Origin of the sequence: Pediococcus damnosus (assembly GCF_001611155.1) — a bacterium.
GTDB classification, from domain to species: Bacteria; Bacillota; Bacilli; order Lactobacillales; family Lactobacillaceae; genus Pediococcus; species Pediococcus damnosus.
Window position 1 is genome coordinate 1,960,829 of record NZ_CP012294.1, and the last position, 115,343, is coordinate 2,076,171.

Consider the following 115,343-nt stretch of genomic DNA (forward strand, 5'->3'; position numbering starts at 1 on the left):
GCCACCGCAGGCAAAGATTTTTAACTCATTTTGAAGTGCTTGTGATTCTAACAAGGATTCCACCGTTGTTAATCCAATATCCTGTAAATAGCTATAGGCTTTATCATGGCGGCGAGCATTTTCGATCTTGGCAAAATTTGTTCCACCACGGCCAGCAACGTTTATAAACTGAACTCCAACGGAATTAAGTTTTTGCATTGTTTCTCTAGTCATACCGAAGCCGACTTCTTTAACGATAACGGGGACGGAAACATGTTGGACAATTTCACCAATATTTTGTAACCAATTAAAGGCCCGGTCACCTTCAGGCATGATTATCTCCTGAATAGCATTTACATGAACTTCAAGAAGATCGGCTTGAATCATATCAACAGCCTTTTGTGCCTCAGTAGGTGAATGATTAGCACCAATATTTGCGAGGATCAACCCATTGGGATTAATCTGACGAACAACTTGAAAAGTGTCTTGTAATCTGGGTTCCCGAATTGCAATACTTTGTGAACCCACAGCCATAGGCAGGTGAGTTGCTTTTGCAATTCTGGCTAAACTGGCATTCAGTTTACCAGTATAGTCACTTCCACCAGTCATTGCCTCAATATAAAAAGGGTAATCTGTAACGATTCCCCCGATTTGGCTTTTTAAGCTGACTTGTTTTTGACTGATCTCTGGAAGTGTATTCGGTAACAAACGAACTTGTTGAAATCCAGCTGTGGATTGCGTTTGGTAGAAGTGTTCTGCTAAAGAAACATGTTCATCTTTTCGGTGAGATTGAATATCTTTCATAGGTTGCTCTCCTCGTATTATATATTTTGAAACTTTGTTTCTTACTATTCACTACTTAGATGCTGCGTGATATTCTCTAATTGTTCATTGGATTTAGGTCCAACTGGTATAGGCTTTCTCCCCTTGTAGTTTATCTACGTTTTAAGCGTGCCGCCCAGACAATTCGAAACACCGCAAACCACAAGCTGTAGCGATTAGAGTGATTCGTGTTCACTCGCGTGACACGCAGCTGAATCACTTAATCTAGTCTACTTATATTGCGAGGATGCCCGTTAGAATTGGAATTAGGGAACATCACGCAGCACCTAAGCTTATCCAATTAATTCACAATGAAAGGAGGTCCTTATCCTATGAATTTATATTTAGGTATTGATGTTGGTAAAAATAAATTAGACTTTTGTGCTTTAGATTCGGATCAACGTTGTTGTTTTCAAGGTGAAACTACTAATGATCTCAATGGCGCCATTAAGATCAAACAGACGGTCCTAACCGAAACTCAAACGCATCATTATGAAAAAATCACAGCTGGTATGGAAGCTACTTCTGTTTATAACTTTCATCCAATGACTTTTTTGGCCGAAGATAGCGAGTTACAAGCCTTAGGCTTATCGGTAATTACCATTAATCCCTACACATCACATCACTTTAGTCAGCTCTTTAATGACGGTAAAACTGATGCAATTGATGCCAAGCAATTAGCCGATTTATTGCGTGTAGAACCACTTGGAACCCCTGTTGCTCGCCAAGAAAATTATGTTGCGCTGCAACGTTTAACCCGTGAACGCTATCACTTGGTTAAACAAATGACCGATTCAAAAAATCATTTTTTGAACAACCTCTATTATCGTTGTAATACTTTAGAACGAGAGTTACCCACCTCAGTTTTTGGCTCAGCTATGATGACCCTAATTACTGATGAAGAGTTAACCTTGGACGAGGCAGCGGCGCTACCTCTTGATGAATTAGTGACACATCTTCAACAGTTAGCCCACGGTAAATTTGGTGATGCCGAAGCCGTTGCTAAAGCCATTAAGAAAGCAACTCGTTCTTCTTATCGTCTATCAAAAGTCGTAACAGATTCTGTTGATGAAATCTTAGCGGTCTATGCTAATGAAATTCGGATGTTAAAAAAACAAATCCAAGTTTTGGATAAAACAATTACACAGATATCTACTCAAAACACAGATATCAATTGTTTAACTAGTGTTCCCGGTATTGGTCCAGTTTATGCGGCCGGTATTGTGGCAGAAATTGGTCAAATTGAACGTTTTCCGGATGAAAGCCATATTGCCAAGTATGCAGGTCTGGCTTGGTTACCACATGAATCAGGTACGAGTGTTCGTCAAGCTACGCCACGAACTCGTAAGGGTAATCAATATCTTCGTTATTATCTAGTTGAAGCTGCCAATTCGATAAGACGTTATGATATTACTTACCAACGCTATTACCACAAAAAATATGAAGAGGTACCCAAGTATCGTCATCGTCGAGCTATTGTCTTGACGGCACGAAAGCTTGTGAGATTGGTGGAAGTCTTGCTTAGAAACCATCAATTTTATATACCACCCAAAGTGGTATAGCCTTCGAGTTTACGATACTGAGTCCCTTCTTAACCCGCTAAATTAACTGTTTTAGTGGGCTGGGGAAGGTATACTCTCAAGAACTAATTAATAATAAAAACAAAGTTTTTTACATACTTGACTTATCACCACAAGGCTTAAAGTTCGGTCACATTATGCACATTGAAGTTTAATTGTTTGATTCCCTTTTTTTGCCATGTGGTTAATAACGTTTCTGTTGGGCGATTTTGATCGATTAAAACGATTCCACAATCACCGCCACCAGCGCCAGAACTTTTAGCAGCTCCACCGGCTGTTTCGGCATCATTAATCATTTCTTTCAACGTTGGCGTCTCAATTAAAACGTTACTAAAGTCGCTAAGCTTCTTTAAAACTTTTCGGTTAATTCGTAATTGATTTTGAATGACGGTAATTGATTGATCATGAAATCCCTTGATCATTTCTTTAAGACAAGCTTTACTTTCTTTAAGAAAGACTTGGTACTCGCGATGGTCTTTTACTTTGCCCATTGCCACTTTATCAACTAAATGGGAAGTGGAAGCGGGGGAGCCCGTCCAACCAATCATGAGTTTAAGACCTGCGGGAGGTGTCAAAAGTTCGATATCAAGACCAGGCCATTTTTTCTCTAATAAATCCATTAACGTGGTCTGTCGTCGTTGGACAGCGAGCCAGTCACGATTAAAGGAGTGATAGGCAATCCAACCACCATAGACACTGGCTGCAATATCACCCAATGATCCGTTTCCTTGAACATCAAAGTGGGCAATTGCAGATAACTTAAAGAGAATATCTTTAGTTAATGGTAGATGGTAAAATTTCGCCAATGCTTTAATTGTCGCAACGGTAACTGCTGCAGAACTGCCCAAACCGTATTTTTTACCATCTGCACTGTCAAGGTCGCTATTGATGTATAAATTATAGAGGCCGAGATCTTTGTGAAGGTTGCTTGCATATTCTTCAGTGATCGCAATCGCCGAAAGAATGTAATGGAATGGATTATCACGATTATCAAAAACCATTTTAGAACCTTCGCGTCGCCAAATAATAGAATTCTCATGGTATTGTTCAGAAACGATCCGACCAATATTTTTAGTTTTTTCAATTGACGCTGAAACAAATTGGTTTAGCGCCACAATAATCGCTGGATATCCTGACTCTACAACCGCATATTCTCCTGCGATATAGAGTTTTCCAGGTGCTTTCACCGTAATCAATGGATCATGTCCCTTCAACATTAAAATTAATTTTATAGGTATGTGATGCCTGGACCGGGTTTGCAAACTAGCAATTGGTCTTGATGAACGATTTTGGAAAGTTTGTGCATAATCAATTCGTTATCAGAAGAGGCACAAATAATCTTAACGTTGGGCCCGGCATCCGCAGTACTATAACATTCTACACCTTGTTTTCGCATGTTGCGAACGGCGGTTAAAATTGCAAGCGTTTGAGGTTGGAAATAGGTAAAACTAGGAACAGCGCCAAACGTTGTTGCGTGCATGCGCATCGCATTTTGTTCGGCAAGCTCTCCCAAAGTTGCTAAGTTTCTGTTAAGGATCGCTGTTTGCATTGGTTTAACGTCTGCTTGGGCGCTCTTAACCCATGCTGGATAGAAGGGCGAAGTTTCAACAACCGATTGCATTCCGTTTGTACTACTAATTTTTTTCTGAGAGGTGTCAACGAGAACCGTAATAAGATTGATATCCCAGTCTACATTTCTTTGAATAGGTTGTGCGTAAGAACTTTGATCATCATGACCCGCATGCCATTGCACAAAACCACCAAAAATGGAGCGTGACGCAGAACCAGAACCATGACGAGCAAGAATTGATAATTCACGTTCGGAAAGATTGAGACCAGCTGCTTTTGCACCTGCGCTTGCCAGAGCTGCAAATGCCGAGGCTGATGATGCGAGGCCAGCAGTTGAGGGAACGTGATTGGTAGAGTGGACACTTGCAAACATTGTTGAATCGCCAAGTTTGCGAATTAAATTCAAAACGCGTTTTACACGTTTGGCACCTGATCCAGCTGAAGGTTGTTGGTCAACTAAAATTTCGTCTGTTTTTAGTGATGGGTCAAATTCGACTGAAGTATCTGTATAAAAATGATCAAGAGTCAGCGAGATACTGTCATTATAGGGAAGGATTAAATTGATATCTTTTTTTCCCCAGTATTTTAGAAGTGCAATATTAGTGTGTGCACGAGCTGTTACCATCTTGGACTCCTTTGTGATCTGTACTTTTAAGTGGTTCAATCCACGTTTTAACTGCACCGTTTTTGGTTAAAATGGTCGCAACTTTTTGAGCGGTTGCTATATCTTGAGTTAATGCAATTAAGCAGCCACCCATGCCACCACCAGTCAGTTTAGCTCCCAACGCTCCGTTAGCATTTGCCAATTGGGCAAAAAGATCTAAGGTTGGATGGCTAACGCCTAATTTTGCTAAAAATGATTGAGAAGAATTCATTAAATCACCGAGAGTTTTAAAATCTCCGGTTGTTAAACACTTGCGCGCAAACTTTGCATTTTCTCCTAACATTTCGATTGCCGTTTCGGCATCGGGGGAAGAGGCTAATTGATTTTTGACATGCTTAACTGCTAAACCTGTTTGACCTAGAATTCCCGTATCTGCAATAACTAAGAATCCATTTTGGGCAATCGGAACTGTTTGGAGGCGACGACCACGCACAAACCAGATAGGCGCCTTGGCACTGACCGTTGCTGCATCCAAGCCACTCGGATTTCCATGAATATATTGTTCTGAAACATCTGCCAAGCGGAGCAATTCAGAATGTGAAAGAGGTTGTTCAAAAAAGTGAAATAAGGCTCGAGTAATGGCAATGGCCGTTGCTGCAGAAGATCCCATTCCCCGTTCAGAAGGAATGTCACTTTGGACTTTGATGTTAAATGGTGCCGTTTCTTGTTGAAGTTCAATGAGGATGGTTTTGATGAGTAATTGAATGCCGGTTTCATTATCGGGCATGTCGGTCAATTCACCTGTGAAATAACGACTTTGAAACGTTTGACCAGTTTTGGTTTTAGTAATAGTTACTTTGGTTTTTATTTTCGAGATGGGTAAGCAGATAGCTGGTTGCCCGTAAACCACACTGTGTTCACCAAAAAAAATGATTTTTGCATGGCTTTTCCCAATTGCAGATTTTAACAACACGATCGCTCACTTTCAAATTTTTAAGTTATTATCAAAACATGAGTAAATTAACAACTTTTATTTAAACTCGCCTTGGATCGGTTGAGATCAGAAATGTTTTCCAATTTAATATTAAGCTTTTACATTTTTTTAAGCTATAAACAAGGTTATATCTTAACATATTTTTTAGTAATATCAGGATTACTTGCTGAAGGTAAGCACCACGTCACGTTTTTGAAAGCTTTTTTTTAAAAAATGAATGGAAATTCAGATAACTTCTTTTAAATTCCGGTAACAAATTCACAAGGCGTTTATGAGATGACGTTAATGTAGTATTATAAAAGGTATGGAACAAACATCTTATGAGTTAACTGGTGAGAATATGGATTCAAAAACAACTTATGCAGTCGTAGATATTGAAACTACTGGTACTAATTTGAATGCTAATGAAAGAGTTATCCAGATCGGCTGTGTATTTATTAAACATCATAAAATTATTAATACTTTTTCAACTGATATTAATCCAGAAATGGCAATTCCAAATGCTATTCAACAATTGACAGGTATCACCAACCGACGGGTTCGCAAAGCACCGCTATTTGATGACATTGCGCCAACTTTATTTGGGCTCCTTTCAGATACAGTTTTTGTGGCTCATAATGTTAATTTTGATTTTCCTTTTTTGAATTATGAGTTTGAACGGGTTGGTTATCCGCCTTTAACCATTGAAGCGGTGGATACTGTAACCCTTAGTCAAATTCTTTTGCCTAGTGTGAATGGCTACCGATTGCGTGATTTATCTCGTTATTTTGGGATCAAACATGAACATCCCCATTCCGCAGATAGCGATGCGCTAGCAACAGCAAAACTATTTATTATGCTTCAGAAACGTTTATCAGAATTGCCACTTTTAACTTTAGAGCAGTTAAACAAACTATCAGGAAGCTTACCTAGACAAACAGCAAACTTAATTACAGCGGCTCTTGTGCAAAAGAGAAAAGTACCTGGTAAATTGCCAGACTTTTTAATGATTAAAGAGAATCTGGTACTTCGGGTACAACGGACAAAAATCGTTGATGATACTAATGAACAATTAACCCATTATCCCCAATCAAAAAAAGCAAAGCTGGCTTTATTTAAAAATGATCTAGGGTGGCGTAGTGCGCAGTCTCGGATTATGAATGCCATCTATGCAAATTATCAAAATTCTTCACCAAAAGCAATGGTGATTGAAGCGCCTACTGGGATTGGGAAAACATTGGGTTATTTATTGCCGTTTGTATATTTAGCGTTTCAGAATCATTTACCTGTTGTTATTAGCTCAACGACGACATTGCTGCAATCCCAATTAATGGAAAAAGCGATTCCCATTTTGAGTAAAATCCTATCTGTTCATTTGGATGCCACTTTGGTAAAGGGGAGTAATCATTACATCGATCTGGCAAAATTTTCACAGCAATTAACTGAAAGTGATCCTGCCAATCAAAGTCGTTTGATTAAAATGAAGGTGCTCGTTTGGCTAACCTATACGAAAACAGGCGATCTTGATGAATTACATATTAATAATCATAAAATTCCTCTGTTAAATGAAATCCGTCATCAAGGAATTGCAAGTTTGGATGCGACAAATCCATTCTATGATATTGATTTTTATCAAAGAGTTATTCGGAAGGCCCATATTTCTCAAATTGTGGTAACTAATCATGCGTTTCTTACCCGTCATGCAGATTTATTGGGAGACAAGCAACACCCGCCTTATCTGGTTATTGATGAAGCTCAGCGATTCGTAAATACGATTTTACAGGAAAATCGATTAACTCTGGATTTTAATCATTTGATGAGTATGGCTCATAGTGAAGTTAGTCACTTGAAAATGAGTAAAGGGATTGACCGTTCTCCAGCTGTGAAAGCTGATCCAATGGGAAGTTTCCATGTTTATCAAATGGCAGATGAACTTGAGGCGATTAATCAACAAATTAGTGAGCTTCAAGAGCAGCTTTATAAACGGTTTCTAGCTCATCAAATTCCAGCCGAATCTGAAAGTTTGCCTTTTCAACGTTTAATTAATTATTCTGAGTTATCAAAGTTTTTTGAAACAAATCAAGAGACAATTCAAGATTTACAAGCACATTTTGTCTCAGAGATCTTGTCGTTTGAAGCTCTTAATAAAATTCTTGAAAAACAGCAGCAGAATTTGGTGGAGACGGAAGTTCGGACATGGATCAAATTAAATAATAAACAATTAGAGATTGAAACGCAGTCACAAATTTTTAGACAAATTTTTGGTTCTTTGTTAAGTGGTGCTAAGCATATTGATAATGAAACTAAGTTTTATTGGGTTCAGGTGGGACCGCAGCACGATGCCGGGAGTGTAAGTCTGTCACAAGGCATTATCGAAAGCGCCAATTTTATCAAACAAAACGTTTATCCATGGTTCCAAAAACCAACTTTAATTGGAGCAACATTATTTTCAAATAGCCGCTCGAAATATTTCTTAAATCAGGTAGGCCTAGCAAGCGATACTACGACTGTTAAAAAATATAGCAGTCCTTACAATTTTGCAGAAAATGCACTTTTGGAAATTGCTAACGATGGCCCATTTATCAATGAAATCAGTACGGATGATTATGCACAGTATTTGACTAATGCCATTTATCAGCTGGCTAAATCAACCCCTGGAAAGATATTGGTCCTCTTTAATTCGTTAGCTACCATCAAAGATGTATTTAATCGGATTCAAAAAACAGATCTTGGTCGGAAACGTCAGGTTCTTGCGCAAGGTGTGAACGGGACAAAATCTAAATTAACACGAGAGTTTTTGTCTAGTTCCACCGGAATTTTGTTTGGAGCGGCGAGCTTTTGGGAAGGGATGGACCTATCAAATGGACAGTTGGATTTGCTTATTATTACGAGGTTACCATTTGATTCCCCCGATGAGATTTTTACAAAGGCGGAAACGAGAATTCAACGGCAAGCCCATCGCAATCCATTTATATCGGCCTTGTTACCACGAAGTATTCTGCGGCTTAAACAGGGAATTGGGCGTTTAATTCGGTCAGAAAAAGATTATGGAGCGGCAGTTATTTTGGATCGGCGAATTATTGATAAGAGTTATGGTAAAACAATGTTACATAGTTTACCTAAAGGGATGCCAGTTCAAAAACGACCTTTGAATCAGATTAATGGGGCGCTTAGTGAATTCTTTAGAAAACATCGCTAGTCTAAATGGATTTATTTGCTATAATTAATGAGGTTATGAATTCAAGAGAAAGTGGGCTGTGAATGTGAAACGTTCAAGAAATCATACTAGTCATTGGTTTTTAATATTTGTTGCAGCAGTGATCATTTTAATTGGTGGGACATCAATTATTTATCATGAGGTACGCCAACCAGTTGATTCTGCCAAGAGTCAATCTTTAAAAATTGCTAAAAAGTATGGACATTTAAAAAAAGAAACAGCTTTTTCATGGGCTAGTTATGACCAAACTTACTATACGGTTACGGGAACAAACCAGCAAAACACGCCGATATACGTCATTATTTCAAACAATGGTAAAAAAGTTAGAATATTTAAGCAATCGGCGGGGATCAACCGGAATGATGTTTTGAAACAAGTTTGGAATAATGATAACCCTAAAAAGGTTACAACGATTTCAATGGGAATTTTTAAAAAAAAGCCAGTTTGGGAAGTTGGATACATGAATGCCTCTGGACAATTATGTTTGAAAACTTTAAACTTTAAAAATGGTGAGGTTGTTCGACACGTGAATAACATCTAAATGGAATAAACTAGAGGAGGATATTAACTTGGAACAAATTAGTATTGTTGATTCCAAAGATCATGTAGACGAACGTGTTAAAATTGGCGTTTGGTTAACAGATAAACGATCTAGCGGAAAAATTAGTTTCTTACAATTGAGAGATGGTACAGCCTTTTTTCAAGGGGTTGTAATAAAAAATGTCGTTGGTGAAGAAATTTTTGATTTGGCTAAAAAGCTGCGTCAGGAAACCAGCATGTGGATTACTGGAACGATTCATCAAGATGATCGTTCTCATTTCGGCTATGAAATTGAAGTGGACGGAATTGAAGTAATTGGGGAAAGTGAAGATTATCCTATTACACCTAAGGAACACGGAATTGATTTTCTATTAGATCACCGTCACCTTTGGCTACGTTCTTCACGCCCACATGCCATTATGAAAATTCGTAATGAAGTTATTCGCGCAACGTATGAATTCTTTAACAACGAGGGGTTTATTAAGATTGATGCACCTATCTTAACTGGTAGTGCTCCTGAAGGAACCACAGAGTTATTTAAAACAAAATATTTTGACCGAGAGGCTTACCTTTCACAGAGTGGCCAGCTTTATGAAGAGGCCGGTGCTATGGCTTTTAAAAAGGTCTTTTCATTTGGACCTACATTTCGGGCAGAAAAATCTAAGACCCGTCGTCATTTAATTGAATTTTGGATGATTGAGCCTGAAATGGCATTTATGCATCAAGAGCAAAGTTTAGAGGTTCAAGAAAAATTTGTGGCCTATTTGATTCAAAATGTTATTGATCATTGTAAGTACGAGCTAAATATACTGGGTCGTGATATTGAAACTTTGAAAAAGTATACTAAGCTTCCTTATGCACGAATTACGTATGATAAAGCGATTGAAATGTTACAAGATTCTGGTAAGTTTCCAGATTTAAAATGGGGTGTTGATTTCGGATCTCCTGAAGAAACATTTTTGGCTGATCAATTTGAACAACCAGTCTTTGTTTTGAATTATCCCAAAGCAATAAAGGCATTTTACATGAAGCCACATCCAACTCGTGATGATTTGGTGATCTGTGCTGATTTGTTGGCACCTGAAGGCTATGGTGAAATTATTGGGGGTTCAGAACGAGCTACCGATTATGATTATTTAGTTGAACAAATCGAAAAATCTGGACAAGATCCCAAAAATTACGATTGGTATCTAGATCTTCGTAAATATGGATCAGTTCCGCATTCAGGATTTGGACTAGGATTGGAACGGACTTTAACCTGGATAACAGGTGAAGATCATGTGCGGGAGACCATTCCATTTCCAAGAATGTTACATCGACTTTATCCTTAAAATGATTGGGAGGGGTCAACTTTGGATGATAAAACACGAAAATTTCTCAAAGCTGGCAACACAGCGGTTTCTAATTACTTGCTGAGTAATTTTCATCAAATTGGATTGACTAATGATGAATTGGTTATTTATTTAATTATTGAAAAACAAAGTGGTCAAGGTGATTTGTTTCCAAGTTCAAAACTAATTTCGCAAGAATCAGGCTTGAGTGAAAGCAAAGTTTATGAATTACTTCATGAAATGATTCAAAATAAACTTATGGAAATTCAAACTGTCAAACACGCAGATGGCAAAAGCTATGATCAATACAGTTTTGATCGTCTTTTTGAAAAATTGTTGCAGTCTGCCGATAATGAGACCGTAACTAAAAAAGAACAAACTGATAAAACTGATCGTAAAACCATTTTTGCTCAGATCGAATCAGAGTTTGGACGGCCACTATCACCAATTGAATTTGAAACTATTAATCAATGGCTGGAAGATGATCATTATGCTCCAGAAATGATATCGTTAGCATTGAAAGAAGCGGTTTTAAGCCAGGCTTATAGTCTGAGGTATATGGATCGCATATTATTAAATTGGGAAAAGAAGCATTTAACAACCGTTGCGCAGGTTCAAAAAGAAACTGAGCGTCAAAGAGGAAATTCTTCTCGAGAAGGGCGTGATTCTTCTGCTAGTCAATCAAGCAAAGCAGATCTAACAGGTCCCAAAATTCCAATTTATAAAATTTCCGATCAAAATAAGTAAAATAAAAGCTCGTATTCTCGTTTGCCTAATCAGAAATGACTAGGTAAACGAAGATACGAGCTTTTTTAATAATTAATTTTTACTACTTGATGAAGATTTGGTGCTAGAACTTGAACTTGAGCTAGACGAGGAGCTGGCACTAGAACTAGAGCTTGAACTACTTGTAGAACTGTTGTTAGAGCTACTGTTACTACTGTTGCTATTACTGCTACTTTTTGCTGAAGTATCACTGCTAGTAGCTGCTGGTGTAGAAGCAGTGCGTGATGAGCTGGAAACACTAGTTGAATTGTTTGTAGAATAATCATCACTGGTTCCAGATGTGTCATAGGTTGAATTGGTTTTAAAAAGTTCTTTCACGCCATCAACGGTTCTTTCTGTGACACTTGAAGGTTTTACCCAATTTTCATTTGTTACAGAGGAGGATAGATAGCTCATCATACTTTTATAAATCGATTGAGAAATGAGAGTTTCTTGTTGACTCAAAAATCCTGAAGCCGTATTTTGCTGATCATAGCCAGTCCATACAGACATACTGTAATGCCGGGTATAGCCGGTAAACCAGGCGTCCATTGAAGCTGTACTAGGGTAGTTACTTGCAATATCAGACGGATAAGCTGTAGTTCCGGTTTTTCCGGCCTGATATAAGCCAGGAATGTTGGCCGTTGTTCCACTTCCCGTAGAGCTTGACATAACTCCCTTAAGCATATCGGTAATCATGTACGCAGTGGCCTTACTCATTGCTCTTTTGCCCTGACTAGAATAACGATAAGTTTTACCACTTTGCGTCACAATCTTATTAACGTAGTAAGGTTTGTAATAAGTTCCACCATTCGCAAATGCTGCATATGCAGCGGATTCTTGAAGGGGAGAGATATATAATCCGATTCCGTTTTGCAGTGTATAGTTCGATTTTTGAGAAATGCCTAAATTACTTAGGAAATTCGTAGCTTTACTGATTCCGACGTCTTGTAAGGTACGAACTGCAGGTATATTACGTGATTGAACTAGAGCTTGACGCATGGTTATCTTACCTTGATATTGTCTGTCGAAATCATATAACTTAATATTAGTACCTGGATATTTGAAAGCTTCATCTTTTACTTTGCGACTGGTTGGCCAGTTCAAATATTGAATGGCTGGTCCATAATCCATCAGTGGCTTAGCGGTTGAACCGCTACTTCGATCAGTTTGCACCGCTCGATTTAAGCCATACGTCACATTTCCGGTTTGCCGACCACCTAACATGGCAACGACTTTACCATTATTTGGATTTGTAATTGATGCACCAAGTTGGAACTTTGAGTCAGGATATTGCACATAGTCGTTTGTGTTCCCAATTTTGTAAAGTTGTTTTTGGGCATCTAGATCTAAATTAGTGTAAATCTTCATGCCATCAGTATATGGATCAAAACCTTTTGCCTCAACGCTACTAATTACTTGTTTTACATATGAATCAACGACTTTACTGTTAACCGTTGACGAGCCAGCAATGCTTGGACTTTTAACCAATCCAGATTTGATACTTGTTTTTGAAGCTTCATTAGCTTGTGATTTAGTAATTACATTGTTATTGACCATAGCTTGTAAAACGGTATTTCTTCGTGACAGTGCATAATCTGGGTACTTATTTGGATCATATGAAGTGGGAGCTTGCGGCATGCCTGCTAAAAGGGCTAATTGACTAAGTGACAAATCAGAAAGAGATTTTCCATAGTAGTATTTTGCCGCTGTGCCCATGCCGTAAACACCATTACCCATGTACACCTTATTAATATAAAATTCCAGAATTTTATCTTTTGAATATTTTTTATCAACTTGAAGTGCTAACCAGGCTTCTTGAGACTTAACACGTAATGTCCGGTCCTTAGCAGCGGTTGAGAAAACTGATAGTTTAACTAGCTGTTGCGTAAGGGTGCTGGCACCTTGTAACCCCAAAGAAGAACCAGAAACATTTGCAAATGTTGCACCTAATATTCGAACTGGGTCAACGCCGTTATTCTTATAGAAACGTTTATCTTCTATAGACACAACAGCACTTTTAAGTGTTTTAGGAATTTCGTCTGCTTTCACGTAATCTCGGTCTTGTGCCCCAAGTCGACTAATTGTTTCGCCGTTCTTATCATAAATAACAGTCGCCTCATCGCTAGAAAGTTGTTTTTCAGAAATACTAGGCGCGTCTTTAGCATAATACATAAACAAACCGGCTCCTGCTATTAAGACAATCACAAAAATGCCAACGATCCATAACAAGATGCGAATAAAAATAGATCGTCGACGGTGAGGGGGGGATGTTAACTGTGAATGTTGCGTCCGGCGTGGCTGATTATTATCAGAGTTGTGATTATTACTTTGCATTGTGTTCTCCTTCATGTTTCTTAATCAACAAATCGTCCACAGCATCTAAATAAGGAATAAGCGGATTTAAATGATAGTTAATTAAGTAGCCATTTTTTTTAACATAATTGAGTGGAATGGACTTTCTACCACCCTTTTTTTGTTGATCCCAAAAATAGAAAAGATTTGTAGCTGAAAGTAAAAAGATTTGATCGAGTTCCACGAACTTAATAATTGTAAAGCAAATTCCATCAGCGGCCAAACATGCTTTCATATGATTAATTTGGTGTTCATGAAAATTATCAAGTGGAAAAGCAGTTTTGTTTTTAGTTTCTTTGGCATCAAAGTCAAGGTAATAGCCTTGGTAGACACCGTTATAATCCGTTGTAGAGGCTTGCCGAAAATAAGCTTCTTTAATAACTGCAGCACTTCGTTTAGGATAATCTACCTTAACAATTTGAATCGGAGTTGGTTTTTTATGCACAACCGCTTTGCCATGTGAGAGATAATACTGATTACTCTCGTTTAGTTCATCTTCTAAAGACATACCGCGTTTACCAAATTGAGTGGGACTTTTTTTAATATGTTTTTTTGACGTTGAATCAACAGTCACATATTTTTTTCCAGATGGATAATGAAAGTTCACTTACATCACTTCCTATTTTCTATATTATACTATAGATGTAAAGTATAAACTTACTTGAAATGTATTCTTAAAGTTTGGAGGATTCAAGATGAGTCGCATTTGGATTACAGGATACCGTAGTTATGAATTAGAGATTTTTAAAGATGATGATCCAAAATTGAAAGTTATCAGTAGTGTCTTAAACGACACATTGAAAAATCAAATTGAATCTGGGGCTAATTGGTTAATCACTGGTGCACAGCTGGGTGTGGAACAGTGGGCAGTTAACACTGCTTCAGAATTAAAATCAACATATCCTGAATTTAAAATTGCGGTTATGTTACCTTTTACTGAGTTTGGTAACCAATGGAATGAAAGTAATCAGGCTAAGCTTTCTCAAATCTTAACAAAAGCAGATTTTACTGATAGCGTGAGTCATGCACCATACCAGTCACCCCGGCAGTTGCGGGCCTATCAACACTTTATGTTAACCCATACTGATCAGGCTATTTTGCTTTATGATCCTGAGCATCCAGGGAAGAGCAAATACGATTATGATCTTATTCAGAAATGGCGTGAGAATCATCCTTATCCATTAGATTTAATTGATTTTGATGATCTTCAGGATGCGGCGAATGAATATGCAGAAAATCAGAACAATAGTTTTAATTTGGATTAAAGTCTGATACAATAGAACACGTGTTACGCGGAGATTACAATAATTATGAGGTGTTAAATATGGATAACATGAATCTTACTCCAAAAGATATTTTGCAAAAAGAATTTAAACCTAAGATGCGTGGCTACGATCCAGCTGATGTTGATACTTATTTAGATAGTGTCATCAAGGATTATGAAAGCTTTCAAAAAAACATTCAACAGTTACAGGATGAAAATGAAAGACTACATGACAAAATTGATGAACTAACAAAACAAGTTTCAGTTGGTAAAACAACTTCTAGTGCCCAACCTTCGAATGGCGCAACTAATATGGATATTCTAAAACGTCTTTCTAACTTGGAACGACGAGTGTTTGGTTCTCAGCTTGATAATGGCGAGAATGAATCACATCGAATTTAATTACAATTTGTAAATCTCGGGTAATTGCGGTCTACTTTTGTAGGCTGAGGAAAGTCCATGCCCGCACAAGCTGCGATGCTTGTAGTGTTCGTGCTTGGTGAAAAAATAAGCTGAGGTATCTCTTTGGAGATAACGGCGGAATACAGAGCTAAGGTTTCGACTATGTTCTCATGTTCCCTAAGGTGCCACAGAAACGTTGCAATATAAGAAATTATATTGATGGAACGCGGTAAACCCCACGAGCGGGCAACCCAAACTTTGGTAGGGGCGCTTCACATCTGGAATTGAACTAAATGTGGGGGCAAGCGCTAGCGCTTGGAGATAGATGATTACCCAAATTTGAATTGAACCTGAAAATTCACTTTGGACAAAACATGGCTTATAGAGGTTTACATTTCAGGGAAACTAGGGTAGAAGTTCGCTTTTATCCTAGTTTTTTTTAGATTAAAAAAATAAAAGGTGAAAATATGCAGAAATTTGAATTAATGGCAACATGTGCGAGTGGGATTGAGGCATTGGTTGGCAAAGAGTTACGTGAATTAGGTTATAAGGTGAAAGTAGAAAACGGACGCGTTCGTTTTGAAGGCACAATTGAGGATATTTTACGTACTAACTTGTGGTTGAGAACGGCAGATCGCGTTAAAATTGTTGTGAGCGAATTTGAAGCTAAAACGTTTGATGACTTGTTCGAACAAACAAAGCAAGTAAATTGGGATAAATTATTACCAATCGATGCAAGCTTTCCAGTTGAAGGACGATCAAGGAATTCTCAATTACACAGCGTTCCAGATGCACAAGCAATCGTAAAAAAAGCGATTGTTAACCAACTTTCAGAGACTTATCATCGTCGAACTAGATTGCCAGAGACTGGGGCTTTATTTCCTATTGAAGTGGCAATTAACAAAGATCAGGTTCAATTAACTCTCGACACAACCGGTGATAGTTTGTTCAAACGTGGCTACCGAGTTGGCAAAGGTGGTGCGCCAATGAAAGAAAATATGGCGGCCGCCTTGGTGATGTTGACCAGTTGGAAGTCGGATATGCCCTTTATAGATCCAGTTTGCGGTTCTGGAACAATTGCTATTGAAGCTGCACTTATTGGCCAAAATATTGCCCCGGGATTTAATCGTAGTTTTATCTGTGAAAACTGGGATTGGGTTCCTGCAAATGTGAGTGAGCAGTTACGCGACGAAGCTGATGCAAAAGCTGATTACGATGCTAAACTTGATATTACAGGTTTTGATATTGATCAAAATATGGTTGATATTTCAAAAAGGAATGCGCTTGAGGCTGGATTAGCAGATGTCGTATCATTTAAACAATTGGCTGTTAAAGATTTTAAAACCGATAAAATGAATGGTGTGATCGTGGCCAACCCACCTTACGGGCAACGTTTGAGTGATCAACAAAGTGTGCGTAAGTTATACCGTGAAATGGGTCAAACGTACAAGCCGTTGCCAACCTGGAGTAAATATATTTTAACGAGTGATTTAGAATTTGAAAAGTTTTATGGATCTCGGGCAACAAAACGACGAAAACTCTATAATGGTGCTTTAAGGACAGATTTATTCCAATACTGGGGTAAACCAATATGGCATCATGATGGAAAGCGTGAAACAAAATAAAATGAAAAAAGTTGCCATTATCGGCGGTGGTATTGTTGGTGCCACTGCAGCTTATTTATTAAGTAAAAATTCAAATTACGTTACAACGCTTTTTGATTCGGGAAAAGGCCAAGCTACAAAAGCGGCAGCCGGGATCATTTCGCCTTGGCTTTCAAAGCGTCGCAATCAACAATGGTACGCCTTGGCTAAGGATGGCGCTGCTTATATTGATGATTTAGCACAAGAAACACAAATGACAGCTGACACTTATTTACAATCAGGCACTATCGTGACTAGAAAACGATCAGCTGATTTGGATGAACTCGAACAACTTGCCCTTAAACATCGACAAACGGCTCCAGAAATAGGCGAAATTCAACGAGTTAGTGCTGAAGAGATTCAAAGTCTTTTACCGCTTGTTACTGCCGACCTTGAAGGAATATTTGTCAGTGGTGGAGCAAGGATTGATGGTAATAACTTTGTTAACCATTTAGTAAAACTGGGCGAGAAAAATGGATTACGGTTTGTACATGCAGAAGTGCAACTTAAAGATGAGCAAACGGTTTTGGTAAACGAAAAGCTTGAAAATTTTGATTTCGTTTTGGTTTGTGCAGGGGCAGGGATTAAAAGATTACTTTCTCCGTTAAATTACGAAGTTCGCGTGCATTCTCAAAAAGGTCAATTAATTGAATTGAAAGTTCCTGCTTATTCGAATGATGTGTCTGCGCCTGTTCTCATGCCTGAAGGTGAAAAGGATTTTATGCCAGTTGGAAATGGGCAGTTAATTATTGGTGCTACACACGAAAATAACCCAGAAAATACAACAGCTTTTACTGATTCGGCTTTACATGAACTATTAACTAGCGCAATTCGAATAGATAGCAGGTTAAGTGAGAAAAATCTTGTTGCCAACAGAGTCGGAATGCGCGCGTTTACAGATGATTTTGCACCTTTTTTTGGATGGTTACCAGATAGTCAACACATTATGGTAGCATCTGGACTAGGATCATCAGGACTAACTACCGGGCCTTTGATTGCTAAATTGATGGTCTCACTTATAGAAACACCGAACCATTTTTCTAATTATCAAAAAGAAATTTCAAATTATATTCATAAGAAGGGATAGTGAGTGATACGCAATCTTCTAAATCTCGTTTTTATTATCAGCCAACCTTTTTAGCAAGTATCTCATCATGGTCATGGACACTCTTAATTCTTGTCATGGGAGTGATTTTTTGGCTTGAAGTAACTCACTTTAACTGGATTACAGCGCTATTTTTTATATTATTCATTGTTGTGTTGTTGGTTCAAGGCTTAACACGGACAATTTTAATTCAGGATCATCAACTAATTATTAACCGAACCCTTCAGAAAAATTGGTTGGTTATTAATATTTCTGACTTGCGATCATTACAAGCAACGAAAACGGGGATTAAATTTATCTATAATTCAGGGTCACGCCGTTTTTACCTAACAAAAAAGCAACGACAACAACTCTTTCAAACGATCGGTGAAATCAATAAGAATCACGAGGTAAACAAATGACAGACATTGAAATTGCACAAAACACAAAAATGGATAAAATTGTTCATGTTGCGGCTCAGGTCGGATTAAATGAAGATGATATTGAACAATATGGATCATATAAAGCTAAAATTAAATTACCTTTGAAAACAACAAAGGCTACCAAAAGAAAGTTAATTTTAGTGACTTCAATTAATCCCACTCCAGCTGGAGAAGGAAAATCAACGGTCTCTGTTGGGTTAGGTGATGCTTTACGTAAATTAAATAAAAATGCCATGATTGCTTTACGTGAGCCTTCACTAGGACCGGTAATGGGTATGAAGGGTGGTGCAACTGGTGGCGGTTATGCGCAAGTTGTGCCCATGGAAGATATTAACCTGCATTTTACTGGTGATATGCATGCATTGACCACGGCCAATAATACTTTAGCGGCTTTAATTGATAATCACATTCAGCAAGGAAATGCTTTAGGTATTGATCAACGACGCATCGTTTGGAAACGGGTTTTGGACATTAATGACCGAGCATTAAGAAATATCGTAATTGGCCTCGGTGGTCCTATGCAAGGAGTTCCCCGTGAAGATGGGTTTGATATTACTGTAGCTAGTGAATTAATGGCAATCTTGTGTCTATCTGAAAATTTACATGATTTGAAGGCACGTATTAATCGAATTGTGATTGGCTACACAACAGATCGCCAGCCCGTCACTGTCCAAGACTTACAAGTTGGTGGAGCGATTGCTACGCTTTTGAAAGATGCCATTAAGCCTAATTTGGTGCAGACACTGGCACACACTCCAGCAATTGTTCACGGTGGTCCATTTGCAAACATTGCTCACGGATGTAATAGTGTCTTAGCAACTCAAACTGCTATGGATTTAGCAGATTACACAGTTACGGAAGCTGGATTTGGTGCAGATCTTGGTGCAGAAAAGTTTCTTGATATTAAAGCTCCAGTTTTAGGAAAAACGCCTGACACGATTGTTATCGTTGCAACAGTTAAAGCTTTGAAATTAAACGGTGGTCAAGCATTAAAAGATCTTGATATAGAAGATTTAAAGGCATTAGAAAGTGGAATTGTTAATCTAACGCACCACATTAAGAGCATGGCGCAGTATGGCATTCCTGTTGTAGTTGCAATTAACCGATATACTCAGGATACAGAACGGGAAATCTCTTATATCAAAGAAGTCTGCGAAAAGATTGGTGTTCAAGCGATTGACACAGATGTCTGGGCAAAAGGTGGAGATGGTGCATTGGATTTGGCACAAGCTGTTGTAAAATCAGTTGAAGAGCCAGCTAATTTTAAGCCTTTGTATTCAAATGATGCTGAGATAACTGAAAAAATTCAAACAATTGTTACAAAGATTTATGGTGGGGCTCATGTGGAGTATTCCAAGAAAGCTCGTAATCAGTTAAAACGGTTTAAGAAAAACGGTTGGGATAAATTACCAGTTTGCATGGCTAAAACACAATACTCGTTGTCAGATGATCCCAAAAAACTGGGCGAACCACATGATTTTACAATTCATGTTAAATCTCTTATTCCAAAATTAGGAGCGGGCTTTATTGTGGCAATGACAGGAAATGTGTTGACCATGCCTGGACTGCCAAAGCATCCCGCAGCGCTGGATATTGATATTAGTGATGATGGAAAGATAAGCGGGTTGTTTTAATGAAAAAACGGAATCATAGAATGTTGTTTATTATAGATGCTTTAATTATTCTATGTGTAGTTGTTCTCGATCAATTAGTAAAATTCTGGACCACTACGCATGTCGGCATGAATGCAGTTCATCAATTCATTCCAGGGATATTGTCTTTGACTAATCTTCGCAATGATGGTGCAGCATGGAGTATTCTCCAAGGAAAAACAACTTTTTTTTATTTAATTACGGTTGTTGCTTTGAGTGTATTGATCTACTTTTTATACCAAACTCGAGGACACTGGCTTTACCAAGTTAGTTTAAGTTTCATGATTGCGGGTGCATTTGGTAATTTTGTAGATCGAATTAGATTAAAATACGTTGTAGATATGTTTCAGATTGATTTTATTAATTTTCCGATCTTTAATGTGGCAGACTTTTCTTTAACAATCGGAGTGATTTTACTTTTTGTAGCAATAATTAAAGAAGACAAATTGGAGGGCTAATATGTTAACGCATGAACTTACGATTCAAGATCAACAGGGCAGAATTGACAAGGTACTTGCAGAAGCTTTCCCAGATTTAACGCGCTCTCATATCCAATCCTTGATCAAAAGGGATCGTATTTTGGTTAATGGCGAAAAAATCAAAAATAAGTACCAAGTGAAAACTGGAGATCAAATCGAAGTTCAGGATTCAGACACACAGCCAACAGAATTAGAACCGGAAGATATTCCTTTAGATATTGTCTATGAAGATGACGATGTTATTGTGGTCAATAAACCTCAGGAAATGGTTGTACATCCTGCGGCAGGGCATCCTAACCATACGTTAGTTAATGCTCTGTTGTTTCATAGTCCGTTAGCTACAATTAATGGAGAATTTCGTCCAGGAATTGTTCATCGAATCGATAAAGATACTTCGGGTTTGTTGATGGTAGCTAAAAATGATAAAGCCCAACAAAGTTTATCGGCTCAATTAAAGGCCAAGACAAACACGAGACTTTATATTGCCCTTGTTCACGGGAATATTAAAGAAGATAATGGAAAAATTGATGCTCCAATTGGTCGCTCACCAAAGGATCGGAAAAAGCAGGCTATTGTGGCTGATGGCAGACCAGCGGTGACTCATTTCAAAGTTTTGAAACGTTACGGCGAGTATACCTTAATTCAATGTAAGTTAGAAACTGGAAGAACGCATCAAATTCGAGTTCATTTGAAATATATTGGCCATCCTGTAGCAGGCGATCCTCTCTATGGTCCTCGAAAAACATTGAAGGGAAATGGACAGTTCTTGCATGCCAGTGTTCTGGGATTCAAACAGCCTACAACTAATAAATATTTAGAGTTTGAAGCACCGCTGCCAGCCATATTTCAGAAGACATTGAAATGGCTTGACACGCAAACTGAACATGGTTAAAGTTAATGCGTAATTAGTGGACTTAGAACTTTGAAGAGATAAATAATAATAAAGTCTCCTCAATTGGATGGATGCGAAGCAAATGTAAATTTGGTTCGCCTTTATTTTAGAAAGGAAGGGTGTAACTTTGGAAAAAGAAATCATGGATGCAATGGCAATGAAACGGGCACTAACTCGGATTACATATGAAATTATTGAACGAAATCGTGGCGTAGAAAATATTGTTATTATTGGAATAAAAACGAGAGGTGTATTTTTAGCTCAACGGATTGCAGAAAGACTAAAACAACTTGAAAATGTTGAAGTCCCAGTTGGAGAACTAAATGTGACTGCCTATCGTGATGATATCCACCAACTAGATGATGATTCAAAAATTTCTGAGAAACCTCATTTTGATTTTAGTTTAGAAGAAAAAAAAGTTATTCTAGTGGATGACGTATTATATACTGGACGGACAATTCGTGCGGCAATGGATGCAATCATGGATATTGGGCGACCAAAACGCATTAATTTAGCTATTCTGGTAGATCGCGGTCATCGAGAATTACCAATTCGAGCAGATTTTGTTGGAAAGAATATTCCAACGGCTCAAAACGAAAAAATTGAAGTGTTTGTTTCGGAGATTGATGACGAAGATTCTGTAAAAATTGCAAATGACAAATAGTTTATTGAGGTGAAAGCTGTGGGGGATAGATATTTAATTTTAGACGATGGCAGTGTGTTTCGCGGACAAGCTTTTGGATCACCCGCGACCACTTTTGGCGAAGTTGTCTTTAATACAAGTGCTACCGGCTATCAGCAGATTATTACTAATCAAATTTATCATAATCAAATCATTGTTTTTTCACAACCGTCAATTGGTGGATATGGGGTTGACCGGGCTAGTTATGAGTCAATTGAACCAACGTGTAAGGGTGTCATTGTTCGTGATGTTGCGGATGTTTCAACTAATCGACAACGCAGACTATCATTAGATGAGTTTCTAAAAATCCAAAACATTCCTGGGATTAGCGGAATTGATACACGTGCATTAGTGCATAAATTACGCGCAAAAGGAACTATCAAGGGTAGTATTGTTGATCCAGTAAAAGATCTAGCGCATGCGTTTGACCAATTAAATGCAATTGTGCTTACTAATCAGCAGGTAAATCAGGTATCGACGCCCAAGGCTTATCCAAATCCTGGATCTGGATTAAATGTTGTGGTGGTTGATTTAGGACTTAAGCATGGCATCTTGCGACAGCTTAGTCAAAGGAATTGTAATGTGACGGTACTACCATATACGTGTACGGCGGAACAAATTTTTGATTTAGATCCTGATGGGGTCATATTATCAACAGGGCCTGGAAGCCCAACTGATCTGCCAGATTCGTTAACGATGATGATTGCAGAAGTTGAACAACGAATTCCGTTATTTGCAATTGGATTGGGACATGAATTATTTGCGATGGCAAATGGTGCACAAATTAAGCCACTTCAATATGAACACCATGGTGATAATCATCCCATTTTATCAGTTATTACGGACGAAATCTTTTATGCTTCACAAGGGCAAGGATACACAGTGGAACGTGATTCAATTGATCGAGACAAAATGTTGATTACCCATGTGGATTTAGTTGATCAATCTGTACAAGGCTTACGTCATCGAGATTATCCGGCGTTTAGCGTTCAATTTTTCCCAGATGGCGCTCCAGGTCCATTAGAAGCCTCAGAGCTATTTGACGAATTTGTCGATGTAATGACTACTCGAATGGAGCGGTAAAATGGCACGAACAAAGTTACAAAAAATATTAATTATTGGCTCAGGGCCAAACACTATTGGTGTCGATACGGAACTTGAAGCGGCAGCTTTACAAACGATCCAAGAACTGCACCAAGTAGATAAAGAAGTAACATTTATAACCAATAACGCCAATTCAGTTATTGGCAATTATTTAGATTCTGATCACTTTATTATTAGTAATTTAGATGCTAATTCATTAATTGCAATTCTTAGAAATAATGAATTTGATGCACTTATTCCAACACTGGGTGGGGCACCGGTTTTTCAAGTGTTACATCAGCTCGATGAAGCTGGAATCTTTGAGCAATTAAATATCCGGCTATTAGGTGTCAGTTTGCGAACTATCGCCAATACCCAAAATCCGGAATCACTTAATCGGATTTTAAAAAATATTCATGAACCATATATTCCTACAAATATTTTGAATGACGCTGATGCAGTTTTGAAATTTGTTCATCGAATTGGCTATCCTGTCATTTTGAAACCGGTGGCTGCAATTAGCAATTCTAGTCGAATGCGTTGTGAAAATGAGCATCAACTTAAACAGATGTTGGCCTCCGCATTTCGAATTTCGACGACCCATCAAGTGGCCGTTGAAAAAAGTATCGTGGGATTTAAAGAAATTGAAATGACATTAATTAGAGATAATGAAAATACACGGATGTTGATTTGTGCGGCGGAAGACTTTAACCCGGTGGGTGTCCATGCGGGAGACTCAGTGGTGTTTACACCTACGCAAACACTCACGGACCAGGAATTTCAGGCCATTCGTACTTCGGCTTTAAGAATCGTTCAAGAATTCAAAATTCGTGGAATTTGTCATATTCAATTTGCTTTAAATACGGTAACCGGCAACTATTACGTTATTCGTGTAAATCCTTATTTTGATCGAACAACGGCTTTTGCGGCACGAGCAACTGGATATCCTGTAGCACTGGTATGTACGCAGATTAGTTTTGGTCGAAATCTTCGAAATATCAAAATCCCTGGGTTAAGGCAACACGACTCACTTGCACTTATTGAGCCCACTCTTGACCATATTGCTGTACGATTTCCAACTTTCTCATTTGCCAGTTTTGCCAACGCTAATCAAGAGTTGAATACACGAATGAAATCAACTGGCTCAGTAATTGCCTTTGGTCGAAGTACGGAAGAAGCCCTTTTGAAAGCAATTCGATCGGTAGATTCAACGACGACCTCTGAGCAAGCTGCATTGGACGAATCTAGATTAAATGAAGGACAACTGATCAATGTGTTAGTCCATCCAACGGCGGGGGAAATGTTTTATTTACTTGAAGCAATCCGGCGTGGGTATCAAGTTGAAGAGTTGTCTGAATTAACTAAAATTGACGCTTTCTATTTCTATAAGCTTATTCATATTGTCCAAATTGAGAAAAAGCTTCGTAAGAATCCATTTGATGCTTCAATTTTACAAAATGCAAAATATTATGGTTATGGTGATTCACAAATTGCTAGATTATGGAAATGCTCAGATAAAAAAGTACGTGAATTTCGACATACCAATCATATCGAGCCAACGTTTAAAGGAATTGAACCAACGGCCGGAGAATTTCCTTACAATAATCGTAGTTATTACACGACGTTTGAGACCGAAAATGAAGCACAAATAAGTGAACAACCAAAAGTGTTTATTTTAGGAACAGCTAACAGCCAAGTTGGAACGAATTCAGCAGCTGATTATGTGACGGTTCACACAATTGAGACTTGCCAGAATCTTGGCTATGAAACTGTTTTGATTAATAATAATCCAGGGGCAATTTCAATTTTGCCTAAGTTAGCTGATAAGCTTTATTTAGAACCACTTACCGTTGAAAATTGTTTAAATATTATTAATAGTGAACAACCCGATTTTGTGATTGCACAAGGGAAATGGCAAATTGTTACTGATCTGAGTGAAGCAGGGGTAGATATCACGCAACTACCTCTTTCACGAACTTCGCGCGCGGAAAACGTTGATTCTCATTACTTAGTAGTAGGTAGAAAATCAGGTGATACAGAGCGTAATTTAGGGTGCTTTCAAACGGATCAGGATGACAGTTTACGTTTTCCATCGCAAGCTGATCCACAAATACTAAAGAAAATTGAACATATCTCGCAAAGTGAGCTGCGTAAACAAAGTGATGGTATTTATCAAATCATGTTTAAACAAGAAGGGACTCATTTAATTGTGACGGGGACAATTCCCTTAGCTATTCAAGATATTCCTTTCATGACTGGGGTTTTAAATTATGATTTAGTGGATGATCTTGTGAGAATGGCTCTGGGAAAGCCAGAAGGTGATAATATGGTGGAAATTCCTAATACAGAGGGACAATTAAAATTGGATCATATCTTTCCATATGAGCAGTTACAAATTCCGATTCCTAAGAATCCACCTTTCTCATTGGCTATTGGAGCAAAAATTTCAAAAAGCTAATTAAAACGCTCTATCATTTTAAAATGATAGAGCGTTTTTTTGAACTATTTACGTAATTGGTTGACTAGCTTTTCGTCAGGGTCCACAAGAATAGTACTCTGTCCCTCATATATTACGAGTCCTGGTTTGGCTCCATTGGGTTTATGGACCTTTTTAACCGATACATAATCAACTGGGACATGTGAAGATAATTGTGCCTTTGAAAAGTAAGCAGCTAAATTGGCAGCCTCAGAGATCGTTTGTTCCGAAGGATCAGAACTATGAATAATTACATGAGATCCAGGAATCTTCTGTGTATGCAACCAAATATCGGATTTTTTAGCTGTTTTTAGTGTGAGACGATCATTTTGCGTATCGTTTTTTCCAACCGAGATTTGTGTACCGTCTGTGGCATGAAAGGTTTCTGGTTTAGAGTGTTGAAGTCGTTTTTGTTTCTTCTTTTTTTGGTTGGGTTTTAAGTAGCCTTCTTTTTCAAGCTCTTCTCTAATTTCATCCAGATCTTGAGGATTAGCCAACTCAATTTGAGTCATAATATTGTCAAGATAGTCAATCTCCTGGTGAGTCTTTTCAAGTTGCTCAGAAACATAGTGGACCGCATTTTTTGATTTTTGATATTTTTTGAAATATTTCTGGGCATTTTGAGAAGGCGAGATCTGATTAGACAATAAAATCTTGATATCGTGATTATCTTCATAATAGTTCGGTAGGGTGATTTCGGTCATCCCTCGTTTTACCCGATTTAGGTAAGTCGTCAAGATCTCACCTTTAATTTTATAACTATCAGCTTTTTCAGAGCTTTGAAGAGTTTGATTTAACTTTTTAAGTTTATTTCGATTCTTTTTTAAATCATTTTTCACGACTCTTACTAAATTCCCGGCCTTTTGAATCACTCGGTCTCGTTGGGCATTGGCAACATAAAAGGCGTCCAGTAAAGCACTAAGTGAATCAAAATGTTGAACCTGTCCTTCTAAAGTTGCATAAGGAAAGGCAGTATAAGTAGGTTTCTTTTTTTGAGTAGTCATCACTGGTTCTGGATGCTCAAATTTATCGAAGAAGTCAGTAAATGCACTATCTGATGGGTGAAGATGTAAGTAGTTTGCGAGTTCTAAACTAGTTTCCTTATTTATCCCTTGATAGTTTTTCCGTAATTCATCCGCTAAAACTTCTTGATTTGGGTATTTTTCTAAGTCGATTTTGTAAGCTTCACTAGAATCAGTAAAGGGATTTTGTTTGTTTTGACTGGGTGGCGTAATATAGGTTGCACCGGGCAAAAGTAGGCGATAACGATTTTGATCAGCATTAATGTGCTTGATTGTATCAATAATTACTTTTGTAGTATTGTTAAGTAGAATGATATTGCTGCGACGACCCATAATTTCAACAGCAAGAAGTAACTCATCTATATCGCCGAGCTCGTTTCGTTTTGAAAACGAAAAATTAATTATTCGATCGTTTTCAACTTGTTTAATGGAATTTAAAATGGCACCATCCAGGTACTTTCTCAACATCATTGTAAAATTTGTCGGAACGGCTGGATTAGCATAGGGAATCTTAGTAACTTGCACGCGGGCATAGTTCGGATGTGCAGAAAGTAAAACAGGAAAATTTTTACGATTTGCTCTAAAAGTAATAATAACTTCATTATCGTAAGGTTGATGAATTTTAGTAATTCGTCCACTTTGTAATAAAGAATTTAATTCGTGAACCATGGCGTGAGTAAATGAACCGTCGAATGACATATTGGGACCTACTTTCTTCTTGTATAAACTGTTACTATCTAGTATACCAGTCTAGAAAGGGAAAGTAATAAATGAAACCTTGAAAGTTAAACTGAAAGCGCATTTGTTTAAGGAAGTTTGAAGACTTTTTGAATTTTTTTAAATTTGTGATATTATTTAAATATTAATTTTAAAAATCAGAAGCTGGTGTATAAATGAAAACGGCCATTGTAACGGATAGTACCTGTTATCTAACAAAAGAAGAAATTTCAAATAATCATATTGTAGTGGTACCAATTCCTGTAGTGATTGATGGTAAGAGTTACGATGAAGGGGTAGATATTACAACGGAGGAGTTTTATCAAAAGTTGCGAACCTCGGGATCATTTCCAAGTACAACCCAGCCATCATTGGGTAAAATGATTGAATTATATAAGCACCTTCGTGATGAAGGTTATGAAAACGTGATTAGCATTCATTTAGCAAGTACCATTTCAGGATTTGTTAGTAGCTTAGACTCTATCAAAGACGAAATTGATGGTCTAAATGTGTATGTGTATGATTCTGAGATCACAGTTCGTCTCATGGGTTCGCTTGTGCTAGAGGCGGCTCAAATGGCTCGTGAGGAACGGACACCAGAAGATATTCTAACTCAGTTAAATAAACTACGTGCAACTTTTGGTGAATACTTTATCGTGGATGATTTACAAAATCTTGTGCGGGGCGGACGTTTATCCAACGCTTCAGCATTCATTGGTGGATTGCTAAAGATTAAACCAATTTTGACATTTAATGATGCTCATGAAATTGTGGCGTTTGAAAAAGTCCGTTCAACCAAAAAAGCATTCACGAGAGTTGAAGAGTTATTTGCTCAGAATAAAGAAAAAATTGATTATCCAATTAGAGCCATCATTATTCATGCAAATGATGAACCTGCTGCCCTCAAATGGCGAGAAAGATTGCAAGCAAAGTATCCAGATTTACCAATTGATATTAGTTATTTTGGACCTGTAATTGGAACACACCTTGGAGAAAAGGCTTTGGCTCTGGCTTGGTTAAGAGATTACACAAAAGATTAGATGAGATGATAGATTAGTTGTTAGTGACTAATCTATTTTTTAATTTACAGTTTAATATGCAAAAAAGGATTAGTACTTTTGTTGTGAACTGAAGACTAATGTGATATGGTTAATTTAATACAATCGGAATGGTGAGTATTGGTCACCATGAAAAAAATTATTAAGAACATAAAATACTAAAGCCGTTCTAATATGGTGCTTTGGTGTTTATTAAAAGAAGGAGTTTTTTTATGCGTAAATTAAAAGTTAAAAACAACGAAGTGGCGGTTTATGCCGTTGGTGGGTTAGGAGAAATCGGTAAAAATATGTACTGCGTCCAGTATCAGGACGAAATTGTGATCATTGATTGCGGGATCAAATTTCCTGAAGATGAGTTATTAGGCGTCGATTATATTATTCCAGATTATCAATTCTTGATTGAAAATCAAAAGAAAATTAAAGCTTTGGTTATTACCCATGGGCACGAAGATCATATCGGTGGAATTCCATTCTTTTTGCAAAAATTAAATGTGCCAATTTGGGCAGGACCATTTGCATCAGAATTAATTAAGGGTAAGTTGAAAGAACATAACTTATTACGGACAACCGAATTACATGAGTTACAGGAAGATACTGTTTTGAAATTCCGGAAGTTATCTGTGTCATTTTTCAGGACTACGCATTCAATTCCAGACACTTTAGGGATTGCGGTTCACACTCCACAAGGAACCGTTGTACAAACAGGTGACTTTAAGTTTGATCTAACTCCAGTTGGAAACTTACCATCTCCAAATTTCCAAAAAATGGCGGAAATCGGCGGAAAAGATTCTTTGCTTTTGATGTCTGATAGTACAAATGCAGAGCGTCCGACCTTTACAAAGTCTGAGCGGTTTGTTGAAAAAAGTATCAAACGGATTTTCACTGAAATTCAAGGGAGAATTATTTTTGCAACATTTGCTTCTAATGTGTACCGAGTACGAGAGGCTTGTGAAGCTGCCTTAGAACAAGGAAGAAAAATTGCTATTTTTGGTCGGAGTATGGAAAATGCTATTGAAGCCGGACAAAAATTAGGATATTTAAATATACCTGAAGAAGCTTTAGTGGATGCTCAGGAATTACATAATTTGCCAGCTAACAAGTTGATGATTTTATGTACTGGATCACAGGGTGAACCGATGGCAGCTTTGAGCCGGATTGCCAATGGAACTCATCGACAAATTAGTTTGCAACCTGATGATACGGTTGTATTTTCAAGTAATCCTATCCCAGGAAATACTGTCAGCGTAAATAATCTAATTAACAAGTTAGACGAAGCAGGCGTTACGGTTATTCATGGTAAGGTAAACAATATTCATACTTCTGGCCATGGTGGTCAAGAAGATCAGAAGTTGATGTTACGTCTGATTAAGCCAAAATTCTTTATGCCTTGTCATGGGGAGTATAGGATGCAGATGATTCATGCCAAACTTGCTGAACAAACGGGAATTCCTGAAGATAATTGTTTCATTATGAAAAATGGTGATGTGTTGGCTTTAACCCGAGATAGCGCCCGAATTGCAGATCATTTCAGTGCTGGTGATGTGTACTTAAATGATGCTGATATTAATGATAATGTTAGTTCACAGATTTTAAGCGATCGCACAATTTTAGCAAGTGAAGGCGTTGTGACGGCTGTTGCAACGATTAATGTCAAGAAACATCGAATCACCGCTGGACCAGATACAATTTCTAGAGGTTTTATCTACATGCGTGAATCGAATGAATTAATTCATGATACAAATAAGGCGGCTTTTAGTTCATTACTAAATACAATGAAAAAGAAATCGCATCCAACTGAAAAAGACTTTAATAATAATATTATTGATGACCTTCAGGAATTTTTATATCAGAAAACTGAACGTAGTCCGATGATCGTACCTATGCTTATTTTTGAATAGACCAATGAATTTGAATCTACTCACTTTATTTATGAGATGATGAAAGAATCTTCAATTGTGAGAAACAAAATCTCATAGTTGAAGATTCTTTTTGAAGTTCTGTAAAAATTTACGATTTTTTGAATTAAATAGTTTTCTAACTAGTTGTTAGGAGAAAAAAATGTTAAATTAGAATTATGGGGAAATGCTAATATAGACTGCACAAATCTATAAAGATGGGAAGATGATTGCGATTAATAATGATAATGATAGGTCCGTTCCAGATTCACGAATGGGCCGTTTAAGAGCAAGAGAACAACAAAAACAGCAAAAAAAAGCATCCAATAAACACAAGAAAACACCTAAAGCAGGAGGGACAAGCGGATCACAGTCACCCACAGCGATTAAACCACATAATAAAAACAAAAAATCAAATTCAAAAAAATGGCTTTGGATTGTTGGAATTCTTGTAGTCGTTATTGTCGCCATCTTTTTCATTGTTCGTCGTACGAATAATGCCTCGGCTAAAGACAATGCTGAAAAAATTGTCCAAACGAGTTTTAACAATGATCGAGATAACATTACTAATCAGGCTACAAGCGCACAAATGATCGAGCTTGAGGCAGATGCAAAGAAAATTCAAGATAATACGGCTGCAAACCAGTATAGTCAGTTGGCAAGCCTAGGTAAGAGTGCAATCTCATTTCGTGAAAGGGTTTCTGACCTAAGAAGCGGAAATAATTATCGAACTTCGACAACTGGAGATAAAGTTTCAAGTTTATTACAGGATCTGAAAGATACAACTTTTAAATCGGACTTCTCAGGTTTCTACAATGAATATAATAAATTATTAACGAATTTACAACCAAAGGCAGCAGCGGTTAGCAAATTGCATAAAGAAACAAATAAATTATTTAAAAATGGTAAAAGTGGTTCATTGCATAGTTCTGTAACGAGTTCAAAATTAAATGATTTACTAGATAGTTTGGATAAGTATCCTAATTTTGAACAAGCAAGTAAGGATTTAACTCGTGTTGAAACTGCTGTTAAGACGTATCGTAAGGATCAAGATAGTGCGTCGTCATCCGCAGCTAGTTCAGCTGCCAGTCAATCTGCTTCAATGGCGAGCTCACAAAGTGCATCAGCGGCATTGGCTAGTTCACAGGCAAGTAGTCAATCTGCTTCGACAGCTCATTCACAAAGCACATCAGCAGCGAGTGCTAGTTCGCAAGCAGCAGCAAGTAGTTCAAGAGCAAGTAATTCAACTGCAAGTTCATCGGAGAACAGCTCAAGTTCAAAGAATAGTAGTTCTCAGAGCTCTGCTAGTTCAAAACATGAATCATCGAGTAGTAGCAGCAAGTCATCAAGTTCTCATAGTAATTAGTAAAGTAGTAATCGAAAAAGGATTGATCATTTACGAAAATGGTCAATCCTTTTTTATTTTTGCCTTTTTTATTTTGATTGTTTGATAATATAAATAGGAGGGAAGATGTGTATTTAATTTAGAATAAGAAAGATGATTTTTATTCTAGTTTACATAATATATATTATTCAAAGTAGTTTAAAAATGATCCTTAAGAAAATAAACTTAAATATTTAGAATATCCGTTCTTTTGCATTTTTTTCTTAGGAATGAATTTTAATGCTGCAGAATTAATACAGTATCGTAAACCTCCTTTTTCAGTTGGTCCATCAGTAAAAACATGACCTAAATGTGAACCTGTATCTGTTCTTTGAACTTCTGTGCGCTCCATACCAAATGAGCTATCACGATGATCTTGAGTTACGTTGCTGTCAATTGGTTTTGTGAATGATGGCCAACCACACCCAGCATCATATTTATCAGTGGAACTAAATAAAGCTTTGCCATTAATAACATCAACGTAAATACCTTCTTGATAGAAATCATCATATTGACCACTAAACGGTGTTTCTGTAGCGCCATGTTGCGTGACTTCAAATGCTTCTTTAGATAACTTATTCTTTAAATCTTTTTTAGACTTTTTGTTGTCGGACATGATAAATACCTCCAATTTATTAAAGTGAAATTCATCTTAATATATAACACAAAAACAAACGTAAGCGCCGGATAACTTAGTACCTATCAAATACCAACCTTTTTCTTTAAACTGGATTTATCAGTTAATTGAAGGAGGTTTTTCTTTTGAAAGATATTGTCCAGATTGAGATGAATTCAAGCGATCGTGAGAGCACTCCTCAAAAAATCAACGGGGTTGCAGCCACGCTTCAGTATAGAGATATCAAGATTCAAATTCATAACGACATCGATAAATATATTCTCTATATCATTCTGAAGGAGTTGAAAACTAATGCTCGTTGACTATACGCGAATTGCCCATATTTACATTGTTTGTGGCAAAACTGATTTACGGCGCGGTATTGATGGTCTAGCTACAATCGTAAAAGATGAATACCAACTTGACGTATATACAGATGCCTTATTTCTTTTTTGTGGCGTACGATCCGATCGTTTTAAGATGTTATATTGGGACGGTGATGGTTTTCTTCTGTTGTACAAACGACTAGAAAACGGAAAGTTGCGTTGGCCACGTCATCGTCAGGAAGTTAAACAGCTTTCTCAGCAACAACTTCGTTGGCTGTTTGAAGGACTTAAGGTAGAACAACGTCAGTCAGTACATAGCGCATCTCAAGGTCAATTTTAGTTAGGTAAAAGCAAACGAATATGATACACTACTTTCTATTAAATAAAACGAAAGTGGTGATTTCTGTGTCTGATGTTATGGCAACGCTAGTTAAAAATAATGAAGAATTAGTCAAACAGTTAGCGCAAGCCAACCGACAAGTGGACCAATTACATCAAGAAATCACCTACTTGAATGAACTGATTGCCGAGATGAACCGCAAACTGTTCGGTAAATCCAAAGAAGTTATTCCCGATCAAGACGGACAACTATCGTTGTTTAACAATGGTAATGAACCAGCGACTCCTGCACAAGATGAACCCGTAATCGAAGTTAAAAATTACCGACGTAAGGCCAAAGGAACAAAAGCAGATAAATTGGCAAAATTTCCCGTCGAGCAAATTGAAAAAGAACTGTTAATTAGTGAACGAGATTGCCAACACTGTGGCGTCGAAATGACCGACATGGGCAGCATACCGATTAGAAGTGAATTAGCATTTATTCCCGCTAAGATTACGCGCCTAATTTATAACCAACATAGTTATGTGTGTAAACATTGTGAGCAACAAGGGATTACTTCCATTAAGAAATAAGAAAAAGAAATAAGAAAGCTGCGGTTCCTAAACCATTAATTACCAATAGCTTAGGATCTGGTTCCATTGTTGCCGAAACTATCATTCAAAAGTTTCAACAAAAAGTCCCTGCCTATCGGCAAGAAAAATATTGGAAGTCCATTGGACTGGAGATAAATCGCGATAACATCTGTAACTGGCAAATTATCAGTAGTGAACAAGTCCTTCAGCCAGTTTACAAACTGCTTCAAGATGAAATGAAACAGCAAGACGTTTTGCATGCCGATGAGACTAGTTATCAGGTTATTGAGAGTGATAAAACCAAAACTTATTACTGGCAGTTCTGTTCAGGTAATAGTGAAAAGCGGCAAATTGTCTTATACCATCACGCTGAAACACGGGGACACGAGGTGCCACTTGGTTTTTTAGATGGTTTTAAAGGCTATCTACATTGTGATGGTTGGGGAGCTTATCACTTATTACCTGAGATTACCTTAGTAGCTTGCGCTGCTCATATTAGACGAAAGTTCTATGAGGCAATTGGTAATAAAAAGCAGCCAAATCAAAGTAGTCCAGCGTACATAGGTTACCGTTACTGGCAAAAGATGTTCCAGTTAGAGCGAAAATGGCAAGCTCTAACTCCGGAGGAGCGCTTAACAGCACGACAAGCAGAACTTAAACCAGTTATGGACGCTTTCTGGCAATGGTTAGAAAATGCGAATATATTGCCGCATTCTAAATTAGGCCGTGCTGGTGAATATGCGGCGAAACAGCGGCAAGCCATGATGGAAATTTTCAATGATGGCCGCTTAGAGTTCTCTAACAATAAGGCCGAACGCATGATTAAAGAATTAGTTATGGGCCGGAAAAACTGGTTGTTTTCCACCAGTTTACAAGGAGCCACATCCAATGGCGTAATTCTAAGCATCATGAAAACAGCCGAGTTAAATAATTTAGATGTTCGTAAATATCTAAATTACTTATTCAGAGAAATTCCTAATTTGAAAGTTGTAGATTCAAGCACATTGAAAGACTATTTACCTTGGTCCGAAACCGTGCAATTACACTGTAAACAACAATAGACAGCTATCAGGCCAAGTAATTCTGGTCGATAACTGTCTATTTGTGGTATTTTTGATTAAATTCATATCCGGCGCTTACAAACAAACAATGAATTTGCTGCATGGATGCTATTAATAGTTAATGCCATTCATCTTTAATTAGCTATAGAAAAAACCAATTTCTTAATTTTAAGAATTGGTTTTTTTAGGTGCGCCCGGCATGGGCGCTAACTAGGCGGTGAAAGTCCGTTATGGGCCGTAGTAGTCGGAACCATGAGCCAATGGCAAGGGTGTCCACTGTGAAGTGGAATCCGAAGGAAGCCGCAGGCGAAGTACTGCACCGATGAACAAGAAGTGGCTACAAGGCCGAAATGACTGGATAAGGTTGCCTAACAAACTGAAGTCCGATACTACTCGAAGTCATGACGGTAAAGCCAACGGTGAGATGGTACGAAAGTTAGCGTTCTTACCCGGGGAGACCTGTATTACACGTTTCCGACAAGAGGAACGTTATGTTCCACAAAGACAAGCACTTCAGTGATGGAATGTTGAGTAATGCAGGAGTCAGCCGAGGTCATAGTAGTCCACGAAGTGAACGAAGGACCGAACAGTAATAACTCGTAATTGATATTGGAGGTGGAAGCAGTGCGAAAATCGCAGAAAACAGAACAAATAGCTGACCACCGATGGATGGCAGGTCTGGAAGACCAAGAGCATATCGGGGCGCGTAGCACTGCCTCTGGTGAAAATACAAGAATGAGTGGCATTAAGTTTCAAGACTTGGTTTTAGCCCGAAATAATCTGAATTTAGCCTATCAACGGGTGACCAAGAATAAAGGAGCAGCTGGTTTAGACGGCATGACCGTTGAAGACCTTTTGCCATACCTGAAAGAACACCGGAAAGAGCTACTTGAACAACTAGCAAATGGCACATATAAACCAGCGCCGGTTAAACGAGTAGAGATTCCCAAGCCCAACGGAGGTACCCGTAAATTAGGAATTCCGACAGTTGTTGACCGTATGGTCCAACAGGCGGTAGCCCAAGTTATGAGCCCAGTGTTTGAGCAAGCGTTCTCAGAGAGTAGTTTTGGTTTTCGTCCAGGAAGAAGTGCCCAACAAGCCATTAAACAGGTCGTTTCATTTTATAACGAAGGATTTCACCGAGTGGTTGACCTAGACCTAAAAGCGTACTTTGATACTGTGAACCACGATTTATTAATTAAGTTCATTGAACAATACGTGAATGATCCATGGTTAACAAAATTGATTCGTCGATTTTTAACCAGTGGGGTCATGAATCATGGCTTATTTGAAAGCAGTGAAAAAGGAACTCCCCAAGGAGGTCCACTTTCACCATTGTTAGCCAACATTTATTTGAACGAACTTGATAAAGAATTGACAAAACGAGGCCATAAATTTGTCCGATATGCGGATGACTGTAATATTTACGTTAAAAGTCAGCGAGCTGGGCAACGAGTTCTTGAAAGTATCTCTAATTTTCTGGAAGGTCGACTAAAAGTAACGGTCAATCAAAAGAAGACACAGGTTGGATCACCTCTACGACTAAAATTCTTAGGATTTTCATTGGGAGTCGGACATGGTGGTGCTTATGTACGACCAGCCAAAGAACCCAAGCTTAGAATTAAGCAAGCGCTTAAGCAAATTACTAAGCGCAATCGTGGGGTGTCAACTGACAAGATATTTCAAGAAATTCAGCAAAAGATGCGCGGCTGGATCCAATATTTTTCTGTTGGAAAGATGACTACTTTTATTCAGACATTGGACAAATGGTTAAGGTCTCGTATACGGCAGTATATCTGGAAACAGTGGAAGAAGACCAAGACAAAGATAAATAACTTGAAACGATTAGGATTATCTACAAGTGATGCGGTTAAGTCTGCCAATACCCGTAAGGGTTACTGGCGTACAGCGCATAGTAAAACCTTGTTATATACCTTAACAAATGAAAAACTGGAACGCCTTGGATTAATGAATCTAACCAAGACACTCCAGTTCATTCAAAGTGCTTAAATTACTGAACCGCCGTATACGGATCCGTACGTACGGTGGTGTGAGAGGTCGGTAGTTGAATTAATCAACTACCTCCTACTCGATTATTTCTTTTTAGTATTTCTTTAGTTAGATTTAACTTAAAACTTTGGTTAATGGTGGGACAACCTGCTTTTTACGTGAGACAACTCCTGGTAAGGTCATTCGGTTGTTGCTGAGCTTGTGGTTAAAGGCAGTTTCAACAGCCTCTGTCCCCTCACCTAGGACTAGTAACTCTGAATCGCTTGTCAGAACGTCAGTAGCTAACAAAAGAAACAAGTCGTAAGAATTTTTTTTGATAAGAGATTTCATTGTGTTTTCCAGTTCATCCTGGCGTTTGAAGACATCGTCTAAATCAACAGTGTTTACTTGTCCAATGCGAACTGATTTGCCGCCCATATCAAACGATTTTGCATCGCCCTCTAGGATGTCTTCAGCAGTACGGCTATCAACATCACTACCAGCCTTGAGCATCTCAACACCATAGGCTTCATAATCAGAGACACCGGCAATCTTTGCTAAAGCAGGTACTGCATTACGTTCGTCATCAGTAGTTGTAGGAGATTTCAAAAGTAAGGTATCAGAAATGATTGAAGACAACATTAACCCAGCGATATTACTAGGAATCTCAATATTATTTTCTAGATACATTTTGTAAATAATTGTACTACAACAGCCAATTGGTTCTGCACGATAAAACAAAGGTTGTGCAGAAGTAAAATTAATTTTGTGATGATCAATAACACCTGATACGGTGACGTCTGCTATGTCAGATACACTTTGAATAGCTTCGTTGTGATCAACTAAGACAACTGAATCAACTTCAGGTTTGGCCTTAGTAATTACACGAGGTGCCTTTACATTAAAACGTTTTAAAACGTAGTTGGTTTCGTTATTAGTTTTGCCTAACGCAACGGCTTCCACGTCATCGCCCAGTTTATTTGCTAAGTAAGCATATTCAATTGCACAACTAATGGCGTCTGTATCTGGATTTTTATGACCAAAAACTAATTCTTTACTCATGATTAACAAAAACTCCTTATATTCTATTGTTTAATTTTGATTACCAATCATCTTACGTAAACGTTCTGTGTAACTTTCTTCACTCAAATAGGTATCAAATGCTTCTAAGAAAGTATTGATTCTTGGAATTTCATCCTTATCTTTACGAAAAACAAAGCTTAAATCAAAGTTAATTGCTGGGTCAAAACGTGCCATCCAAGTGTTATCTGATCCAGGATGCGAAATCACGTATGAGGCAGGAAGCGCCGTGTTTACTCCAGCATTTTCTGCAAAACGACGAATTTGATCAGGAGTGGTAAAACGGGCCACACTATTTGGGACATCAACTAATTGATTTTTGTAAGCTTCACGTAAAACTCCTTCTAGATAATAGCCTTCTGGATATGTAACCCAGTTAGCATTTAAGGTTTGCTTTAGCTTGATCTTCTTTTGTTTAGACATCTTTTCTTCATGATGAATAAAAAGTAAATCTTCGTTAAGAATTTTACGTGATTCATAAGGTTTCCAGTTCTTAATACTGCCATCTGGTAAGTACATGATGGCTAAATCGATTCGATTATTTTCCAGTCGTTCCCAAATTTCCTTACGTGTTAATGTATGAAATGAAATGAGAATGTCAGGTTGTTTTTCATAGTATTTTGTGATGAAATCTTCAAACACACGTGATTCAATTGAGGCTAACATACCAATATTGATTTCACCTTGAGTTGCTGAAGTTGATTGTTGAATTTCATCAGTTGCCTGATTCAAAACCTCATTAATATTGTGAGTTGCCTTTAGCATGGTATAACCAGCATCTGACAATCGTAATTTTTTTCCAACTGAATAGAATAATGGTGCACCAACAATTATTCTAATGGTTTATAATGGTTTATAATTATTCTAATGGTTAATGATGAAAAAAACAAGAAATTATCCTTGAAAATACGGAGATTTATTCTAATTTAAGATTTAACGTTCAGGTGTGGACGCTACAACGGGAACCGGTTTCAGCATCATAGAGATTGGTGTACCTTCTGAATCAACATCAATAACGAATGATCCGTTAGAGTATCGTGCACTCAATGGATGTTCGGTTGTAATAATGTCATGTAATGTGCCTCGGCTTGTTCGAACTTCCAAAATCGAATTTTTATCTATTTTAATAAAATCAATTATCCGATGTGGATCCTTCTTAAGTTCTCTAAGAACCAAGATTCCTCTTCTTGCACGACTGGTAACTGGGATGTCCTTAACTGCCATTCGTTTAAATGCTCCCCGTTGTGTAATTATTCCAACTTGATTTGAATCGTCCACAAGCTGAATGTTAGCAACTTGGTCTTCACGAAGGTCCATAGATTTGACACCAGCAGTTCTGGCACCAATAATTGGGATTTCAGCAAGATCATAACGGAGCCCATATCCTCGTTCAGAAAGGAGCATTACCGTCTGCTTTAATTGATGCTCAATGAAGAAAATATTTACAACAACTGAATCTGCATTTTTTAATTTAATAAATGTAGAGGCGTGTTTTTTGTAATTACGTCCAGGTGTTAAATTAGAGAAGTCTGTTCGTTTAATATACCCATCATTAGTTGCAATTAAGAATTCACCGTTTTCCTTTAATGAATGAAAAGCAAAAGCCTTTATAATTCGTTCTTTATCACCCAAGCCAATAGTTTGAGAAATATGTTCACCGGTATCTTTCCATCGAGAATCTGCTAATTCATGAACAGGTCGTGAAATAAGATTACCTTTATTGGTGAACATCATTAAGTGGTCCAAGGTGCTGAGTTGCTTTAGAAAAATTGGATAATCTTCATCTTTTAGACCATTATCATCTTCACTGGAAGCACTATAAGAACGCAACGAACTCCGCTTTAAGTAGCCATCATGACTAACGGATACCATAACTTGTTCTTCGGGAACAACTACTTTACGATCGATTTTGATTTCTTGAATTTCATCTTGAATTTCCGTTAATCTTGGTGTCCCATACTGTTTTTTAACACTGCTTAGTTCTGTACGGAGAACTTTAGCTAGAGCTGTAGGACTATTCAAAATATCATTATATTGTTGAATATGTTCGTTTAAATCCGCAGATTCCGCTTCTAAAGCAGTAACATCTGTGTTGCTCAAGCGATACAGTTGTAAAGAAACAATAGCTTCTGCTTGTTCTTCTGTAAAATCAAATTTTTGGACTAAATTAGTTTTTGAATCTTTTTTATCCTTACTACCTCTAATGACCGCAATGACTTGGTCTAAAATTGAAAGAGCCTTAATTAGTCCTTGAACAATCCGAAGTCGTTTTTCAGCCTTTTTTAAACTGAATTGGGTACGTTTGGTAATGACTTCTTTTTGGAAAACTAAGTATGCTTCTAAAAAGGCCTTTAATCCTAAGGTTTCTGGACGTTTATGATTAATGGCAACCATATTAAAATTATAAGAAATTTGCAGATCAGTATTTTTAAATAAATAATTTAAAATACCTTCTGAGTCGGCATCACGTTTGAGTTCAATGGCAATTGAGAGACCATTACGATCGGATTCATCACGAACTTCAACGATACCATCAACTTTTTTCAAAATGCGAATTTCATCAATTTTCTTGACTAGTTGAGCCTTGTTTACTTCATAGGGAATCTCTGTAACTTCGATTTGTGATTTATTACCACGTAAAGAAATAATCTTGGTCCTTGAACGGACAATGATCCGACCTTTTCCTGTTTTATAGGCTTTTTTAATGCCATCTATCCCCTGAATAATCCCAGAAGTTGGGAAATCAGGTCCCTTTACAAAAGTCATCAATTTTTCTAATGATGCATCGGGATGTTTTAATAGGTACAATAAAGCGTCAATAACTTCATTTAAGTTATGCGGCGGAATATCCGTTGCATAACCAGCTGAAATACCAGTGGCACCATTAACAAGTAGGTTTGGAAAACGACTTGGTAAAACGGTTGGTTCATATTCTGTATCATCAAAATTTAAAACAAAATCCACAGTTTCTTTATCGATGTCCTTCAACATCTCACTTGCAATTTTGCTTAAACGGGCTTCGGTGTATCGCATTGCAGCTGCCGGATCATTATCAATTGATCCGTTATTACCATGCATTTCAATTAGAGGTGCACGCAATTTCCAATCCTGACTCATGCGAACCAAAGCTTCATATATAGAGCTATCGCCGTGAGGATGAAAATTACCCATAACGTTTCCAACAGACTTTGCGGATTTACGAAAGCCCTTATCGTAGGTATTTCCGTCTTGATTCATAGCGTATAGAATTCGCCGTTGTACTGGTTTTAATCCGTCACGGATGTCAGGAAGAGCACGTTCTTGAATAATATATTTTGAATAACGACCAAAACGATCACCCATGACATCTTCCAGAGTAAGCTCTTGAATTTTATTGTCATTTTCTTTTTTTGAATCTGTCATATTCACGACCTCCTCTCATTAGTTTTAGTTTTCGTCATCTTCGAGAACACCATCTTCATGGGCAACGTTAACGGCCTCATTATCTAGAATGCTGCCTTCTTCTTCCAAAGAAAATTCAACATTTTTTTCAATCCAATTACGTCGTGGTTCAACTTTGTCACCCATCAATGTTGTCACTCTGCGTTCAGCCAAAGCCGGATCATCAATTTTTACACGTACTAAGGTTCTTGTTTCAGGATTCATGGTTGTTTCCCAAAGCTGATCCGCATTCATTTCACCAAGTCCTTTGTAACGTTGGAGAGCAAAACCGTGACCGATTTCTTTTGAAGCTTGTTCCAGTTCTTCATCTGTCCATGCATAAACTGTTTTAGTTTTTTTACCGCTTTTCTTTTGCAATCGGTAAAGTGGAGGCAATGCAATATAAATATGACCGGAATCAATCATAGGACGCATATATTTATAGAAGAATGTCAGTAACAAAATTTGAATATGAGCACCGTCATCATCCGCATCGGTCATAATAATAACTTTATCGTAATTTCGATCTTCAATTTTAAACTCGGGGCCGACACCAGCCCCAATGGTATAAATCATTGTGCTGATTTCTTCGTTTTTCATAACATCAGGTAATTTAGCTTTTTCAGTATTTAAAACTTTTCCTCGCAAAGGTAAAATAGCTTGAAACTTGCGATCTCGGCCCTGCTTGGCACTACCACCGGCAGAATCACCTTCGACTAAGAAAAGCTCGTTACGAGCCGCATTTTTGGACTGTGCGGGGGTTAATTTACCAGACAAGAGCCTATCTTGTTTCTTACGCTTCTTGCCATTACGACTTGCATCGCGTGCTTTTCGGGCAGCTTCACGCGCTTCACGGGCTTTTAATGATTTGCGAACGAGCATTTGTGCAAATTCACCATTTTCCATGAGGTAAAAGAGTAGTTGTTCATTTACAATACTATCAACGATTGGTCGTGCTTCAGGAGTTCCAAGCTTTTCTTTTGTTTGGCCTTCAAATTCAAGAATTTTTTCAGGAATTCGCAGTGAAATGACTGCTGACAGTCCCTCCCGAACATCACTACCCTCGAGGTTTTTGTCTTTCTCTTTTAGCAGCCCTACTTTGTGCGCGTATTCGTTGAAAGCTTTTGTCCATCCTGAACGCATACCAGCTTCATGGGTGCCGCCATCTTTAGTTCGGACATTATTAACGAACGATAGAACATTTTCGGAATAGCCGTCATTATATTGGGCGGCAACTTCAACTTCAACGCCCTCTTTAGAACCATCAAAGTAAAGAACGTCACCAAGGGTATCCTTATCCTCATTTAAATAACTGACGAACTCTTTAATTCCCTCTTCATAAAGGAAAGTTTGGGTTTGTTCTTGATTTTCACGTTCATCAGTTAAAGAGATTGTGACGCCCTTAAGCAGAAATGCTGATTCGCGAAGACGTTCTGCAAGTGTATTAAAGTTAAAAACAGTGGTCGTGAAGATTTCTCGATCTGGTTTAAAAGTAACGACGGTCCCATTTGGTTCTTTAGTTTTACCAATCTTTTTTAAAGTCCCAACTGCATGACCACCATTTTTGAACTCTTCACGATACTTTTTTCCTTCTCGTACGATTTCGACATTAAGATACTCAGACAAAGCGTTAACTACGCTGGCACCAACACCATGTAATCCCCCAGCAGTTTTATAACCGCCCTGACCAAATTTTCCGCCTGCATGAAGCACAGTAAAAATAACTTCTACAGTGGGAATGCCAGAAGAATGCATTCCAACAGGCATTCCCCGACCTTGATCAGAGATTGTGATGCTATTATCTTTATGAATTGTCACAGTAATTTTTTTACCAAAGCCAGCGAGAGCCTCATCCACAGCATTATCAACAATCTCATAAACAAGATGGTGTAATCCGCGACTATCGGTTGAACCGATATACATCCCGGGACGTTTTCGCACAGCTTCTAAACCGTGTAAAACTTGAATTGAGGAATCATTGTATTCTGCTGAACTACGTTTACTCATTTCAAAGACCCTTTCTACTTATAATCCTTATTATTATATCATTTTAAAAATTCTGAACATTACCTTTCTTAATATAACATACGCAAAAACAAACATTGGAATCAAATTTTAAACATGCTAAAATTACAAGTGATTCTCAATTGAAAAGGGGCCAAGTATTTGTTTAAAATTATCATTATGCTGATCATCGCCTATTTGCTAGGTTCAATTCCTTCAGGTGTTTTGATTGGGAAAAAATTCTTTAATGTTGATATTCGTAAACAAGGTAGTGGTAACATTGGAACAACCAATACTTTTCGGGTTTTAGGACCTAAAGCGGGAACGGTTGTTTTACTAATGGATATTTTAAAGGGAACGTTAGCTGCTAGTCAGCCGTATCTATTTCACACACCAAATGTTAATCCCTTACTAATTGGATTGGCTGCTATTTTAGGGCATACCTTTTCAATCTTTGATCACTATAAAGGTGGTAAGGCAGTAGCTACAAGCGCAGGCATTTTATTGGCCTATAATCCGCCATTTTTTATTATTGCCTGTATTATTTTTGCAAGCTTAGTATATTTAACTAGCACAGTTAGTGTGGCAAGCATGACGGCGTTAGTTCTTATTAGCATTTTATCTTTGTTTTATCATGATTGGATTTTAACTACTGTTGCCGTAGTGCTCACCTTTTTCATTTTCTATCGGCATCGCGAAAATATTAAACGGCTCAGAAACGGGACAGAAAGTTTAATACCATTTGGTTTTTGGTATCATCACAAAAACAAGCGTTAGGCTAGCTAACTTTATGATGAAATGGAAAAGAGGTTATCACATTTGTGATAACCTCCTTTTTTTGTATCACTAAAAGAAAGAAATTTCAAAGCTTTGTGAAGCTTCACTTTTAGGATCCAAATCATTAATTCCCATTTTTTCTTCAAGTTTACCAGTACTGTTTACATTGTCTGCAATTCCCCACCACGGTTCGATACAAACAAAGTTACCAGTGTTTGGATATGGAGACCAAATTCCGACGTATGGTGCATCTATAACGGTTAATGCAACGCCATGGTCATTTTTTTGATTATCCAGCATAATTGTTGTCTCTTGTTTATTTAGCTCAAGAATAATGGCATCTTTTTTAAACAAATCATGATTTAGCCTGGTGGCTTTACTAAAATCAACAGGAAATGCATTTTCTGCATCATTAAGTGGCGCCTTTAATGGAATTTGCGAATAAGTCTTGTTTGGAGCAATATGCAAATTACCATCTTCAAATATTTGATCTGAGCCAAAATTTGTATTAAATCCGGGATGACCACCAATTGAGAACAATAAGTGTTTGTCTGCGTCTGGATTGTAGATCCGATACGTTTCTCGTAATTCATGATTTTTCAAGTCAAAACTTATAACTAACTCAAATTCAAAAGGATAAATTTTGTGTGTTTTATTGTTGTCAGTTAGTTTTAAAGTGGCATGCGTGTCGCTACTATCAACGACTTCAAATTCTTCATCACGTGCGAATCCATGTTGATGCATTTCATATTTTGTTCCTTGATATTCATATTGGTCGTCTTTTAACCGTCCAACAATTGGGAAAAGAACCGGAGCATGACGCCCCCAGATTTGTTTGTCAGCCTGCCACATATATTCTAAGTTGGTGTCTAAAGAAACTACACTAGATAGTTCAGCACCTAATTCATTGATCTGAACACGTAAATATTCATTTTCTAAGGTAACCATTTAATTAAAACCCCATTCGTTTTATAAGATATATTGGCTAAGTTCCTTATCATTAGCAATATTACCAATTTTTTCTTCTACATAATGCTCTGTAATTGTAATGTCGCCCATTTCCATATCGGCACCTTCATAGAGAATATCCTCCAGAAGTTTTTCAAGAATAGTGTGTAAACGGCGAGCTCCAATATTTTCAGTTGTATGGTTAAGTTCAGTTGCAATTTCAGCAATTTTATTGATAGCTTCGATTGTAAAGGTCAACTTAATATTTTCTGTGCCAACTAAGGCAATATATTGTTTAACTAAGGCATTTTTAGGTTCAGTTAAGATTTTAACAAAGTCTTCTTTTGTTAAATCGTTTAATTTGACTCGAATTGGAAAACGACCTTGTAATTCAGCAATTAAATCACTTGGTTTAGAATCTTGAAAAGCACCAGAAGCAATGAACAAAATGTGGTCTGTATTAATTGGACCGTATTTTGTATTAATCTGAGAGCCCTCAACGATTGGTAAAATATCACGTTGAACTCCCTCACGGGAAACCTCTTCAGCATTTTGTTGCGATGTGGCAACAATTTTGTCAATTTCATCAATGAACACAATTCCTGTATTTTCAGCACGTTCAATAGCTGCGTGATAAAGATCGCCATGATTGACTAATTTTTCGGATTCTTCGCGGATGAATATTTCACGTGCTTCGGCAACGTCAACAGTCCGCTGAATACGCTTTTTAGGTAACATTTGACCTAGGGATGTGCCAAAATCAACGCCCATTTGACCCATCATGTTATTTATGCCTAAATCTTGTTGAGGGTCATCCATAGTAATTGTGATTTCTCTGCCATCCAGTAAACCACGTCGTAACTGATCTTCCACTGATTTTCGTTTATTCCGGACATCATCAGATATTTCTTCTGTTCCAGGTGTTGGAACTTCTGGATTTTCACCACGCTGCATTTTTTCAACCATGCTCATTATGTTTTGAAAATCAACTCCAGATTGTTTTTGTGAACCATCTTTTTGAGTTGCTGGGACCAATAAGCTTGCTAACCGTTTGTCAGCACGTTGTTCAGCATCGGAACGAATATCTTTAAATTGACTCTTTTCTTCCATACGAACGGAGCTGTCTACCAAATCACGAATCATGGATTCTACATCGCGACCTGCATGACCAACCTCAGTGAATGTAGATGCTTCTACTTTTACAAAAGGTGCGTCAACAATTTTTGCTAAACGGCGAGCAATTTCAGTTTTTCCTACGCCAGTTGGACCGATCATTAACATGTTTTTAGGTGTAATTTCAGTCTGCATTGATTCAGAAAGCTGTAGTCGACGGTAACGATTGCGAAGAGCAACGGCAATTGCCTTTTTTGCAGCCGTTTGGCCAATCACATATTCATTTAATTCACTAACAATTTGTTTCGGTGTTTTATCAATTTCGGCCATTTAAATTCCTCCTAAAATAATTCAGAAATAACGTGATGATTTGTGAAGATACATAGTAACATCAACAATTTTAATTAAAGCTGTTCAACTTCACCCGTAGAAAATCTCTTAGTGTCTTTTATTTTGTAGCTTTATTTAGAACAACAATAACGCCTGTAACCAATAATTTAATTCTCTTTTTCTATTATTCATGTGTTGCTCTGGGGAAAAACTTACGATAGTTGCTTTGTAAATTTTCCTGAGTAACATGTGTGTAAATTTGAGTGGTCGATAAACTACTATGGCCGAGTAACTCCTGGACAGTTCTTAGATCAGCACCATTGTTTAATAACTGAGTAGCAAACGTATGTCGCAGCATATGGGGGTGAATCTTACTTGTAAGGCTACTTTGTTTAATGATCTGGTTTAAAATATATTCAATCCCAGTTGAAGTAATTGGATCACCATAATGATTGATAAATACAAAATCATGTTGCTTTTTATATTTTGTCATAATATTGTGGCGACATTGGTCCCGATATTTAATTAACGCATCAAAACAATATTGACCAAATGGAACATATCGCTCTTTATCACCTTTTCCACGAATCAACATCATTTTTAACGAAAAATCAATATTTTGCCAACGAAGATTTGCACATTCGCCTACTCGAATACCTGTACCGTATAATACCTCTAGTAGCGCGCTATTTCGTAAAGCAAGCGGTGAATTTGATTGAGCCGCTTCGAACAGAGCAGTCATTTCTTTTTGATAAAAAAAACGAGGTAAACGATTGGGGTGTTTTTTTAGTTTAATTTCCGAAAAAGGATTACGTTCCACAAGATCATTTTTTGCTAAGAAGTTGTAGAAGGAACGCATGGTCGATAACTTACGAGAAATCGTTGTTCGGCTATATTTTTTATCAAAAAGATCTGTCATAAAAACATTGACATCTAAATGGTCAATATCTTTAAATGGTTTCATACCACCATTTTGTTTTAAAAATGTACAGAACTCTTCCAAATCGCTCTGATAAGCCTTAATTGTATCGACTGAATATTGGCGTTCAGCTTTCAAATATTCAAGAAATAATTGAATATAATCCTGTTTCATAACAAAACCTCCGTACACTGCCACTTTAGCAAAATACGGAGGAAAACTCAACAACAAACCCTAGTAAACACTTAAGTTTGTATTTATTTTATTTTTGAATAGCTTCTTCATAGTCACCATTAGGACACAAGACTTGTTTGCCACCCTTAACTTTCTTTTCAACAAGAAAGTGGCCATCTTTTGGACAATCACGACCAATAGGCTTATCCCATGAAACAAAATCACAATCGGGATAACGAGAGCATCCATAAAAAATCCGTCCCCGTTTTGATTTACGTTCAATAATTTGGCCCTCATGACATTTAGGGCATACCACGCCGATTTCTTTGACAATTGCCTTTGTGTTTCGACAATCAGGAAATCGGGAACAAGCAAAGAATTTACCATAGCGTCCCATTTTTACAACCATTGGTGATCCACAGATATCACAGTCGAATCCAGCCGGTTCGTCTTTAATTTGAACGGACTCCATATTTTCTTCGGCATGTGCAACTTCTTTGGAGAATGGTTTGTAAAATTTATCAACAACTTCTACCCAGTTTTCTTTACCCTCTTCGATACCATCTAATTCGCTTTCTAAATCTGCAGTAAAGGAAATGTTTACAATGTCTGGGAAAAATTCAACAATAATTTTATTAACGATTTCGCCAAGCTCCGTGGGTTCAAATCGACGAGAAACTAATTTTACATAATAGCGTCTTTGAATAGTATCCAGTGTTGGCGCATACGTTGACGGACGTCCAACCCCATTTTCTTCAAGAGCTTTGATTAAGTTTGCTTCACTGTAACGTGCTGGTGGCTGCGTGAAATGTTGAGCAGGATCAGTTTTAGCCAGCTTAACTGTGTCACCTTCCGCAAGGTCAGGTAAAATATTATCTTTATCTGTTGCATTCTTGTAAATAGTTGTAAAACCAGCAAATTTAGTTTTTGAACCGTTAGCCCTAAAGTTAACATGATTTTGTTCTAAAGCAACTGACATCGTATCCATTACTTCAGGAGTCATCTGACTAGCAACGAAACGAGACCAGATTAAGCTATACAAACGAAATTGGTCCTTATTGAGGTATGTTTTCAAGCTCTCCGGTGTACGAGTAACTGAAGAAGGGCGAATGGCTTCATGAGCGTCCTGTGCGCCTTCTGGCATTTTTCCCTTACGTGGTTTAGTTGCAGCATAATCTGCACCGTATTTTTCATGAATCAATACAGAAGCTTCATGTTTAGCAATTGAAGAAATTCGGGTAGAATCAGTTCGCATATAGGTAATTAAACCAACAGTGCCTTCTTTTCCGATATGAATACCTTCATACAATTGCTGAGCTGCCATCATGGTTTTACGGGTTCTAAAGTTTAGACGACGGTTTGCTTCTTGTTGCATGGAAGATGTGGTAAATGGCGGTGCTGGGAAACGTCTGCGTTCTTTCTTAGCAACTTTTGTGATGTTAAATGTTTTTTTCTTATCAATTTTCTTTAGAACATTTTGAACAGCATCATTATCTGGTAAAGCTAGTTTTTTATTGTTTTCCCCATAAAATATAGCCTGAAATTTTTTGGAACCCTTTTGAAATTCACTATCAATCGTCCAATATTCTTCTGGTTTAAAACTTTTAATTTCATTTTCTCGATTAATAATTAAATTCAAAGCAATAGATTGAACTCGACCAGCACTCAAGCCCTTTTTAACTTTTTTCCAAAGCAAGGGGCTGATTGAATAGCCAACTAACCGATCCAGAATTCGTCGTGCCTGTTGGGCATCAACGAGATTCATATCAATAGTGCGTGGTTCCTTAAAAGCATTTTTAACGGCATCTTTAGTAATTTCATTAAAGACAACTCGATTTTTATCGTTTGTGTCTAACCCTAATAAGTAAGCAAGATGCCAAGCAATGGCTTCTCCCTCACGATCAGGATCAGATGCTAAATAAATCTTTTTGGCTTTCTTAGCTTCTGAACGTAAATTCTTAATGACATCGCCCTTACCTCGAATGGAAATATAATGAGGTTCGAAATTGTTATCAACATCGACTCCCATTTTACTTTTAGGTAAATCACGAATATGGCCAAGACTTGCGACGACTTTATAAGTTCGACCTAAATATTTTTCGATCGTCTTTGCTTTAGAAGGTGATTCAACAATGACGAGTTTCTTTTTAGTTTTTGTTGCCTTGGACCTTGTTTTTTTAGACTTTGTTGCTTTGGATTTTGTTGCCATGACCAAACTCCTTTAATCTTGAACTTGTTTTAAATCCTTAAGCGCTCTTAATTCCTAGTAATCGTATTTCATATTATGGATTCTGTCAAATCTAAATTCTTCTATTATATGTTGGGAATTGAGGACCGGTTTTGCACCGGCTGCAATTAATTCATTACAGCCAACGGAAAGAATATCGTCAATTCTCCCGGGAATTGCAATGACATTCCGATTATTCTGGAGGGCTAAATTTGCCGTAATCAAGCTACCACTATGTTGTTTGGCCTGAACCACACAGAGGGTTTCGCAAAGACCAGCAATGATTCGATTTCGTTCAACAAAATGATAGCGTTGAGGTCCAGCATCTAAAGGATATTCACTTAAAATCAATTGATGAATGGCCATATATTTCTGCAATGCTTCATTTTGTTTGGGATAATAGCGATTTAAACCAGTGCCGATTACACCAATTGTATACCCTCCGCGACGTAACGTTGATTTGTGCGCCATTGTATCAATACCAGCGGCTAGTCCACTAATAACGGCGATGTTTTGAGTAACGACGGTCGGCATTAAAGCGGTTAGACTTGATTCGCCGTATTGATTTGCCAGTCGTGCTCCGACCATACCTAATAAGGGTAAACGTAAAAACGCCAATTCTCCCTCGTAAAAAAGAATAATTGGCGGCAAATAACTTTCTTTTAATTGAATCGGATACTCAGGGTCACAAATAGCAAGAATTTTTGTTTGGTGCCAATGCCGAGTGACATTTATTCGCAGCTTTTCCGAACTGAAATCTGCTAGAAACTGCTTTCGATTTTGAGTACTCACAAATTTGATCAATTGATCTGGTTTTAAGACACAGGTTTGTTCCTTAGGATAATTGTGTTGCCACCATTTCCAGAATTTGGTTTCTCCATGACAACCAATCCCCTTACACAAGTGTAATTTTAATAGAAATTCTTTTATTTGCATATTTTTCACCTCAAAGGAAGATACGCAAATAAATTAAATTTATACGTACCGATTAACTGGTGCAAAAGATAATCGATGAATGGGTGTAACGCCTAGAGTTTTTAATCCTTGTAAGTGTTTAGCAGTTCCATAACCGACATTCTGGCTAAAATCATAGCCTGGATAAAGTTGGTCGTATAAGGTCATTAAATGGTCACGATATACTTTTGCTACAATACTAGCTGCTGCAATACTAGCACTTTTGGAATCACCCTTAAACATGCGTTGTTTCGGAATATTTACCGGAATGTCAACCGCATCAACTAACAATTGTTGAGGATGGACTACTAAATGAAGAACCGCATACTTCATAGCTTGTCGGGTTGCTTGTAAAATATTGAGTTGGTCGATTGTTGTCGGACCAGCCATTCCGATGGAAACAGAAATTGCTTGTTCAAGGATTAAAGGATACAACTTTTCCCGTGTTTGTTTTGATAATTGTTTTGAATCATTGACCTCAATTAAATTAAAATTATGAGGCAAAATAACGGCTGCAGTTACCACTGGACCTGCTAAACAACCTCTGCCAACCTCATCAATTCCGGCCACTAAATTGAATCCCTTTTGCCAGGCTGCTCTTTCCAAGGTTAGTCGGTGTTGAAACTGATCAACTAAGATTTGATGATTTAATAACCTTTTTTTATTTTGACTCAACAGATGCTGAACACCTGAGCGAGGGTCTGCCTGATATTGTTTGAAAATGGGATCTGTTGTTTCAGTGACGTTGGCCAATTGTAACTGAATTTCTTTAATTGTTGCCCTTTTTCCCATCATTGAATTCCTCTACTTGATCTAATGTGAAGCGCCCCAGTTTGCCTTTTCGCGCGTCTAACATAATTCGATTACTTGCGCGATCATAATCATCACCCATTCCTAAGAACTTTGTGATTTTTAACAGTAGGTCAGCGGTAGAAATTTTGAGATCGGCATCGCTGAGTTTATATCGATCCCTTAACATTGGCCAGTATGATTTCTTGAAGATTTCGAGCCCCATTAAGGCGACATCATCACTTGCAAATAAGCTTTCTTTAATCGCACCAGTAAACGCCAATCGCTGCCCTACCATTTGATCCTCAAATTTGGGCCATAAAATTCCAGGCGTATCTAGCAGTGCCAAGCCATTTTTAGATTTCAACCACTGCTGATTTTTTGTAACCCCTGGGCGGTCGGCCGTTTTAGCAATTTTTTTATTAACTAGGTGGTTTAACAGCGTTGATTTTCCAACGTTGGGAATTCCCACACAAACTGCTCGAATGGTTTGATGCTGTAAGCCGCGATCGGTTTGATTTTTTAAACGAGTAGCAAGAATTTCTGAAGATTGTTTTTGCACATCTCGTTCGATTGTTCTTGCCCGTGAATCTACAGCAATCGCGGGCTGACCCTGACTTTGATAAAATTCCAGCCATTGTTTAGTGACAATGGGATCGGCCAAATCACTTTTAGTTAAAATTAATAGATGTGGTTTTTGCTGAATAACATCTTTAATCATGGGGTTCCTAGAAGATTCGGGGATGCGTGCATCGACCAGTTCAAACACAATATCTACTAAATGTAGCTTTTCTTGAATTTCACGAATTGCTTTGGCCATGTGACCTGGATACCATTGTATGGTTGCCATATTGTGTAACTCCTCTCATAGCAAAGGCTTAAAATCCCTTGTTTTATGAATTTTCTTAATGATACCACTTTGATGCTATGTGTCGCGAATGGTACTTGTCATTGCCTAATCGGCAGCATCATTCGAATGTTTCCTGCACTTGAATCAAAAAATTTACTTTCTAAACTTTTCCACCTATTTTTCAGGCATTATCGCTTTTAAATGAAGAACAAATATCGAAAAAGCTTGAATAATGTAATAAAGAACCTAAAAAACGTAGCGGCCGGGAAACACCAATTTATAGATGAGTACGACTTAAGTCTATGAGTATAAAAGAGCACCTAAAGTAGCAACTATTCGCTAACCTTAGGCGCTTTTGAATATATAAATTGGAAATCTGGTTTTAATAACTATCCAAAACGATCACATTTTTAATTTAAAACGTTGATCCTAATTGATCAGCTTTAGCAAATGCAGCTTGTTGAAGCTTAGGCGTATTTTCTGGTTCGTTATCCATACCTTCCACAAACAAAGATTGATAATCAGTCACACCCATGATAGCAAGATTCATTTTCAGGTATGCATTACCCATGTTCATTTGACGCAGATCAGGGTGGCCCGGTTCATTGGCATAAAAACCACCTGCTGATTGTAGATGCAAGGCCTTCTTGCCATGTAATAGTCCCTCAGGTGTTCCATCTGATAAATAATGGAAAGTGATCGGTACTTGCATGAGAACATCTATATAGGACTTCATTTCTGCTGGTATAAAGTAGTTAAACATAGGATTAACAAAGACATACTTGTCACTGGTAACGAATTCATCGAGCCAAGCTTGACGACCAGTAGCAAAAGTTTTTTCCTCGGCAGTTAATGGTTGTTTTGAACGTGATTTTTGATAAATTGATAGGGCAACTTCGTTAAATGGAAACCCAACTTGTGAAGATAGATCTTTTTGAATGATCGTATCGGCTGGATTTGCCTGCCGGTATGCGGTTAAGAAATGTTTAGCTAAAGTTAAACTGTTGGAAAATTGTTTGGTTTTTGGATGTGCTGTAATAACTAGAACTTTGCTCATAATTATTGACCTTTCTTGAAATCCTTTTTTGACAATTGCACGTAATACTTACTAAAGTACCAGCGCTTTTTGTATGTGGATTAGTAGGCCAGTTTAATGTTCTGTGCGGCACCGATAGTCATATCTTGCATCCCTGCGGCTTGATGCCAATGCTCGGTAGATTACCAAAATCAGTCGTTGTGCTACCAGGATCGACTGAATTGATCGTAATTTCAGTTTGTCGCGTGCATGATCACATACATCGTCTAAAACACGTTGTCCTTTTATAAAACCAATGTTTTTATGGGCTCTGTCGATTAAAGTAACTACTAGCCTTAGTGTTGTCATCAGGTTTGCCCCCCTAGTTCCACAGTTAAACCAAGTATGGTTTTTATCTAACTATTTTTCAAGATCCCAAATTATTATATAACGTATTTTCAGCCGCTACCTATTTAGTGGTTCAATAAATATTATTAATCGTATCACCAATTTGTGCGATACTTGTGGCACTGAAAACTGGTTAGATGAAAGCTTTAAATCTTTACTATCAGGTTTTATAGTTAACAATCCTTCATTTTATAGTTGTATTTTATATGTGTCAATTATTAATAAGGAGACGTCGTTTTCAAAAAAATCCAAAAAAAGAGAATCAATTAGCAACAATTGATTCTCAACGGTGTTTATTCCATATTTGTAGCAATCTAAATTAACAACCTTCAGTAAGTTTGTTTTGACCAGTTATTCAAGGCACAAACTATGATTTTACCAATCATAATCCGTTTGGTCGTGTAGTCCACGCCCAGTTGCCTTATCAAGCATAATTCGCTGTTCAAAGTGAGCTACGTTACGTTTTGTTTCCTTAACCATATCAGGATTAACCGAAACGTAATCAATACCGCTTTGAATCAAGAAGTTTGTAAATTCTGGATACTCGGAAGGTGTCTGACCACAGATTGACACCGTCTTACCATCTTTGTGAGCGGTGACAATTAGGTGCCGAATTGCGCGTTTAACGGCAAGGTTGCGTTCATCAAAGAGATTAGCTACCTTATCATTGTTGCGATCACATCCTAAAAGCAGCATTGTTAAGTCATTTGATCCAATTGAATAACCATCAATGAATTGATTAAACTGATCGGCCAGAATGATGTTTGACGGAATTTCTGCCATCATATAAATTTTAAAATCTGCATTACGGGTCAAGCCCTCATTACGCATAATGTCCGTTACTTTTTGCGCTTCCTCGACTGTTCGTACAAACGGAATCATCACATTCAAATTCTTCAAACCAAATTCATTTCGTACTTTTTTAACCGCCGCTAGTTCTAGCTTGAAAGCGCCAATATACTTAGGATCATAGTAGCGAGAAGCCCCTCGCCAACCGAGTAAATCTGCGGATTCGTGTGGTTCATACTTTTCGCCACCCTTTAGCTTTCGATACTCACTCGACTTAAAGTCCGAAAGTCGTAGGACAACTGGCCGGGGTGCCATTGCTCGTACAACCTTGGCAATCCCATCTGCAAGCATGTTAACCACTTTTTCTGGATGGCCTTGGTCAATTAAATAGAGGGGGTGTTCATGAATATATGATGTCCAAAGAAATTCCTCACGCATTAGGCCAATCCCGTCTGCTGGTAGTGAGGCATACTTATCGGCTAATTCAGGATCACCGAGATTCATCATGACACCAGTTGCTGTTGGTGCAAAGGTTTCAGCTGCCACAACTTGGCCGGCCGCAGAAGTTGTCTGATTGGTCTTTTTGAGCAGGCCTGCCACTTTGCCCTGATAAACGACCCCGTTTTTAGCGTCAACGGTTACGACATCACCAGTTTTAAGTGCATCCGTGGCAGCCATATTCTTACTCTCAGTTCCAACAATACAAGGAATCTGCATTTCGCGAGAAACAATCGCCGCGTGGCAAGTCATCCCGCCGTTATTAGTGATAATTGCTGCTGCCTTTTTCATAGCAGGAACCCAATCTGGCGAGGTCATGAGCGTTACTAAAACTTCCCCTTGTTTGAATTTGTCAATATCTGACGGGTCATCGATAACATGAACCACGCCACTTGCTAAACCAGGACTAGCTGGCAAGCCACGAACGATAATCTTTGCATCCGCCTCGTCAACCACATTCTTATCGGCGACGGCATCACCTGTGGCATTATTCTTTTCTTTTTTACGTTGTGACCACACTGTTTCCGGTCGTGCTTGGACAATCCATAGCCGATTTGTATTTGCGTCCAAAGCGTATTCCATGTCCATGTACCCACCGTAATGGCGTTCAATTTCTTTAGCATAACCAGCCAATTCAATTACCTGGCTATCAGTCAGTGCAGGTTGCTCTTGTAACTTCGCAGGGACTGCTTGTTCTTTGGTTCCACCATTAGGAACCCGGACCAATTCTACGGACTGTTTAATAATATTTTTTTCGACGATCTTCATTGATTGTTTGTCGATTACAAAGTGGTCCGGAGTTACCTTACCCAAAACAATGTACTCGCCTAACCCAAATATGGCATCAATTACGATCTTAGATGCGTCCCCGTTTGCAACGTTAACAGAAAACATGATGCCTGATGCTTTTGAAGAAATCATCATCTGAACGGCTGCCGAAAGAGCTACTTTTTCATGTGGAAAATGTTGCTTATGTCGGTAATATGTTGCCCGATCTGTAAAAAGTGAAGAATAACATTGTTGAACCCGATTAACAACATCTGCGGCACCTTTAATATTCAAGTACGATTCTTGTTGGCCAGCAAATGAGGCGTTTGGCAAATCCTCAGCAGTTGCAGAAGAGCGAACAGCAACAAAGGGATCATCTTGGTCCATTTGTTTGGCCAATTCAGCGTAAGCCGTTTTGATATCCTGTGCTAAATCGTTTGGCATGGTAGCTGAAACGATCAGATTACGAATTTGTTCACAAATTGAATGCAATTCATCTGAATCCTCATAGTCCTTGATACTCTCAAGCAAGGTGTTGACTTTATCGTTTAGGCCCGTTTGGTGCATAAAGTATCGATATGCGCGTGCGGTCGTTGCAAAACCATAGGGTACTGGCACATCCATCTCAGAAGTCATTTCTCCTAAAGACGAAGATTTTCCACCTACTAAGTTGACATCTTCACGGTGCAATTCCTTAAACCATAAAACATTTGCTGTATCGCGACTACTCATGATATTACCTCCTTGTAATAATCAATCACTTGAATTTTTTTTCTCATCAACAAACAAATCGTTTTTTTGAAAGCGATTACATTAACCGACCTAAGTATAGTTCACATTTGCACAAAGTGGAAGCAATAGCACTGGTCTTTCGCGGATTAGATGCTTATTTTAGTTGAGATTAACGGATAATTTTTGATCCAGTTATGGACACTTTAATTCTAAGAAAAAGTTTTTAAAATTTATTTACAAATGGTACTAAACTTATTTTATGATTAAGTCTGATTTCAATATAAAAAGCCCTCATAGGCAGAAGGCTTTTTATCTGTATCCGATATTTCTATGTGTATCATAAATGAACTTTTTTATTTCTTATTCAAAACATTTTCTGCCTTTTTCAAAGCATTATCATTCTTAGCAATTTGTGATTGAATTTTAGTTTCAATGTTCAAAATAGTTTTTGAATCAGCTGTACCAGTAACGGTGAGCTTGTTTTTTTGTTGGTAAGCTTCAACCGCCGTTTGAGTTGTTTTACCAAAGTAGCCATTTGTTTTACCTTCGAAATAGCCTAAGGCCTTTAATTCCTTCTGTAAAGTTTTGACTTGAGTTGAAACGTCCTCAATTTTGTAGGTTTTATCAGTATTTATTAATTGTAAGTAAGCATATTTTGGATAGTCGGCTTTATAAGTGGGTGTAAGTCCCTTCTTATTAATCCAACTACCATTTGGAGTTAGCCATTTAGCAATTGTTATTTTCATTTCGCTTTTATCCTTAAAATCACTAACCGTTTGGACAGTACCTTTACCATAAGATTGAGTACCAATTAGTGGCGCATTTGCAGATTGATGTAATGCACCGGCAAAGATTTCAGCAGCACTTGCGCTCCCACCATTCATTAATACAGCCACTGGTTTAGTAACTTTATAGCCACCATCATATTTTTTGCCAGCTTTGTAAACTTGTTGTTGTCCAGTTTTAGCTTGGACACGCATGATAACTTTTCCGTTCTTAAGGAACATTGAAGACATTTTTAATGCTTGATCCATTAAACCACCTGGGTTATCACGGACATCTAAAACATATGATTTGACGCCCTTTTTATCTAAGTTTTTTAAGGCCGTTTTTAACTCTGATGCCGTTCGTTCTGAAACTGATGTAATTTGGATATAACCAATTTTTTTGTTAATTACGCGGGAATTCACGGTGTTAACAGGTATCTTCTCACGCGTTAAAGTTTGCTTGAAATCTTTATTATTTCGCTTGAGTGTCAATGTTACTTTGGTACCAATTTTTCCACGCATTAAACTAACGGCTTCAGTCACGGACTTCCCAGCAATCGATTTGTCATTAACGGCGATAATCAGATCTCCGGGTTGTAATCCTGCTTTTTTTGCCGGGGTTCCCTTTATTGGTGAAATAATTTTAATGTATTGTCCAGATTTTTGAACCTCAGCTCCGATTCCCGAAAAACTAGATGAAATCTGATTATTTAGGCTGGTCGCATCTGTTTTATCTAGATATTCAGAAAAAGGATCATTAAGGGAAGAAATCATTCCTTTGATTGCACCGTTAGTTACCTTTTGTGCACTAACTGGTTTGTAGTAATTGTCCTCAATGGTTGAGTAAACGGCTTGAATTTTTTGCATTGATGCCGTTGTCGACTGTGCCTGAGAAATAACGGCTCGTGTTTGTACATATGCCACACCATAGGCAAGTCCACCACCCACTAACAGAGCAATAATAATAGACCAAATTAAGGTTGTCCGTTTAACTGTTTTTGGTTGCTTCTTATCCATTTTCAATCTCCTTAGTGCGCGTTTGAATCTAAATATTTCTGCCAGGTTTCATCAAAAATAGTCATTGAAGGCAAATAATTACCGTTTAGTTCCAGATATTTGGAAAGTTCGTCAAAATTTGTCGACTGTTTTGGAAAGGCCTGATCATAAAAGGCGTTATTAGCAAATTCCGAGATTGGATCGTAACTTTCCGGATTGCGTTGCGTCATTAAAAACTGATAAAACGTTTTACTTACACTCATAATTAACCCTCTAGTTTGATTGTTTTGGAATATTAATTAAAAAAATAAATTTATCGTTTTTAATATCTAGTTTTTTGGCCTTGAAATAAACACCATTAGCTGTTTTTATGTTCTGTAAATTTAATGTAATAACCTTATCCTTGATGGAAATCCATTTGGGAAGGTTGTAATTGGAATTAATGTAATCCAGAACTAATTTTGGAGAAATGCTCAATGCCCCGACGGCAAGATGTTTTGCAGTTAAAACAATGTTGCCAGATGATTGTACTTTGGGTGTGAACGATAATGCATAATTTACATTACTTCCAAGTACTTTGACTTTGCCAATTAAAAGGACCTGTTTGTTAACTTTTAGCTGGTAAGAGAAGTCCTTGTTCGATTGGTATGGTTTTAAATAAGCTGCCATCAAGGCATTTAGTTGTTCTTTATTAAGCTTTACATCAACTGAGCTTGCCTTTGTCGTCGTGATTTGACTTTGTGTGTCTGGAACGGGTGTGTTGGCAATCCGCATCCTAAAGAAGATGCCAAAAGCGATGACGATGGCAAGTAAAGCAATAAAAGCCCATTTCCATAAATTGAGTCCTTTTTTCTTAGGTAATTCTGTTCTATTTTTCATATTTGTCATTCCTCATAAAGCCATTGATCATGCGTGTGCAAACTACGCAATAAAAGACGAGTCATTTGATCGTAACCAGTTGGATTGGGGTGAAAATGATCACTACTAGAAATATAAATATTTTTTTCTTTAGTATTTTCTAGATTCTTTTCAACTTTACTGATTTGCATATCATCAATCGATTTTGCAGTAGAACTTTGTTTGAGCTCGCTAAGTGATTTAGCACTTTGGTATTGGCCTCGCGAAAGTAATTTATTAACCGAAATGAAGTAAGCTGATTTAGTTTGTGAAACTGCCGCTTGAGTTGTCTCATCAAAGTTAGTGATAGCTTTGTTGATTTGGGTGATATTTGGAAAATACACGAAAAATGGATTGTAGATTCCAACGACATAAATAGGAGCATTTGAATTATATTTGCGAACCTGTTTTAACAAGTCTTGAACGTGTGTAGCATACTTGATGTTTAGTTTTTCTAATGAAAGTGTAAATTCACCTGAAGAAGCAGTTGAATATTTTTGAAGGGCTTGAAAAAGATCATTTCCACCGACTGTTATGGTGATCGCGTCAGAATTCTTAATAGATTTTTGTAACTTTGAATCTTGTTTGACCCGTTTTAAGATTTGATCACTACGTTCGCCAGAAACACCATAATTGGCAACCTTAGTTTTGACGTTATAGTTACTTTTGATTTTCTTTTGAAGACGTTTTGTATAACCACCTTCATTTTTACTGTCCCCGACTCCTTGAGTGAGAGAATCCCCAAGAGCAGTAATACGGATGTGTTTCTTTTTTGTTTTTGTGGCTTTATGAACAATGTGAGTTGTTTTTGAGGATTGGTCAGGCGTTGAATGGGTCGGAAAATAGTAATTTAACCCGAGAACAACTAAAGCAATAATAACAACAAACACAATTAGCATAATCACCCAATCAGTAATTTTTTTCATTAAATTCTTTTTTAGACTCCTAACTAAGGTTCTTTAGATATAAACGCGGGGCAAAAGGTAGGCTTATCACCACTACCAATTGTCCCGCTAAGTTTGGTAACTTTTTAATCACCAGTATAGTACATTAAAGCAAATGCCCCGGGGCCACCATGTGTCGCAATAATTGGAACTGTTTCGCGTACCAGGATTTTAATGTCTGGAAACATTTCTTGAATTTTTTCCTTAATTGGCAAAACAGTTTGGAGAGCACCTACATGAGAAATCCCAATTGCTTTAATATTTGAAGTTTTAGCCATTTTTTTATAAACTTCATCGAAAAATTTATTAATGGTTTTCATGCCACGACCCTTGGCAACCACTTTAAGTTCACCTTGAGTTACCTGTAGAACAATTCTAATATTTAAAAAACCACTAATCATCCCGGTCATGTGGCTGATGCGGCCACCCTTAACTAAATTATCAAGTGTCATGACACCCATATACAATTTTGTATGATCACGAATATTAACGGCAGCTTTAAGAATCTCATCGCGAGATTTTCCAGCCTGGGCTAATTTGGCAGCCTCAATAACTTGAAAAGCCAAAGCCCGATCAGTTGTCTGACTGTCTACTACAGTAACATCTGTCTTGGAAAGCTGGGCAGCTTGTTCTGCCTCGTGAACTGTTCCACTGATGGCCTCAAGCATATCAAAACAAATAACTTGGCTACCATCTTCTCCAAGTTTATCAAAGGTTTCGACAAACTTACCAATTGGTGGTTGGCTGGTTTTGGGGAGCGCCTTTGAATGTTGCATTTTATTTAAAAACTCTTCATTTGAGATTGTTTCACGTTCGACATAAATTGTATCGTCAATCATGACCGTTAAAGGTACGATGGTGATGTTATAATCTTGAACTTCCTGATCGGTTACTCCACAAGAAGAATCGGTCACAATTTTCACTTTTGCCATTAAAAATCACACTTTCTACACAGATATATATTTATCAATTGATTATAACAGAGTACTCTCATATTTTCATTAGTCGTTGGATACCCTTGCGGTATTTTTTCGTTCATAAACTTCAAAACGGTGTGGAATTGGTTTTTTCTTAGGACCACTTCCAGTTAGCGTCTCAACTAAACGCCATTTGGAATAATCAATGGCAATCATTTTTGTATCACCTGCAAAGCAATCGTCAATTCGAGTTCGATATAATTTTTCTGCATAGGGATAAAGCTGTCGGTAAATCTCTTTACCACCAATGATAAATATTAATCGCGAGTCAGAACTAAAGTCTGCCAAGAATTTTTCTACAGAATGATACACTTTGAGATTATCCGTCTCTTTTAAACTGGTTTGGCGGGTTAAAACAATGTTTAGTCGATTAGGCAAAGGTTTTGCACCGAAAGACTCAAAAGTTTTTCGTCCCATCACAACCGGATGATTAGTTGTAAGTTGTTTAAAATAACTTGTATCGTCTGGAATGTGCCAAGGTAGTTGATTATGAGAACCGATGACACCGTTTTTGGATTCAGCCCAAATAAAAGCTAGCATTGTTTATCAACTCCATGTTTAAACGGCCACTGGGGCCTTAATTGCTGGATAAGGGTTGTACCCTTCCAGATGAATATCTTTTACATCGTAATCGAAAATGCTTTTGGCCTGACTATCAATAATTAATTTTGGCGCAGGTCTTGGTGATCGTGACAGTTGAGTTTTGACTTGTTCAACATGGTTAGCATAGATATGGGCATCACCAAGTGTATGAATAAACTCACCAGGTTCTAAACCAGTTTCTTTAGCAATTAGGCAAGTTAATAAAGCATAACTAGCAATATTAAATGGAACTCCGAGGAAAATATCCCCACTACGTTGATACAGCTGACAACTAAGTTTGCCATCAACAACATAAAATTGAAACATTGTGTGACAAGGTGGCAAAGCCATTGATGGAATATCCTCAGGGTTCCACGCCGAAACAATCATCCGCCGAGAATCAGGATTAGTTTTAATTGTGTGAATCACTTCACTAATTTGATCGATTGTTCCGCCAGTGGAGGTTTTCCAAGCACGCCATTGGCTACCGTATACATTACCTAAATCACCAAACTCTTTAGCGAATGTATCATCGTTTAGGATTTTGTCATCAAAAATCTTCTTTTGTTCATGATACTGATCGGCAAAGCTTTGATCTTTTAAAGAACGACGGCCAAAGTCGGTCATATCAGGACCTGTGTATTGATTACTTTCAATCCATTTTTTAAACGCCCATTCGTCCCAAATATGGTTATGGTGTTCCAATAAATAACGAATATTGGTATCCCCATGTAAAAACCACATAAGTTCACTTTTAATTAGGCCAAAAGGAACGCGTTTAGTTGTTAATATTGGGAATCCCTCTGCCAAATTAAAACGCATTTGATAACCAAAAATACTATAGGTACCTGTTCCTGTTCGATCATCTTTGTAGTTACCATTTTCCAAAACGTACTTTTCTAAATTTAGATAGGCTTGTTCTAACATTGTGATTTCTCCTTGGATTTAATCCGTTGTGTATTGGCTCAGATATTCCCAGCGGGTCATTTTCTTATCAATTTGAGCATCCAGATCATCAATTTCTTTTTGAAGATCGGCTAATTTACCATAATCGTCTGCAGTAGCATTCATTTGTGATTGACAATCCTTTTTTTGATTCTCTAATTTATCAATATCTGCTTCAATTGTTTGCCATTCCAGCTGCTCCGCATAGGTTAACTTAGTTTTTTCTTTTTGGTCATCAGTTGAATTTTTCGATGAAGTAGGTTCAGGAGGTTGAACCTGCTTTTCAGATACCTGTTGGGTTTCATTAATTTGATGAAGATAATTTGTAAAACGTCCAGAAAAATGAGCTATTTTGTCATGGCCCTCAAATATTAATAAATGGTCTGCCACTTTATCTAAGAAATAACGATCATGAGAAACCGTAATAACTGTGCCTTGAAAATTAGCTAAATAATCTTCTAAAACGGTAAGTGTCCCAATATCAAGATCGTTTGTAGGCTCATCAAGTAACAAAACATTTGGCTGCTGCATTAAAATTTTTAATAAATACAGACGGCGTTTTTCACCGCCAGAAAGTTTTCGAATTAATGTTCCATGCATTGCGCGGGGAAAAAGAAATTGTTCCAACAAGTTCGTCACACTAATCCGTTCGCCATTTGCATTTAACACCCCCGCCCCAACTTCGCTAAGATAATTAATTATGCGTTTATCTTCAGGAATTGGTTCAATCTTTTGTGTATAATAGCCTAACTTAACAGTTTCTCCAATATCAATTGTGCCAGAATCTAGTGGGATGCGCCCGGCAATGACGTTAAGTAATGTCGATTTTCCAGTCCCGTTATTTCCAGTAATTCCGACACGTTCGTCTGCTTGGATAAGATCAGTAAATTTATCCAAAATTAGGTGTGAGCCTAACCGAAGTGAAGCATCTTTCAAGGAAATTACTTTCTTGCCTAATCGCTGCTGACCTAGTTGAACTGCAATGTTATCGGTGTTTTTAGCAGGTGCATTTACAGAATCACTTAAAGTATCAAACCGGTTAATCCGTGCCTGTTGCTTGGTACCCCTTCCCTGAGGTCCCCGCCGCATCCACGCAAGCTCTTGTTTATAGAGTTGGTGTTGTTTTTGTGATTGGGATGCTGCTTGTTCTTCTTGAACAGCTTTTTCGGCTACATAAGCTTGGTAATTACCGGGATACTGGTATAACTTACCAAATGAAAGCTCCCAAATTTGATTGGCTACTTGATCAAGGAAATACCGATCATGGGTGACGATTAAAAGTGCACCCTTGTAAGCAGCTAAATATTTTTCTAACCAAGCAATAGAATCAAAATCAAGATGATTAGTAGGCTCGTCTAACATTAACAAATCTGGAGCCTGAATTAAGGTTTGGGCAAGATCTACTCGCTTTTGTTGACCCCCAGATAATGTACCAATTTTTTGACTAAGATCTGTAATGTGTAATTGAGTCAAAATTGTTTTAACATCACTTTCAGCAGTCCAAGCATCGTCTTGATTCATACGTTGCTCGGCCAATTCAAATTGGCGTTGATTATCAGCGCTCTCAGGATTTGCAGAATATTTTTCCAAAGTTTCTTCATAAAAACGAATTGTTTTGAAAACGGTCTGTGAGCCGGCAAATACAGCATCCATAATGGTCATGTTATCGTCCAATGTAGGTGTTTGTCTTAAATAACCAACCGTGTAATTCTTTGGTGTCTCAATTTCACCACTGTCTTGCGGATCAATATTTGCGAGCACATTTAAGAGACTCGTTTTTCCAGTCCCATTTGTTCCAATTAGCCCAATTCGATCATGGGCATTGATCAAGAAATTAATGTGATCAAATAGTGTTTTTGTGCCGTACGTTTCTGTTAAATTTTCAGCTTTTAAAGTTTGCATGCATAATCAGCTTTCTAAATTTGAAGAGGTATATTTTTTTGCTTTCAGGAGTAATTCTGATTGATTGTTTTTAAACTGACCAGTGAGAACCCCATCAAGCAGATAACTAATGATGCGGCCCATTTGTGGACCGGGTGTCGTGATGTTAGCCGTTAATAGGTCGTGGCCGTTCACGTTAAGCTCATGCGTAGATTTAATGGGTAGTTCGTTGTAACGAGCCAAAAGAGTTGAGGTATCAATTTTACTATTCATCGCAAGTAAAACATTTATTACACTCTGAAGTACCTTTTTGCCAGTCCGAAATAATAATTTTTCGGAGACACTGTTTTTGGAAATGGCATTTAATAACTGAATGCCACTTTCCACTTCAGCAATTAACTCGTTAGAGGTTTTCCAAGCACGTAAAAATGAACGACTTTGCTCACGAGAAAGTTCAAGTGTATGACAAATTAACAGCCAAACTTGAGTTTCTGTAGTTAAACGAAACTTTGGATTGAGATTTAGTAACTGGCTAAGCGGTTTTAATTTGCCCTCAAACTGTGGGCAATAAGCATAGAGCCCTGTTTCAAGAAAGTACTTTACACCTTTAGTAGTGGCCTGTCCCATCATCATTTTTTCGAATTCAACTAAAATTCTTTCTACGGCAATTTTTTTTAATAATGGTGCGTTATGCTTAATGGCTGCTTCTGTCTTCTCTTCAATAACGAAATCAAGCTTACTGGCAAAACGAACGGCCCGCATCATCCGTAGTGCATCTTCATGAAAGCGTTCTTCAGGGATGCCAACTGCTTTTAAAATATGATTTTGCAAATCTTGTAATCCAGAAAAAAGATCAACAACAGTTCCATCCTCTTTGAGAGCCAGAGCATTTACTGTAAAGTCTCGTCGTTTTAAATCTTCTTCCAAGGAACGAACGAACGTTACTTTGTCTGGTCTGCGAAAATCTTGGTAGCCACTTTCTGTTCTAAATGTGGTAACCTCATATTTTTGCTGATGATCAAGAACCATTACGGTACCGTGTTTAATTCCGGTATCAATCGTTTTTTTAAAGAGATCTTTAACTTCAGAAGGAAAAGCACTAGTGGCAATATCCACATCATGAATATGGTCTTTTAAAATTGTGTCGCGGACGCTGCCACCAACAAAATATGCTTCGTAACCCGCCCCTTCAATTGTTTGAAGAATAGGACGTGCAGTAATAAACTCTTGGGGTAATTTTTTAATTTGCATACACAACTCGCCAACCTAAACTTTTAATAATTTTAATTTTAAACTTACGCTTAATCTTAACAGAATATGGCCATTTTTAAAAATAGATGCGATTGGTTAGATCAACGAATATGTTATGATATTGAGGTAAAGCAGGTGAAAAATATGGTAAAAAAAGAGTCAATGCGGTTCAAAGATTTATTTATGATTTTTCTTGGTTGTTGTTTATATGGCCTTGGTTTAGCAGCAATTAATATTCCTAATCATTTGGCAGAAGGTGGTGCCACAGGAATTACACTGATTTTTCGGGCATTATTTCATATTGATCCCGCCTATTCAACCATTTTAATTAATATTCCGTTACTAGCAATTGGGTACCGTTTTTTAGGGAAACGAGCGCTGTACTACACCATTTTTGGGACATTGATGTTATCAATGTGGCTGTGGATCTGGCAACGGGTGCCGATCAATATTGATATTGGTCATGATATGTTTATTGCTGGAATTTTGGCCGGTTTAGCGGGTGGATTCGGAAGTGGCCTCGTCTACCGTTTTGGCGGAACAACCGGTGGAACTGATGTGATTGCGCGGATTATTGAACAAAAGCGTGGTATACCAATGGGACAAACCCTATTTGTTTTAGATGCGGTTGTTTTGACGATTTCTCTTTGCTATATCGATATTCGTCAAATGATGTATACATTGCTTGCAGCATTTGTTTTTTCAAAAATTGTGACGTTTACTCAGGTTGGTTCTTATGCAGAGCGTGGAATTCTAGTTATTAGTGATAATTATCAATTAATTGCAGATCAATTAATGGAAAGTTTGCAGCGTGGTGCCAGTTTTGTTCATGTTCAAGGAGCTTATTCAAAAGATGAAAAGAAAATGGTGTTTTGTGTTTTGTCGCCCAATGAGCTAAGCGAGGCCAAAAGAATTGTGAATCAACTAGATCCGCATGCTTTTATTTCGATCATTGATGTTCATGAAGTGATTGGCGAAGGATTTACTTATGATTCGCCAACTGGTAAGAAAGTTAGTTAGAAAGTAAAAAAATATACGAAATCTTTCAAAGCATTTGGGGGTGCCCCTCAATTTACTGAAAGATTTCGTATATTTTTTGTCAAAAGACTTTAACATCACTAAAAACAGTTGGTAAGTCATTAAAATTGTAAGTTGCAAGTTGCTTAATTTCAGACTGGCCATTAAAAAACGCTGTATAGCTTCTAGAAAGCATCAAGTTTAATTCTTGATCATGCTCGAATTGCACCATGATTACAGGAATATTTGCCTCAAAGGCTGCACCAATTTCAAAAATTGTGCCACTATCCGGTTGATTAATGCCATCTGTATCTTTTTTATAATCTAAAATAGCAACGACTGCATCAGCACGATGTACTTGGCGCATGTCACTTCCAAAAACACCAGTTTGCCACCGAAAGGAACCAAATTCTTCACTTTCCATTTGATGGTCCATTGGTATGAAAATTTCATCTGCATTCAGTGTTGGATTACTTGCTAAAAGCTTTTGAACTGTTTGAATATGTTCCTTTTGAGCGGGACTAAAAAAAGGTGCTGCTAGGTAAATTTGATTACTCATTTTTTGCTCCTATAAAATTAATTTTCGTGCCAAACGAATTTATTTGCAGTTGTCATTTCAAAACCGTTTTGTTGTAAAAAGGTGCCCAATTGGCGACTCTTTGTTTCACAGCTGAGATTACCACTACTCTGGTTTTTAACTATATCTAATAGCTCATTAGATATGCCAAGTCCTTTTTTTACAGGATCTACTAGCAGTTCAATTAGTTGATGGTCGTTAAAAATAGTAACACCATAGATGACTCGTTCGTTAAAACTAGTTACAATGCGCATTTCATATTTTTTGGCTAACACATTTTTAAAATGGTTAACCTGGTCATCAAAATTGTCGGTCCCCAAATTTCCGAATGTGCGTTGCGAAACTTTGCGCATAACAGTAACTGTTTTTTTGGCAAATTTTGGTGAATAAGCTTTTATTTTATATTGTTCAGTAGACATCCTTTTTCCCTCAATACAATTTATAAATTTAATTAACAGATTCTATCTTAGCACAAAACACTTCTAAAGCTCAAAACCCATTTTCTTCATAATCTTCCAACATTAGGTTAAATTCCTGATCATCTGGAACGAGTTTTAAATATGCTTTTAAAGCTTTAACGGTCCAATCATCTGAACCAACCTGTCGGAAAAAGTAAACGGCGGCATGCAAAAAGTCAGCATTATTTGTGAAAAACGGAAAAGCATTTTGATATGCTGTTTGTGCCTCTTTGAAATTTTCAAGATGTTCTTCAGAAACCGCAGTATTCCAATAAATTTGAGGATCCAAATCGTTTTCTTGAATATAAGGCTGCAGTAAATCTTTATTATCCTGATAACGCTGTTGCTGAATGTATAAGTTGCTAAGTTCGACAACTGCATGCATTTGTTCAGGATTAATTTTAATTGCTTTTTTCAAGTAGTGTTCGGCTTCATCAAACTTCTGTAATTGCGTAGCTAAACGAGCAGCCTGAACAAAGAGATCCTCGTTATATTCATCATAACTAAGGCCTTCTTGAATTGTCTTATAGGCGGCGTCCAAATCACCATTATTTTCCTGTGCTTCTGCCAGAACCGGATATAACGATACATAATCCTGATTAGTATCACGAAGCTGCATCAGCATATCAATGGCACTTGAATAGTTTTTAAGTTGTAAATAAACAAATCCCTGCTGGAATAGAATATCAGGTGTTTTGTCAGAATCCTTAATTTGTTCGAAATAAGCCATACTTGTTTCAAATTTACCCATACCTGCATAGGCTGTTGCTAGTCGAGCAACTAAATTCACTGAGGATAAATTTAAAATACCACGTTTGATTAAAGTTAAATAATAAGCCGTCGCTTTTTTGTAGTTTTGCATCATGTTATAAAACTCTGCAAGAGCAAATAAAACGACCTGTTCGTCAGGAGCTATTTTTTCGGCCTCTAACAGCTTTTGTTCACTAACCTCGTAAAGCTCTTCAGTCTGGTAAAGATCGGCAGAAACAAGCAAAGATTGCAGATAAGCATCCGAATCTGGCTTGACTTGAGAAAGTTGTTGCAATGCATCGTTGGTATTTCCTTGTCCGATTTCGATATCTGCAATATTTACACGTAAAGTATCTTCATCAGGATATTTTTTTAACAGATTCTCGTAAATGCGTTTCGCTTTTCCATCAAAGCCAAGTCCATATAGTTCCTCAGCTAAACTATTTAAAGTATCGTCATCATCTTTTCGCAAAGCCCATCCATATAAACGGTTGCCTTCCTTAATATCACCGCTCTCAAACTTTTTTAAAACTTGTTCCGAATAGCTCATGATATCCACCTTTCAACATAAAATTTGTATCTTCATATTATGCGTTTTTATTAAAAAAATCCAACATAACTTACGCTATGCTGGATTTCTAAATAAAAATGTTTGAAAGATTATTTAACAGCATCTTTCAATGCTTTTCCTGGCTTAAATGCAGGAACTTTGCTAGCAGGAATTTGAATTTCCTTACCAGTTTGAGGGTTACGGCCCTTACGAGCAGCACGTTGACGTACTTCGAAGTTACCAAAACCGATCAATTGTACCTTTTCACCTTTAGCTAAAGTGGATTGAACTGAACCGAAGACAGCGTCAACAGCTGCAGCAGCATCCTTTTTAGTTAAACCAGTTTTTGATGCAACATCATCTACTAATTGAGCTTTGTTTGCCATTATGAATTCACCTCCTAGGTAAAATTAAGTTGATGATCAATCATCAACCTGTCATTTTTGAGTGGTCCAAAAATGACAGGTTGATGATTGATCATCAACCTGTCATTTTTGAGTGGTCCAAAAATGACGAAACAATAACCCTGAACGGTATTATTTCAATTTCAAAGATATCACAGGAAAGCTGATATGACAAGGCTTTTAGTGCGATTCATCAAAATAAGCAGCCATTTTAACTAAAAAATAGAAAGATCATTAAAAATTACTTACGACGACGTTCAATTAAATGAATAGGAGTTCCAGAAAAATCAAAAGCTTCACGGATTCGATTTTCTAAGAAACGTTCATATGAAAAATGCATCATATCTGGGTCATTTACAAAAATGACGAATGTTGGAGGCTCTGTACTTACCTGTGTGCCATAGTAAACGCGCAGACGCTTACCATTATCGCTAGGCGTTGGATTGATTGCAATGGCATCCATTAACACATCATTAAGAGTTGATGATTGAACACGACGACGATGGTTCTTATCAACACGTTCAATGAGTTCAGGTAATTGTGAAAGTCGTTGATTAGTAACGGCCGAAACAAAGATAATTGGCGCATAACTAAGATAGGCAAACTGCTCGCGAATTCCCATTTCGAATTCATGAAGTGTGTGATTATCCTTTTTTAAAGTATCCCACTTATTCACAACGATAATAATTCCACGACCAGCCTCATGCGCATATCCGGCAATTCGTTTATCTTGCTCACGAATACCCTCTTCAGCATTTAAAACGACGAGAACCACATTACTGTTATCAATAGCCTTCATTGCCCGCATAACACTATATCTTTCGGTATTTTCGTAAACTTTTCCCTTTTTACGCATACCTGCTGTATCGACCATGGTGAATTTATGTCCTTCAGGCGTTGTAAACTTAGTATCAATCGCATCACGGGTTGTTCCAGCAATATCGGATACAATTACTCGATTTTCCCCCAGAATTGCATTTACAAGCGAAGATTTACCAACATTTGGACGACCAATTAAACTGAATCGAATTGAATCATCTTTTTCTTCTTTTACCTCATCCGGGAATTCCTTTACAATTGCATCTAATAAATCACCTAAACCAAGGCCATGACTACCAGAGATTGGGTAAGGATCGCCAAATCCAAGACTATAAAAATCATAAATTTGTTGACGAAGTTCAGCATTATCGGTCTTATTAACGGCTAAGATAACTGGCTTATTTGCTTTGTATAGAATTCGAGCCACTTTTTCATCAGCATCAGTTATTCCTTCTTTAGCACTTACTAAAAATACAATAACATCAGCTTCGTCAATTGCAATTTCAGCTTGATCCTGAATTTGATTAACAAATGGTTCATCACTGATATCAATACCACCAGTATCGATTACACTAAACTCATGACCAACCCATTCACTATGGGCGTATATTCGATCACGAGTAACACCGGGAGTATCTTCAACAATCGAAATTCGATCGCCAACAACCCGGTTAAAAATTGTTGATTTTCCCACATTGGGACGGCCAACAATGGCAACAACTGGATTTGCCATAGTAGAACCTCACTTTCTAGTTTATAAAAAAGGCTGTGAAATAATCACAGCCTCAGTAATTGTTATTTTAAATTACTTTTTGTCATTATCAGCTTGGCTATCTTTAAGTGCTTTGCCAACTAAATCACCTAATGTAAATCCTGTACTTTCCTCAGGAGCATTGTTACGGTAGTTATTTGCTGCCGGACGTTTGCTTCGAGAATTGTTGTTATTATTATTAGAGTTATGTTTTGGTTCAGACTTAGGAGCTTCTTCTAAAGCCTTGATTGAAAGTGCCAAACGATGTGCATCTGGATGAACTTCCAAAACTTTGACCTTAATTTTATCTCCGGTCTTCAAAACATCACTAGGATCGTCAATATGTTCATGAGAAATTTGAGAAATATGAACTAAACCTTCAACACCTGGGAATACTTCAACAAAAGCACCAAAGTCAGTTAAACGTCTAACAGTACCTTCAATAACAGAACCTGCTGGAGCTTTTTCTTCAATATCGTCCCAAGGTCCAGGCAATGTTTGTTTCAATGACAATGAAATACGGCCACGTTCTTCATCAATTGAAAGAACCTTAACGTTGATTTTTTGACCAACCTTTAACTTATCTGAAGGCTTGTTAACATGCTCATAAGCGATTTCAGAAACATGAACCAATCCATCAACACCACCAAGGTCAACAAAAGCACCAAAGTTTGTTAAGCGAGCTACAGTTCCCTCAACGATGTCTCCTGCTTTTAGATGCTCCATTAATTCCTTACGTTTAGCAGCATTTTCTGCTTGAACAATTGCTTTATGTGACAAGATTAAGCGGTTTTCAGCTGGATCAACTTCAACAATCTTTAACTTTAAAGTTTGACCTTTATAAACGCTTAGATCTTCAACATAACGATCTTCAATCATTGATGCAGGAATAAATCCACGAACACCAGCATCAACGACTAAGCCACCTTTAACAACTTGGGTAACAGGTGCTTCAATCTCTTCACCAGCATCGGCTTTCTTCTGAATATCGTCCCAAACTTTGCGAGCTTCGATACGTTTGTGAGAAAGTAAGTAACTGCCACCCTCTTTGTCATTTCCAATTTTAGAAATAACAACAAGATCTAACTTGTCACCAACTTTAACAGCATCATTAATATCATCGATATGAGCAGTTGAGAGCTCACGCAATGGAACAACACCTTCAACACCAGTACCTTCAATACCTACAATAGCTTGTTTATCATCGTCAATGTCTAATACTTCTCCAGTAACGACATCACCAACTTTTACATCTTCTACACTGTTAAGTGCATTTAATAAATCATTATTTTGACCTGATTCGTTTTCACTCATTACGAATTTCCTCCTTAAGAACACTATACTAATCTATCATAGCTGAAATTAACAATAAAAGCTAGTTAAATAAATTAGAATTCTCATTTTATTTTTAAATTAATAATTTTAGTAATCTCTTTAACAACTTGTTCAATGGTCATTGAAGTCGTATCAACTTCGATTACATCACCTGCTTTTGTTAAGGGTGATGTTTTTCTGGTTGAATCTTTTCGATCACGAGTTTCAATCTCGTCTTTCAGCTGTGACAATGGTGTATTGATTCCCTTAGCGATGTTTTCCTTATATCGTCGTTCGGCGCGTTCATCAACACTAGCGATTAAAAATATTTTAACTTGAGCATTGGGCAAAACTGCAGTTCCAATATCACGCCCATCCATCACAATGCTACTTTTAGCCGCTATCTCTCGTTGGCGCTCAACTAATTCTGTGCGGATGCTAGGCAAACTAGCTACTGTTGAAACAGAATTAGTAATTTTTGGTTGTCTGATATCTTCAGTTACTTCTGAATCATTTACAAAAACATGCTGAACTGGTTCGCCAGGTTTAAAGGATATCTTTGTTTGTTTTAGCATTGTTAAAATTTTTGATTCGTCAGTGAGTGCAATTTTATTGTGCATGGCTTGCAATGTAACTGCACGGTACATTGCACCTGTATCACAATAAATATAACCGAATGAAGTTGCTACTAATTTGGCAACAGTACTTTTTCCAGCAGATGCTGGTCCATCGATTGCAACCTGGATATTCTGCTTTTCCATGTATAAAACGACCCCTTATTAGTTATTTTACCCGCAAACGTTGGCCGGGTTCCAATTCAGAACTACTTGTTAATCCATTGAGTTCCATTAGCTTTTGTTGTGAAATACCATTATTAACTGCAATTCTGTACAATCCCTCTCCAGCAGGAACTGTGACATATTTCTTTTCTGTATTGCTTGAGCTACTGGAACTTGAGCTACTAGAACTTGAACTGCTGGAACTTGAGCTGGAAGAACTTGAACTGGTTGAGGACTTCGCAGCTTTGGAATTAGATGCAGCTATTGAACTACTTTTAGCGGTTTGGCTAGAAGCACTTTGCGCTTTTGATTTACTTTCACTAACAGAGTCAGCCACTTTTTTTAAGGCTTTTTCGGCAGATGCATCAGCAATCTTTTTGCTAGAAGCATTTGCCTTTTTTTTGGAGGAGGCAATTTGAGCATCGGTTTGTGGCCGGTTAAAATTATTTTGATTATGTTTATAGACCACAATTGGTGAAATAAACAATAAAACAATTACAATTCCAACGAATGTGATAATTAGTTTGGTATATCGATGCGACTTTCTGTTTGCACTTCTTGACGGTTTATCCGTCGTAAATTGATCTGTATCAGTTTCTTGGTTCTTCCTATTCTTATTTTCAGAATCATTGTTATTATTTTGACTCATTTTCATTCCTCCTAGAAAACTACCAGAACAATTGTAACATATTGACTAAATTGCGTGGTTATTTTTTGGATGAAAATAATTGTTCTAGGCGCATTTGCCATGGAACTAATTGTTTTTTTACATCTGACACATCTTGTTTGTTAGGGACTGTATCTAAATGAAGTTGTTTAATTTTTTCTAACGCTTGATCAGTTGCACAACAATTTTGTGAATGTTCATTAAATTGTTCATCAAAATAAGCAAGTAATTTTGTCCGTAAACAATCGGTTTCGTTAATGTAATCTAGCATACTTACCAGACTAGTTTGTTTTGCCAATTGACGCGTTTGAAAAATTTGAGTAACGTCCTCTGATGTTTTCCTTTGATCATGGTAATAGGTAAGTAATTGCCTTTGATCATCATCAAACGAAGCACGACTCTCTGGTTGATGAAAAAATGTTTGAATATTGGCAGCACTTGGTAGTCCCATTAAGTTTAGGGTACTTGGGATATACTCATCACCCGGAGCGTAAAGTAAAATAGCGATACTGGCCCTTTGATCACGTCCAGCTCTTCCAATTTCTTGGAGATAATTTTCTAGGTTCCCTGGCATGTGGTAATGAATTACAAAACGAACGTTGTCTTTATCGATCCCCATACCAAAGGCACTGGTCGCACATATTAGTTCAATATTTCCATGCATAAATTGTTGTTGAATCCGATATCGATCTTGTAAATCGATATCGGCATGGTATGCAGCCGTTGTTCGTCCAGTCTTCTGTGCAATTAATTCAGAAATTTGATTGGCAATTTTTTTGCTAGAAAAATAAATAATTCCAGATCCTTTGAGAACTGAGATTAAATCCAATAATTTCTCGTTTTTTTCTGTTAATGACGCGCAGTGTTCAACGTCTAGAAAAATATTTGGACGATCAACGGAATGAACAACTTGTATGACATCTGATACTGCAAATCCCATTTTTTCGATAATATCTTTTCTGACAGCTGGTTTGGCTGTTGCCGTAAGCATCAAAGTAGTCGGTGATCCTATGTGGCGAACGAGATCTTTTAGTTTTAAATAAGCTGGGCGAAAATCAGGCCCCCACTGTGATAGACAATGTGCTTCGTCTATGACAAATAAACCACAATTAATTTGGTCTAGCTCTAATCTAACATCTGGTTGGTCCGCCATTTCTGGAGAAACATATATAAAACGATAATTACGTAAATGTTTTAAGGCAAACTGGCGTTGATTGTGATCTAATTTCGAAGTTAGGCCAATCACGCGCTTTTCCCCTAGGCGATTTAAACGAGCAACTTGATCATCAATTAAAGAAATTAACGGTGAAATTACAATGATCGGCCGATTAATTAAGTACCCAAATAGCTGATAAATTAAGGATTTACCAGTGCCTGTTGGCAGAACGGCTAGCACATTTTTTCGGTTACAAAGTCGTTGAATGATTTCTAATTGACCTGATTTAAATTCTGAAAAGCCAAATTTTGTTTGAAGTGTTTTGTAAATTTGATCATTATGAATTTTCATTTTTGGGTTCGATCCTCCCGAATTTGTAATAAGCGAAATTCAAAAAAAGAAAATTCCGGGACTAACTCATTAACAACTGAAAATTGCCATTGTAAGACAGGATTATTCTGTAAATAGTTATGTAGATTTGTTGGAAGTGGTGCCGATAAAAAAGATTGAAATGGGAAATCTTTGATCAAAATGGCGGCTTCTAGTAAATGCTCTCTTACAGTATTAACTTTAATGTGGCGTTTTTGAGCAATTTTTTCGATTGAAAAATTATTCAAAAACAACTGATATGTTACTTCACTACTCATTGAAAGTGGCGAATCAGCAAGCCAAGGGGTAACTAAGTTTTGACACAAAGGGTGAGTTTGGGAGTTATCGTCAGATGCCCACCAAATGAATTCAGTCATAAGCGCGAGATCTATTATTTTCCACTCAAATGAATTAAGCGATAAATCAGTTTTTATCTGGTGATCTGTCAGGCCAAAGCTGTTGTGGCCCACAAAACTAGCTACAAATGCATCCGCGCTTTTATTATCAAGAGTTTTCAAAAACTCAGATAATTCCTGCTGAAATTTATTAGGTAATTCTGGTGATTTGTTCTGACGAAACCAGCGTTTGCAAAAGTTCATGACTCGTCCAGAGTACTGCAAGGGATAATAACGGTTGTTTTTGAATGCAAATTCAGAAATAATTTGAACAGTTAAGTTCAAACAATCTTTAATGGTTTCAATATTAGTATATAAGCCAATTCCTTTAAATTGGAACTGAAAGTTTTTTGAGAGATTAGTTTCCTTACGTAACTTTCCAGTATCTGTAAGACGTACTTCTTTATCTTGGACTTCAATAAAACCATCTTGTTTGAATTTTTTTTGAAAATGATCAAAATTTTCATTATTTAATTTAGGAAACAAATCAAAAAAAGGCAGAAGACCGTATTGCATTCCCCAAAAAAGATTGGAAACGGTTCTTCTCCCTATTAAATTGTTGAGGATAACTTTTGGTCGTCGCCATTCAGAACGTGAATAAAATTGTAGTAAAAAATCTGAAAAATCAAAGTCTTTATTCATAGTATTTACCGCTTTAGTAAACGCGTAACTTCATTTAACTTTAAAGAACGCCATTCACCTGACTGCAGGCCATCTAAAGTTAAGAAACCATATTTTTCTCGTTTGAGTTTGATGACCGGATGACTAATTTTATCAAACATTTTTTTAACCTGATGATTACGACCTTCATGAATTGTAATTTCAACGACAGCTGTTTTTTTATTTAAATCTGTACTGATGACCTTTGTTTTGGCCGGTGCAGTTACTTTTTTATCAATTCGAACGCCATGACGTAATTTTTCCATTTGATCATTCGTAGGAATTCCTTCAACTTTTGCAACATAAGTTTTTTCAAATTTATATTTAGGATGGGTTAATTTATTAGCTAATTGTCCATCGTTAGTCATTAGTAAAATGCCAGACGTATCATAATCTAGTCGTCCAACTGGATAAATTCGTTGCTGAACATCAGGAAAATAACTCATGACGGTCTTACGCTTTTTTTCATCCTTAACACTCGAAATGACCCCTCGAGGTTTATAGAATAAAAGATAGACCAACTTTTCTCTTTGAAGAGGAATTCCATTGACTTCGATGTGATCATCATTATCAACTTTTGTTCCCAATGTTTTGATCTGCTTACCATTAACAGTCACATTTCCAGCAGTAATTAATGTTTCTGATTTTCTTCGTGACGCAACCCCAGCTTCTGCCATAACTTTTTGTAAACGTTCACTTGCCATTTTTGTCGTCCTCGTTTTCATGTAGTTTTTCATTGAATTGTTTTAAATAAAGATCCTTTGTATCAGATGAATTATCAGGCTGAATGTTTGGTAGAGCTGGTAATTGATCAATTGCGTTTAGACCAAAATAGTCTAAAAAGTAATCAGTTGTAGCATAAAGAATGGGTCTTCCAGGTTCATCAAGGCGGCCGGCTTCTTTAATTAAGTTTCTGATTGTTAATTTTTGAAGAATTGTCCCACTTTGAACGCCCCTGATATCGTCAATTTCAAGTCTCGTGATTGGTTGTTTATAGGCAACAATTGCAAGGACTTCCAAAGAAGCTGGCAAAAGTTTTGTTAATTGAGGTGCATCAAAATAATTTTTTATAACATCGGACGTTTCAGGCTTGGTGGCTAGTCGAAAGTTATTTCCAAAATGAAGTAATGTTAATGCTGAATCAGAGTCCTCTTTATATTTTTTAGCTAATTTTTCGAGCATAGTAGAAACTGCAGGACGCATAAATCCAGTCATTTCAGAAAGGTCACTTAAGCTAAGTCCGTCTTCACCGCTCACAAATAAAAGAGCTTCAATTTTTTCAATATTACTGATCATTTGCCTTATCACCCGGATTAAATAATTTAATGGTACCTAATTGCGTGGGTTGCTGAAAACTAATTTGTTGCTTTTTGACTAATTCTAGCATTGCCATAAAAGTAACCACCAAATTTGTAGAACTAACGTGATTTTCAAATAAGGAATCAAAGGTTATGCCTTGCGGATGTTTAATTAAGCTGTTTTTAATCATGTGAATTCGTTCCGTAACGGAAATTGAATCTTCAGCGATAGTTCTGTGAATTGGTTGAGACTGTTCATGCTTAATTAAAACATGTTCAAATGCTTGTTTAAGAGCCTGCACGGTTAATCCTGGTGCAAGATGGACCAGCTGCATACCTTCAGGAACAGAAGCTTCTTCTCTTGTAAAGTAATGGTGGCGCTTGTCTTCCCTTGTGTGTAGTTCTTTGGCCGCTTGTTGGTATTTTTGATACTCTACAAGCTGAGAAACCAAATCTTGACGAGGATCTTCTTCTTCATCAATGTCATCATCGGTACTAGGTTCATTAGGTAAAAGTAGTTTACTTTTAATCCGCATTAAAGTAGCCGCCATAATTAAATATTCACCCGCAATATCTAATTTAAGTTGTTGATTTACATGCAAATATGCTAAATATTGCGCTGTGATTTCGGAAATCTGAATATCATAAATATCCATTTTAGCCTGTTTGATAAGGTGTAATAACAAGTCTAGTGGCCCTTCAAAATCGTTAATTTTTACATTTGGTAATTGTTCAGGAAAATCATTCTCCATGTTGATCAAACTTTCTTTTTTCCCATCGCGCTAATGCCGGAGAGGTTTCTAAAGTGCCCATCATTTGCAAATCAGGATAATAATTAGTTAAGGAATTGAAAATATCTTGTTCATTGCCTTCTGTTTGTTGTTGTGGAATAAAGGCTAAGTGATGGATCATTAAGTATTGGTCTTGTTTCTCTACACCAACTAATCCAATGAAATCACCGGCTTCGTTTTTTTGAAGATATAAGTTACGATCGTCACTCGAAGCGTACCAATCTAGTTCTTTGTTAATTCGATCGATATCTTTTAAATCTGGAATAAATGAAAGCAATCCCATAGCAATTTTTTGAAAAGAATCTCTATATTTTACTAACAAGTTGAACTCAGCCTCCTAAGGGTCTGTTTCAATTCAAATTTATAAACATTACTAACAACTTTACCATATTTTAAGGATTGCCACAATTTTGTCTAAGCTCTGGGGTGGTATTTGTTATAAACCTCAGTCAGATGCTTTTTTGTAACATGAGTGTATATTTGCGTTGTTGAAATATCAGAATGCCCCAATAATTCTTGCACAGTTCGTAAGTCTGCACCGTTTTCTAATAACGTAGTTGCAAATGAGTGCCGAAGCGTATGTGGAGTAACATTTTTTGTAATTCCAGCTTTTTTTACGATTGCTTTTAGGTTTTTCCAGATTCCCTGCCGCGTCAATTGTTTACCATGATTATTTAGAAATACGAAAGGACAATCTTGGCCTCGCAATAATTGTTTACGAGCGCCTGACAAGTAGACAGTTAGCCAATGAATGGCGACATCGCCAATAGGCATAATTCGTTGTTTATCTCCTTTGCCAATTGTTGAAATAAGCCCCATTTCCAAACGAAGATCATCCAATTTTAAATTGACTGTTTCGCTGACTCGTAAGCCAGTGGCATACATAACTTCTAGTAAAGTTCTGTCTCTAATTCCAAGAGGCTTATTTGTATCGGGGACTCTTAAAATAGCCTCAATTTCTTTGCTGCTGAGAACCTGAGGTAAGTGATGGGCAGATTTAGGCGTATCTATTTTTAGCATTGGATCTGCTGTTATTTTATTTTGCATTAACAAATAATGAAAAAACTGACGAAGACTAGTTACCGCGTGAATAATTGAGTTTCGTGATTTTTGTTGTTCATCACAGTATTTTAAATAATTCAAAATTGTATAGCGATCAATTTTATTGAATTCAGTAATTTTTTGAGTCTTTAAGAAATCAAAAAATTCAGTTAACTCCTGCCGATAGGAAAAGATTGTATTTTTAGCAAGCCCTTGTTCAACAACCAGAGCATGTAAATAATCTTGAAGATCATTATTCATTATTGTTCAACTCTACTCTTCAGTTTTTAGTTTTAATTCTGTTTTTGTCTCAGTTATGACTCCGGCTTTCAATAAATGACCGACCGCACGCTTAAACTGGCCCTTACTAATGCCAAATTCGGTCTTAATTGCTGCTGGGTCGCTTTTGTCGGTAAATGGCAACGAATGATCCTCGTTATGTTGTAACAATGCCAGCAACATGGCAGCATCGTCTCCAATCGCTTCATAACTACGCGGTTTTAGGGAAAGGTTTAATGTTCCATCAGGATGAATGCCAATCACTCGGGCAGAGACTTCTTCACCCAAGCGGGGTTTTTGTTCACGCTCATCAGGATGAACGAAGCCAAGATAGTAATCACTTGTAATGACAAGTGTCCCTACTAATTTTAGTCGATACACTGTTGCTTTTAGATTTTGGTTTTTCATGGTTTTAGGTGCAGGCTGAGAAATTTCTTGGAATGTCGTTTCATCAGCCAAATTAGCCCATAACCGATTTTTGTTATCCAAACTGAGACTGACCATTAATCGATCACCCTTTTGTGGCCAAAGGCTTTTGATCGTTGGCAACTCATCTAACGACACAACAATATCCTTGTTAGGTAAACCAATGTTGACAAAAACGCCAAGGTCACGGCGGCTTTGAACAACAGTTCCGAATCCCATACGACCAATTTGAATTTTTGGAATCTTTGAAGTGATTTGTAATTTATGATCCTCATTTTCATAAGCGAATCCTTTAAAATGTCCCCCAATGTGTAAAGGCTCAACTTGTTCTGCTTTGTCTAACTGAAAAACAGAACCAGAATTTTGTAAGAAATAATATTTTTCATTTTCATCAGTCATTTTAGTATCAATAACGCGTCCTAATAAATTGTTCATGTTTAACTCCTCAAATATGTTAAATTTTTATGTTTAGTAATTGAATAATGCAAAACGCAATCCCGGAAGCAATAATCGGACCAGCTGCAATTCCTTTTAATAAAACGACCCCGAGAATTGTTCCGAATACAAGCGCAACCGTTACCTCGGGTGAAACGGCAAGAAATCCGACACCACGTGCGGAAAGAATTGACACTAATATACCACAAAAGACGGCAATCCAGCCAACTGGCGATTTAAAGGAATTTAATAGATCTTGGAAACTAATCTTCCCAGTTGCAATTGGAATTAAAATAGCAACGGAAATAATCGTTACGCCCCAATTAATCCCCTGTTTTTCTACTAACTGGAAAAGTTTATCTGTATTTGGGATTGCTTTGATTATAAGAACAACGGCTGTTGCAACGATAAGGGATTGGTTCTTACCCCAAATTGCAATTAATAAAATGCCAATTAAAAATAGCCAGCTTTCCATTTAGATTATCCTTTCGTTGATGTGCTATGTATTAAAAAGACCGCTGTCTAAAAACAGCGGTCTTTCCAGTAAAGAAACTACTTTTATAAATAAACCTTAGATAGCGTTTGAAGCACCATGATAGATAACTCCACGACGTGAATCAACAGTAATTAATTCATCATCTGAAAGGATTGATGTTGCATTTTGTACCCCAACAATAACAGGAATTCCCATTGAGATACCAACAACAGCAGCATGAGAAGTTAAACCACCATTTTCAACTACAAGTGCGCTAGATTTTTCAATTGCAGGTAAGTAATCTTTGTCAGTTGTCTTTGTAACAAGGATACCGCCTTCAACAGCTTTATCATTAGCTTCTTTTGCAGAAGTTGCAATGACTGCTTTACCAATAACTGTTTCATCGCCAACACCTTGACCAGTTGCTAACTTAGAACCAATTAATTGTAATTTCATCATATTAGTTGTTCCACGTTCGCCAACTGGAACACCAGCAGTGATAAGGATTAAGTCGCCTTCTTTGGCAAAGCCTAAGTCAACAGCTTTGTTAGCAGCTAAATCAAACATATCATCTGTTGTTGCTGGTTTGTCAGCTACGATTGGATGAACGCCCCATTCAACTGTTAATCCACGACGAGTACGTTCGTCAAATGTAATTGCTAAAATGTCAGCATTTGGACGGTACTTAGAAATCATCTTTGCAGTATAGCCAGATTCTGTGGCAGCAACAATTGTTTTAACACCTAAGTTCTTTGCAGCACGTGCAACAGCGGCACCAATTGTTTCTGTAACATCACTTTGGTCAAACTTGTTGATCTGTAAGTTACCATCTTCAGCCATAGCATTTTCAGCTTTTTCGTTGATTTTAGCCATTGTTGAAACAGCTTCAACAGGATAAGCACCATTAGCACTTTCACCAGAAAGCATTGTAGCATCTGTTCCATCCCAAACGGCATTAGCAACATCAGATGCTTCAGCACGTGTTGGACGTGGGTTTTCAATCATTGAATCTAACATTTGAGTAGCTGTAATAACAGGCATACCAAGTGCATTACATTTCTTAATTAATGATTTTTGAACCAAAGGAACATTTTCTGCTGGAATTTCAACACCCATGTCTCCACGAGCAACCATAATTCCATCAGCAACCTTCAAGATTTCATCAGCATTGTCAATACCTTCTTGTGATTCGATCTTAGGGAAGATTTGAACATCTGTCATATTCTCTTCTTCTAAAAGTTGACGAATATCAAGAACATCTTGAGGTTTACGAACAAAACTTGCAGCAATAAAGTTGATATTCATGTTTTCACAACCAAAACGAATATCACTTGAGTCTTTTTCAGTAATCCCAGGAAGGTTGATTGAAACGCCAGGTGCATTAGTTCCCTTACGAGAGCCAAGAACACCATTGTTCATTGCATGAACAACTAATTCTTTGTTTGCTTCATCTTTTTCATCAACTTTAAAATCAAGTAAACCATCATCAAACAATACATGGCCACCGACATGAACATCATCATATAAACCAGCATAAGTAACAGCAATCTTGTCTTTAGTTGTATCTAATGAATCATCCATTGAGATGCGTGCTTTGTCGCCAGTATGATATTCTTGATTGCCATCTTTTTGAACTGTTGTCCGGATTTCTGCACCCTTTGTATCCAATAAGATACCAACAGTTTTACCAGTGATTTTTTCTGCTTCCATAACTTTGTTATAGCGGTCTAAATGCTCTTCATGATCACCATGTGAAAAGTTGAAACGGAAAATATTTGCACCAGCCTCAATTAATTTAACAATCGTATCTACTGATGTACTTGCAGGACCAAGTGTTGAAACAATCTTGGTTTTCTTCATAACTACATCTCTCCCTTGATTAGTTTATAAAAAGACTTTAACGTCGTTTTTACCTATATTTATAAAACGTACTACTAAAATTATTTAAACGATAAATCGTTGTTTAATTCGAACAAAGATGAATCTGATTTATGTTTTGAATTAAACAAATCGGTAATGTCATGTGCTTGAATTTTGTTATCAAGGATTCCAACGGCTAAACCGCCTTTGCCCTCAAGTAACAAGTCAACTGCATAAGCTCCCATTTTGCTTGCAAGAACTCGATCACGAGCAGTTGGACGGCCACCACGTTGAACATGACCTAAAACAACTGCACGAGCATCAAAATCACCATATTTCTTCAATTCTTCAAGGAATGCTGGTGCAGCATCAGAGTTTGCATCGCCTTCAGCAATAACTACGATACCGTAATCTTTACCATCTACGCGATTCTTCTTAAGCTTTTCAGCAATTTCCTTAACGTCAGTGTCATAACCTGGAGCAACAATTGCATCCGCTCCAGTGGCAACACCAGCCCAAAGAGCAATATCAGCAGCTTCACGTCCCATGACTTGGACAGCGAAGACACGTTGATGACTTTTGGCTGTATCACGAATTTTATCGATTGCTTCAACAGCCGTGTTTAAAGCTGTATCAAAACCAATTGTGAAATCTGTGTAAGGAATATCATTATCAATAGTCCCTGGCAGACCAATCGTGTTATAACCATGTTCAGTTAAACGAAGCGCTCCGTGATAAGAGCCATCGCCACCTATAACAACTAAAGCGTCAATACCGAACTTCTTTAGTTGCTCAATTCCCTTTAATTGTCCTTCTACTTGGGCAAATTCGGGATAACGAGCTGAGTACAACATTGTACCGCCTTCGTCAATCGAATCGTCCAAATCAGTGGCAGAGAATTTATGAATATCACCAGCAACTAATCCGGCGAAACCATAATTAATTCCATATGCTTCCAAGCCATTACTAAGTGCCTTTCGCGCAACTGCACGGATAGCAGCGTTCATTGCTGGCGCATCACCACCACTGGTCAAAATACCAATGCGTTTCATTTCTTCACCTCAAGCAAAAAATTATTTAAATATCTTAACTTCATTACTGATTTTAACACTTTTGAAATTGAATGTCTCCAATCTTGATAAAAAACATCCGGAACAAATCCCTAGATATCGGTACTTTTGATTGATTGCAAAACGACATTCTCTTTACCCAACAAGCTTGTAAGCGCTGAATTAGTTTTTTCAGAATTTGAAGCCCAAAACCGTTTTTCCAACAAAACCTTTTTATCGTTAAATGGATAAAAAAGTAACACAGGAACTGGACCCGGATTGGTTTGCAGAATTGTTCTTAATTGTTGCTCTTTAGTTGTGATGTCGTCGGATTCATTAAAACGTAAAACCCAGCGTTGTTTAGGTTGTTTTATCGATAACTGGCTGGCAAGTTGAATGTGATTAGCAACAACTTGTAACCCATTACGCTCATCAACTTTTCCTTGAATAAGCAGAACTTTTCCCTTTTTAAGCATGTCGGTTGCTTGCTGATATTGCTCAGGGAAAACTGTAATGTCAATTTCTCCTGTCAAATCACTACCGGTTATAAAAGCCATTTGAGTACCACGTTTTGTGCGAATAACGCGCATTTTAGTCATATAAATTAAACAAGTTACGGATTGATTAACTGCCAAATCAATAATATTTGTAATTTTGAACTTTGTTCGCAACTGATTATATTGTTCAACTGGATGACCAGAAAGATAAGCACCTAAAATTTCGTTTTCTTTTTGAAGTTTTTCTTCCAAAGATAAATCAGGCTTTCTTACAATCTTTGGAGTTAATTTTTCAAACAAACTCATACTACTACCACTTAAAGCTACACCGTTTAGCAAATCTGGTAGGACTTGTAATAATTCGGCTCGGTTATATCCAAAAGAATCAAACGCTCCTGCATAAATCAAGGATTCCATTAAATCCTGTTTTAACCATTTGGTCGGAATTCGTTGCAAAAATGCCTGTAAATCTTTGAAAGGACCATTTTGTTTGCGTTCTTGAAGGACATCAGTGATGAAATCACGTCGTGCTCCCTTTATACAGGCTAAGCCAAAAATAATTTGACCATCTTTTAGAATAAAGTAAGCCTGACTCAGGTTAACATTAGGTGCAAGAACTTTTACGCCGTGTTGTCTAGCTTCCATCAAATAACGTTTAATTTGGCTTGGATTATTAATAACTGAATTGAGTAAGGCCGCAAAAAAAGCAGCTGGATAATGTGCTTTCAAAAAAGCCAATTCAAATGCTAACTTAGAATAAGCAACCGCATGTGATTTATTAAAACCATAATTAGCAAATTTCTCAATATAATCATAAACCTGAATGGCGGTATCTTTTGAGTATCCTTTATGACTTGCTCCTGAAATAAACTTGGTTTTCATATCATCAATAACTGTTCGTTTCTTTTTGCTCATGGCTCGCCGTAACAGATCGGCTTCCCCAAGTGAAAATCCACCCATTACGGAGGCTACTTGCATAACTTGTTCTTGGTACACAAGAATTCCGTATGTGCCCTTTAAAATTGGTTCTAAACTGGGATCTAGATACTGAACTGGTTCAAGTCCCTTTTTTCGTTTAATAAATGTTTCAATATTTTCCATTGGACCTGGACGGTATAGTGCATCCACGGCAGCAACTAATTCAAAAGTTTCTGGATGTAATTGCTGTAAAACATTACGAATTCCGCTAGACTCAAACTGGAAAACACCAGTTGTGTCCGCATTTTGAAAAAGAGTTAATGTTTTAGGATCATCCAACTTTACATCTGAAATTTTAAAATCAGGCTTACCATTTTTTTGAATAATTTTAATGGCATTTGCCATAATGCTTAAATTTCGCAAACCCAAGAAATCCATTTTTAGAAGACCAAGCGCTTCAACCGTATCTTTTGGATATTGGGTGAGTAATAATTCATCACTACCAGATTGTAATGGAACAACGTCGCTTAAGTTTTGGGCACTTAAAACAACTCCGGCAGCATGGGTTGAATAATGACGTGGAAGCCCCTCAATTTGTTGGGCAATTTCAAATAATAATTTGTTTTTTGAACTATCAGCAATCCAGTTTTGCAATTTCTGTGATTCTTTTACGGCTTCTTTTAATGTAATTTTCAAAACATTTGGAACTAGTTTACTCAAATCATTAATTTCATAAGGTGCCATGCCAAAAACCCGGCCCACATCACGTAATGCCTGTTTAGCAGCCAGCGTTCCGAAAGTAATGATTTGTGAAACATGATTATGACCATACTTATCGTGCACATATTTCAGGATTTCATCCCGTTTGTTATCGGGAATATCAAGATCAATATCCGGCATTTGTGAACGCTCAGGATTTAGAAAACGTTCAAATAATAAATCATACTGGAGAGGATCAACATCTGTAATCTGCAGAGTATAAGCCACAAGTGATCCAGCCGCTGAGCCTCTTCCGGGTCCAGTCGTAATTTCATGATGATGAGCAAAATCCATTACATCCCAAACAATCAAGAAATAATCGTCAAAGCCCATCTGATCAATAACTGATAATTCATGACCTAATCGTTTCTGATAGCTTGCTTTATCAACATTTTGATTTTTCAAACGTTTTTCTAACCCTTTTTGAGTTAATTGGGTTAAATAGGCTTTGGAGTCTAAACCATCAGGAACTGTGAATGCAGGTAATTCAGGCTTTTTAAAGTTTAGAGTCACATTACATTGGTCAGCCACAGCCACGGTCATTTCCATTGCGGAAGTTAAATTGTTTTCTTTGTAGATGGCCTCGTAATCTTTTTCTGGACGTAGCCAGTTATCACCCTGATAATTTTCAAACTGTTCAGGATTTCTGATTGTCTCACCTTTATCGATATCCCTAAGAACCTGCGTGGCAAAATGATCGGTAGAATTTAAATAATTAACCTCGGGCACAACCACTGCACTTGCATGGGTAGTTTGGGCGATTTGTTGAAGGGTATTTTGTAAAACAGTCGATTGCTGAGCATTAACGCCGACTAAAACGCTATTTTCATCGGTTTGAGCCTGAATTTGTTTGATTAATTGTTGAGCAGCTGACGGATCACCGCGCTCGACTAGGGTGACGAGTTCTGAACCTTTTGCAGGGAAAATAACGATTAAATTAGTTAAAAATTCAGCGATTTGTTTATAGTACAGATTAGTATCGGTTGGTTGCGTATTTTTAATTGTACTAATTTTCATCAGATGGCGATAACCAGTTTGATCTTTAGCCAATAATAAAATTGGAAAATGGTTGTCAGAATCGATGCTCCCAAACAAATCCAGTTTCAATCCTAAAATTGGTTTAATGCCTTCTTTTTTGCAAGCATTATAGAAATCAACTAAGCCGTACATAATATTATTATCTGTTAGAGCCAGCGCTTCAAATCCGCGCTTTTTGGCCTCTTTGGCAAGCTCAGTAATTCTGGTTGTACTTTGTAACAAACTAAAACTGCTCATTACTTGTAAAGGTACAAAAGCCATGGTGTCACCTCCTATCGACTGACTTGTTAGTTTCATTATACAAAAGAATCGCCTATAATGAACTAGTTAACTTCTAAGCTAGTTGATTTTTATGAAAATTGTGCTAAAATATTTTTGATTGTGAGGTGTCCTGATATGATGAAACAAATAGTTATTATTTTTTGGGCGTTTATTTTTGGAGAAGTAATTGGAGCCATTGGTGGTGCCCTTGAAGTTATGACCTATAAGCCATTAACAATTGGCATTGTAGCGGCACTTACAGCATTAATTACCTCTAATGGAATTAGCTTATTATCTAAAAGCGATTCTGTGAAGTAAATTTGAATTTTAACAAAAAAGCGAAGACACTATGTTGTCTTCGCTTTTTGTTTTAATTATTTTTAGCTTCAGGAAGCGGATTAGTTTGAAAAACTAATTTTTCATCTTTAAGATCAATTTTTACTAACGTATGTGGCTTAATATGATTAGCAATAATTTCTCTAGCTAATGGTGTTTCTACTTCATTTGAGATGAACCGACGTAATGGACGAGCACCATATGCTGGATCATACCCTTGACGTGCGATCCACTTTTCTGCAGAATCAGAAATTTCAATCTGAATTTCTTGGACTGCCAATCGATCAGAAAGTTGAGCAATCAGCTTACCGACAATTTTCTCAATATCTTGCAAATTAAGGGGCGCAAATAAAATGATATCGTCAATTCGATTTAAAAATTCTGGTTTAAATTTTGTTTGAGTAAGTTTTAAGACGGCCTGCTTGGTTTGTTCAGAAATTTTTCCTTGGTCGTCAACGCCATGTAACAAGATGTCAGAACCTAAGTTAGATGTCATAATCAGAATGGTGTTTTTAAAATCAACCGTGTGTCCTTGACTATCTGTTAAACGGCCATCATCCAGCACTTGAAGTAAAATGTTAAAAACGTCCGGATGTGCCTTTTCAATTTCATCAAATAACACAATTGTATAAGGATTTCGCCGAACGGCTTCAGTTAACTGACCACCTTCTTCATAGCCAACGTAACCAGGAGCTGCCCCCACTAATCTAGAAACTGACTCTTTTTCCATATATTCTGACATATCAATTCTGACCATGTGTTTTTCGGAATCAAATAAGTTTTCAGCTAAAGCTTTAGCTAGTTCCGTTTTACCGACTCCGGTTGGTCCAAGAAACATAAATGAGCCAAGTGGTCGATTCGGATCTTGCAAGCCTGCTCGTGAACGAAGAACGGCATCTGAAACAGCATCGACGGCCTCGTTTTGGCCAATAACCCGTTTATGCAAGCTTTCAGATAAATGTAATAATTTTTCACGTTCCCCTTTGACTAATTTGTTAACGGGAATTCCAGTCATTTTGCTTACAACGGTTGCAATTTCAGACTCAGTTACGGACTGTTCTACTAGCCAGCCACCAGACTCTTTTTCTTCCTTTTTCTGAAGGTCAGTTAATTCAGCCTCTAGCTTTGGGATTGTGCCATGTTGTAATTTTGCAGCCTGCTCTAAATTATAATTATTTTCGGCTTCTTCTAATTTATGCTTAGCTTGCTCAAGTTCAGTTCGTTTGTTATTAACAACTTGAATTGATTGTTTCTCGGATTCCCAACGTTTTTGAAGCTTATTCTTTTTTTCACGCGTATTGGCAAGCTCAGATTTTAATTCGACTAACCTTTTTTTAGAGGCACTGTCAGTTTCATTTTTTAGAGCTGTCTCTTCAACTTCCATTCGCATTAACTGCCGACTTGTTTGATCCAGTTCTGTTGGACTAGAATTCATTTCAACCCGAATTGAGGCCGAAGCTTCGTCGATAAGATCAATTGCCTTGTCAGGTAGATAGCGATCTGTAATGTAACGATCAGACAATTTTGCAGCCGCCACAATTGCATTATCATGAATTTTAACGCCGTGATGAATTTCGAAACTTTCTTTTAAACCTCGCAAAATACTAATAGTATCTTCGATAGATGGTTCCTTGACCAGCACCCGTTGGAATCTACGCTCGAGAGCCTTGTCTTTTTCCATGTATTCTCGATATTCATCAAGGGTCGTTGCACCAATTAAATGTAACTCACCACGGGCAAGCATTGGTTTTAATAAATTGCCAGCATCCATACTACCTTCTGTTTTTCCAGCCCCAACAATATTATGAATTTCGTCAATGAATAAAATAATTTTTCCATCAGCTTTTTTAACGGCTTTTAAAACACCCTTTAAGCGTTCCTCAAATTCACCACGATACTTAGCACCTGCAATCAAAGATCCCATGTCTAAGGAGAAAATTGTCTTTCCCTTTAGATTATCTGGAACATCCTTTCTAGCAATTCGTTGTGCAAGTCCTTCTACAATGGCTGTTTTACCAACTCCAGGTTCACCAATTAAGACGGGGTTATTCTTGGTTTTTCTTGATAGGATTCGCATTACATCCAAGATCTCCTCATCACGACCAATAATCGGATCTTGATGGCCATCATGGACTTCCTTAACCATATCCACACCATATTTTTCTAGCGCTTTATATTGAGTTTCTTGATCTTTTGAAGTCACTTTTTCTCCCCCTCTCATTTTTTCGATTGCTTTAGTTAACTTTTGGGTAGTAGCTCCCTTTTTCTTCAAAAAGCTCGTTAATGGATCATCAATTTCCAATAAGGCTAAAACAACTACTTCTGTCGAAATGTAATCGTCACCCATCTTCTTTTTTAAGCTATCTGCTTTTTGAAATAAGTTAAACAAAGCGGCACTTAGGTTTTGCCCATATTGAATGTTTTCACCTTCAACAATTGATACGGCGTCCAATTCGTCATCGATCTCTTGTTGAAGCTGTTGATTATTTACACCAAGCTCAGTAAACAAACTACCAGCCATTTGATCTGGTTGACTTAAAAATTTGAAGAGCTCTGGGATTCCAATTTCTTGGTGTTTTCGATTAACAGCAACTTTTTGAGCTTCTGCAACTGCCTCTTGTACTGCATTAGTTAGATTATCTGGATTCATTATTTTTCCCCCATTCTTATTAATAATGTTCCTTAAATAAAGGTAAAAGGATTTGTGTCCACTTTTGATTCGTAAATTTGAATTTGATTTTCAGTCATGAGTTTCCATGATCGAAAAAGGCTAGCTAATTTAGGAATGCAAATTTTTTCGATATTATGGCCTGGATCAACCGTTGATAGTCCTGCTGCTAACATATCGTGCCCAGTATGGTAATAGACATCACCGGTAACATAGACTTCCGCACCCTTTTTTAAAGCTTGATTGAAATATTTACCACCATCTCCGCCCAAGACTGCAACCCGTGAGATTTTTTTTTGCGGATTTTGGGTAACGACACGTAGGCCTTGCAATTCAAATTTATGCTTAATTAACGCTGCAAAGTCCATGACACTCAACGGTCGATCAAGATAACCAATGCGTCCCATGCCAAATTGATGATGCTTTTGATCTACGTAACCGTCTAGTAAACGTTCCGTACGTTGAAGACCAATTTTTTCTGCTAACCAATCATTCATGCCTTTATCAGCAGCATCTAAATTAGAATGGGCTGCATAAACAGTAATATTATGTTTGATAATTTCCGCATACATCTTATTTTGCGGAACTGATAAGTCTAAACTATGCGCCGGATGAAACATTACCGGATGATGGGCAAAAATTAAATTACAATTTTGATCAATCGCCTCTGAAACAACTTCTGGTCGAACGTCTAAGGTAACTAAAACTTTAGAAAGCTCTGTGTCTAAATCACCAATTTGTAATCCCACAGGATCTCCGGGCTCTGCTAATTCCTGAGGAACTAGTTTTTCAAATTTATCAATAAATGTTCTAATCTTCAAAATCTAAAACCTCCTTAATCAAGTCAGCCTTATGTTTTAACTTGCTAATTCGTTTTTTCGGAATTACTTGGGCCTGTTTCATTTGCGCAATTGCGTTTTTAATGCGTTGTAACTCGGCCAGCCATTTTTCTTGAAAAATAGCATTTGGTAGGATTTGTAACAACTTAGGTCCAAAAAGAAGTTCTTTTTCGGAATAGGTCGGTGCTGGCTTATTTTCTGCCCCAATAATTTCATAAATATGGTGATCTTCTTTGAGAATTCTTTCAGCTGTGATTCGATAGTTGTTTTGCATTAACCATTTTCGAACCCCATTTTCTCCAACGTTTGGTTGCAAAATCAGATTTGAAACACCTTGCAATTTATTTTTTCCACGTTCTAGGATTTGACTAATCAAGGTTCCTCCCATTCCCGCAATACTGATTGTATTGATTTGGTCTTCTGCTGTGACCACATCAAGGCCATTACCTAAACGAGAGGAAACTAAGTTTTTTACATCTTGCTGCAAGATTTCGTGCGTGGCATTTTCATGCGGTCCTTTGGCCACTTCACCGGCGATTGCAAATTGAATTTGTTCGTTTCTTGCTAAGAAAACAGGAAGATAAGCATGATCCGACCCAATATCTGCGATTCTGGAATTTGGTTTAACAAAACTGGCAACTGTTTGAAGCCGATCTGAAAGTTTATTTGCGTTCATTAAAATAGTCCTTTTTAATTTTTCTTTATTATATCATGTGAGCCAATTTTGCCGAAAATATCTGAATATAAAAAAGAATCCAAAGCAAAGTACATACCTTTGCTGTGAATCCTCAATTATAGAAAAAATATTATTCTAAGAAGTCTTTAAGTTGTTTAGAACGAGAAGGATGACGTAATTTTCTTAGAGCTTTTGCTTCAATCTGTCGGATTCTTTCACGAGTAACACCAAATACTTTACCAACTTCTTCAAGTGTCCGGGTTCGTCCATCATCAAGTCCGAAGCGAAGACGAAGAACATTTTCCTCACGATCAGTTAGTGTGTCTAAAACGCCCTCTAATTGTTCTTTTAGAAGCTCATACGCAGCGTGATCTGCAGGACTAGTAGCATCTTGGTCTTCGATAAAATCACCCAAATGAGAGTCATCTTCTTCACCAATTGGTGTTTCCAATGAAACTGGTTTTTGAGCAATTTTTAGAATTTCACGGACTTTTTCCGTTGGCATATCCATTTCAGCTCCAATTTCTTCAGGAGTTGGTTCACGACCAAGATCTTGAAGTAATTGACGTTGAATTCTAATTAGCTTATTAATTGTTTCGACCATATGGACAGGAATTCGAATTGTTCGAGCTTGATCAGCAATTGCACGTGTAATTGCTTGACGAATCCACCAAGTTGCATAAGTTGAAAATTTGAATCCCTTTCGGTAATCAAACTTTTCAACGGCCTTCATCAAGCCCATATTACCTTCTTGAATTAAATCTAAGAATTGCATACCACGACCAACATAATGTTTGGCAATGGAAACAACTAAACGCAAATTGGCTTCAGCTAGTTCCTGTTTTGCGGACTCATCACCTTTTTCAATTCGAAGAGCAAGTTCAACTTCCTGTTTTGCAGTTAATAAAGAAACTCGACCAATCTCTTTCAAATACATCCGAACTGGATCATTAATTTTGACGCCAGCAGGAGCCTTTGTATCGTCTAATTCTTTTTTACTAATTTTCTGAGCCTTTAAAGCATGAGCACTGGGGTTTCCTTTTTCATCAACAACACTAATGCCAGCATCCTCAACTTTTTGAATTAGATCATCAATTTGACGTTCATCCAACTTGAAAGGAATTGAAATTTTATCTGCCAATTCATCAAATTTAATTTGTTTGCTTGGTTTATTAGCTTTGATAAGTGCATTGACTTCTTTTTTATAAGCAGCCGTATTAAATACACTTGTTGCACTGCTTTTAGCAGCTACTTTTTTCTTAGCCGTTGCTCTTTTCCTGGTTGTTGGCTTTTTTGCAGCTGTTTTCTTCACAGCTTTTTTAGGTGCTACTTTCTTTGTTGCCTTTGTTGTCTTCTTCGTTGTTGCTTTTTTTGCTACTACTTTTTTTGTGGTTTCTTTGTCTGCCATAGTTAAGCCCCTCCATAAACGCGTTATGCGTCTTGACGCTGTCGATATAAATCAATTAATTCGATGGCCAATTTTTGCTGTAATTCAGTATTTCCCATTCTTTTAGCTTCATTTAACGATTTTGTTTTCGTTTTGATTTGTTGACTAAGAGGTGCTTCGGCCATAATAACTTTTATATAGTCGTCAACAGCTTGATCAACATTCTCTTCATCTAGGTCTTGAAGATCTAGTTCTGCAATGACATCCTGTAGTTCACTATCATGAACAAAATCCATGAATGCAGCCGAATCATAACTATTATGGTTCTCAAAAAATCCCGCTGCCAACATATAAATTGTTTGATATTTTTCATGAACAAAATGGAAATCTGGTAAACCAGCAATTTTGAGCCAAACATTGTGATCATAAAGCAAGTAATTTAGTAAACGAGCTTCTGCAGTTTCTACTTTATCTAATTTTACTTGTTGTCGATGATATTCGTGCTTAACTGTCGAAACAGTTTTTACTGGTTGTTGATGATGATTAACAACGCTTTGCTGGGAACGTACCTGTCGCAATTGTTGATTTAAATCCTGTGCTTGCACACCAAATTCTTTGGCCAATTGATTAAGGTATAAATCTTGTTCTACACTCGAATTTAGCTTGGCAATTTCCTTTAAGGCCTGTTCAATATAAGCTAATTGATCTGCCTCATTATTCAAATTGTAATTACGTTTTAAATAGTCTAGTTTAAATGCAGTAGGTGTTAATCGAGCAGAATGAACGATTTCATTAAATTGTTTTGTTCCATGTTGACGAACATACTCATCAGGATCTAATTTGTCCGGAATTTCAATAACACTTAATTTTAATTGGCTGTTTGCTCCAAAAGCATCTAGGGCACGACTAATTGCTGCTTGTCCGGGATCATCACCATCATAACAAATATCTAATTGGGAGGTTGTCCGCTGTAACAAATAAATTTGTTCATTTGTAAAACTCGTTCCCATAGATGCAATGCCATTAGTCACTCCGGATTGATAAGCTGCAATAACATCCATAAATCCTTCAAATAAAATTGCCCGTTTTTCGTGTTGAATTGCTGATCTTGCAACATCAAAATTATAGAGGACATTGCTTTTGCTAAAAATTTTAGTCTCGGGACTATTAATATATTTAGCCTGAGAATCTTCCTTATTTAGAATTCTTCCTGAGAAAGCAATGACATGTCCTTGTGGATTTTTGATGGCATACATAACCCGACCACGAAAACGATCCCGTAATTTACCTTCCTGATCTTCTATAAAAAGGCCTGACTGGCGTAAACGTTGATAATCTATCTTTTTTTCCTCAAAAAATTCTTTTAGAAGCTGCTCTCCAGGAGCAAATCCTAATTGAAATTTTGTGATAATATCATCTGTTAGCCCTCGATTATGAAGATATGTGAGAGCCCTTTGTCCCATTTCAGTATTTAACAAGACGTGCGTATATAGCGCTGCAGCTTGATCGTACAATTTGATCAACTGGCTTTGTTCACTATTTTCACTAGTTCCTTGTTTTGTTTCAGAGAATTCAGCTGGAATCTCAATATTTGCTAAATCCGCGACTTGATGGATAGCGGCCGGAAACTCAATATTGTTAATCTCCATCAAAAATTTAAAAACGTTCCCACCACGTCCACAACTAAAACAGTGAAAAATCTGCTTTGATTCTGAAACTGAAAATGAGGCCGTTTTTTCTTCATGGAAAGGACACAGTCCAAAAAAATTCTTTCCTTGTTTTTTTAATTGCACATATTGTCCGACCACGTCAACAATGTTCACTGAGGTACGAATTTGATCAATTAGATCTTCTGGAATCGTTTTTGCCAAATTCATTTGCCTCCTATTAAGTGCACACTAACCCACGATATCGATACACATTAAATAATAACGCCCTGTTCTACAAAAAGCAATTAAAATGCTTACCTCAACAGACAATTAAAAAATAACCTTCATTCGAATGCTTTATTGCAATCGACAATGAAGATTATTTAAACCGCTGAGCCAATATTTGGCTAGTTTATTATTTTACGATCAACTCTTTCAGATTTCCAATTGAGAAAATCATTTTTGCTAGTACAGATAATTGAATCAAACGATTGTCACGTACTTTTTTATCGTCAACCATAATCATGGTTTGATCAAAATAATTATCAATCAGTGGTCGAAGCGATTGTAATGCCTGAAAATTTTCATTAATCGTGTGATTTGCGGCCGACTTACGAATTGTTTCCACTGCATCGTAAAGATTTTGTTCGGAGTCATTTTCAAATAGCTTAGGATCTATAAGTGAATCGTCAGCTTCCAGGTCTGTTTTCTCAGCGATTCGGAGAACCCGGGTTAAAGCCTCAATGTTTTCCTTGAAGTTTTTATCGTCTTTGTGAGACTCCAAAACTTTAGCTGCATCCAACATATCTAAAATATCTGAATCTGTTCCTTTAGTAACGGCTTCAACAATATCATAACGGGCGTTGTTTTGGCTAAACCACTGACGAACACGGTCCTTTATAAATTCAAGCACGGCGTTTTCATTTTGTTTGAAATCTAAGTTGAAGGTTGCCTGATGATCATGGAGATCCTTCAAGAACTTATCTTGTAACTCTTGAATTGGAAAATGCCATTTTTGATCACGTGTAATTCTAACTATCCCAAGTGCCTGTCTTCTTAATGCATAAGGATCGTTTGAACCAGTTGGAATAAGATCTACGGCAAAGAAGCTACCAATGTCATCAAATTTATCTGCCAATGCCAAAACGGCCCCTACTCTCGTTTTGGGAAGATCACCGTCTGCGCTGGTTGGCATATAATGCTCACGAATTGCAGTTGCAACAGCAGGATTTTCATTAGCTAACAAAGCATATTTTTCGCCCATAACCCCTTGCAATTCAGGAAATTCTCCAACCATCCCTGTTACAAGGTCAAACTTATAAATTTGGCTAGCTCGGTTTAAATCTGCTAATTCCGATGAGTTTAAACCAATAAATTTGCCCAGTTCTTGAGAAATGACTTGAACACGTTCCATTTTTTCATACATTGAACCAATCTTGTCATGGAAACTAACATCCTTAAGTTTCTCGACATAGTAATCAATACTATGCTTTTGATCTTCGTGGTAGAAAAAGGCGGCATCTTCTAAACGGGCAGTCAAAACTTTTTCGTTACCCTTTACAACATTATCTAAATGCTCACGATTCCCGTTACGAACTGAAATGAAGTTTGGCAATAATTTGCCTGCTTGATCACGAACATAGAAAAATCGTTGATGATCACGCATTGAAGTAATCAAAACTTCTTCTGGAATTTCCAGATACTTTTTATCGAAATGGCCCGCAAATGCAGTTGGATATTCAACTAAATTATTAACTTCTTCTAATAAAGTTTGGTCTAATTGAATCTTCCAATTTTGATCTGTTGCAATCTTCTTAATTTGATCGGTAATGCGGTGTTTACGTTTTTTTGCATCAACAACAACAAAAACTGTATTTAATTGTTTTTCATAGTCCGTTGCATTTGCAATTGTAACCGGCTTTCCCAAAGCGCGATGGCCCTGGGAAACATTTCCTGCCTGAACATCCAAAATACTAAAAGGAATTACCTGATCATCTAATACAGAGACAATCCAACGAATAGGACGAATGTATTTGAAACTATAATCCGCCCACTTCATCATTGTTGGAAAAGTCATCTTTTCAATAACGTTTTTCATATCAGGGAGTACATCTGCAATTGCTTGACCAGTTGTCTTTTTAGTCACATAAACGTACTCAGTTCCCTTTAACTCTTTAAAAGTAATGTCACCTGGAGTGACTCCTTGACCACGGGAAAAGCCAATGGCCGCCTTGGTCCAATTACCATCTTTATCTAAGGCAATTTTTTTAGCAGGACCCTTAACTTCTTTTTCGACATCTTCTTGACGATCTGCTAATCCTTCAACAAGAATCGCCAAGCGACGCGGTGTAGAGAATTTTGTGATTTTTTCAAAAGATATCCGATTGTCAGTCAAAAAATCATTAACACGTTTTTGGAGTTGATCAATACTTGGTGTAACGACATGAGCTGGGATTTCTTCCAAACCAATTTCTAATAAATAAGAATGTGTCATTATTTTGTAACCTCCTTTTTACGATTTTTATCTTTTAAAAGTGGGAAACCAAGCTCTTTACGTTCCTCAACAAAGGCTTTTGCCACGTCTTTCGCCATATTTCGAATCCGCGCCAAATAACCTGCTCGTTCAGTTACTGAAACTGCACCTCGAGCATCTAATAAATTAAATGTATGGCTGCATTTTAAAATATAATCGTAAGCTGGATGAACCAAACCATTTTTGATTTGGGCTTTAGCTTCTTTTTCATAATCATCAAAAAGTTCTAATAGCATCTGTTGATTGCTTTCTTCAAAAGAATACTTAGAATTTTCATATTCCGGCTCTTTGAAGATTTCACCGTATTTAACTCCGTGACCCCATTCCAAATCAAACACTGAATCCACATTTTGAATATATGACGCCAATCGTTCTAGTCCATATGTAACTTCACTGGTAACTGGAGAAACTTCCAAACCACCAACCTGTTGGAAGTAAGTAAACTGTGTAATTTCCATACCATCAAGCCATACTTCCCAACCAACACCGGCACAGCCCATTGATGGGTTTTCCCAGTTATCTTCCACAAAACGGATATCATGTTCTAATGGCTCAATTCCTAAAGCTTTTAAACTTCCCAAATAGAGTTCTTGAATATTTTCTGGAGATGGTTTCATGACAACCTGAAACTGGTGATGTTGATAAAGTCGATTAGGATTTTTCCCATAACGACCGTCAGCTGGTCGACGGGAAGGCTCTACATAAGCCGCGTTCCACGGTTCAGGTCCAATTGCTCTTAAGAATGTGTATGGACTCATTGTCCCAGCACCTTTTTCAGTATCATATGCTTCCATTAACATACAGCCTTGTTCAGACCAGTAATGCTGTAACGTTAGAATGATGTCTTGTACAGCCAATTTCTTTACCATTATGTGTCTCCTTGTATATTATATTCTGAACACAAAAAAAACCTACGCAGACAAATATCTACGTAGGGACGAATTACTCGCGGTTCCACCCTACTTCTGGCTAAAAGCCAGCAGCTCAATTTGCAAACTCCGAAACGCCAATTTTTAAACAGATTACTTAGTTTCATCAACCCCAAGCTTTCTATAAGTCCATTCAAAAATTCTTTTCATCACAGTTCAGTATTAAATTCTCTTTTATCGTAATTTAAATAATCATTAAAGTCAATATTCAAATGCTACTCAATTCCATGTAGGCATGGTATCAATGAAGTGTTTACTTTTTAGCTTTAAGCCCACCTCATCTTCATAAATCATATCAATGATTGCTTTTAGCTTAGCCTTGGTCTCGGCATGAACATGAATAGATTGAACATTTTGTAAACGAACGGAACTCAATTGTTGTAGGTAGTAAATAGTTCGCCGATCAAGATGAGATCGTTTAGGATCAAGATGCCAATGGTTCTGACACAAAACACCACCTGATGATTCCGAGTAATCAAGTGGTAAGTCATCACGATGACAAACGATGCATTGCTGCCATTCTTGTTGAACCCCAAAAGTTGGTAGTAGTTGCAGTTCAAAAATGTGAGCAATAATTTGTGGATCAAATCCGGCATTAATTTTCGATAGAGCTGCTGAAGCCATATCAAACCAAATTGGGATAGCTAGTCCATCATCAAAGGCAGAATCAATTAAATTTAGAATATACGTAATATAAGCATTACGTCCAATATCTTCATTGATTTTGTCAAATTGAGTTAGAGACTTTTCAGCATTCAAATAACAGAGTCCCTTTTCTCGGATCAAACCAACATATACACCCTTAGTGAACGGCAAAATTGCAGCGGCCAGTTTAAAACCACGTTTCCGGGCACCCCGAATATAAAACATCTTTTTGCCAAACTGGCGCGTAAAGATTTTAACTAATTGATCACGCTCGCGATAGTTCCTACGAAACATAATGATGCCGTCAAATTGCGCAGTTGTTTGTGTTGCCATGACAATTACCTATCAATTATCTTTCCGATAGCCATAAGATTGCAATAGTGATTGCTTATCACGCCAACCTTCAGAAACTTTTACCCAAAGTTCAAGATAAACTTGGTCACCAAGCAACCGTTCAATATCTTCTCTTGCTAAAGTCCCAATCTTTTTAAGCATTTGACCACCATGACCAATGATGATGCCCTTTTGAGTGGGACGGTCAACGATGATCGTAGCCTGAATATGGATCTTACGCTTGTCCTGACGTTTTAAAGAATCAATAACAACAGCAACAGAATGAGGGACTTCTTGCCGAGTCAACATTAAAATCTTTTCGCGAATGAGTTCAGCCACAATAAACCGTTCTGGATGATCGGTTACCTGATCATCTGGGTAATATTTAGGCCCCTCAGGAAGTTGATCTGATAAGGTATCCATGAACTCTGAAACATTATTTCCTTGGGTAGCGGAGATTGGAACAACTTCTTTCCAATCCAAGGCATCCTTATAAGTATCCATGATCTGAAGCATCTTATTAGGATTAATCAAATCAATTTTATTAATAATCAAATAAACCGGTTTTTTAACTTGTTTTAAGTGTTCAATAATAAAGTTATCACCAGCACCCCGTTCTTCATTGGCAGCGACCATAAACATAATTGCGTCAACTTCGTTTAGCGTTGATAAAGAAGATTGAACCATGTAGTCACCAAGTTTGTTATGTGATTTATGAATACCTGGTGTATCGATAAAAATAATTTGTTCCTTATCTGTTGTATAAATACCACGAATTTTGTTTCTCGTTGTTTGTGGAACATTACTCATGATGGCAATCTTTTGTCCAATCACATAATTCATAAACGTTGATTTTCCTACATTAGGTCGCCCAACGATAGCTACGAACCCTGATCGAAACTTGTTACTTGAATTTTCCAAGCTATTTCTCCTATTCTAATGGAAAATGAGATTCCAAATTTTGGGCATAAAGATACATACGCCAATAAACGCTGAAAAAAGAGCACAAATTAAAACAGCTCCGGCAGCCATGTCCTTTATATGCTTCCCTAGTTCACTATAGTTTTTTTCGGTAATTAAATCTACTAGATTCTCAGCAATTGTATTAAAAGTTTCTGTAATCAGCACGGCACCTATACAGGCTATAATCCAGTACCACTCCAACCTAGAGATTTGAAGCACGGCAGCTACAATGATTGCCAAAACGGCTAAAAAAATGTGAATTCGCATATTTCTTTCTTGTTTAAAGATACGAACTACGCCAGACCAAGCATGCAGAAGAGATTGTAGAAAAGTATGATTTTTTTCGGTTTGCTTTTTATCTTTTAAGGCCATAAGCGTTTAGAATTTCTTTCTGAAGCGGGAACATCACTTCTTGATCTTTGGTTTCCATATGGTCGTAACCATTTAAATGTAAAAAACCATGGACACATAAGAAGCCTAATTCTCTTTGGTAAGAATGACCAAGATACTCGGCCTGTTCTTTTACCTTATCAACAGAAATCATCAAATCTCCAATATTAGGGGCAATCTCTTCTGCTAACTCATCATCCATAATGATTGGATCTGAATCTTCATCATCCTCAATCGCAAAACTAATAACATCTGTAGCCCGATCAACTTTACGATAAGTTTTATTAATGCCATGAATCTCATCATTATGCATCAAAGTTACTGACATTTCTGTGTTTTCTGCCAGCTTAAGGTAATCACCAGCAAAATTTAAAACATTTTGAACAAGTTCAATATTAGCCTTTGATTCTTCATTGGTATGATCATAAATCTGAATGTCCATAATTCTACTCCAACTTAATTTGATTTATGCCTTTCATAGGCATTTATGATTTCTGCAACAACTGGATGGCGAACTACATCCTCAGCACTGAAAGTGACAAACTCAATATGACGGACGTCTTGTAAGATACGCTGTGCCTCGACAAGCCCACTACGTACACCATGCGGCAAATCAATCTGAGTTGCATCGCCATTTACAATCATTTTTGAACCAAAACCTAAACGAGTCAAAAACATTTTCATTTGGGCACTGGTCGTATTCTGAGCCTCATCTAAAATTACAAAAGCACTATCTAATGTTCGTCCACGCATGTAAGCTAGTGGGGCAACTTCGATAACGCCACGATCCATTAACCGAGTCGTGTGTTCGGCCCCAATTATTTGATACAAGGCATCATAAATCGGACGTAAATACGGATCAACTTTTTCTTTTAGATCTCCAGGCAAAAAACCTAGACTTTCTCCAGCTTCCACGGCAGGGCGCGTTAGGATTAGTTTATCAACTTCACCGCGTTTTAATGACGCAATTGCCATAACCACTGCCAAGTAGGTTTTTCCAGTTCCGGCGGGCCCAATTCCAAAGGTTACGTCATTTCGTTTAACGGATTCAACATACTGACGCTGCCCATAGTTTTTTACATGAACAGCCTTTCCCTTATTATCCTTAATCAGGGTTTCTTTATACAAATCCTGGAAATAATCTAGAGTGCCTTTATCCGCCATTTTCATCGCACTCACCACATCAGCACTGTTAAGCTGAATACCTTGCTTAACTAATGATAAAAGGCTCTTAAAAACGTTAATAGTGCGATTAACGGCATCTGGTTCACCCGTGATGGTAATTTTCTCACCGAAGGGATGAATTGATACATTCATTCCTTCTTCAAGAATTTGTACAAACCGATCTTGATTACCTAAAAGTGATAGTTCATCACTTTGTTTAGCTAACCGAAATTCTTTTTCAATTGTTTTTTGTTCAGCCAAGTCGCATAGTCTCCTTCTCAACTTCATGCTTTCGCAAAATATTATTTTTATAGCGGATTACTTATTAAGTTGACTTTTAACTGCCTGATTAACTAATTTTCCGTCAGCTTTACCTTTAACTTTTGGCATAACGGCACCCATAACTTTACCGAAATCTGCACCACTTGTTGCGCCAGTTTCTGAAATTGTATCAGCAACAATTTTTTCGATTTCATTTTTAGTTAATTGTTGAGGAAGATATTTTTCAACAATCTTGATTTCAGCCTCAGTTGATTTAACTAAGTCATCACGATTGCCTTTTGCAAATTCCTCTGCAGATTCTTTTCGTTGCTTGTATTCACGAGTAATGACAGCTTGTGCTTCTTCATCACTGAGTTCATGATTAACTTTAACCTTTTCGTTCATTAAAGCAGCCTTAAGCATCCTAATAACACTCAAAGTATCTTTATCACGTGCCTTCATAGCAATTTTCATGTCTTCTGAAATTGTGTCTACTAAACTCATTAATTTTCTCCTTATTGAAGTTGAAGTTTTTTGTACAAAAAAAGCTCCTGATTTTTCTCAGGAGCGTTAAAAATTTAGAAGTGCTTCTTGTTCTTACGTTTTCTAGCAGCTTCTGATTTTAACTTCTTTTTAACACTTGGCTTTTCGTAGAATTCCCGTTTACGATATTCTTGTAAAGTACCTGATTTAGAAACTGTACGTTTAAAGCGGCGAAGAGCGTCATCAAGTGACTCGTTTTTACGAACGACTGTTTTTGCCATTTTGAATCCCTCCCTCCGAGCTCTAAAGTAACAAGTAAGTTTACTAAATGTAAATCTACTGTTCTTTATTATTATACATAACATAGAATTTTACGTCAATACATCAACCACTGTTTTCTTAAATTCATTTTAAAATTTATAAAACCGTTTTCATTGCCCGTCTCATATGGTAAACTTACTCTAAAAGGATGAGGGTGATTGATTATGGCAACAAAAGTATTTGTAATCTCTGATGCAGTAGGTGAAACTGTGGGAGCTGTAGCTAAAGCAGCATCGGCTCAGTTTCCTAGTGAGAAATTTGAATTTGATCGTTATCCGTTTACACAAACAAAATCTTTATTAGATGGCATTTTAAAACGTGCTAAACGCCAAAACGCCATTGTTTTTTCTACATTTGTCAATCCAGAACTAAATCAATTTGCTAAAGAGCAATGTGAACAGGCCGATATCTATTATTATGATGTCTTAACGCCTGCACTTTCTTTATTTAAACAAAAAACTGGTCTTGAACCAGCTAATAAACCGGGATCTGTCCATAATTTAACTGAGGGTTATTTCGATAAAATTGCGGCTATGGAATTTGCTGTAACGTATGATGATGGTAAAGATCCAAGCGGTTTTTTAAAGGCTGATATTGTTCTTCTTGGAGTTTCACGAACCTCTAAAACACCAATGTCGCTTTATTTAGCAAATAAAGGATTCAAGGTGGCTAACTTACCACTTGTTCCCCAGGCTTCTATCCCAGATGAAATTTGGAAAGTTGATCCCAAAAAAATCTTTGGATTAACTACAACGCCAGATGTTTTGAATGATATTCGCCGTCAACGAATGATTTCCTATGGACTTAATCCTGAGTCTTCTTACTCAAATACAGAAGGAATTAAACATGAATTAAGTTATGCAAATGATGTCTTCAAAAAAATTGGCTGTTTGGTAATCAATACTTCTAACAAATCAATTGAAGAAACGGCAACTTTAATTATGGAAATTTTAGATGTTGATGTCTCAAATGAATAAATAATTTAAAGTTCTTAAAAAATAAGCACCAGTGAAAACAGCCAATTGTTTGGCAATCTTCACTGGTGCTTATTTAAATTATTTTAAAAAAGTATCAATTGGTTTTTGCAAAAGAATATCGGAAATCAAATCTGGATCAAAAGTTTCGTTTTTAAGCATAGCTAACTCATAACCATATGGCGCATATTTCAGCTTGGCATTCTCGGGATCTTTAACCCAAGGTGTTTCCAAGATTTTTGGAATTTTAGTCAATTGTGGATAATGAGCAATTTTGTTTAGAGCCTTAAAACCAATTGTTCCAATTCCAATGTTTTCATGGCGATCTTTATGACTTCCCTGTTCGTTCTTGGAATCATTTAAATGAATGACCTGTAAATAATTTAATCCAATTTTTTGATCGAATTCTTCAAGGACCCCATCAAAATCATCGCGAATGGCATAGCCCGCATCACTTGTATGACAAGTATCGAAACATACAGCAATTTTATTCTGTTGCTTAACTTGGTGAACAATTGAACCAACTTCTTCAAATGTTTTACCAACCTCAGTTCCCTTGCCAGCCATTGTCTCAATCGCAATTTTAACTTCTTGTGACTCAGACAGGATTTCGTCCAATCCCTTTACAATTTGGGCAATCGCAGCTTCTGAACCAGCGCCAACATGGGCACCTGGATGAAGCACAATATTGCTCGCCCCTAAAGCATCAGCACGTTTAATTTCTTCTTTTAAGAATTCCACACCGAATCGAAAGCTTTCTGGCTTTTTAGTATTCCCTAAATTCACAATATAAGGAGCATGAATGATTAAATTAGAAATCTTATGCTCTTTCATTAACTGCTTGCCCTTTGGTATATTAAGCTCGGAAATAGGCTTGCGTCGTGTATTTTGAGGAGCACCAGTATAAATCATAAAGGTATTGGCTTGATAACTAATTGCTGTTTCAACAGAACCTAAAAACATTTTTGGCGCTTTCATACTAACATGTGAACCTAATAACATTTTATTAGCCTCCTAAAATCCGATTGATTCAATCACCTGTTTTGCTGCAGTTCCATTTTCCCAAGTTAAAAAGTTAGCGTCAAATTTATTGATTTGTTCTTGATAGTTTGGAAAACCTTTATTTGCTGAGAAAATTGTTAATTGCTCATAGAATTGATCTTTTTGTGTCACAATCGGTCCCGGACACTGACTTAGATAGTCAAAGTAAAATCCTCGTAAATCACCCGCATAGTGTTTCAAGTCATATGGGAAAAATAATATTGGTCGATGTAAGTTTGCATAATCAAACATTACAGATGAATAATCCGTAATTAACAGATCACTGATTAAATATAATTGATTAATATCTGTATCCGCCATAATTTTAACGCGATCTTCAAAGCCGCGAATATCAATGTGATCTTTGACCAAATAATGGGGACGGATGATTAAAACTGTATGCGCTGGCACTGAAGCAAAAAAGTCTTTCAAATCAAATGGTAAATCAAAACGATAACGGCCTTTATAAATAAAATTATCATCTCGCCAAGTTGGAGCGTAGAGAATAACTTGATCGACATTATCTCCTAAAAGCTTTATTTTCAATTTATTAATTTCTGTCTGATTAGTCGTGATCAAAAGGTCATTCCGCGGATAACCCGAACGAATAAATTTATTTTTAAAACCAAACGCGCGTTTAAAAATATTTTCTGAATAAGCGTTGGGCGCAATTAAATAATCCCACCGAGCAGATTCCTTTTTAAATTCATCATGATATTTTTTCGTTGAAGTGCCAGGTATTTCAACGTTTTCAATATCTAATCCTAATTTTTTTAAAGGTGTGCCATGCCATGTTTGAACATAGATAGTTTGTGCATTTTTATGCCACCACAAAGGCATTCTTGAATTAAAAATCCAATAATTGGCACGTGCTGTAACCCATATCCACTTTAAAGACCAACGCTTAAGCAACTGAACATCTGGATTAGCCTTTTTTACTTGAGCGAAGTTACTTCCCTTTATTCCAAAAAATAAATTATCAGCCGCTTCTGGATGAAGAATTTTTAATTCTCGATAAATGGCAGCCGGATTATCATTTATTGCCTGTCCGTTAAAGCTTTCAAAAATGGTCAAATGGCGCTTGATGGGTAGATGGATTAGACAGTCATTAATTACAACTAAAATATAACGAATTAAAATTTTTATAGTTTGTATCAAACCATGGCGCATTTAGAGGTCGCTCCGTTTCAATAAGAAATTTATTGTTCGGTTAGTCGCATTCCCATCATTAAACTGATTCCAATCATGATTAATTCGATCAATTATGGGCTGATCATTTTTCGGATCAGCCAAAAAAGCTGATAGCTGGTCCACTGTTTTAATTATAATGGGCTGAAACTCAGTTGCAAAATCCGGGCGTAACCCAACAGTTTGTTTAAACTGGAATTGGTCGAAAGCAAATAAGCCCACCTTTTTAGCATTTTTTAGCAAGGTATAGTCAAACAGAATCGAAGAATAATCTGTGATCAATGTTTCAACAACTGTAAGTAGTTCATCAGTTGATACACTTGCATCAATGGATGTTATAAATGGAATTCGATCTTCCCACGCTTTCTCCATGACTTGTAAATGCGGATGTAAACGCAGAATTAAGACACTGTTTTCCGGTAATTGCAAATTCTCAAAACCAGGTGCAAAATCAAACTTTGTTCCCTGGCGGTATGTCGGTGCATATAAAATTAAATGTTTATTTTTTAAATCAGGATAGCGTTTAAAAAAATTTGCTTGCGCTTTTTTAATCCACTCCGAATTTAAAAACTTATCTGAGCGTGGATAGCCTAATCGACGAATTTGATGGCCATCTAAACGATAATTCACTTGAAATGTATCACCCATTTTTTCTGAACCAACCACAATGTCATCCATAGATTCATAAACCTGCTGAAAACGGATATGATCCGAATTCGACCGTTGACTCGTTGTTGGGTCATTAAAGCCAAATTGTTTAATTGCACCATTTGCATGCCAAATCTGGGAAATTCGCATGTGGTTAGTTTTTACTAAAGCTCCTAAAAACGGAAAGTAATTATCGATAATGATCAACTTACTATGCATCAATATTGGAATTACTTTCAAGAATAATTGAGGCCCGTTATCTAGCAATTCCAATTGGACATTTGAAATTTTTTCTAGTTGCTTAGTATGCTTGCCCACTTCTTTTTGATAAAAAACATGGAGATTTAAAGGAGCAATTTGAGCAACTAGTTGTTGGACAAATTCCTGATTATTTCCAAAGCTCATCAAATAAGTAACTTGTGACTTTTTTCTAAAAATAAATAGTAACGACCAGAGTCGAACAAGGAACGTATAGATTACTTTCATGCTTATACCTCGTATTTAAAGTGAAGGTTCATAAAAATGACCCAGAATTGTGACACTACCGGAGATACTTACAAACGCTTTGGGATCAGATTCTTTCATTGCCATTTCAAGATCACTCATTTCATAGCGCGAAATAATTGTGAATAAAATTGTCTTTGGATCATGATTATAGGCCCCCTCAGCACCATGCACAATGGTGATTCCTCGCCGCATATGGTTTTGAATACTATCAATCACACTCTTGGGGCGGTCAGTTACAATCATTACTTGCATTTTTTGCTGTCTAGTATAGGTCATATCCATAACTCTGGCATTCACAATCAGACCAATGGCAGAATAAAATGCAAATGGCCAACCGTAAATAAAACCAGCTGCGCAAACAATCATTGCATTGAAAATGATATTTATTGTGCCAATACTTTTACCAGTCCGTTTACGAATAACCATCCCTAAGATATCTAAGCCACCCGTTGAAATACCATTTTTCAATGCCAAACCAGTTCCGTATCCATTAACAGCACCACCAAAAATTGCACAAATAATTGGATCTGTCGTTAGGGTCATGGGGTGCAATACCTTAATCATGATACTGGCCAAGCCAACAGAAAGAATTGTAAATAGTGTAAAACGATGACCGATTTGATGCCATGCTAGAAAGAAAAGTGGCACATTTAAGACAAAGAGCATCGCCGCAGTCGACAAATTAAAAGGTAGATAACGACTGCTCAGAGTTGAAACCAATTGTGCAAATCCAGTAATTCCAGATGCGTAAATTTTCCCTGGAGTCCAGAAAAAATTCATCGCAATTGAGACTAAAATAGCATAAATAAAGGCAGTTCCAGCTAACGTTGAATACTGATGCCGTTTAGCAATTTTTTTTAACTGTTTATCCATGAAAAGTAATTAATTCTCCTTTTCCCAATGTGATTTTTTAAATGCTTCTCGCCCACCACCTTCTTGCTGTTTATAAACTTCAGGATTTTTCTGATAAAAATCTTGATGAGTTTCTTCTGCCGGATAAAATGGTGCCACGTTTTCAATTCCCGTGACAATTGGCTTGTCAAATTGCTCACGATCCTGTAGCTCTTGCTTAGATTGTTCAGCAATCCTTCGTTGTTCTGCATTATTCACAAAAATAACTGGTCGATAATTATCACCACGATCTTGAAATTGGCCCATTGCATCCGTGGGATCCGTTTGTTGCCAATAAATTTGAACAAGATGCTTATATGACATTACATTTGGATCAAAGTAAATTTTAACTGCTTCTGTGTGTCCTGTTTGATGGGATTTTACTTCTTCATAAGTTGGATTAACTGTATGGCCACCAGTATAGCCAGAAATTACTTTGCTAATTCCTGGTAGTGAATCAAAGGGCTGAACCATGCACCAAAAACATCCACCTGCAAAAATTGCAGTTTCTTCTTCACTCATAGCAAGTCATCTCCATTTTAATTTTAATAAATTACAGATCTATTTAGATTATATCGTATCATAATCAACAGACGATTTCTTAAATTTTACTCTAAGATAAAAATCAGCAGGTAACGTTTTTATTACCCAGCTGATTTTTATTTTTATCTATTCATTTTTGTCATTTTCATTAACAGAAAACAAATGTAATTCTTGTAATTGTTTTTCAGTAACGGGACGAGGTGCTGAGGTCATTGGCTCAATTGCTTTAGAATTTTTAGGGAAGGCAATAACATCTCGAATATTGTCACGACCTGCTAATAAACGGGCAAATCGATCTAACCCAATAGCGAGACCGCCATGAGGTGGAAAACCAGTGTCAAGCGCATCTAACAAGTAACCAAAACTCTTTTGAGCACGTTCCTTAGTAAATCCAAGTGCTTCCAGCATCTTTTCTTGAAGATCACGTTGATGAATCCGGATTGAACCACCACCCAATTCCAAACCGTTTAAAATAATATCGTAGCTTTGGGCATGTGCTTTATGGGCATCTTCATCGTCGTTCATCAAATAATGAATATCTTCTTCATTTGGCATTGTAAATGGATGATGCGCTGGAACCCAACGTTTGTCACCCTCATCATACTCAAATAATGGCCAATCAACAACCCATACATAAGCAAATTTATTTTTAGGAATCATGTTTTGTTCTTTAGCAATTGCGACCCGCAAATAAGATAAGGTATCGGCCACAACTTTGGTACGATCAGCAACAAATAAAAGTAAATCTCCCACTTTAGCACCAGTGGCGGTCAAGATTTGTTTCCGCATTGCATCATCTTTAAAGAATTTTGCGATCGGACCAGAGAAACTATCATCAGTAACCTTAAGCCATGCTAAACCTTTAGCGCCAAAACGTTCCACATATTCCGTATATTTATCAATTGCTTTACGTGAATAAAGGGTAGCTCCGCCTGGAACAGCAATTGCTTTAACTTGGCCGCCCTTTTCAACGGCGCCTGAAAATACTTTGAATTCAGAATCTTTCATAATATCTGAAAGATCTTTCAATTCCATACCAAATCGTAAATCAGGTTGATCGGTTCCAAAACGAGCCATGGACTCATTCCAGGTAATCCGATCAAATGGTAATTTAACGTCAATATCTAAAGTATCTTTCATAACTTTTGCAATCAAGCCTTCAGTTAAATCCTGAATTTCTTCAGCATCTAAGAAACTAGTTTCCATATCAATCTGGGTAAACTCAGGTTGTCGATCGCCACGAAGGTCTTCATCCCGGAAACAACGGGCAATTTGATAGTACCGATCAAATCCAGCTCCCATTAATAATTGTTTAAATAACTGAGGAGATTGTGGTAAAGCGTAGAAATGACCTGCATACAAGCGCGAAGGTACTAAATAATCGCGCGCACCTTCAGGAGTAGACTTCGTCAAATCCGGTGTTTCAATATCAATAAAACCTTCTGAATCAAAATAGCTATGCACAGACTGGGTAATCCGGTTACGAATCATTAATCCACGTTGCATTTCAGGACGCCGTAAATCTAAATAACGATATTTGAGACGTAATTCATCAGAAACATTAATCCCATCTTGAATATAAAATGGCGGTGTCTTAGCTTTGTTTAAAATTTTAGCCTCGTACACCTCAACTTCAACTTCGCCAGTTTTCATATTGGGATTAATTTCTTTTTCAGAACGGGGCACAACTTTACCGTTAATTTCAATAACATATTCACTACGTAATTGATCCGCAATGGCCAATGCAGTTTCAGAAAATTCCTTACTGAAAACTAATTGCACAATTCCTTCTCGATCACGTAAATCAATAAAAATTAAATTTCCGAGATCCCGACGTTTCTGGACCCAACCTTTTAAAACAATTTTTTGATCTAAATACTGTTTATTAACTAATCCAGCATATGTTGTCCGTTTCATTTTATGATCTCCCTACTTTTTTAAGAATTTACCAAACAGCTTTGGAAAATTATCGTAAACATCTTCTAATTTAACTTGTTGTTCGTCACCCGTTGCCATTACTTTTAAATTAACAACTTTTTGAGCCAACTCATCGTTACCAAGTGTAATCACGATTTTGGCATTCAACCGATCGGCCGTCTTAAATTGTGACTTTGGCTTCCGGTCTAAATAATCCTGATCGGTGCTAAATCCATTATTCCGGATTGTTTCCACGATCTTTAAGGTTTCAGATTTTGTTTCGTCGCCAATTCCGACAACATAGACATCCAAAGGACTGATTGTTGGCAATGGTGCTTTTTGAGCTTGCATTAACAACAAGAGACGCTCTACACCCAGCCCAAATCCAATTCCTGGGGTCTCAGGGCCACCGAGCTCTTCAACTAGTCCATTATAACGACCACCAGCACAAACGGTCACATCGCCCTTTCCAAGTGCTTTATCATTGGCCATAATTTCAAAAATTGTATGATTATAATAATCCAAACCACGAACCATAGAAGCATCAACCTGATAATCAATTTGTAAAGTTTCTAAAAGATTTTTTACTGTTTCAAAATGACTGGCTGATTCAGGTGTTAGATAATCTAAAATGGAAGGTGCATCTGCTACGAGTTTTTGATCATCTTTATCCTTGCTATCAAGTACTCGTAATGGATTCTTGTGTAAACGAACTTTTGAATCTTCACTCAATTCATCAAAATGAGGTTCCAAGTACGCAATCAAAGCTGATCGATAAGCTTTGCGAGTTGCTTGATCACCCAACGTATTAATTACTAGTTTCAAATTATGAATTCCAAGCTTTTTCAAAAGATGCATTCCCATTGAGATTACTTCAACATCTAAGTTGGGACTTTCACTACCAAAAGCTTCCACACCAATTTGATGGAACTCGCGCAACCGTCCAGATTGTGGACGTTCGTAACGGAACATAGGACCAGTATAATAAAGTTTGACTGGTTTGATGTGCTCAGGACCATAAAGTTTGTTTTCAACAAATGCCCGAACTACCCCAGCAGTACCTTCCGGGCGAAGCGTAATATGACGATCGCCCTTATCATGAAAATCATACATTTCCTTCGTCACGATGTCGGATGTATCACCGGCACTTCTTGAAAACACTTCAAAATTTTCAAAAATTGGGGTCCGAATTTCATGGAATCGATAATTATCAAATAGTTTTTTTGCGGTGCTTTCGATATAGTTCCATGCAACAGCTTCATCAGGTAAAATGTCAGCTGTTCCTTTTGGACGTTGATACTTCATAATAAATTCCTCCTAATATGGAAATAGAATCTGAAAACAATAAAAAACGCCCTTGTTATTTACAAGGGCGCGCGGCGCGGTACCACCTTAATTATTTACTCAATATAGGTAACGTATTGCAACGGAATCTTACGTAAGATTCACCTCGAAAGTGTCTTTGAATGGTTCCTTTACCCAATCACAGCAATCATGGGCTCTCTGAAAAAGGAAAACACCTACTATTCTTTGTCTCTGGTTTTAATATTAAACTACCATTAAAATTACTAAACTATCTTAGTCCTGTCAAGGGTTCTTCTAGAATTTTTCGCTTTTTGTGGACGATCTGGTATATAATAATGAGAAGAATTTCAAATGGGAGAGGAACCTATGTATACAAATATTCGTACCTCAATTAAAAATAATCGTCTACAAATTTTGATCATTCTTATTTTTTTAATTGCCACGATCACCTTTACACATGCTTTATTTTCCACTAAAACTGTCCGCGTGGGTCTTGACAATGTTGCCGTTCGTCAAGGACCTGCGTTATCTTATGCAAAAATGGGAAACTTAAACGCCGGAAAACGGGTCACTGTTTTAAAGAAGGAAGATGGTTGGATTAGAATCCGTTATAATGATCAGGAACTTGGCTGGATTCCCGGCTGGTTAACTAACCGAAAATTTGGATTCAAAAAAGCCAAAAACTTATCTGAGGCTACCATCATCCTCGATCCTGGACATGGTGGAAATGATTCCGGTGCATTAGGCATTAATCAAAAAAATGAAGAAAAAACTTACACGCTAAAAACTGCCAATGTTGTAAAAGAAGCATTGGAAAATCAAGGAACTCGCGTTTTTATGACCCGTTCTAATGACACATACGTAGGACTGGCAGCAAGAGCAACGTTATCTAATAGTAAGAAAGCTGATGCATTTATCAGTTTCCATTATGATTCGGCGGCGCAAAACAATTCCGGTTCAGGCGATACAACCTATTACTATCATAAAAATACTTCCCTAAAATTAGCAGAGGCTGTTAATTCGCAACTTAAAACAAAAATTAATTTAACCAATCGAGGGGTTGAATTCGGTGATTTTGAAGTAATTCGTGATAACACACAGCCCGCGTTGTTGATTGAAGGTGGCTATATCAATACAAAAGCTGATTTTAATCAGATTAAAACACAAACTTATCGTAAGCAAGTGGCTTCTGCAGTAACAAATGGGCTAACAAATTTCTTTAGCAAAGATTAAACTAAAACCGATAATTCAGACAAATTGTTAATTTTTCGTTCAGGCTGACTGTTTACTTGAATGAGATTATCAGGATCAAAAAGAATTCCCTGAATACCAGCATTATGGGCTGCCGAAATATCAAGATTGCGATCACCAATCATGATGGCGGTCTTTTTTTCTGCCTGAAATTTCTGAATCAAAAAATTCAAGGAAGCCGGATTAGGTTTTCTTGGGAAATTATTGGCTCCCGTGACGGCACCACTAAAAAGCAATTCAAATCCATGTTTCTGTAACAATTTTTTTGCCTGATCGTCTCGATGAGTTAATAAGAAATTACGGCCATGATTTTGAACATTCTTCTGACATATATCATAGGCACTTTCAAATGGTTGAGCGTTTGCTAACAGTGTTGCTTCATTACTTCGATAGGTTTGTTCTAAATCTTCAGAATTCAATTTATTCTTCGCAGCTACTGTTTTCAATGTTTGGCCTAATGATTCCTGGCGCATTTGCCGATACAATTCGTGTAAATCTTGGTTAGTGACCGTGATGCCGTTTGTCATCAATGCATGTTTAAAGCTTTTGACCATGATTGGATACGTATCAAACAATGTGCCATCAAAGTCCCAGAATAAATCCATAATGCAACCTCCATTTATTTATTAAATTTATTTTTGTAGTTGATCAGTATCAAAAATGATTGTTACAGGCCCATCATTTTGTAAATCTACTTGCATATCAGCACCAAATTCACCAGTTGCAACCGTCATCCCTGCTTCTCCAAGTTTTTTATTAAATGTTTGATATAATATTTCTGCTTTTTTCGGATCACCAGCTTCAGTAAAACTAGGCCGATTGCCATGTTTTGTATTGGCATAAAGTGTAAATTGTGAAACAGATAAAATCTGCCCATCTACTTGTTTGATGTTTAAATTCATTTTTTGATTTTGATCTTCAAAAACACGAAGATTTGTTATTTTATGAACTAAATAATCAAGTTGCTCCTCTGTGTCTTGATCCTCAAATCCTACCAATAAAAGATAACCTTGAGAAATTTTTCCTACTACTTTTTGCTCAATTGACACCTGAGCACGTTTAACCCGTTGTAAAACTACTTTCATTTTTGCATTTCTCCATTCATAGCTAATGTTACAAAGAAAAAGCCCAAATTTTAAAGCAATTCGAAAGAATCGAACTACATTTGGAATTCAGGCCTTACTTTATTTAATGTGACGGACGTTCCACAACGTAGACGTCTTTCACGGTTTTCAAATTATCCATAATACGATTTAAATGTTCTAAATTACGAACACCAACGGTTAAACTAATCGTAACCATGCGATTATGGTCAACTTTGCCATTGACAGAATTCAAATAACGCGTTGTATTATTCACTTTTTTCAAAATATCATTCAGCATCCCATTTCGGTTATATCCTTGAACTTCCAGATCTGCCGAATAGTTATTATGGGAATCATTTGGATCTGCCCATTCCACGCCAATCAACCGTTCATCTTGATTTTCAGCGTGGATAACATTAGGACAGTCTTCCCGGTGAACTGAAACTCCATGGCCTTTGGTAATGTATCCGACGATAGGATCACCTGGAACTGGATTGCAGCAATGACTCAAACGAACCAAAAGATTATCAGCGCCCTCAATGATGACACCACTAGAAGAACTTTTCTTCTTGCGTTCTTTTTCAGTCTCATTTTCATTTGAAATCGTATGATGGTCCTCAAGAAGTTCCTTCTCTTCACGGCGCTTGCGATCCTCTTCTTGCTTAGCACGCACATCATCAGTTAAACGATTAGCAACCCCAGTAGGAGCCAAATCACCAAAGCCAACAGCCGCATACATATCATTAACTGAAGTGTAGTGCAATTTGGTTGCC

At 37.3% G+C, this 115,343-nt stretch carries 103 protein-coding genes, 1 other RNA gene, 1 pseudogene and 1 other annotated feature (2 of these 106 running past the window's edge); of the genes and pseudogenes, 31 read left to right on the forward strand and 74 right to left on the reverse strand.

The window, feature by feature from the left end; all coding sequences use genetic code 11:
• On the reverse strand, positions 1-783 hold the 5' portion of the coding sequence (fni, locus tag ADU73_RS09235) for a type 2 isopentenyl-diphosphate Delta-isomerase (protein ID WP_062913419.1). It extends 258 nt beyond the left edge of the window; 783 of the gene's 1,041 nt are visible here — the first part of the coding sequence; it begins with the start codon at positions 781-783; its stop codon lies beyond the left edge, outside the window.
• 350 nt (positions 784-1,133) lie between these two features.
• Between fni and ADU73_RS09240 the strand changes: the two genes are divergently transcribed.
• Complete coding sequence (locus ADU73_RS09240; protein ID WP_056986621.1) at positions 1,134-2,363, forward strand: IS110 family RNA-guided transposase; 1,230 nt, start codon at positions 1,134-1,136, stop codon at positions 2,361-2,363.
• 137 nt (positions 2,364-2,500) lie between these two features.
• Here ADU73_RS09240 and ADU73_RS09245 read toward each other — a convergent pair whose 3' ends face one another.
• The 3 genes from ADU73_RS09245 to mvk are packed head-to-tail and all read right to left on the reverse strand — an operon-like array spanning position 2,501 to position 5,527.
• Positions 2,501-3,577, reverse strand: coding sequence for a phosphomevalonate kinase (locus tag ADU73_RS09245; RefSeq protein WP_056986135.1), 1,077 nt, complete (start codon positions 3,575-3,577; stop codon positions 2,501-2,503).
• A gap of 32 nt (positions 3,578-3,609) precedes the next feature.
• Positions 3,610-4,575 carry a diphosphomevalonate decarboxylase gene (mvaD, locus tag ADU73_RS09250; RefSeq protein WP_062913420.1) on the reverse strand — a complete coding sequence of 322 codons (966 nt, stop codon included), beginning with the start codon at positions 4,573-4,575 and terminating at the stop codon, positions 3,610-3,612.
• Positions 4,550-5,527 (reverse strand): mevalonate kinase, encoded by a 978-nt coding sequence (gene mvk, locus ADU73_RS09255; protein ID WP_226996033.1) that lies wholly within the window; start codon positions 5,525-5,527, stop codon positions 4,550-4,552. Before mvk ends, mvaD begins: the two co-directional genes overlap by 26 nt.
• Before the next feature lie 325 nt (positions 5,528-5,852).
• Here mvk and ADU73_RS09260 point away from each other — a divergent pair, with 325 nt between their 5' ends.
• The 4 genes from ADU73_RS09260 (at position 5,853) to ADU73_RS09275 (ending at position 11,362) form a co-directional block, all read left to right on the forward strand.
• Complete coding sequence (locus ADU73_RS09260; RefSeq protein WP_062913421.1) at positions 5,853-8,726, forward strand: helicase C-terminal domain-containing protein; 2,874 nt, start codon at positions 5,853-5,855, stop codon at positions 8,724-8,726.
• 64 nt (positions 8,727-8,790) lie between these two features.
• Positions 8,791-9,285 carry a cell wall elongation regulator TseB-like domain-containing protein gene (locus ADU73_RS09265; protein ID WP_046871786.1) on the forward strand — a complete coding sequence of 165 codons (495 nt, stop codon included), beginning with the start codon at positions 8,791-8,793 and terminating at the stop codon, positions 9,283-9,285.
• 28 nt (positions 9,286-9,313) lie between these two features.
• Positions 9,314-10,615, forward strand: coding sequence for an asparagine--tRNA ligase (gene asnS, locus ADU73_RS09270; RefSeq protein WP_046871779.1), 1,302 nt, complete (start codon positions 9,314-9,316; stop codon positions 10,613-10,615).
• 21 nt (positions 10,616-10,636) lie between these two features.
• A complete protein-coding gene (locus tag ADU73_RS09275; RefSeq protein ID WP_046871778.1) occupies positions 10,637-11,362 on the forward strand; it encodes a DnaD domain protein in 726 nt (241 codons plus the stop codon).
• Positions 11,363-11,434: 72 nt separating this feature from the next.
• On the opposite strand, the gene ADU73_RS09280 is transcribed toward ADU73_RS09275, so the two are convergent.
• Both ADU73_RS09280 and recU read right to left on the reverse strand, forming a co-directional pair.
• On the reverse strand, positions 11,435-13,717 hold the full coding sequence (locus ADU73_RS09280) for a PBP1A family penicillin-binding protein (protein WP_062913422.1): 2,283 nt from the start codon (positions 13,715-13,717) through the stop codon (positions 11,435-11,437).
• Positions 13,707-14,342: a Holliday junction resolvase RecU gene (recU, locus tag ADU73_RS09285; protein ID WP_046871776.1), complete on the reverse strand. Its 636-nt coding sequence runs from the start codon at positions 14,340-14,342 to the stop codon at positions 13,707-13,709. Before recU ends, ADU73_RS09280 begins: the two co-directional genes overlap by 11 nt.
• 88 nt (positions 14,343-14,430) lie before the next feature.
• Between recU and ADU73_RS09290 the strand changes: the two genes are divergently transcribed.
• From ADU73_RS09290 to ADU73_RS09345, 12 genes are all read left to right on the forward strand, one after another.
• Positions 14,431-15,000, forward strand: a complete 570-nt coding sequence (locus ADU73_RS09290) for an SLOG family protein (protein WP_046871775.1) — start codon at positions 14,431-14,433, stop codon at positions 14,998-15,000.
• 59 nt (positions 15,001-15,059) lie between these two features.
• Positions 15,060-15,401 (forward strand): cell division regulator GpsB, encoded by a 342-nt coding sequence (gene gpsB / locus ADU73_RS09295; protein WP_046871774.1) that lies wholly within the window; start codon positions 15,060-15,062, stop codon positions 15,399-15,401.
• 12 nt (positions 15,402-15,413) lie between these two features.
• An RNA gene (gene rnpB / locus ADU73_RS09300) (RNase P RNA component class B) lies at positions 15,414-15,788 on the forward strand.
• Between the two features lie 80 nt (positions 15,789-15,868).
• Complete coding sequence (locus ADU73_RS09305) at positions 15,869-17,026, forward strand: THUMP domain-containing class I SAM-dependent RNA methyltransferase (protein WP_046871773.1); 1,158 nt, start codon at positions 15,869-15,871, stop codon at positions 17,024-17,026.
• A complete protein-coding gene (locus ADU73_RS09310; RefSeq protein WP_158231967.1) occupies positions 17,013-18,131 on the forward strand; it encodes an NAD(P)/FAD-dependent oxidoreductase in 1,119 nt (372 codons plus the stop codon). The genes ADU73_RS09305 and ADU73_RS09310 overlap by 14 nt, the downstream gene beginning before the upstream one ends.
• The gene (locus ADU73_RS09315; RefSeq protein WP_046871771.1) at positions 18,131-18,550 is read left to right on the forward strand and encodes an EbsA family protein; all 420 of its coding nucleotides are present in this window, start codon (positions 18,131-18,133) and stop codon (positions 18,548-18,550) included. The genes ADU73_RS09310 and ADU73_RS09315 overlap by 1 nt, the downstream gene beginning before the upstream one ends.
• Entirely contained in the window at positions 18,547-20,205 is a 1,659-nt protein-coding gene (locus ADU73_RS09320; RefSeq protein WP_046871770.1) for a formate--tetrahydrofolate ligase, read from the forward strand. Before ADU73_RS09315 ends, ADU73_RS09320 begins: the two co-directional genes overlap by 4 nt.
• A complete protein-coding gene (gene lspA, locus ADU73_RS09325; protein ID WP_226996034.1) occupies positions 20,205-20,681 on the forward strand; it encodes a signal peptidase II in 477 nt (158 codons plus the stop codon). The genes ADU73_RS09320 and lspA overlap by 1 nt, the downstream gene beginning before the upstream one ends.
• Position 20,682: 1 nt before the next feature.
• Positions 20,683-21,594: an RluA family pseudouridine synthase gene (locus ADU73_RS09330; protein ID WP_062913424.1), complete on the forward strand. Its 912-nt coding sequence runs from the start codon at positions 20,683-20,685 to the stop codon at positions 21,592-21,594.
• Between the two features lie 127 nt (positions 21,595-21,721).
• Positions 21,722-22,258, forward strand: a complete 537-nt coding sequence (gene pyrR, locus ADU73_RS09335; RefSeq protein WP_046871768.1) for a bifunctional pyr operon transcriptional regulator/uracil phosphoribosyltransferase PyrR — start codon at positions 21,722-21,724, stop codon at positions 22,256-22,258.
• Positions 22,259-22,276: 18 nt separating this feature from the next.
• A complete protein-coding gene (locus tag ADU73_RS09340) occupies positions 22,277-23,359 on the forward strand; it encodes a carbamoyl phosphate synthase small subunit (RefSeq protein WP_046871767.1) in 1,083 nt (360 codons plus the stop codon).
• Between the two features lies 1 nt (position 23,360).
• A complete protein-coding gene (locus ADU73_RS09345) occupies positions 23,361-25,817 on the forward strand; it encodes an ATP-binding protein (protein ID WP_062904234.1) in 2,457 nt (818 codons plus the stop codon).
• Between the two features lie 44 nt (positions 25,818-25,861).
• On the opposite strand, the gene ADU73_RS09350 is transcribed toward ADU73_RS09345, so the two are convergent.
• On the reverse strand, positions 25,862-27,556 hold the full coding sequence (locus ADU73_RS09350; protein WP_046871765.1) for an NFACT RNA binding domain-containing protein: 1,695 nt from the start codon (positions 27,554-27,556) through the stop codon (positions 25,862-25,864).
• 194 nt (positions 27,557-27,750) lie between these two features.
• Between ADU73_RS09350 and ADU73_RS09355 the strand changes: the two genes are divergently transcribed.
• The 3 genes from ADU73_RS09355 to ADU73_RS09365 all read left to right on the forward strand — a co-directional run bounded on the left by ADU73_RS09355 (position 27,751) and on the right by ADU73_RS09365 (position 31,893).
• Complete coding sequence (locus tag ADU73_RS09355) at positions 27,751-28,614, forward strand: DegV family protein (RefSeq protein WP_046871764.1); 864 nt, start codon at positions 27,751-27,753, stop codon at positions 28,612-28,614.
• 230 nt (positions 28,615-28,844) lie between these two features.
• The gene (rnjA, locus tag ADU73_RS09360; RefSeq protein ID WP_046871763.1) at positions 28,845-30,530 is read left to right on the forward strand and encodes a ribonuclease J1; all 1,686 of its coding nucleotides are present in this window, start codon (positions 28,845-28,847) and stop codon (positions 30,528-30,530) included.
• A 223-nt stretch (positions 30,531-30,753) separates the two neighbouring features.
• Positions 30,754-31,893 carry a hypothetical protein gene (locus tag ADU73_RS09365; RefSeq protein WP_062913425.1) on the forward strand — a complete coding sequence of 380 codons (1,140 nt, stop codon included), beginning with the start codon at positions 30,754-30,756 and terminating at the stop codon, positions 31,891-31,893.
• 190 nt (positions 31,894-32,083) lie between these two features.
• Here ADU73_RS09365 and msrB read toward each other — a convergent pair whose 3' ends face one another.
• Entirely contained in the window at positions 32,084-32,527 is a 444-nt protein-coding gene (gene msrB, locus ADU73_RS09370; protein WP_046872075.1) for a peptide-methionine (R)-S-oxide reductase MsrB, read from the reverse strand.
• Positions 32,528-32,673: 146 nt separating this feature from the next.
• On the opposite strand from msrB, the gene ADU73_RS10530 reads away from it, so the two are divergent.
• The 6 genes from ADU73_RS10530 (at position 32,674) to ltrA (ending at position 36,836) form a co-directional block, all read left to right on the forward strand.
• A complete protein-coding gene (locus tag ADU73_RS10530; protein ID WP_155386988.1) occupies positions 32,674-32,850 on the forward strand; it encodes a hypothetical protein in 177 nt (58 codons plus the stop codon).
• The gene (tnpB, locus tag ADU73_RS09375; protein ID WP_046872076.1) at positions 32,840-33,193 is read left to right on the forward strand and encodes an IS66 family insertion sequence element accessory protein TnpB; all 354 of its coding nucleotides are present in this window, start codon (positions 32,840-32,842) and stop codon (positions 33,191-33,193) included. The genes ADU73_RS10530 and tnpB overlap by 11 nt, the downstream gene beginning before the upstream one ends.
• A gap of 20 nt (positions 33,194-33,213) precedes the next feature.
• On the forward strand, positions 33,214-33,765 hold the full coding sequence (locus ADU73_RS10630) for an IS66 family transposase zinc-finger binding domain-containing protein (RefSeq protein ID WP_226996035.1): 552 nt from the start codon (positions 33,214-33,216) through the stop codon (positions 33,763-33,765).
• Positions 33,766-33,830: 65 nt separating this feature from the next.
• A complete protein-coding gene (gene tnpC, locus ADU73_RS10365) occupies positions 33,831-34,826 on the forward strand; it encodes an IS66 family transposase (RefSeq protein ID WP_237028350.1) in 996 nt (331 codons plus the stop codon).
• Between the two features lie 322 nt (positions 34,827-35,148).
• Positions 35,149-35,346 (forward strand): hypothetical protein, encoded by a 198-nt coding sequence (locus tag ADU73_RS09390; protein WP_046870766.1) that lies wholly within the window; start codon positions 35,149-35,151, stop codon positions 35,344-35,346.
• Positions 35,347-35,450: 104 nt separating this feature from the next.
• Positions 35,451-36,836 carry a group II intron reverse transcriptase/maturase gene (gene ltrA / locus ADU73_RS09395; RefSeq protein ID WP_046870767.1) on the forward strand — a complete coding sequence of 462 codons (1,386 nt, stop codon included), beginning with the start codon at positions 35,451-35,453 and terminating at the stop codon, positions 36,834-36,836.
• Positions 36,837-36,950: 114 nt separating this feature from the next.
• Here ltrA and ADU73_RS09400 read toward each other — a convergent pair whose 3' ends face one another.
• The 4 genes and pseudogenes from ADU73_RS09400 to parE all read right to left on the reverse strand — a co-directional run bounded on the left by ADU73_RS09400 (position 36,951) and on the right by parE (position 43,322).
• Positions 36,951-37,877, reverse strand: coding sequence for a manganese-dependent inorganic pyrophosphatase (locus tag ADU73_RS09400; protein ID WP_046871134.1), 927 nt, complete (start codon positions 37,875-37,877; stop codon positions 36,951-36,953).
• A 30-nt stretch (positions 37,878-37,907) separates the two neighbouring features.
• Positions 37,908-38,723: pseudogene (locus ADU73_RS09405) on the reverse strand (LysR family transcriptional regulator substrate-binding protein); the annotation flags it as partial.
• Between the two features lie 105 nt (positions 38,724-38,828).
• Positions 38,829-41,297: a DNA topoisomerase IV subunit A gene (gene parC, locus ADU73_RS09410; protein WP_062913426.1), complete on the reverse strand. Its 2,469-nt coding sequence runs from the start codon at positions 41,295-41,297 to the stop codon at positions 38,829-38,831.
• A gap of 24 nt (positions 41,298-41,321) precedes the next feature.
• The gene (gene parE / locus ADU73_RS09415) at positions 41,322-43,322 is read right to left on the reverse strand and encodes a DNA topoisomerase IV subunit B (protein ID WP_046871131.1); all 2,001 of its coding nucleotides are present in this window, start codon (positions 43,320-43,322) and stop codon (positions 41,322-41,324) included.
• Positions 43,323-43,499: 177 nt separating this feature from the next.
• Here parE and plsY point away from each other — a divergent pair, with 177 nt between their 5' ends.
• Positions 43,500-44,096, forward strand: a complete 597-nt coding sequence (gene plsY / locus ADU73_RS09420) for a glycerol-3-phosphate 1-O-acyltransferase PlsY (protein WP_162261350.1) — start codon at positions 43,500-43,502, stop codon at positions 44,094-44,096.
• A gap of 69 nt (positions 44,097-44,165) precedes the next feature.
• Here plsY and ADU73_RS09425 read toward each other — a convergent pair whose 3' ends face one another.
• The 18 genes from ADU73_RS09425 to ADU73_RS10450 all read right to left on the reverse strand — a co-directional run bounded on the left by ADU73_RS09425 (position 44,166) and on the right by ADU73_RS10450 (position 65,850).
• Positions 44,166-45,044, reverse strand: coding sequence for an aldose 1-epimerase family protein (locus ADU73_RS09425; protein ID WP_046871129.1), 879 nt, complete (start codon positions 45,042-45,044; stop codon positions 44,166-44,168).
• A 21-nt stretch (positions 45,045-45,065) separates the two neighbouring features.
• Complete coding sequence (gene hslU / locus ADU73_RS09430) at positions 45,066-46,487, reverse strand: ATP-dependent protease ATPase subunit HslU (protein WP_046871128.1); 1,422 nt, start codon at positions 46,485-46,487, stop codon at positions 45,066-45,068.
• Between the two features lie 184 nt (positions 46,488-46,671).
• A complete protein-coding gene (xerC, locus tag ADU73_RS09435) occupies positions 46,672-47,580 on the reverse strand; it encodes a tyrosine recombinase XerC (protein ID WP_046871127.1) in 909 nt (302 codons plus the stop codon).
• A gap of 88 nt (positions 47,581-47,668) precedes the next feature.
• Positions 47,669-49,789 (reverse strand): type I DNA topoisomerase, encoded by a 2,121-nt coding sequence (gene topA, locus ADU73_RS09440; RefSeq protein ID WP_046871126.1) that lies wholly within the window; start codon positions 49,787-49,789, stop codon positions 47,669-47,671.
• Between the two features lie 54 nt (positions 49,790-49,843).
• The gene (gene dprA, locus ADU73_RS09445; RefSeq protein WP_062904241.1) at positions 49,844-50,743 is read right to left on the reverse strand and encodes a DNA-processing protein DprA; all 900 of its coding nucleotides are present in this window, start codon (positions 50,741-50,743) and stop codon (positions 49,844-49,846) included.
• Between the two features lie 39 nt (positions 50,744-50,782).
• Positions 50,783-51,553 (reverse strand): ribonuclease HII, encoded by a 771-nt coding sequence (locus ADU73_RS09450; RefSeq protein ID WP_046871124.1) that lies wholly within the window; start codon positions 51,551-51,553, stop codon positions 50,783-50,785.
• Complete coding sequence (ylqF, locus tag ADU73_RS09455; RefSeq protein ID WP_046871123.1) at positions 51,531-52,400, reverse strand: ribosome biogenesis GTPase YlqF; 870 nt, start codon at positions 52,398-52,400, stop codon at positions 51,531-51,533. The genes ADU73_RS09450 and ylqF overlap by 23 nt, the downstream gene beginning before the upstream one ends.
• A gap of 415 nt (positions 52,401-52,815) precedes the next feature.
• Positions 52,816-53,457 carry an FMN-dependent NADH-azoreductase gene (locus ADU73_RS09460; protein ID WP_056986002.1) on the reverse strand — a complete coding sequence of 214 codons (642 nt, stop codon included), beginning with the start codon at positions 53,455-53,457 and terminating at the stop codon, positions 52,816-52,818.
• A gap of 741 nt (positions 53,458-54,198) precedes the next feature.
• A complete protein-coding gene (gene ppsA / locus ADU73_RS09470; protein WP_046871120.1) occupies positions 54,199-56,610 on the reverse strand; it encodes a phosphoenolpyruvate synthase in 2,412 nt (803 codons plus the stop codon).
• 353 nt (positions 56,611-56,963) lie between these two features.
• A complete protein-coding gene (locus ADU73_RS09475) occupies positions 56,964-58,394 on the reverse strand; it encodes a S41 family peptidase (protein ID WP_056986001.1) in 1,431 nt (476 codons plus the stop codon).
• A gap of 11 nt (positions 58,395-58,405) precedes the next feature.
• Positions 58,406-58,636, reverse strand: a complete 231-nt coding sequence (locus ADU73_RS09480) for a YozE family protein (RefSeq protein ID WP_046871118.1) — start codon at positions 58,634-58,636, stop codon at positions 58,406-58,408.
• 10 nt (positions 58,637-58,646) lie between these two features.
• Positions 58,647-59,252, reverse strand: a complete 606-nt coding sequence (locus ADU73_RS09485; RefSeq protein WP_046871117.1) for a YpmS family protein — start codon at positions 59,250-59,252, stop codon at positions 58,647-58,649.
• Positions 59,253-59,257: 5 nt separating this feature from the next.
• A complete protein-coding gene (locus ADU73_RS09490) occupies positions 59,258-60,196 on the reverse strand; it encodes an SGNH/GDSL hydrolase family protein (protein ID WP_046871116.1) in 939 nt (312 codons plus the stop codon).
• A 104-nt stretch (positions 60,197-60,300) separates the two neighbouring features.
• The gene (locus ADU73_RS09495) at positions 60,301-61,146 is read right to left on the reverse strand and encodes a DegV family protein (RefSeq protein ID WP_062913427.1); all 846 of its coding nucleotides are present in this window, start codon (positions 61,144-61,146) and stop codon (positions 60,301-60,303) included.
• A 69-nt stretch (positions 61,147-61,215) separates the two neighbouring features.
• Positions 61,216-61,731: a dihydrofolate reductase gene (locus tag ADU73_RS09500; RefSeq protein WP_046871114.1), complete on the reverse strand. Its 516-nt coding sequence runs from the start codon at positions 61,729-61,731 to the stop codon at positions 61,216-61,218.
• Between the two features lie 18 nt (positions 61,732-61,749).
• Positions 61,750-62,700 carry a thymidylate synthase gene (locus ADU73_RS09505; protein ID WP_046871113.1) on the reverse strand — a complete coding sequence of 317 codons (951 nt, stop codon included), beginning with the start codon at positions 62,698-62,700 and terminating at the stop codon, positions 61,750-61,752.
• A gap of 18 nt (positions 62,701-62,718) precedes the next feature.
• On the reverse strand, positions 62,719-64,620 hold the full coding sequence (locus ADU73_RS10445; RefSeq protein ID WP_046871112.1) for an ABC-F family ATP-binding cassette domain-containing protein: 1,902 nt from the start codon (positions 64,618-64,620) through the stop codon (positions 62,719-62,721).
• 6 nt (positions 64,621-64,626) lie between these two features.
• Complete coding sequence (locus tag ADU73_RS10450) at positions 64,627-65,850, reverse strand: CCA tRNA nucleotidyltransferase (RefSeq protein WP_046871111.1); 1,224 nt, start codon at positions 65,848-65,850, stop codon at positions 64,627-64,629.
• Positions 65,851-65,994: 144 nt separating this feature from the next.
• On the opposite strand from ADU73_RS10450, the gene ADU73_RS09520 reads away from it, so the two are divergent.
• Positions 65,995-66,870 carry a YitT family protein gene (locus ADU73_RS09520; RefSeq protein WP_046871138.1) on the forward strand — a complete coding sequence of 292 codons (876 nt, stop codon included), beginning with the start codon at positions 65,995-65,997 and terminating at the stop codon, positions 66,868-66,870.
• A 79-nt stretch (positions 66,871-66,949) separates the two neighbouring features.
• Here ADU73_RS09520 and ADU73_RS09525 read toward each other — a convergent pair whose 3' ends face one another.
• From ADU73_RS09525 to dnaE, 20 genes are all read right to left on the reverse strand, one after another.
• Positions 66,950-67,426 (reverse strand): nucleoside 2-deoxyribosyltransferase, encoded by a 477-nt coding sequence (locus ADU73_RS09525; RefSeq protein WP_046871110.1) that lies wholly within the window; start codon positions 67,424-67,426, stop codon positions 66,950-66,952.
• Between the two features lie 17 nt (positions 67,427-67,443).
• On the reverse strand, positions 67,444-67,863 hold the full coding sequence (locus ADU73_RS09530; RefSeq protein WP_046871109.1) for a hypothetical protein: 420 nt from the start codon (positions 67,861-67,863) through the stop codon (positions 67,444-67,446).
• A 70-nt stretch (positions 67,864-67,933) separates the two neighbouring features.
• Positions 67,934-69,202, reverse strand: coding sequence for a tetratricopeptide repeat protein (locus ADU73_RS09535; protein WP_056985998.1), 1,269 nt, complete (start codon positions 69,200-69,202; stop codon positions 67,934-67,936).
• Between the two features lie 110 nt (positions 69,203-69,312).
• Positions 69,313-69,588, reverse strand: coding sequence for an HU family DNA-binding protein (locus tag ADU73_RS09540; protein ID WP_046871107.1), 276 nt, complete (start codon positions 69,586-69,588; stop codon positions 69,313-69,315).
• Between the two features lie 259 nt (positions 69,589-69,847).
• Complete coding sequence (gene der / locus ADU73_RS09545) at positions 69,848-71,158, reverse strand: ribosome biogenesis GTPase Der (RefSeq protein WP_046871106.1); 1,311 nt, start codon at positions 71,156-71,158, stop codon at positions 69,848-69,850.
• A 72-nt stretch (positions 71,159-71,230) separates the two neighbouring features.
• Complete coding sequence (gene rpsA / locus ADU73_RS09550) at positions 71,231-72,490, reverse strand: 30S ribosomal protein S1 (RefSeq protein ID WP_046871105.1); 1,260 nt, start codon at positions 72,488-72,490, stop codon at positions 71,231-71,233.
• An 83-nt stretch (positions 72,491-72,573) separates the two neighbouring features.
• Positions 72,574-73,251 carry a (d)CMP kinase gene (cmk, locus tag ADU73_RS09555; RefSeq protein ID WP_062913428.1) on the reverse strand — a complete coding sequence of 226 codons (678 nt, stop codon included), beginning with the start codon at positions 73,249-73,251 and terminating at the stop codon, positions 72,574-72,576.
• 22 nt (positions 73,252-73,273) lie between these two features.
• Positions 73,274-73,918 (reverse strand): LysM peptidoglycan-binding domain-containing protein, encoded by a 645-nt coding sequence (locus tag ADU73_RS09560; RefSeq protein WP_046871103.1) that lies wholly within the window; start codon positions 73,916-73,918, stop codon positions 73,274-73,276.
• 58 nt (positions 73,919-73,976) lie between these two features.
• Positions 73,977-75,443 carry a RecQ family ATP-dependent DNA helicase gene (locus ADU73_RS09565; protein WP_046871102.1) on the reverse strand — a complete coding sequence of 489 codons (1,467 nt, stop codon included), beginning with the start codon at positions 75,441-75,443 and terminating at the stop codon, positions 73,977-73,979.
• Positions 75,440-76,498: a helix-turn-helix domain-containing protein gene (locus tag ADU73_RS09570; RefSeq protein ID WP_046871101.1), complete on the reverse strand. Its 1,059-nt coding sequence runs from the start codon at positions 76,496-76,498 to the stop codon at positions 75,440-75,442. Before ADU73_RS09570 ends, ADU73_RS09565 begins: the two co-directional genes overlap by 4 nt.
• A gap of 5 nt (positions 76,499-76,503) precedes the next feature.
• On the reverse strand, positions 76,504-77,220 hold the full coding sequence (locus tag ADU73_RS09575) for a pseudouridine synthase (RefSeq protein ID WP_046871100.1): 717 nt from the start codon (positions 77,218-77,220) through the stop codon (positions 76,504-76,506).
• The gene (scpB, locus tag ADU73_RS09580) at positions 77,210-77,809 is read right to left on the reverse strand and encodes an SMC-Scp complex subunit ScpB (RefSeq protein WP_062913468.1); all 600 of its coding nucleotides are present in this window, start codon (positions 77,807-77,809) and stop codon (positions 77,210-77,212) included. Before scpB ends, ADU73_RS09575 begins: the two co-directional genes overlap by 11 nt.
• Positions 77,802-78,566 (reverse strand): segregation and condensation protein A, encoded by a 765-nt coding sequence (locus ADU73_RS09585; RefSeq protein ID WP_062913429.1) that lies wholly within the window; start codon positions 78,564-78,566, stop codon positions 77,802-77,804. The genes scpB and ADU73_RS09585 overlap by 8 nt, the downstream gene beginning before the upstream one ends.
• Entirely contained in the window at positions 78,556-78,927 is a 372-nt protein-coding gene (locus ADU73_RS09590) for a hypothetical protein (RefSeq protein ID WP_046871098.1), read from the reverse strand. The genes ADU73_RS09585 and ADU73_RS09590 overlap by 11 nt, the downstream gene beginning before the upstream one ends.
• A 92-nt stretch (positions 78,928-79,019) precedes the next feature.
• Positions 79,020-79,907 (reverse strand): site-specific tyrosine recombinase XerD, encoded by an 888-nt coding sequence (gene xerD / locus ADU73_RS09595; RefSeq protein WP_046871097.1) that lies wholly within the window; start codon positions 79,905-79,907, stop codon positions 79,020-79,022.
• Positions 79,908-79,919: 12 nt separating this feature from the next.
• Entirely contained in the window at positions 79,920-80,786 is an 867-nt protein-coding gene (locus ADU73_RS09600) for a CvfB family protein (protein WP_062913430.1), read from the reverse strand.
• 19 nt (positions 80,787-80,805) lie between these two features.
• The gene (locus ADU73_RS09605) at positions 80,806-81,261 is read right to left on the reverse strand and encodes a DUF441 domain-containing protein (protein ID WP_046871095.1); all 456 of its coding nucleotides are present in this window, start codon (positions 81,259-81,261) and stop codon (positions 80,806-80,808) included.
• Between the two features lie 96 nt (positions 81,262-81,357).
• Entirely contained in the window at positions 81,358-83,121 is a 1,764-nt protein-coding gene (gene pyk, locus ADU73_RS09610; RefSeq protein WP_056985997.1) for a pyruvate kinase, read from the reverse strand.
• A gap of 80 nt (positions 83,122-83,201) precedes the next feature.
• Positions 83,202-84,173 (reverse strand): 6-phosphofructokinase, encoded by a 972-nt coding sequence (gene pfkA / locus ADU73_RS09615; RefSeq protein ID WP_062913431.1) that lies wholly within the window; start codon positions 84,171-84,173, stop codon positions 83,202-83,204.
• Positions 84,174-84,283: 110 nt separating this feature from the next.
• Positions 84,284-87,643 (reverse strand): DNA polymerase III subunit alpha, encoded by a 3,360-nt coding sequence (gene dnaE / locus ADU73_RS09620; RefSeq protein WP_046871092.1) that lies wholly within the window; start codon positions 87,641-87,643, stop codon positions 84,284-84,286.
• Between the two features lie 135 nt (positions 87,644-87,778).
• On the opposite strand from dnaE, the gene ADU73_RS09625 reads away from it, so the two are divergent.
• Positions 87,779-87,961 carry a YjzD family protein gene (locus ADU73_RS09625; RefSeq protein ID WP_046871091.1) on the forward strand — a complete coding sequence of 61 codons (183 nt, stop codon included), beginning with the start codon at positions 87,779-87,781 and terminating at the stop codon, positions 87,959-87,961.
• Positions 87,962-88,013: 52 nt separating this feature from the next.
• Here the strand turns inward: ADU73_RS09625 and clpB are convergent, their stop codons facing one another.
• The 14 genes from clpB to rpsU form a co-directional block, all read right to left on the reverse strand.
• On the reverse strand, positions 88,014-90,629 hold the full coding sequence (gene clpB / locus ADU73_RS09630; RefSeq protein ID WP_046871090.1) for an ATP-dependent chaperone ClpB: 2,616 nt from the start codon (positions 90,627-90,629) through the stop codon (positions 88,014-88,016).
• Between the two features lie 32 nt (positions 90,630-90,661).
• Positions 90,662-91,468: a Nif3-like dinuclear metal center hexameric protein gene (locus tag ADU73_RS09635; RefSeq protein ID WP_100078137.1), complete on the reverse strand. Its 807-nt coding sequence runs from the start codon at positions 91,466-91,468 to the stop codon at positions 90,662-90,664.
• Positions 91,458-92,162: a tRNA (adenine(22)-N(1))-methyltransferase gene (locus tag ADU73_RS09640; RefSeq protein WP_062913432.1), complete on the reverse strand. Its 705-nt coding sequence runs from the start codon at positions 92,160-92,162 to the stop codon at positions 91,458-91,460. The genes ADU73_RS09635 and ADU73_RS09640 overlap by 11 nt, the downstream gene beginning before the upstream one ends.
• Before the next feature lie 130 nt (positions 92,163-92,292).
• Entirely contained in the window at positions 92,293-93,570 is a 1,278-nt protein-coding gene (rpoD, locus tag ADU73_RS09645) for an RNA polymerase sigma factor RpoD (RefSeq protein ID WP_081113875.1), read from the reverse strand.
• Positions 93,571-93,593: 23 nt separating this feature from the next.
• Positions 93,594-95,420: a DNA primase gene (dnaG, locus tag ADU73_RS09650; protein ID WP_062913470.1), complete on the reverse strand. Its 1,827-nt coding sequence runs from the start codon at positions 95,418-95,420 to the stop codon at positions 93,594-93,596.
• A 193-nt stretch (positions 95,421-95,613) separates the two neighbouring features.
• Positions 95,614-97,692, reverse strand: a complete 2,079-nt coding sequence (gene glyS / locus ADU73_RS09655; RefSeq protein WP_046871086.1) for a glycine--tRNA ligase subunit beta — start codon at positions 97,690-97,692, stop codon at positions 95,614-95,616.
• On the reverse strand, positions 97,692-98,600 hold the full coding sequence (gene glyQ, locus ADU73_RS09660; protein WP_046871085.1) for a glycine--tRNA ligase subunit alpha: 909 nt from the start codon (positions 98,598-98,600) through the stop codon (positions 97,692-97,694). The genes glyS and glyQ overlap by 1 nt, the downstream gene beginning before the upstream one ends.
• Positions 98,601-98,879: 279 nt before the next feature.
• Positions 98,880-99,638: a DNA repair protein RecO gene (gene recO / locus ADU73_RS09665; RefSeq protein ID WP_046871084.1), complete on the reverse strand. Its 759-nt coding sequence runs from the start codon at positions 99,636-99,638 to the stop codon at positions 98,880-98,882.
• Between the two features lie 12 nt (positions 99,639-99,650).
• A complete protein-coding gene (era, locus tag ADU73_RS09670) occupies positions 99,651-100,559 on the reverse strand; it encodes a GTPase Era (protein ID WP_062913433.1) in 909 nt (302 codons plus the stop codon).
• Positions 100,560-100,574: 15 nt separating this feature from the next.
• Positions 100,575-100,973, reverse strand: coding sequence for a diacylglycerol kinase family protein (locus ADU73_RS09675; protein ID WP_046871135.1), 399 nt, complete (start codon positions 100,971-100,973; stop codon positions 100,575-100,577).
• Positions 100,957-101,433, reverse strand: coding sequence for an rRNA maturation RNase YbeY (ybeY, locus tag ADU73_RS09680; RefSeq protein WP_046871083.1), 477 nt, complete (start codon positions 101,431-101,433; stop codon positions 100,957-100,959). Before ybeY ends, ADU73_RS09675 begins: the two co-directional genes overlap by 17 nt.
• Positions 101,434-101,447: 14 nt before the next feature.
• Positions 101,448-102,416, reverse strand: coding sequence for a PhoH family protein (locus ADU73_RS09685; RefSeq protein WP_062913434.1), 969 nt, complete (start codon positions 102,414-102,416; stop codon positions 101,448-101,450).
• Positions 102,417-102,473: 57 nt separating this feature from the next.
• On the reverse strand, positions 102,474-102,920 hold the full coding sequence (locus tag ADU73_RS09690) for a GatB/YqeY domain-containing protein (protein ID WP_046871081.1): 447 nt from the start codon (positions 102,918-102,920) through the stop codon (positions 102,474-102,476).
• Positions 102,921-102,994: 74 nt separating this feature from the next.
• A complete protein-coding gene (rpsU, locus tag ADU73_RS09695; RefSeq protein WP_056985993.1) occupies positions 102,995-103,180 on the reverse strand; it encodes a 30S ribosomal protein S21 in 186 nt (61 codons plus the stop codon).
• Positions 103,181-103,384: 204 nt separating this feature from the next.
• Here rpsU and ADU73_RS09700 point away from each other — a divergent pair, with 204 nt between their 5' ends.
• Entirely contained in the window at positions 103,385-104,197 is an 813-nt protein-coding gene (locus ADU73_RS09700) for a pyruvate, water dikinase regulatory protein (RefSeq protein WP_062913435.1), read from the forward strand.
• Between the two features lie 78 nt (positions 104,198-104,275).
• Here ADU73_RS09700 and ADU73_RS09705 read toward each other — a convergent pair whose 3' ends face one another.
• From ADU73_RS09705 to hisS, 7 genes are all read right to left on the reverse strand, one after another.
• Complete coding sequence (locus ADU73_RS09705) at positions 104,276-105,196, reverse strand: deoxyribonuclease IV (RefSeq protein WP_056986267.1); 921 nt, start codon at positions 105,194-105,196, stop codon at positions 104,276-104,278.
• Positions 105,197-105,208: 12 nt separating this feature from the next.
• The gene (locus tag ADU73_RS09710) at positions 105,209-106,405 is read right to left on the reverse strand and encodes a CDP-glycerol glycerophosphotransferase family protein (RefSeq protein WP_046870768.1); all 1,197 of its coding nucleotides are present in this window, start codon (positions 106,403-106,405) and stop codon (positions 105,209-105,211) included.
• Complete coding sequence (locus tag ADU73_RS09715) at positions 106,406-107,557, reverse strand: CDP-glycerol glycerophosphotransferase family protein (RefSeq protein WP_056986268.1); 1,152 nt, start codon at positions 107,555-107,557, stop codon at positions 106,406-106,408.
• 15 nt (positions 107,558-107,572) lie between these two features.
• Positions 107,573-108,451, reverse strand: a complete 879-nt coding sequence (locus ADU73_RS09720) for a YitT family protein (protein WP_046870770.1) — start codon at positions 108,449-108,451, stop codon at positions 107,573-107,575.
• A gap of 9 nt (positions 108,452-108,460) precedes the next feature.
• Positions 108,461-108,991, reverse strand: coding sequence for a peptide-methionine (S)-S-oxide reductase MsrA (gene msrA, locus ADU73_RS09725; protein ID WP_046870771.1), 531 nt, complete (start codon positions 108,989-108,991; stop codon positions 108,461-108,463).
• Positions 108,992-109,138: 147 nt separating this feature from the next.
• Complete coding sequence (gene aspS, locus ADU73_RS09730; protein WP_046870772.1) at positions 109,139-110,929, reverse strand: aspartate--tRNA ligase; 1,791 nt, start codon at positions 110,927-110,929, stop codon at positions 109,139-109,141.
• 12 nt (positions 110,930-110,941) lie between these two features.
• Positions 110,942-112,234 carry a histidine--tRNA ligase gene (gene hisS, locus ADU73_RS09735; protein WP_046870773.1) on the reverse strand — a complete coding sequence of 431 codons (1,293 nt, stop codon included), beginning with the start codon at positions 112,232-112,234 and terminating at the stop codon, positions 110,942-110,944.
• A gap of 60 nt (positions 112,235-112,294) precedes the next feature.
• Positions 112,295-112,475: a binding site (T-box leader), on the reverse strand.
• Between the two features lie 125 nt (positions 112,476-112,600).
• Here hisS and ADU73_RS09740 point away from each other — a divergent pair.
• On the forward strand, positions 112,601-113,467 hold the full coding sequence (locus ADU73_RS09740) for an N-acetylmuramoyl-L-alanine amidase family protein (RefSeq protein ID WP_100078141.1): 867 nt from the start codon (positions 112,601-112,603) through the stop codon (positions 113,465-113,467).
• On the opposite strand, the gene ADU73_RS09745 is transcribed toward ADU73_RS09740, so the two are convergent.
• The 3 genes from ADU73_RS09745 to ADU73_RS09755 all read right to left on the reverse strand — a co-directional run.
• The gene (locus ADU73_RS09745) at positions 113,464-114,090 is read right to left on the reverse strand and encodes an HAD-IA family hydrolase (protein ID WP_046870775.1); all 627 of its coding nucleotides are present in this window, start codon (positions 114,088-114,090) and stop codon (positions 113,464-113,466) included. The two genes, ADU73_RS09740 and ADU73_RS09745, sit on opposite strands and share 4 nt — an antisense overlap.
• A 27-nt stretch (positions 114,091-114,117) precedes the next feature.
• Positions 114,118-114,570 carry a D-aminoacyl-tRNA deacylase gene (gene dtd, locus ADU73_RS09750; protein ID WP_056986270.1) on the reverse strand — a complete coding sequence of 151 codons (453 nt, stop codon included), beginning with the start codon at positions 114,568-114,570 and terminating at the stop codon, positions 114,118-114,120.
• A gap of 103 nt (positions 114,571-114,673) precedes the next feature.
• Positions 114,674-115,343, reverse strand: the final stretch of a protein-coding gene (locus tag ADU73_RS09755) for a RelA/SpoT family protein (RefSeq protein WP_062913436.1). It continues 1,565 nt past the right edge of the window; only the last 670 of its 2,235 coding nucleotides appear in the window; its start codon lies off the right edge, out of view; the stop codon is at positions 114,674-114,676.

Excerpts from the sequence above, each read along its gene's own strand:
- ADU73_RS09320 (WP_046871770.1), top strand. The coding sequence starts at position 18,547 with ATGACAGACATTGAAATTGCACAAAACACAAAAATGGATAAAATTGTT.
- msrA (WP_046870771.1), bottom strand. The coding sequence starts at position 108,991 with ATGAGTGAAGAAGAAACTGCAATTTTTGCAGGTGGATGTTTTTGGTGC.
- aspS (WP_046870772.1), bottom strand. The coding sequence starts at position 110,929 with ATGAAACGGACAACATATGCTGGATTAGTTAATAAACAGTATTTAGAT.
- hisS (WP_046870773.1), bottom strand. The coding sequence starts at position 112,234 with ATGAAGTATCAACGTCCAAAAGGAACAGCTGACATTTTACCTGATGAA.
- glyS (WP_046871086.1), bottom strand. The coding sequence starts at position 97,692 with ATGACACATTCTTATTTATTAGAAATTGGTTTGGAAGAAATCCCAGCT.
- ADU73_RS09425 (WP_046871129.1), bottom strand. The coding sequence starts at position 45,044 with ATGGTTACCTTAGAAAATGAATATTTACGTGTTCAGATCAATGAATTA.
- cmk (WP_062913428.1), bottom strand. The coding sequence starts at position 73,251 with ATGGAAAAGCAGAATATCCAGGTTGCAATCGATGGACCAGCATCTGCT.
- ADU73_RS10450 (WP_046871111.1), bottom strand. The coding sequence starts at position 65,850 with ATGCAAATTAAAAAATTACCCCAAGAGTTTATTACTGCACGTCCTATT.
- ADU73_RS09480 (WP_046871118.1), bottom strand. The coding sequence starts at position 58,636 with ATGAGTGTAAGTAAAACGTTTTATCAGTTTTTAATGACGCAACGCAAT.
- ADU73_RS09390 (WP_046870766.1), top strand. The coding sequence starts at position 35,149 with ATGAACAAGAAGTGGCTACAAGGCCGAAATGACTGGATAAGGTTGCCT.
- ADU73_RS09675 (WP_046871135.1), bottom strand. The coding sequence starts at position 100,973 with ATGGCCTTAAAAGATAAAAAGCAAACCGAAAAAAATCATACTTTTCTA.
- ADU73_RS10630 (WP_226996035.1), top strand. The coding sequence starts at position 33,214 with ATGATACACTACTTTCTATTAAATAAAACGAAAGTGGTGATTTCTGTG.
- pfkA (WP_062913431.1), bottom strand. The coding sequence starts at position 84,173 with ATGAAACGCATTGGTATTTTGACCAGTGGTGGTGATGCGCCAGCAATG.
- dprA (WP_062904241.1), bottom strand. The coding sequence starts at position 50,743 with ATGCAAATAAAAGAATTTCTATTAAAATTACACTTGTGTAAGGGGATT.
- xerC (WP_046871127.1), bottom strand. The coding sequence starts at position 47,580 with ATGAAACAGGATTATATTCAATTATTTCTTGAATATTTGAAAGCTGAA.
- ADU73_RS09450 (WP_046871124.1), bottom strand. The coding sequence starts at position 51,553 with ATGGGAAAAAGGGCAACAATTAAAGAAATTCAGTTACAATTGGCCAAC.
- parE (WP_046871131.1), bottom strand. The coding sequence starts at position 43,322 with ATGAGTAAACGTAGTTCAGCAGAATACAATGATTCCTCAATTCAAGTT.
- ADU73_RS09400 (WP_046871134.1), bottom strand. The coding sequence starts at position 37,877 with ATGAGTAAAGAATTAGTTTTTGGTCATAAAAATCCAGATACAGACGCC.
- ADU73_RS09640 (WP_062913432.1), bottom strand. The coding sequence starts at position 92,162 with ATGAACGCAAATAAACTTTCAGATCGGCTTCAAACAGTTGCCAGTTTT.
- plsY (WP_162261350.1), top strand. The coding sequence starts at position 43,500 with ATGCTGATCATCGCCTATTTGCTAGGTTCAATTCCTTCAGGTGTTTTG.
- gpsB (WP_046871774.1), top strand. The coding sequence starts at position 15,060 with ATGGATAACATGAATCTTACTCCAAAAGATATTTTGCAAAAAGAATTT.
- ADU73_RS09715 (WP_056986268.1), bottom strand. The coding sequence starts at position 107,557 with ATGAAAGTAATCTATACGTTCCTTGTTCGACTCTGGTCGTTACTATTT.
- ADU73_RS09530 (WP_046871109.1), bottom strand. The coding sequence starts at position 67,863 with ATGTCTACTGAACAATATAAAATAAAAGCTTATTCACCAAAATTTGCC.
- ADU73_RS09535 (WP_056985998.1), bottom strand. The coding sequence starts at position 69,202 with ATGAGCTATTCGGAACAAGTTTTAAAAAAGTTTGAGAGCGGTGATATT.
- ADU73_RS09585 (WP_062913429.1), bottom strand. The coding sequence starts at position 78,566 with ATGGAGAATGATTTTCCTGAACAATTACCAAATGTAAAAATTAACGAT.
- ADU73_RS09525 (WP_046871110.1), bottom strand. The coding sequence starts at position 67,426 with ATGAGTAATCAAATTTACCTAGCAGCACCTTTTTTTAGTCCCGCTCAA.
- hslU (WP_046871128.1), bottom strand. The coding sequence starts at position 46,487 with ATGGCCGAAATTGATAAAACACCGAAACAAATTGTTAGTGAATTAAAT.
- msrB (WP_046872075.1), bottom strand. The coding sequence starts at position 32,527 with ATGTCCGACAACAAAAAGTCTAAAAAAGATTTAAAGAATAAGTTATCT.
- ylqF (WP_046871123.1), bottom strand. The coding sequence starts at position 52,400 with ATGGCAACCATACAATGGTATCCAGGTCACATGGCCAAAGCAATTCGT.
- ADU73_RS09745 (WP_046870775.1), bottom strand. The coding sequence starts at position 114,090 with ATGGATTTATTCTGGGACTTTGATGGCACATTGTTTGATACGTATCCA.
- ADU73_RS09500 (WP_046871114.1), bottom strand. The coding sequence starts at position 61,731 with ATGCTAGCTTTTATTTGGGCTGAATCCAAAAACGGTGTCATCGGTTCT.
- ADU73_RS09475 (WP_056986001.1), bottom strand. The coding sequence starts at position 58,394 with ATGGATAAGAAGCAACCAAAAACAGTTAAACGGACAACCTTAATTTGG.
- ADU73_RS09495 (WP_062913427.1), bottom strand. The coding sequence starts at position 61,146 with ATGGCAAAAGTGAAAATTGTGACCGATTCTTCTTGTGGAGTAACCGAT.
- ybeY (WP_046871083.1), bottom strand. The coding sequence starts at position 101,433 with ATGGACATTCAGATTTATGATCATACCAATGAAGAATCAAAGGCTAAT.
- rpsA (WP_046871105.1), bottom strand. The coding sequence starts at position 72,490 with ATGAGTGAAAACGAATCAGGTCAAAATAATGATTTATTAAATGCACTT.
- ADU73_RS09280 (WP_062913422.1), bottom strand. The coding sequence starts at position 13,717 with ATGCAAAGTAATAATCACAACTCTGATAATAATCAGCCACGCCGGACG.
- tnpB (WP_046872076.1), top strand. The coding sequence starts at position 32,840 with ATGCTCGTTGACTATACGCGAATTGCCCATATTTACATTGTTTGTGGC.
- ADU73_RS09460 (WP_056986002.1), bottom strand. The coding sequence starts at position 53,457 with ATGAGCAAAGTTCTAGTTATTACAGCACATCCAAAAACCAAACAATTT.
- ADU73_RS09305 (WP_046871773.1), top strand. The coding sequence starts at position 15,869 with ATGCAGAAATTTGAATTAATGGCAACATGTGCGAGTGGGATTGAGGCA.
- ADU73_RS09520 (WP_046871138.1), top strand. The coding sequence starts at position 65,995 with ATGGTAAAAAAAGAGTCAATGCGGTTCAAAGATTTATTTATGATTTTT.
- der (WP_046871106.1), bottom strand. The coding sequence starts at position 71,158 with ATGGCAAATCCAGTTGTTGCCATTGTTGGCCGTCCCAATGTGGGAAAA.
- parC (WP_062913426.1), bottom strand. The coding sequence starts at position 41,297 with ATGACAGATTCAAAAAAAGAAAATGACAATAAAATTCAAGAGCTTACT.
- pyk (WP_056985997.1), bottom strand. The coding sequence starts at position 83,121 with ATGAAGAAAACCAAGATTGTTTCAACACTTGGTCCTGCAAGTACATCA.
- ADU73_RS09705 (WP_056986267.1), bottom strand. The coding sequence starts at position 105,196 with ATGTTATTAGGTTCACATGTTAGTATGAAAGCGCCAAAAATGTTTTTA.
- ADU73_RS09690 (WP_046871081.1), bottom strand. The coding sequence starts at position 102,920 with ATGAGTTTAGTAGACACAATTTCAGAAGACATGAAAATTGCTATGAAG.
- ADU73_RS09540 (WP_046871107.1), bottom strand. The coding sequence starts at position 69,588 with ATGGCAAACAAAGCTCAATTAGTAGATGATGTTGCATCAAAAACTGGT.
- topA (WP_046871126.1), bottom strand. The coding sequence starts at position 49,789 with ATGGCAACAAAATCCAAAGCAACAAAGTCTAAAAAAACAAGGTCCAAG.
- dnaE (WP_046871092.1), bottom strand. The coding sequence starts at position 87,643 with ATGGCTTTTGTACCTTTACAAGTAATGAGCAGTTTTAGTTTGTTACAA.
- ADU73_RS09350 (WP_046871765.1), bottom strand. The coding sequence starts at position 27,556 with ATGTCATTCGACGGTTCATTTACTCACGCCATGGTTCACGAATTAAAT.
- ADU73_RS09345 (WP_062904234.1), top strand. The coding sequence starts at position 23,361 with ATGGCACGAACAAAGTTACAAAAAATATTAATTATTGGCTCAGGGCCA.
- ADU73_RS09720 (WP_046870770.1), bottom strand. The coding sequence starts at position 108,451 with ATGGATAAACAGTTAAAAAAAATTGCTAAACGGCATCAGTATTCAACG.
- ADU73_RS09290 (WP_046871775.1), top strand. The coding sequence starts at position 14,431 with ATGAGTCGCATTTGGATTACAGGATACCGTAGTTATGAATTAGAGATT.
- ADU73_RS09260 (WP_062913421.1), top strand. The coding sequence starts at position 5,853 with ATGGAACAAACATCTTATGAGTTAACTGGTGAGAATATGGATTCAAAA.
- ADU73_RS09700 (WP_062913435.1), top strand. The coding sequence starts at position 103,385 with ATGGCAACAAAAGTATTTGTAATCTCTGATGCAGTAGGTGAAACTGTG.
- ADU73_RS09600 (WP_062913430.1), bottom strand. The coding sequence starts at position 80,786 with ATGAACAATTTATTAGGACGCGTTATTGATACTAAAATGACTGATGAA.
- ADU73_RS09710 (WP_046870768.1), bottom strand. The coding sequence starts at position 106,405 with ATGCGCCATGGTTTGATACAAACTATAAAAATTTTAATTCGTTATATT.
- rnjA (WP_046871763.1), top strand. The coding sequence starts at position 28,845 with ATGCGTAAATTAAAAGTTAAAAACAACGAAGTGGCGGTTTATGCCGTT.
- clpB (WP_046871090.1), bottom strand. The coding sequence starts at position 90,629 with ATGAATCCAGATAATCTAACTAATGCAGTACAAGAGGCAGTTGCAGAA.
- ADU73_RS09560 (WP_046871103.1), bottom strand. The coding sequence starts at position 73,918 with ATGAGTCAAAATAATAACAATGATTCTGAAAATAAGAATAGGAAGAAC.
- ADU73_RS09565 (WP_046871102.1), bottom strand. The coding sequence starts at position 75,443 with ATGAAAATTCATAATGATCAAATTTACAAAACACTTCAAACAAAATTT.
- ADU73_RS09355 (WP_046871764.1), top strand. The coding sequence starts at position 27,751 with ATGAAAACGGCCATTGTAACGGATAGTACCTGTTATCTAACAAAAGAA.
- rpoD (WP_081113875.1), bottom strand. The coding sequence starts at position 93,570 with ATGGCAGACAAAGAAACCACAAAAAAAGTAGTAGCAAAAAAAGCAACA.
- dtd (WP_056986270.1), bottom strand. The coding sequence starts at position 114,570 with ATGAAAGTAGTTTTACAACGGGTTAAACGTGCTCAGGTGTCAATTGAG.
- lspA (WP_226996034.1), top strand. The coding sequence starts at position 20,205 with ATGAAAAAACGGAATCATAGAATGTTGTTTATTATAGATGCTTTAATT.
- ADU73_RS09625 (WP_046871091.1), top strand. The coding sequence starts at position 87,779 with ATGATGAAACAAATAGTTATTATTTTTTGGGCGTTTATTTTTGGAGAA.
- ADU73_RS09740 (WP_100078141.1), top strand. The coding sequence starts at position 112,601 with ATGTATACAAATATTCGTACCTCAATTAAAAATAATCGTCTACAAATT.
- ADU73_RS09485 (WP_046871117.1), bottom strand. The coding sequence starts at position 59,252 with ATGAAAAATAGAACAGAATTACCTAAGAAAAAAGGACTCAATTTATGG.
- ADU73_RS09605 (WP_046871095.1), bottom strand. The coding sequence starts at position 81,261 with ATGGAAAGCTGGCTATTTTTAATTGGCATTTTATTAATTGCAATTTGG.
- xerD (WP_046871097.1), bottom strand. The coding sequence starts at position 79,907 with ATGAATAATGATCTTCAAGATTATTTACATGCTCTGGTTGTTGAACAA.
- glyQ (WP_046871085.1), bottom strand. The coding sequence starts at position 98,600 with ATGGTAAAGAAATTGGCTGTACAAGACATCATTCTAACGTTACAGCAT.
- ppsA (WP_046871120.1), bottom strand. The coding sequence starts at position 56,610 with ATGAGTAGTCGCGATACAGCAAATGTTTTATGGTTTAAGGAATTGCAC.
- ADU73_RS09575 (WP_046871100.1), bottom strand. The coding sequence starts at position 77,220 with ATGGCAAGTGAACGTTTACAAAAAGTTATGGCAGAAGCTGGGGTTGCG.
- ADU73_RS09365 (WP_062913425.1), top strand. The coding sequence starts at position 30,754 with ATGATTGCGATTAATAATGATAATGATAGGTCCGTTCCAGATTCACGA.
- ADU73_RS09330 (WP_062913424.1), top strand. The coding sequence starts at position 20,683 with ATGTTAACGCATGAACTTACGATTCAAGATCAACAGGGCAGAATTGAC.
- ADU73_RS09490 (WP_046871116.1), bottom strand. The coding sequence starts at position 60,196 with ATGAAAAAAATTACTGATTGGGTGATTATGCTAATTGTGTTTGTTGTT.
- ADU73_RS09240 (WP_056986621.1), top strand. The coding sequence starts at position 1,134 with ATGAATTTATATTTAGGTATTGATGTTGGTAAAAATAAATTAGACTTT.
- recO (WP_046871084.1), bottom strand. The coding sequence starts at position 99,638 with ATGGCAACACAAACAACTGCGCAATTTGACGGCATCATTATGTTTCGT.
- mvaD (WP_062913420.1), bottom strand. The coding sequence starts at position 4,575 with ATGGTAACAGCTCGTGCACACACTAATATTGCACTTCTAAAATACTGG.
- ADU73_RS10445 (WP_046871112.1), bottom strand. The coding sequence starts at position 64,620 with ATGCAAACTTTAAAAGCTGAAAATTTAACAGAAACGTACGGCACAAAA.
- rpsU (WP_056985993.1), bottom strand. The coding sequence starts at position 103,180 with ATGGCAAAAACAGTCGTTCGTAAAAACGAGTCACTTGATGACGCTCTT.
- ADU73_RS09570 (WP_046871101.1), bottom strand. The coding sequence starts at position 76,498 with ATGAATAAAGACTTTGATTTTTCAGATTTTTTACTACAATTTTATTCA.
- ADU73_RS09505 (WP_046871113.1), bottom strand. The coding sequence starts at position 62,700 with ATGTTAGAACAAGCCTATCTAAATTTAGAAAAGTACGTTTTGGAAAAT.